At 71.4% G+C, this 101,998-nt stretch carries 90 protein-coding genes, 2 tRNA genes and 1 riboswitch; of the genes, 52 read left to right on the top strand and 40 right to left on the bottom strand.

The features are described 5' to 3' along the window. Positions 1-79: 79 nt before the first annotated feature. The 3 genes from ACLQ3B_RS10355 to ACLQ3B_RS10345 all read right to left on the bottom strand — a co-directional run bounded on the left by ACLQ3B_RS10355 (position 80) and on the right by ACLQ3B_RS10345 (position 3,149). Entirely contained in the window at positions 80-1,273 is a 1,194-nt protein-coding gene (locus ACLQ3B_RS10355; protein ID WP_425779459.1) for a hypothetical protein, read from the bottom strand. Continuing rightward, complete coding sequence (locus ACLQ3B_RS10350; protein ID WP_425779457.1) at positions 1,270-1,818, bottom strand: SigE family RNA polymerase sigma factor; 549 nt, start codon at positions 1,816-1,818, stop codon at positions 1,270-1,272. Before ACLQ3B_RS10350 ends, ACLQ3B_RS10355 begins: the two co-directional genes overlap by 4 nt. A 77-nt stretch (positions 1,819-1,895) precedes the next feature. Next, positions 1,896-3,149, bottom strand: a complete 1,254-nt coding sequence (locus ACLQ3B_RS10345; RefSeq protein ID WP_425779455.1) for an MFS transporter — start codon at positions 3,147-3,149, stop codon at positions 1,896-1,898. Positions 3,150-3,268: 119 nt separating this feature from the next. Between ACLQ3B_RS10345 and ACLQ3B_RS10340 the strand changes: the two genes are divergently transcribed. The 5 genes from ACLQ3B_RS10340 (at position 3,269) to ACLQ3B_RS10320 (ending at position 11,177) form a co-directional block, all read left to right on the top strand. Further along, a complete protein-coding gene (locus ACLQ3B_RS10340; RefSeq protein ID WP_425779453.1) occupies positions 3,269-5,056 on the top strand; it encodes an HSP90 family protein in 1,788 nt (595 codons plus the stop codon). A 2-nt stretch (positions 5,057-5,058) separates the two neighbouring features. After that, the gene (locus ACLQ3B_RS10335; RefSeq protein WP_425779451.1) at positions 5,059-7,941 is read left to right on the top strand and encodes a hypothetical protein; all 2,883 of its coding nucleotides are present in this window, start codon (positions 5,059-5,061) and stop codon (positions 7,939-7,941) included. A 101-nt stretch (positions 7,942-8,042) separates the two neighbouring features. Continuing rightward, a complete protein-coding gene (locus tag ACLQ3B_RS10330) occupies positions 8,043-8,642 on the top strand; it encodes a TetR/AcrR family transcriptional regulator (protein WP_196928917.1) in 600 nt (199 codons plus the stop codon). A gap of 71 nt (positions 8,643-8,713) precedes the next feature. Then, positions 8,714-10,081, top strand: a complete 1,368-nt coding sequence (locus ACLQ3B_RS10325; protein WP_425779449.1) for an acetyl-CoA carboxylase biotin carboxylase subunit — start codon at positions 8,714-8,716, stop codon at positions 10,079-10,081. Positions 10,082-10,256: 175 nt separating this feature from the next. Further along, positions 10,257-11,177, top strand: a complete 921-nt coding sequence (locus ACLQ3B_RS10320; protein ID WP_425779447.1) for a hydroxymethylglutaryl-CoA lyase — start codon at positions 10,257-10,259, stop codon at positions 11,175-11,177. 54 nt (positions 11,178-11,231) lie between these two features. Here ACLQ3B_RS10320 and ACLQ3B_RS10315 read toward each other — a convergent pair whose 3' ends face one another. Then, the gene (locus ACLQ3B_RS10315) at positions 11,232-11,792 is read right to left on the bottom strand and encodes a snapalysin family zinc-dependent metalloprotease (protein WP_425779445.1); all 561 of its coding nucleotides are present in this window, start codon (positions 11,790-11,792) and stop codon (positions 11,232-11,234) included. A gap of 170 nt (positions 11,793-11,962) precedes the next feature. Here ACLQ3B_RS10315 and ACLQ3B_RS10310 point away from each other — a divergent pair, with 170 nt between their 5' ends. The 3 genes from ACLQ3B_RS10310 to ACLQ3B_RS10300 all read left to right on the top strand — a co-directional run bounded on the left by ACLQ3B_RS10310 (position 11,963) and on the right by ACLQ3B_RS10300 (position 17,510). Next, a complete protein-coding gene (locus ACLQ3B_RS10310) occupies positions 11,963-13,495 on the top strand; it encodes an acyl-CoA carboxylase subunit beta (RefSeq protein WP_425779443.1) in 1,533 nt (510 codons plus the stop codon). Positions 13,496-13,573: 78 nt separating this feature from the next. Further along, entirely contained in the window at positions 13,574-14,722 is a 1,149-nt protein-coding gene (locus tag ACLQ3B_RS10305; protein WP_425779441.1) for an acyl-CoA dehydrogenase family protein, read from the top strand. A gap of 133 nt (positions 14,723-14,855) precedes the next feature. Beyond that, on the top strand, positions 14,856-17,510 hold the full coding sequence (locus tag ACLQ3B_RS10300) for an ATP-binding protein (RefSeq protein WP_425779439.1): 2,655 nt from the start codon (positions 14,856-14,858) through the stop codon (positions 17,508-17,510). 244 nt (positions 17,511-17,754) lie between these two features. Here ACLQ3B_RS10300 and ACLQ3B_RS10295 read toward each other — a convergent pair whose 3' ends face one another. After that, on the bottom strand, positions 17,755-18,273 hold the full coding sequence (locus ACLQ3B_RS10295) for a MarR family winged helix-turn-helix transcriptional regulator (protein ID WP_425779437.1): 519 nt from the start codon (positions 18,271-18,273) through the stop codon (positions 17,755-17,757). Between the two features lie 99 nt (positions 18,274-18,372). Here ACLQ3B_RS10295 and ACLQ3B_RS10290 point away from each other — a divergent pair, with 99 nt between their 5' ends. After that, on the top strand, positions 18,373-18,954 hold the full coding sequence (locus ACLQ3B_RS10290; RefSeq protein WP_425779435.1) for a YceI family protein: 582 nt from the start codon (positions 18,373-18,375) through the stop codon (positions 18,952-18,954). A gap of 307 nt (positions 18,955-19,261) precedes the next feature. Continuing rightward, positions 19,262-20,740, top strand: a complete 1,479-nt coding sequence (locus tag ACLQ3B_RS10285) for a glutamate--cysteine ligase (protein WP_425779433.1) — start codon at positions 19,262-19,264, stop codon at positions 20,738-20,740. A gap of 137 nt (positions 20,741-20,877) precedes the next feature. On the opposite strand, the gene ACLQ3B_RS10280 is transcribed toward ACLQ3B_RS10285, so the two are convergent. After that, positions 20,878-22,332 (bottom strand): hypothetical protein, encoded by a 1,455-nt coding sequence (locus ACLQ3B_RS10280; RefSeq protein WP_425779431.1) that lies wholly within the window; start codon positions 22,330-22,332, stop codon positions 20,878-20,880. Between the two features lie 122 nt (positions 22,333-22,454). Here ACLQ3B_RS10280 and ACLQ3B_RS10275 point away from each other — a divergent pair, with 122 nt between their 5' ends. Both ACLQ3B_RS10275 and ACLQ3B_RS10270 read left to right on the top strand, forming a co-directional pair. Next, positions 22,455-23,135 (top strand): PASTA domain-containing protein, encoded by a 681-nt coding sequence (locus tag ACLQ3B_RS10275; protein WP_425779429.1) that lies wholly within the window; start codon positions 22,455-22,457, stop codon positions 23,133-23,135. 161 nt (positions 23,136-23,296) lie between these two features. After that, positions 23,297-24,106, top strand: coding sequence for a PASTA domain-containing protein (locus tag ACLQ3B_RS10270; protein WP_425779428.1), 810 nt, complete (start codon positions 23,297-23,299; stop codon positions 24,104-24,106). A gap of 7 nt (positions 24,107-24,113) precedes the next feature. Here the strand turns inward: ACLQ3B_RS10270 and ACLQ3B_RS10265 are convergent, their stop codons facing one another. Then, a complete protein-coding gene (locus ACLQ3B_RS10265) occupies positions 24,114-24,575 on the bottom strand; it encodes a hypothetical protein (RefSeq protein WP_425779426.1) in 462 nt (153 codons plus the stop codon). Between the two features lie 98 nt (positions 24,576-24,673). After that, on the bottom strand, positions 24,674-24,958 hold the full coding sequence (locus tag ACLQ3B_RS10260; protein WP_425779424.1) for a hypothetical protein: 285 nt from the start codon (positions 24,956-24,958) through the stop codon (positions 24,674-24,676). 620 nt (positions 24,959-25,578) lie between these two features. Between ACLQ3B_RS10260 and ACLQ3B_RS10255 the strand changes: the two genes are divergently transcribed. From ACLQ3B_RS10255 to ACLQ3B_RS10245, 3 genes are all read left to right on the top strand, one after another. After that, positions 25,579-26,460: a helix-turn-helix domain-containing protein gene (locus ACLQ3B_RS10255; protein WP_091396372.1), complete on the top strand. Its 882-nt coding sequence runs from the start codon at positions 25,579-25,581 to the stop codon at positions 26,458-26,460. Beyond that, positions 26,430-26,651 (top strand): DUF397 domain-containing protein, encoded by a 222-nt coding sequence (locus ACLQ3B_RS10250; RefSeq protein ID WP_130405931.1) that lies wholly within the window; start codon positions 26,430-26,432, stop codon positions 26,649-26,651. Before ACLQ3B_RS10255 ends, ACLQ3B_RS10250 begins: the two co-directional genes overlap by 31 nt. A gap of 153 nt (positions 26,652-26,804) precedes the next feature. Further along, positions 26,805-27,203, top strand: coding sequence for a hypothetical protein (locus ACLQ3B_RS10245; protein ID WP_425779421.1), 399 nt, complete (start codon positions 26,805-26,807; stop codon positions 27,201-27,203). Here the strand turns inward: ACLQ3B_RS10245 and ACLQ3B_RS10240 are convergent. Next, the gene (locus tag ACLQ3B_RS10240) at positions 27,171-27,770 is read right to left on the bottom strand and encodes a hypothetical protein (RefSeq protein WP_425779420.1); all 600 of its coding nucleotides are present in this window, start codon (positions 27,768-27,770) and stop codon (positions 27,171-27,173) included. The genes ACLQ3B_RS10245 and ACLQ3B_RS10240 overlap by 33 nt on opposite strands. A 216-nt stretch (positions 27,771-27,986) precedes the next feature. Here ACLQ3B_RS10240 and ACLQ3B_RS10235 point away from each other — a divergent pair, with 216 nt between their 5' ends. After that, positions 27,987-29,543 carry a S8 family peptidase gene (locus tag ACLQ3B_RS10235; RefSeq protein WP_425779418.1) on the top strand — a complete coding sequence of 519 codons (1,557 nt, stop codon included), beginning with the start codon at positions 27,987-27,989 and terminating at the stop codon, positions 29,541-29,543. A gap of 69 nt (positions 29,544-29,612) precedes the next feature. Here ACLQ3B_RS10235 and ACLQ3B_RS10230 read toward each other — a convergent pair whose 3' ends face one another. The 3 genes from ACLQ3B_RS10230 to ACLQ3B_RS10220 all read right to left on the bottom strand — a co-directional run bounded on the left by ACLQ3B_RS10230 (position 29,613) and on the right by ACLQ3B_RS10220 (position 31,681). Continuing rightward, positions 29,613-30,419, bottom strand: a complete 807-nt coding sequence (locus ACLQ3B_RS10230) for a WecB/TagA/CpsF family glycosyltransferase (RefSeq protein WP_425779417.1) — start codon at positions 30,417-30,419, stop codon at positions 29,613-29,615. Further along, positions 30,416-31,531, bottom strand: a complete 1,116-nt coding sequence (locus ACLQ3B_RS10225; protein ID WP_425779416.1) for an NAD-dependent epimerase/dehydratase family protein — start codon at positions 31,529-31,531, stop codon at positions 30,416-30,418. Before ACLQ3B_RS10225 ends, ACLQ3B_RS10230 begins: the two co-directional genes overlap by 4 nt. 64 nt (positions 31,532-31,595) lie before the next feature. Then, positions 31,596-31,681, bottom strand: a tRNA-Leu gene (locus tag ACLQ3B_RS10220). Positions 31,682-31,887: 206 nt separating this feature from the next. Here ACLQ3B_RS10220 and ACLQ3B_RS10215 point away from each other — a divergent pair. From ACLQ3B_RS10215 to ACLQ3B_RS10180, 8 genes are read left to right on the top strand one after another with little or no spacing between them, the layout of a single operon-like run. Further along, complete coding sequence (locus tag ACLQ3B_RS10215; RefSeq protein ID WP_007454122.1) at positions 31,888-32,676, top strand: FhaA domain-containing protein; 789 nt, start codon at positions 31,888-31,890, stop codon at positions 32,674-32,676. Positions 32,677-32,682: 6 nt separating this feature from the next. Continuing rightward, complete coding sequence (locus tag ACLQ3B_RS10210) at positions 32,683-33,168, top strand: FHA domain-containing protein FhaB/FipA (protein ID WP_196928900.1); 486 nt, start codon at positions 32,683-32,685, stop codon at positions 33,166-33,168. Beyond that, a complete protein-coding gene (locus tag ACLQ3B_RS10205) occupies positions 33,165-34,640 on the top strand; it encodes a PP2C family protein-serine/threonine phosphatase (RefSeq protein WP_425779415.1) in 1,476 nt (491 codons plus the stop codon). Before ACLQ3B_RS10210 ends, ACLQ3B_RS10205 begins: the two co-directional genes overlap by 4 nt. Before the next feature lie 30 nt (positions 34,641-34,670). Continuing rightward, on the top strand, positions 34,671-36,164 hold the full coding sequence (locus ACLQ3B_RS10200) for an FtsW/RodA/SpoVE family cell cycle protein (RefSeq protein ID WP_425779413.1): 1,494 nt from the start codon (positions 34,671-34,673) through the stop codon (positions 36,162-36,164). Next, positions 36,161-37,666 carry a peptidoglycan D,D-transpeptidase FtsI family protein gene (locus tag ACLQ3B_RS10195; RefSeq protein ID WP_425779411.1) on the top strand — a complete coding sequence of 502 codons (1,506 nt, stop codon included), beginning with the start codon at positions 36,161-36,163 and terminating at the stop codon, positions 37,664-37,666. Before ACLQ3B_RS10200 ends, ACLQ3B_RS10195 begins: the two co-directional genes overlap by 4 nt. Position 37,667: 1 nt before the next feature. Continuing rightward, positions 37,668-39,077 (top strand): protein kinase domain-containing protein, encoded by a 1,410-nt coding sequence (locus ACLQ3B_RS10190; RefSeq protein ID WP_425779409.1) that lies wholly within the window; start codon positions 37,668-37,670, stop codon positions 39,075-39,077. Continuing rightward, positions 39,074-40,894: a Stk1 family PASTA domain-containing Ser/Thr kinase gene (pknB, locus tag ACLQ3B_RS10185; RefSeq protein ID WP_425779407.1), complete on the top strand. Its 1,821-nt coding sequence runs from the start codon at positions 39,074-39,076 to the stop codon at positions 40,892-40,894. Before ACLQ3B_RS10190 ends, pknB begins: the two co-directional genes overlap by 4 nt. A gap of 19 nt (positions 40,895-40,913) precedes the next feature. Then, the gene (locus tag ACLQ3B_RS10180; RefSeq protein ID WP_425779405.1) at positions 40,914-41,609 is read left to right on the top strand and encodes a SanA/YdcF family protein; all 696 of its coding nucleotides are present in this window, start codon (positions 40,914-40,916) and stop codon (positions 41,607-41,609) included. A 40-nt stretch (positions 41,610-41,649) separates the two neighbouring features. On the opposite strand, the gene ACLQ3B_RS10175 is transcribed toward ACLQ3B_RS10180, so the two are convergent. Genes ACLQ3B_RS10175 through ACLQ3B_RS10160 form a run of 4 tightly spaced genes read right to left on the bottom strand, consistent with a single transcriptional unit; the run spans position 41,650 to position 45,062 of the window. Continuing rightward, positions 41,650-42,300 (bottom strand): aminodeoxychorismate/anthranilate synthase component II, encoded by a 651-nt coding sequence (locus tag ACLQ3B_RS10175; RefSeq protein ID WP_425779403.1) that lies wholly within the window; start codon positions 42,298-42,300, stop codon positions 41,650-41,652. Positions 42,301-42,302: 2 nt separating this feature from the next. Beyond that, positions 42,303-42,581, bottom strand: coding sequence for a hypothetical protein (locus tag ACLQ3B_RS10170; protein ID WP_425779402.1), 279 nt, complete (start codon positions 42,579-42,581; stop codon positions 42,303-42,305). A 4-nt stretch (positions 42,582-42,585) separates the two neighbouring features. After that, positions 42,586-44,265: a class E sortase gene (locus ACLQ3B_RS10165; protein ID WP_425779400.1), complete on the bottom strand. Its 1,680-nt coding sequence runs from the start codon at positions 44,263-44,265 to the stop codon at positions 42,586-42,588. Then, positions 44,262-45,062 (bottom strand): DUF881 domain-containing protein, encoded by an 801-nt coding sequence (locus tag ACLQ3B_RS10160; protein WP_425779399.1) that lies wholly within the window; start codon positions 45,060-45,062, stop codon positions 44,262-44,264. The genes ACLQ3B_RS10165 and ACLQ3B_RS10160 overlap by 4 nt, the downstream gene beginning before the upstream one ends. Positions 45,063-45,283: 221 nt before the next feature. Between ACLQ3B_RS10160 and ACLQ3B_RS10155 the strand changes: the two genes are divergently transcribed. From ACLQ3B_RS10155 to ACLQ3B_RS10135, 5 genes are all read left to right on the top strand, one after another. Continuing rightward, positions 45,284-45,547 carry a cell division protein CrgA gene (locus ACLQ3B_RS10155; protein WP_124774961.1) on the top strand — a complete coding sequence of 88 codons (264 nt, stop codon included), beginning with the start codon at positions 45,284-45,286 and terminating at the stop codon, positions 45,545-45,547. Positions 45,548-45,754: 207 nt separating this feature from the next. Then, complete coding sequence (locus ACLQ3B_RS10150; protein WP_425779879.1) at positions 45,755-47,953, top strand: (Fe-S)-binding protein; 2,199 nt, start codon at positions 45,755-45,757, stop codon at positions 47,951-47,953. Between the two features lie 109 nt (positions 47,954-48,062). Continuing rightward, positions 48,063-49,385: a hemolysin family protein gene (locus ACLQ3B_RS10145; protein ID WP_425779398.1), complete on the top strand. Its 1,323-nt coding sequence runs from the start codon at positions 48,063-48,065 to the stop codon at positions 49,383-49,385. Continuing rightward, positions 49,378-50,379, top strand: coding sequence for a hemolysin family protein (locus ACLQ3B_RS10140; RefSeq protein ID WP_425779396.1), 1,002 nt, complete (start codon positions 49,378-49,380; stop codon positions 50,377-50,379). Before ACLQ3B_RS10145 ends, ACLQ3B_RS10140 begins: the two co-directional genes overlap by 8 nt. A gap of 167 nt (positions 50,380-50,546) precedes the next feature. After that, complete coding sequence (locus tag ACLQ3B_RS10135; protein ID WP_240639295.1) at positions 50,547-51,560, top strand: C40 family peptidase; 1,014 nt, start codon at positions 50,547-50,549, stop codon at positions 51,558-51,560. Positions 51,561-51,616: 56 nt separating this feature from the next. Here the strand turns inward: ACLQ3B_RS10135 and ACLQ3B_RS10130 are convergent, their stop codons facing one another. Then, entirely contained in the window at positions 51,617-53,599 is a 1,983-nt protein-coding gene (locus ACLQ3B_RS10130; protein ID WP_425779394.1) for an N-acetylmuramoyl-L-alanine amidase, read from the bottom strand. A 235-nt stretch (positions 53,600-53,834) separates the two neighbouring features. Further along, positions 53,835-53,970, top strand: a riboswitch (cyclic di-AMP (ydaO/yuaA leader). A 13-nt stretch (positions 53,971-53,983) separates the two neighbouring features. Between ACLQ3B_RS10130 and ACLQ3B_RS10125 the strand changes: the two genes are divergently transcribed. After that, on the top strand, positions 53,984-55,024 hold the full coding sequence (locus ACLQ3B_RS10125; protein ID WP_425779392.1) for an NlpC/P60 family protein: 1,041 nt from the start codon (positions 53,984-53,986) through the stop codon (positions 55,022-55,024). Between the two features lie 74 nt (positions 55,025-55,098). On the opposite strand, the gene dcd is transcribed toward ACLQ3B_RS10125, so the two are convergent. After that, positions 55,099-55,677, bottom strand: coding sequence for a dCTP deaminase (gene dcd, locus ACLQ3B_RS10120; RefSeq protein WP_089018323.1), 579 nt, complete (start codon positions 55,675-55,677; stop codon positions 55,099-55,101). Between the two features lie 99 nt (positions 55,678-55,776). Here dcd and ACLQ3B_RS10115 point away from each other — a divergent pair, with 99 nt between their 5' ends. From ACLQ3B_RS10115 to ACLQ3B_RS10100, 4 genes are all read left to right on the top strand, one after another. Further along, a complete protein-coding gene (locus ACLQ3B_RS10115) occupies positions 55,777-56,334 on the top strand; it encodes a pyridoxamine 5'-phosphate oxidase family protein (RefSeq protein ID WP_425779390.1) in 558 nt (185 codons plus the stop codon). A 170-nt stretch (positions 56,335-56,504) separates the two neighbouring features. Next, a tRNA-Gly gene (locus ACLQ3B_RS10110) sits at positions 56,505-56,578 on the top strand. A 166-nt stretch (positions 56,579-56,744) separates the two neighbouring features. Further along, positions 56,745-57,278, top strand: a complete 534-nt coding sequence (locus tag ACLQ3B_RS10105) for a SigE family RNA polymerase sigma factor (protein WP_425779388.1) — start codon at positions 56,745-56,747, stop codon at positions 57,276-57,278. Continuing rightward, complete coding sequence (locus ACLQ3B_RS10100) at positions 57,268-58,347, top strand: hypothetical protein (protein ID WP_425779386.1); 1,080 nt, start codon at positions 57,268-57,270, stop codon at positions 58,345-58,347. Before ACLQ3B_RS10105 ends, ACLQ3B_RS10100 begins: the two co-directional genes overlap by 11 nt. An 89-nt stretch (positions 58,348-58,436) precedes the next feature. Here the strand turns inward: ACLQ3B_RS10100 and ACLQ3B_RS10095 are convergent, their stop codons facing one another. Together ACLQ3B_RS10095 and ACLQ3B_RS10090 are read right to left on the bottom strand one after the other, a co-directional pair. Then, the gene (locus ACLQ3B_RS10095; RefSeq protein WP_425779384.1) at positions 58,437-58,967 is read right to left on the bottom strand and encodes a 2'-5' RNA ligase family protein; all 531 of its coding nucleotides are present in this window, start codon (positions 58,965-58,967) and stop codon (positions 58,437-58,439) included. Positions 58,968-58,980: 13 nt separating this feature from the next. Beyond that, the gene (locus tag ACLQ3B_RS10090) at positions 58,981-60,030 is read right to left on the bottom strand and encodes an LD-carboxypeptidase (RefSeq protein WP_425779382.1); all 1,050 of its coding nucleotides are present in this window, start codon (positions 60,028-60,030) and stop codon (positions 58,981-58,983) included. 129 nt (positions 60,031-60,159) lie between these two features. On the opposite strand from ACLQ3B_RS10090, the gene ACLQ3B_RS10085 reads away from it, so the two are divergent. Continuing rightward, positions 60,160-63,297 carry a BTAD domain-containing putative transcriptional regulator gene (locus tag ACLQ3B_RS10085; RefSeq protein ID WP_425779380.1) on the top strand — a complete coding sequence of 1,046 codons (3,138 nt, stop codon included), beginning with the start codon at positions 60,160-60,162 and terminating at the stop codon, positions 63,295-63,297. Here the strand turns inward: ACLQ3B_RS10085 and ACLQ3B_RS10080 are convergent. Together ACLQ3B_RS10080 and ACLQ3B_RS10075 are read right to left on the bottom strand one after the other, a co-directional pair. Further along, positions 63,281-64,030 carry an ABC transporter permease gene (locus ACLQ3B_RS10080; RefSeq protein WP_425779378.1) on the bottom strand — a complete coding sequence of 250 codons (750 nt, stop codon included), beginning with the start codon at positions 64,028-64,030 and terminating at the stop codon, positions 63,281-63,283. The genes ACLQ3B_RS10085 and ACLQ3B_RS10080 overlap by 17 nt on opposite strands. Then, positions 64,027-64,971, bottom strand: a complete 945-nt coding sequence (locus tag ACLQ3B_RS10075) for an ATP-binding cassette domain-containing protein (protein WP_425779376.1) — start codon at positions 64,969-64,971, stop codon at positions 64,027-64,029. Before ACLQ3B_RS10075 ends, ACLQ3B_RS10080 begins: the two co-directional genes overlap by 4 nt. A 132-nt stretch (positions 64,972-65,103) precedes the next feature. On the opposite strand from ACLQ3B_RS10075, the gene ACLQ3B_RS10070 reads away from it, so the two are divergent. Further along, positions 65,104-65,469, top strand: coding sequence for a VOC family protein (locus tag ACLQ3B_RS10070; protein WP_425779374.1), 366 nt, complete (start codon positions 65,104-65,106; stop codon positions 65,467-65,469). A gap of 25 nt (positions 65,470-65,494) precedes the next feature. Here the strand turns inward: ACLQ3B_RS10070 and ACLQ3B_RS10065 are convergent, their stop codons facing one another. The 3 genes from ACLQ3B_RS10065 to ACLQ3B_RS10055 all read right to left on the bottom strand — a co-directional run bounded on the left by ACLQ3B_RS10065 (position 65,495) and on the right by ACLQ3B_RS10055 (position 67,381). Then, complete coding sequence (locus ACLQ3B_RS10065) at positions 65,495-66,139, bottom strand: dihydrofolate reductase family protein (protein WP_425779372.1); 645 nt, start codon at positions 66,137-66,139, stop codon at positions 65,495-65,497. Between the two features lie 32 nt (positions 66,140-66,171). Continuing rightward, on the bottom strand, positions 66,172-66,876 hold the full coding sequence (locus ACLQ3B_RS10060) for a dihydrofolate reductase family protein (protein WP_425779370.1): 705 nt from the start codon (positions 66,874-66,876) through the stop codon (positions 66,172-66,174). Between the two features lie 76 nt (positions 66,877-66,952). Next, positions 66,953-67,381 (bottom strand): hypothetical protein, encoded by a 429-nt coding sequence (locus ACLQ3B_RS10055; RefSeq protein ID WP_425779368.1) that lies wholly within the window; start codon positions 67,379-67,381, stop codon positions 66,953-66,955. A 154-nt stretch (positions 67,382-67,535) separates the two neighbouring features. Here ACLQ3B_RS10055 and ACLQ3B_RS10050 point away from each other — a divergent pair, with 154 nt between their 5' ends. Further along, positions 67,536-68,417 carry an LLM class flavin-dependent oxidoreductase gene (locus tag ACLQ3B_RS10050; protein ID WP_425779366.1) on the top strand — a complete coding sequence of 294 codons (882 nt, stop codon included), beginning with the start codon at positions 67,536-67,538 and terminating at the stop codon, positions 68,415-68,417. Between the two features lie 34 nt (positions 68,418-68,451). Here the strand turns inward: ACLQ3B_RS10050 and ACLQ3B_RS10045 are convergent, their stop codons facing one another. From ACLQ3B_RS10045 to ACLQ3B_RS10035, 3 genes are read right to left on the bottom strand one after another with little or no spacing between them, the layout of a single operon-like run. Next, positions 68,452-68,880 carry an ASCH domain-containing protein gene (locus tag ACLQ3B_RS10045; protein ID WP_425779364.1) on the bottom strand — a complete coding sequence of 143 codons (429 nt, stop codon included), beginning with the start codon at positions 68,878-68,880 and terminating at the stop codon, positions 68,452-68,454. A gap of 57 nt (positions 68,881-68,937) precedes the next feature. Continuing rightward, on the bottom strand, positions 68,938-69,984 hold the full coding sequence (locus tag ACLQ3B_RS10040; RefSeq protein ID WP_425779363.1) for a questin oxidase family protein: 1,047 nt from the start codon (positions 69,982-69,984) through the stop codon (positions 68,938-68,940). A gap of 33 nt (positions 69,985-70,017) precedes the next feature. Then, positions 70,018-70,569, bottom strand: a complete 552-nt coding sequence (locus ACLQ3B_RS10035; protein ID WP_425779362.1) for a phosphoribosyltransferase family protein — start codon at positions 70,567-70,569, stop codon at positions 70,018-70,020. Positions 70,570-70,756: 187 nt separating this feature from the next. Between ACLQ3B_RS10035 and ACLQ3B_RS10030 the strand changes: the two genes are divergently transcribed. The 4 genes from ACLQ3B_RS10030 (at position 70,757) to ACLQ3B_RS10015 (ending at position 75,230) form a co-directional block, all read left to right on the top strand. Continuing rightward, complete coding sequence (locus ACLQ3B_RS10030) at positions 70,757-71,386, top strand: septal ring lytic transglycosylase RlpA family protein (RefSeq protein WP_425779360.1); 630 nt, start codon at positions 70,757-70,759, stop codon at positions 71,384-71,386. A gap of 104 nt (positions 71,387-71,490) precedes the next feature. Beyond that, on the top strand, positions 71,491-72,615 hold the full coding sequence (locus ACLQ3B_RS10025; RefSeq protein WP_425779877.1) for a PP2C family protein-serine/threonine phosphatase: 1,125 nt from the start codon (positions 71,491-71,493) through the stop codon (positions 72,613-72,615). A 128-nt stretch (positions 72,616-72,743) separates the two neighbouring features. Next, positions 72,744-74,600, top strand: a complete 1,857-nt coding sequence (locus ACLQ3B_RS10020; RefSeq protein WP_425779358.1) for an acyl-CoA dehydrogenase — start codon at positions 72,744-72,746, stop codon at positions 74,598-74,600. A 360-nt stretch (positions 74,601-74,960) separates the two neighbouring features. Further along, entirely contained in the window at positions 74,961-75,230 is a 270-nt protein-coding gene (locus tag ACLQ3B_RS10015) for a DUF6458 family protein (RefSeq protein ID WP_030487564.1), read from the top strand. A gap of 56 nt (positions 75,231-75,286) precedes the next feature. On the opposite strand, the gene ACLQ3B_RS10010 is transcribed toward ACLQ3B_RS10015, so the two are convergent. Then, entirely contained in the window at positions 75,287-75,826 is a 540-nt protein-coding gene (locus ACLQ3B_RS10010) for a SixA phosphatase family protein (RefSeq protein ID WP_425779356.1), read from the bottom strand. A 112-nt stretch (positions 75,827-75,938) separates the two neighbouring features. Here ACLQ3B_RS10010 and ACLQ3B_RS10005 point away from each other — a divergent pair, with 112 nt between their 5' ends. Then, entirely contained in the window at positions 75,939-76,226 is a 288-nt protein-coding gene (locus ACLQ3B_RS10005; RefSeq protein ID WP_425779354.1) for a DUF6458 family protein, read from the top strand. 447 nt (positions 76,227-76,673) lie between these two features. Here the strand turns inward: ACLQ3B_RS10005 and trhA are convergent, their stop codons facing one another. Next, on the bottom strand, positions 76,674-77,351 hold the full coding sequence (gene trhA / locus ACLQ3B_RS10000; RefSeq protein WP_425779352.1) for a PAQR family membrane homeostasis protein TrhA: 678 nt from the start codon (positions 77,349-77,351) through the stop codon (positions 76,674-76,676). A gap of 107 nt (positions 77,352-77,458) precedes the next feature. Here trhA and ACLQ3B_RS09995 point away from each other — a divergent pair, with 107 nt between their 5' ends. Genes ACLQ3B_RS09995 through ACLQ3B_RS09985 form a run of 3 tightly spaced genes read left to right on the top strand, consistent with a single transcriptional unit; the run spans position 77,459 to position 79,816 of the window. Next, positions 77,459-78,223 (top strand): 5-oxoprolinase subunit B family protein, encoded by a 765-nt coding sequence (locus tag ACLQ3B_RS09995; protein WP_425779350.1) that lies wholly within the window; start codon positions 77,459-77,461, stop codon positions 78,221-78,223. Then, positions 78,121-79,083 (top strand): biotin-dependent carboxyltransferase family protein, encoded by a 963-nt coding sequence (locus tag ACLQ3B_RS09990; protein WP_425779348.1) that lies wholly within the window; start codon positions 78,121-78,123, stop codon positions 79,081-79,083. The genes ACLQ3B_RS09995 and ACLQ3B_RS09990 overlap by 103 nt, the downstream gene beginning before the upstream one ends. Further along, the gene (locus tag ACLQ3B_RS09985; protein WP_238685227.1) at positions 79,067-79,816 is read left to right on the top strand and encodes a LamB/YcsF family protein; all 750 of its coding nucleotides are present in this window, start codon (positions 79,067-79,069) and stop codon (positions 79,814-79,816) included. The genes ACLQ3B_RS09990 and ACLQ3B_RS09985 overlap by 17 nt, the downstream gene beginning before the upstream one ends. 33 nt (positions 79,817-79,849) lie before the next feature. On the opposite strand, the gene ACLQ3B_RS09980 is transcribed toward ACLQ3B_RS09985, so the two are convergent. The 7 genes from ACLQ3B_RS09980 to pdhA all read right to left on the bottom strand — a co-directional run bounded on the left by ACLQ3B_RS09980 (position 79,850) and on the right by pdhA (position 89,767). Then, positions 79,850-81,688 carry an NHL domain-containing thioredoxin family protein gene (locus ACLQ3B_RS09980; protein ID WP_425779347.1) on the bottom strand — a complete coding sequence of 613 codons (1,839 nt, stop codon included), beginning with the start codon at positions 81,686-81,688 and terminating at the stop codon, positions 79,850-79,852. A gap of 432 nt (positions 81,689-82,120) precedes the next feature. After that, positions 82,121-82,507 carry a hypothetical protein gene (locus tag ACLQ3B_RS09975; RefSeq protein ID WP_425779346.1) on the bottom strand — a complete coding sequence of 129 codons (387 nt, stop codon included), beginning with the start codon at positions 82,505-82,507 and terminating at the stop codon, positions 82,121-82,123. An 86-nt stretch (positions 82,508-82,593) separates the two neighbouring features. Beyond that, a complete protein-coding gene (locus ACLQ3B_RS09970) occupies positions 82,594-85,437 on the bottom strand; it encodes an LppU/SCO3897 family protein (protein ID WP_425779345.1) in 2,844 nt (947 codons plus the stop codon). A 343-nt stretch (positions 85,438-85,780) separates the two neighbouring features. After that, on the bottom strand, positions 85,781-85,918 hold the full coding sequence (locus ACLQ3B_RS09965) for a hypothetical protein (protein WP_167492909.1): 138 nt from the start codon (positions 85,916-85,918) through the stop codon (positions 85,781-85,783). A 218-nt stretch (positions 85,919-86,136) separates the two neighbouring features. Then, positions 86,137-87,606, bottom strand: coding sequence for a dihydrolipoamide acetyltransferase family protein (locus tag ACLQ3B_RS09960; RefSeq protein WP_425779344.1), 1,470 nt, complete (start codon positions 87,604-87,606; stop codon positions 86,137-86,139). Further along, a complete protein-coding gene (locus tag ACLQ3B_RS09955; protein WP_425779343.1) occupies positions 87,603-88,592 on the bottom strand; it encodes an alpha-ketoacid dehydrogenase subunit beta in 990 nt (329 codons plus the stop codon). The genes ACLQ3B_RS09960 and ACLQ3B_RS09955 overlap by 4 nt, the downstream gene beginning before the upstream one ends. Beyond that, positions 88,592-89,767 (bottom strand): pyruvate dehydrogenase (acetyl-transferring) E1 component subunit alpha, encoded by a 1,176-nt coding sequence (pdhA, locus tag ACLQ3B_RS09950; RefSeq protein WP_425779342.1) that lies wholly within the window; start codon positions 89,765-89,767, stop codon positions 88,592-88,594. Before pdhA ends, ACLQ3B_RS09955 begins: the two co-directional genes overlap by 1 nt. 523 nt (positions 89,768-90,290) lie before the next feature. Between pdhA and ACLQ3B_RS09945 the strand changes: the two genes are divergently transcribed. Further along, positions 90,291-91,220 (top strand): hypothetical protein, encoded by a 930-nt coding sequence (locus ACLQ3B_RS09945; RefSeq protein ID WP_425779341.1) that lies wholly within the window; start codon positions 90,291-90,293, stop codon positions 91,218-91,220. A gap of 65 nt (positions 91,221-91,285) precedes the next feature. Further along, positions 91,286-91,909 carry a phosphatase PAP2 family protein gene (locus tag ACLQ3B_RS09940; RefSeq protein ID WP_425779340.1) on the top strand — a complete coding sequence of 208 codons (624 nt, stop codon included), beginning with the start codon at positions 91,286-91,288 and terminating at the stop codon, positions 91,907-91,909. Positions 91,910-92,029: 120 nt separating this feature from the next. Here the strand turns inward: ACLQ3B_RS09940 and ACLQ3B_RS09935 are convergent, their stop codons facing one another. The 3 genes from ACLQ3B_RS09935 to ACLQ3B_RS09925 are packed head-to-tail and all read right to left on the bottom strand — an operon-like array spanning position 92,030 to position 96,813. Beyond that, the gene (locus ACLQ3B_RS09935) at positions 92,030-93,253 is read right to left on the bottom strand and encodes a hypothetical protein (protein ID WP_425779339.1); all 1,224 of its coding nucleotides are present in this window, start codon (positions 93,251-93,253) and stop codon (positions 92,030-92,032) included. A gap of 57 nt (positions 93,254-93,310) precedes the next feature. Continuing rightward, positions 93,311-94,996, bottom strand: coding sequence for a GTPase (locus ACLQ3B_RS09930; protein ID WP_425779338.1), 1,686 nt, complete (start codon positions 94,994-94,996; stop codon positions 93,311-93,313). After that, positions 94,993-96,813, bottom strand: coding sequence for an ABC transporter (locus ACLQ3B_RS09925; RefSeq protein ID WP_425779337.1), 1,821 nt, complete (start codon positions 96,811-96,813; stop codon positions 94,993-94,995). Before ACLQ3B_RS09925 ends, ACLQ3B_RS09930 begins: the two co-directional genes overlap by 4 nt. A gap of 220 nt (positions 96,814-97,033) precedes the next feature. On the opposite strand from ACLQ3B_RS09925, the gene dnaK reads away from it, so the two are divergent. From dnaK to ACLQ3B_RS09900, 5 genes are all read left to right on the top strand, one after another. Beyond that, a complete protein-coding gene (gene dnaK, locus ACLQ3B_RS09920) occupies positions 97,034-98,893 on the top strand; it encodes a molecular chaperone DnaK (protein WP_425779336.1) in 1,860 nt (619 codons plus the stop codon). A gap of 48 nt (positions 98,894-98,941) precedes the next feature. Next, positions 98,942-99,700: a nucleotide exchange factor GrpE gene (grpE, locus tag ACLQ3B_RS09915; RefSeq protein ID WP_425779335.1), complete on the top strand. Its 759-nt coding sequence runs from the start codon at positions 98,942-98,944 to the stop codon at positions 99,698-99,700. Positions 99,701-99,788: 88 nt separating this feature from the next. Continuing rightward, positions 99,789-100,970, top strand: coding sequence for a molecular chaperone DnaJ (dnaJ, locus tag ACLQ3B_RS09910; protein ID WP_425779333.1), 1,182 nt, complete (start codon positions 99,789-99,791; stop codon positions 100,968-100,970). Between the two features lie 30 nt (positions 100,971-101,000). Continuing rightward, entirely contained in the window at positions 101,001-101,441 is a 441-nt protein-coding gene (locus ACLQ3B_RS09905; RefSeq protein WP_030332087.1) for a heat shock protein transcriptional repressor HspR, read from the top strand. A gap of 137 nt (positions 101,442-101,578) precedes the next feature. Continuing rightward, positions 101,579-101,773 (top strand): hypothetical protein, encoded by a 195-nt coding sequence (locus ACLQ3B_RS09900; protein WP_425779332.1) that lies wholly within the window; start codon positions 101,579-101,581, stop codon positions 101,771-101,773. Positions 101,774-101,998 lie beyond the last annotated feature (225 nt).

Raw genomic sequence — 101,998 nt, 5'->3', positions numbered from 1 at the left:
ATCCCCCCCCCGGGCCCCCCCCCCCCCCCCGCGGCCCCCCCGGAGGCACTGGTGCGCCCCCCCGCCGACGCCGCGGTGGTCAGCCAGCGAGTGCGATCGCGCCGCGCAGATCCCGGACGACGCCGGTGACCTCGCCGGTCTCCGGATGCCAGCGGGCCAGAGCTGCCGGTTCCAGTCGGAGTAGCACCGCGCCCCTGTTGTCCCAGCCCAGCACCTCGCAGCAGCCCTTGCCGCGCTCCCGGCCCAGATCGAGCAGGTGGAGCACCGCCCCGGTCCGCGCGTCCAGCACGGCGGCACCCTCGGCGCCGTCGATCTCGCTGTTGGTGATCCAGGCCGCCCGCGCCAGCCGTTCGCCGTGCAGCCAGCCTCGGCCGTAGAACTCGTTGACGACGTAGGGCGAGGGCAGCGCCGCGGCGCTGACCGGCTGTTCGGAGCGGAGTTCGCCCTCCCGGGCGGTCCGGCTGCGCAGCTTCAGGCTGGTCCGCTCGCCGTACACGTCGATCAACGGGGCCTCCCGGCCGGCGGCCGGGTCGGGTGCGATCAACTCCCAGGTCGGCACGTCGATCGTGCGGGTCGCCCCGGTGGCGCGGTCCACCGCGTACGTCCGGTCGTCGCCACCGACCAGCACCCGGTCGTGCGCCCACACCACCAACTCCAGGTAGCCGTCGAGCGGTATCCGGCGGACGGCCGCGGTGGTGAGGTCGACCATGATCAGCTCTTTGTTCTGGGCGAACGCGGCCGACCGGCCGTCCGGCGACAGCACTCCCGGTTTCAGGGCGGGTGCCTCGTTGCCACTCGCGTCCCGGGTCGGTGCCGGCGTCACCACGTCGAGGCTGCGCACCACACCGTCGTTGCCGAGCACCCGGACCGGACCGTCCGCCTGATTCTCCTCGTTCAGCGGCTGGAACAGCGCCAGCGCCCGCTGGACCGGCCGCTCGGAGAGCCGCACGGTCGGCGGGTCGCCCAGGCGGGCCAACGGATCGGGCGGGTAGGTCAGCTCGGCGGGCGGTCGCTGCACCGGACCCGAGTGGGAGGGGTCGACGGTCGGGGTCACCGTGGGACCCACCGGAGGGGCCGGCGCCCGGTCGGCGGGCGGTCGCAGAGCCGCCACCGTGCCACCGCCGACCAGCACCACGGCCAGGGCGACCACTCCGACGGCCCGCCGGGTACGCCGGGTACGTCGAGCCCGCTCCCACCCGGCGGTGGCCGGCTGGCTGGGCAGCACGTCCTCGACGCTGATGGTCAGCAGTTGGCGCAGTTCCTGCTCGTTCACGGGTTCACCTCCAGACCGCTGGCCAGATCGGCCGAGCGTTGGCTCGGTCGGGCATCGCGGGCGAGGTCCGGGGCGACCTCGCGGAGTCGGCGTAGCGCCGCATGACACTGGCTCTTCACGGTGCCGACGGTCACCCCGAGCGCCTCGGCGGTGGCGACCTCGGTCAGGTCCTCGTAGTAGCGCAACACCAGCACTGCCCGCTGCCGTGGTGGCAGCAGGCCCAGCGCGTCGTGCATCGTCAGCCGTAGCGCGCCGTCACGGTCGTGGGCCACCTGGTCCGGCGGCGCGGCGCTGAGCCATTCCCGGCGTCGGCGACGCCACCAGGACACCGAGTCGCGGTAGAGGATGGCCCGCACGTACGCGGAGGGGTCGCCGTCGCGGACCGAGGACCAGCGCAACGCCAGCTTCAGCAGCGCGTCCTGGAGCAGGTCTTCGGCCTGATGCTGGTTGCCGCAGATCAGGTAGGCCGCGCGGAGCAGCCGGTGCTGGTGGTTCTCCACGAAGGCGAGGTAGCCGTCGCGTCCGTCGTCCCTCGTCGGCGCCATCCGCCCCCCTCCCGGCCGTCGCGCAGTACGCCTCACCTGGCAGACGCACGGGAGGTGGGAAAAGGTTGGGTCGGCGGTCAGATGATGCTGGAGCGTTGGGACTCGCGGACGGGCTCGACAGTTGACCGCCAGGCGACGAGGGTGACAAGCGCGAACGTCACAGCCGCCGCGGCCGTCACCGGCGCCGTGCCGTACGACGCGGCGGCCAGCCCGGCGAGCGCCGCCCCGAGCGGTGCGGTGAGCAGACCGACCATCCGCTGGGCCGCACCGACCCGACCGAGCAGCTCGCTCGGCACGTGCCGCTGCCCGTACGACGCCCACAGGCTGTTCCACGCCACCGTGCCGGCGGCGAAGACGGCCAGCGCGATCCCGCCCGGCACCGGGTGCCGGGCCACCGCGAAACCGGTAAGCGCCACGGTCTCCACGGCCAGCACCGCACGCAGCGCCGGCACCGTGCCGAGCCAGGCGGCGAGCCGAGCCGCACCGAGGGCCCCCGCCACGCCCCCGACGATGGCGGCGGCGGCGAACAGCCCGTACCCGGCCGGCGGCACCCGCAACACGTCCAACGCGTAGAGCACCAGCACCGCCATGATTCCGCTGATCGCCAGGTTGCTCGCGGCGGTGAGCACTGTGACCCTCCACAGGGTCCGGTGCGCGCGCAGCCAGCGCAGCCCCTCGACGATCTCGCTCCACACCGAGCCGCGCTGCCGTCCCCTCCCCGGGCCGGTGGCGGGCCGCCGCGTCCCCGGGTCCGAGGCGGAAGGCGTACCGAGGGCCAGCACGAGTAGGGCCGCCGCCGCGAAGGTGACGGCGTCGAGGGCGAACGGAAGAGCCGGGGCGACGGCGAACAGGACACCGGCGGCGGGCGCCCCGAGGAAACCACCGGCCACCGCGGACCCCGCCTGGAGCCGACCGTTCGCCCGGGGCAACGCGTCCGGCGGCACCAACGAGGGCAGCAGTGCGAACGAGGCGGAGTCGAAGAGGGTGCCCAACGCGGCGAGCAGGAACGCCGCCACCAGCAGCACCAGGACGCTGACCCGGTTGAGCGCGACCACCACGGCCAACGCCGCCACCACGGCAGCGCGTACCCCGTCGACCAGGGCCATCGTCCGCCGACGGTCCCAACGGTCCGCGTACACGCCGCCGAGCAGGCCGAACAGCAGCGGCGGCAACTGCGCGGCCACGGTGACCGCCGCGATGACCCGGGGATCGCGGGTCACGGTCGCGGCCAGCAGGGCCAGAGCCGGGGTACGCAGCGCGTCCCCGAGCCGGGACGAGACGGCGGCCGACCACAGGAGCCGGAAGTCCCGGCCCAGCACGGAGGAAGTCATGCCGGCGACCGTGCCGGTTCGACCGGGTCGAGGGTCAAGCCGCCGGGCAGAAGGGGACCGCACCTGTCGGTGATCATCGGTACGGTGGGCGCCGGCATCGGACCGGGGAGAGATCAGGCGTGGACCACACTTTCCAGGTCGACCTACGTGGCGTGGTCGATCTGCTCAGTCATCATCTCTACGGCAGCCCGCGGGTCTACGTCCGTGAGTTGCTCCAGAACGCGGTGGACGCGATCACCGCCCGGCGTCGGGACGAGCCGGACGCGCCGGCGCTGGTCCGCATCGAACCTCCGGACAGCACCGGCGACGGCACCCTCCGGGTGCACGACACAGGCATCGGCCTGACCGAGGCGCAGGTGCACGAGCTGTTGGCCACCATCGGCCGCAGCTCGAAGCGCGACGAGCTGGGCTTCTCCCGGCACGAGTTCCTCGGCCAGTTCGGCATCGGCCTGCTCTCCTGCTTCCTGGTGGCCGACGAGATCCAGGTGCTCACCCGGCACGGCGACAACCCCACGGTTCGCTGGACCGGGTACGCCGACGGCCGGTACGCGGTGACGGTGGCCCCACCGGAGGCCGCCCGCGCCGAGCCCGGCACCACTGTCACGCTGGTGCCCCGCCGCGACGCGGACCAGTGGTTCACCACCCCGACCGTCACCGACCTGGCCCGGCTCTTCGGCGCGCTGCTGCCGGTCACCGTCCGCGTCGGTGACGTCGTCACCACCACCGGGGAACCGCCCTGGCCGACCACGCCGGGTGCGGCACTGGACCGGGCGGCGTTGATCCGGTACGCCCGGGAGACGCTCGGCGTGGACCCGTTCGACGTCCTGCCGCTGGCCGTGCCGGAGGCCGGGCTGACCGGCGTCGCCGTCATCCTGCCGACCCCGGTGAACCCGGCGGCCCGCGCCGGGCACCGCGTCTACCTCAAGCGGATGCTGCTCACCGAGAACGCCGACGGGCTGCTACCGGAGTGGGCGTTCTTCGCGCACTGTGTGGTGGACGCGACCGAGCTGCGCCCGACGGCCAGCCGGGAGGCCCTCTACGAGGACACCCTGCTGACGGCGACCCGGGAGGCGCTCGGCGACCAGGTGCGCGGCTGGCTGGTCCGGCTGGCGCGGCACGACCCGCGCCGGCTGGCCGAGTTCCTCCAGGTGCACCACCTCGGCGTGAAGGCCCTGGCGGTGCACGACGACGAGATGCTCCGCCTGGTCGACAGGTGGTGGCCGATGGACACCAACGTCGGCACGCTCACCCTCGCCGAGTTCCGCGAGCGCTACGGCGTGGTCCGCTACGCGGCGAGCCTCGACGAGTTCCGTCAGCTCGCCGCGGTGGCCGCCGCGCAGGACCTGGCGGTGGTCAACGCCGGCTACACGTACGACACCGAACTGATCGAGCGGCTGCCGGTGGTGGACCGCTCGGTGCTGATCGAGCGGCTGGAGCCGAGCGACCTCACCACCCGGTTCGACGCGCTCGACCCGCCTGTGGAGTTGGCGCTGCGACAGTTCCTCGCCGCGGCGCAGCGGGCCGTCGAGCGTTCCGGCTGCGAGGTGATCATTCGGGCGTACGACCCGGTCTCGCTGCCCGCGCTCTACCTGGTCAGCCGGTCGGCCGCCTTCAACGACCAGCTCGCGGCCAGCCGGGACCGGGCCGACGAGTTGTGGGGTGGGGTGCTCGACGCGCTCGCCGCCACCGCCCCACCGGACCGGCCGCAGTTGGTGCTCAACCACCGCAACCCGCTGGTACGACGGGTGGCCGCGCTGACCGACCCGGAACTGGTCGGTCTCGCCATCGAGGCGCTGTACGGGCAGGCGCTGCTGCTCGGCCACCATCCGATCCGCGCGGCCGACGCCGCGCTGCTCAACGATTCCTTCCTCGGCCTGCTCGGCCGGGCTGTCCCGGGACGGGAGTGAGCATGAGCGACGAGGATCTGTGGCGGGTGCTGCGCGGCATCACCGACATGCCGTACGGGGCGGGGCAGATCGCCGCGCTGGAGCAGCTGTTGCGCCGGGTGGACGCCGCCGACGACAGGCATCTCGCGTTCGTCACCCGGATGCAGGCCACCACCGGCTACATCTACGGCGGCGAGCCGGCGAAGTCCTTCGTGACCTTCTCCTGGTGCCTGTCCGAGTTCGACCGGGACCCGCAGCCCTACCACCAGCGTCACCTGCACAACCTGCTCTGGCACTTCAAGTACATGGTCAACGGCCTGCTGAACTTCCCGGAGGTGCCGCTCGACCGCACGTACGCCGTGCTGGACGACATGGAACGCCGCTACCGGGCCGGCGGGCACAGCCTTCAGGCAGTGCACAAGCACCGGTTCCGGGTCGCCGACCACGTGGGCGACGTCGAGGCAGCGGCGCACTGGTACCGGCTCTGGCAGACCACCCCGCGCGACGAACTCTCCGACTGCGCCGGTTGTGACCCCACGAGCCAGGTGGGCTACCTCGCCGACACCGGGCGGGACGCCGACGCGGTGGAGCTGGCCGAGCCGGTGCTCGCCGGCCGGCTCAACTGCAACGAGCAGCCGCAGTCGATCCTCACCGCGCTGCTCCTGCCGTACCTGCGCACCGGGCGGACAGAGGAGGCGCGGGACGCGCACCGGGAGGCGTACCGGCGGCTGCGCGGCAACCTCGCCAACCTGTGGGACATCGCGGACCACGTCGAGTTCTGCACGCTGACCGGCAACGAGGCACGGGCGATCGAGCTGGTCGAGCGGCACCTGGACTGGCTGGACCGGCCGCCGTCGCCGGCCGCCGCCATGCATTTCGCGGCGGTGGCTGCCGCCGCGCTGCGCCAGGCCGGCGCGTCGACGGTGTACCGCCGGGCCGCCGAGGGGCGGCCGGCCGCCGAGGTGTCCGCGGCGTCGTTGGCGGACGAGCTGACCGAGGTCGCGACCGGTCTGGCCGCCCGCTTCGATGCCCGTAACGGCACCACCCACCAGTCCGAGTGGATCGCCCGCCGGTTGGCCGTGCGGGCGAGCGGGGAACATGTGCCGCTCTCGGCGAGCGTCCGCCGCCGTCCGGTCAGCCCGATCCGTCCGGTCGGGGAGGAGCCCATCGCACCGGTGTCGTCCAGCGAGCGAGCCGAGCGGCCGCGAACCGGCAAGGGTGAACGACAGGCCGTGACCCTGCCCACCGACGCCGGCCCGGACGAACTGCTGGACCTCGCGGAGGAGAGCTGGGGCCGACACGACCGGGCCACCTTCCGGGCGGCGCTTGTCGCCTTCGACGAGCGGTTCGGCGCCGCCGAGCTGCCCGCCCGCACATCCGCGCACCGGCTGGCGCTGCGGGCGTCGCAGCGCGGCGACGAGGACGACATCGACGCTGCGATCAAGCTGAATCGGGCGGCGCTGGAGCTGTACCGGGAGGTGGGCGAGGAGGTGTCCGCCCAGACGGTCGCCGGGCGGCTCGGTGTGCTGTTGACCCGGTCCGAGGAGGACGGCGAGGAAGGGCTGCTGTTGGCCCGAGAGGCGGCCGAGGTCCTGGACCGGCTCGGCGACGCCCGGCAGCGGGCGGCCGGACACGACCGGGTGGCGTTGGCGTTGCTGCACCGCGAGCGTTGGGCGGACGCGCTCGCCGCGCTCGACCGGGTACCGGCCGACGCTGGCGGCGACCGGCACCTGGCGGCCCGGATCGCGTTGCACCGGGCGCACCTGCTGGAGCAGTCGGCCCGGGTCGACGAGGCCCGCGCCGCCGCCGACGAGGCTCGCCGGATCGGCCGGGAGTTGGGCGTCGGTGAGGTGGTCACGGGTGCCTGCCTGACGTACGCGCGGCTGGTCGACGATCCGGCGGATGCCGTGGCCGCCTGCGACGAGGCGTTGGAGTCGGCGCCGACGGACGCGGAGCTGCCGGTCCGGGTCGCCCGTGCCCGGGCGTTGGTGTCGGCCGGCCGGGCCGTCGACGCGGTGGACGACTTCGTCGAGGCGGTGACGCTGTGCGTGGAGCGGGGTGCCGAGGGGGACGCGTTCCTGCGCTGGGAGCTGGCGAACGCGTACCGGATGGTGGGCCGGCTCGCCGAGGCCGCCGAGGTCGCCGAGGAGGCCGTGCTCGGTCTGGATCGGCTGGGCGCCCAGGCGGAGGCCGACCGCTGCCGGCACCTTTTGGCCGGCGTCTACGAGGGGCTTGGTGAGATCGACCCGGCATTGGCCCTGCTGGAACAGTTGGCCAGCAATCTGGATGGACCGGACAACCTTCCGCACCGGGCGCAGGTGCTGGAGGAGGCCGGCGGGATCCTCTACGACGCCGATCGGGATGCGGCGGCGGGCCAGCGGTTCGCCGCCGCGGCTGAGGCGTACCGGCTCGGTGACCTGCCGCTGGACGAGCTGCGCGCCCGCCGGCGGGAGACGTACGCCTGGTTCTGGGCCGAGGACCGGGACGCGGCGTTGCGTGCCGTCGAGGTGGTGGACGGGTTGGCGGCGAAGCTGGCCGGGCAGACCGAGCCGCCGGTGCTGTACGAGCTGGCGTTGGCGGCCGAGGCCGGAGCGCGGGTGCTCACCGGGGAGGACCGACTGGACGAGGCGTTGGGCCGGCTCACCGGGGCACCTGACCGGTTGCGGTCGATCGAGGCGTTCGGTGAGGCCGCCCAGGTGGAGGCCCTCATCGGTGAGCTGCTGCTGCGCCTGGAACGGCCGGCCGAGGCGGAGCCGCTGCTGCGCCGCGTACTCGGTGGGCTGCCGGCCACCTCGCGGCAGGTCCGCCAGACGGCCTGGCTGTTGGCTCGTGCGCTGGATCTGCTCGATCGGCCCGCGGAGGCTGCCGCTCTGCGCGCGGAGCACGACCTGGACGAGGACGACTGAATCTCGCTGGCCGCCCCTGGCCAGGTCAGGGGCGGCCCGGCCCGGGGTGGGCGGAACTGACCGGCAACCATCGTGGGCTTCTCGCGGTCTAGGCTTGCCCGGTGACGGTGGAGCAGCAGGCACGAGGTGCGGCGGGTGCGGGCCGGCGCAGGTCCCGCAAGGACGAGATCCTGGAGATCGCGGTAGGTCTGTTCGCGGCGCGCGGCTATCACGGCGTGTCGATGGACGACATCGGCGCGGCCGCCGGAGTCACCGGTCCGGCGCTCTACCACCACTTCGCCGGCAAGGAGGCCATGCTGGCCGCCGCGCTGATTCCGGTCAGTGAGGGGCTGCTGGCCGGTGGGCGGGAACGCGCCGCCGGGCGCTCGGACGACCCGCGCGGCGTACTGGAGTCGCTGATCGACTATCACGTCGAGTTCGCGCTGGCCAACCCGGCGGTGATCGCGTTGCACCTGCACGAGTTGGACCGCCTGCCCGAGGAGCCACGGCGGCGGATCCGTCGCCTGCAACGGCTCTACGTCGAGGAGTGGGTGACCGTGCTCACCGCGCTGCACCCGGGCATGCCCGACGGTGAGGCGCGGGTGCTCGCGCACGCCGCGTTCGGCCTGATGAACTCGACGCCGTTCCTCGGTGGCGAGGTGGACCGGCGACGCCGCGCCGAGCTGCTGCGTGGAGCGACCCTGGCCGCGCTGCTCGCCTGAGCCGACTCGTCAGAACCGTGCCGGTCATGATTCCCTGACATCGTCCCACCATCCGGACGCCGGGAGGAAACATGATCGAGTCACTGCTGGTCGCCAATCGGGGCGAGATCGCACGCCGGATCATTCGGACCGCCAAGCGGCTCGGCATCCGCGCGATCGCGGTGCACTCGGAGGCCGACGCCGATCTGCCGTTCGTCACCGAGGCGGACGAGGCGGTCCTCATCGGCCCACCGAATCCGGCGCTGAGCTACCGCAACACCGAGGCGATCCTCGCCGCCGCGAAGTCGACAGGCGCGCAGGCCATCCACCCCGGGTACGGCTTCCTGTCGGAGAACGCCGAGTTCGCCCGTACCGTCGAGGCGAGCGGCCTGATCTGGGTCGGACCCGACGCGGACGCGATCGCCGCGATGGGCGACAAGATCAACGCCCGGAACCTGATGGCGGCGGCCGGCGTTCCGGTCGCGCCCGGCACCACCGAGCCGGCCGCCGACCTGGCCGCGGCGGTGACGGCCGCCGCCGACGTCGGCTACCCGGTGATGGTCAAGGCCGCGGCCGGCGGTGGCGGAATGGGCATGGGCGTGGCCGTCGACGAGGCAGCGCTGCGCACCGAGTACGACAAGGTACGCGCGTTCGCCGAGCGGATGTTCGGCGACGGTTCGGTGCTGCTCGAGCGGTACTTCCCCCGGGTGCGCCACGTCGAGGTGCAGATCCTCGGCCTGGCCGACGGCCGGGTGGTGGCCCTCGGCGAGCGAGAGTGCTCGGTGCAGCGGCGCAACCAGAAACTGGTCGAGGAGTCCCCCTCGCCGGCGGTGTCGCCGGAGCTGCGATCCCGTCTCCTGGCGGCGGCGGTCCGCGCGGGCGAGGCGGTCGGCTATCGCAACGCGGGCACGGTGGAGTGTCTGCTGGTCCCGCGTCAGCGGGACTCGGAGGGCGACGGCCCCGGCTCCGAAGACTTCTTCTTTCTGGAGATGAACACGCGGTTGCAGGTGGAGCACCCGGTGACCGAGTACGTCTACGGCATCGACCTGGTCGAGGAGCAGTTGCGGGTGGCGTCCGGGCTGGCGCCGACGTTCGACCCGGACGCGTTGACCCCGCGTGGTCACGCCATCGAGATGCGGATAAACGCGGAGGACCCGAAGCGCTTCCTGCCCGGCCCCGGCGTGATCAGGACCTGGGTGGAGCCGACCGGCGAGGGCGTCCGGGTGGACTCCGGCTACACCGAGGGCAACACGGTCACCCCGTTCTACGACAGCCTGCTGGCCAAGCTGATCGTCAGTGGAGACACCCGCGAGCAGGCGATCCAGCGTGCGGAGGCAGCGGTCGCAGCGTTCCAGATCGAGGGCCCGAAGAACAACGTCCCCTTCCACGCCGAGCTGCTCGACAACGAGGAGTTCCGCTCCGGCGCCTACGACACGGGGATCGTCTCCCGCATGCGCTGACTCGGGCGGATCGTCGTTCCGGCGGCCCGGCCCGACTGGTATCCGCGTCCTTTGCTCTGCTTACCTGGACGCAACAGCGGACGTCCGGTTATCGGACAGCCGCCGTCGCGTCCGTTGAAGCAGAGCAAAGGACGCCGACAGCCCACCCTGTTCCGATGTCACAGCGAGGTGACCGATGACCCAGTTGCCGGATTTCGTTTCCATCCGCGAGGTTGGCCCGCGGGACGGGTTGCAGAACGAGGACCCGATCCCGACCGACGCCAAGGTGCGGCTGCTCGACGCCCTCTCCGGCACCGGCGTACGGCGCATCGAGGCGGTCTCGTTCGTGCACCCCAGGGCGATTCCGCAGATGGCCGACGCCGACGAGGTGTGGCAGCGGGCGGTGAAGGCCGACGGGGTGCGGTACTCCGCGCTGGTGCCGAACACCCGGGGCGCCCAGCGGGCCCTCGCCGCCGGATTCACCGAGATCGAGGTGGTGGTCTCGGCCAGCGACACGCACAACCGGCGCAACGTCAACCGATCCACCGACGAGTCGCTGGACGACATCGCCGAGCTGATCGACCTGCTGCACGGTGCCTCGGCGCGGGTCGAGGTGATCGTGGCGACCAGTTTCGGCTGCCCGTACGAGGGGGACATCGACCCGCGGCGGGTGGCCGGGATCGTGGACCGGGTCGTCCGCGACGGGGCGGACCGGGTCGCGTTCGGTGACACCACAGGTATGGGCACGCCCCGCCGGGTGCGCGAGCTGCTGACCGCGGTACGCGACCGCAACTCGCACGTGCCGGTCCTGCTGCACTTCCACAACACCCGGGGTACGGCGCTGGCCAACCTGTTGACCGCGCTGGAGCTGGGGGTGACCGAGTTCGACGCCAGCGTCGGTGGCCTCGGTGGCTGCCCGTACGCGCCGGGGGCGAGTGGCAACCTGGCCACCGAGGAGGCCGTGCACATGCTGCACGACATGGGCGTCGACACGGGCATCGACCTGGCGGCGCTGATCGAGGTGGCCGAGTTGGCCGAGGGGCTGCTCGGCAAGAAGCTGCCGTCCGGGGTGCTGCGGGCCGGCCCGCGTACCCGGCTGACGCCGCTGCCGAGCTGAGGACGCGACGAAGGGGCCGGCGCGTTCGCCGGCCCCTTCCACGTGCCAGGTCGGTCAGCTCACCGGGGTGAGCACGCTCGGCCAGCTGTCACGGAAGATGTCCGCGCTGCGGTCGGTGGCGCTGAACGTGCCGGCGAAGAGGTTGCTGACCCGGTTCGCCTCGGCGGTGCTCGGGTACGGGTTGGTGCAGCTGGTGCCGGCGCTGCCGCCGGACATCAGCAGCGAGCAGTTCCCGTTGTAGTTGTCCGGCAGGCCGAGGATGTGCCCGATCTCGTGCGTCATGATCCGCAGGGGGCTGTACTGCGCCGCCTGCTGGGTGTCGATGTAGACGCGGCCGTTGCCGAGGCTGGTCCGCTGGGCGTACGAGCCACCGCCGGTGATCTGGTAGATCCGCAGGTTGGAGCCGCAGTTGGCGGAGAGCGTCAGGTTGACTGTGGCGTTGTTCCAGATCGAGGCGGCCTGGCCGGCGATGCCGGCGTAGCTGCCCGCCTGGCTGGTGTTGTAGCAGATGGTCATGGCGGCGGACGCGGGCGCGGGGTTGGCGACCGTGACGCCGAGGGTGGCACCTGCGGTCGCCACCAGGGCGACCACGAGCCGACTGAGTCGTGAGGTCATCGCTGACTCCAATCCGGGAGGAGGGGGTGCCAGGAGCCTAGCGACAAGTATTCATGTTATTCAATGTCTTGCTTCTCGGCCCCACTGTCTGATTCGCTCGTGGGTCGCCGACAGTGGTGCGAGTGCGCTAGCCTAACGATCGTTCAGGCCAGTATGGTGGAGGAGTCGGCGTGACGCTCGACGGTGAGGCACTGGAGCAGCTGCGCAAGCGGGCCAGGTCCGGCGGCGCGGACAAGTACCACGCGGCCAACGCGGCCAAGGGCAAGCTCTTCGCCCGTGAGCGGGTCGCGCTCCTGGTCGACGAGGGTTCGTTCGTCGAGGACGGCCTCTACGCCAACGCGCTCGCCGAAGGGCTGCCCGCCGACGGCGTCGTGACCGGCACCGCCACGATCGACGGTCGACAGGTCTGTCTGATGGCCAACGACTCCACCGTCAAGGCCGGCAGCTGGGGTGCGCGCACCGTCGAGAAGATCATCAGGATCATCGAGCGGGCGTACGGCGCCGGTGTGCCGATGGTCTACCTGGTCGACTCGGCGGGTGCCCGGATCACCGACCAGGTCGATCTGTTCCCTGGTCGGCGCGGCGCCGGCAAGATCTTCTGGAACCAGGTCCGCGCCTCGGGCTCGATCCCGCAGGTCTGCGCGCTGTTCGGCCCGAGCGCCGCCGGTGGGGCGTACATCCCGGCGTTCTGCGACGTGGTGGCGCTTGTCGACGGCAACGCGAGCATGTACCTCGGCTCCGACCGCATGGTCGAGATGGTCACCGGCGAGAAGACCACCCTGGAGGCGATGGGCGGGGCGAAGGTGCACACCGCCGAATCCGGCGTGGGGCACTTCCTCTGCAAGACCGAGGCCGACGCGCTCGACGTCGTGAAGACCTACCTGTCGTACCTGCCGGCGAACTGGACGCAGGCGCCGCCGACCGCGCCGGCGGTCGCCGCGCCCGCGAAGGCCGACCTCGCCGCGCTGGTGCCGGCGAGCGAGCGGCAGGCGTTCGACATGCGACGGTACGTCAAGGGCCTGCTCGACGAGGGTTCGTTCTTCGAGATCCAGGCGCTCTGGGCCAAGGAGCTGACCATCGGTTTCGGCCGTCTCGACGGGCAGGTCGTCGGCGTGGTCGGCAACAACTCGATGTTCAAGGGCGGCGTGCTCTTCGTCGACTCGGCCGACAAGGCCACCCGGTTCGTGCAGCTCTGCGACGCGTTCAACGTGCCGCTGCTGTTCCTCAGCGACGTGCCCGGCTTCATGGTCGGCAGCGTGGTGGAGAAGCAGGGCATCATCCGGCACGGCGCAAAGATGATCACCGCGATCTCCGAGGCGACCGTGCCGAAGATCTGTGTGGTGGTCCGCAAGGCGTACGGCGCCGGTCTCTACGCGATGGCCGGCCCCGGGTTCGAGCCGGACGCCACGATCGCCCTGCCGACCGCCAAGATCGCCGTGATGGGCGCCGAGGCCGCCGTGAACGCGGTCTATGCCAACAAGATCGCCGCCATTCCGGACGAGGACGACCGGGCCGCCTTCGTCGCCGCCAAGCGAGCCGAGTACGAGCAGGACATCGACGTCGTCCGACTCGCCAGCGAACTGGTGGTGGACGCCATCGTCGAGCCGCACGACCTGCGCACCGAGCTGGTCCGTCGATTCGCGGCGGCGCGTACCAAGGATCGGCACTTCTCCCGTCGTCGGCACGGCGTCACCCCGGTCTGATCATCGGCTCAGGCCCGTACAGCGACCCGCCCTCGACGTCACGAGCGACGAGGCGGACCGTCCTTACAGGAGGATGAGATGGACTTCCGGCTCACCGACGAACAAGCGGCGCTGCGCGAGAGCGTGCGGGAATTCGCCCGCGAGGTGGTCGCCCCGGTCATCGCCGAGCACTACGAGCAGCACACGTTCCCGTACGAGGTGATCCGGCAGATGGGCAAGATGGGCCTGTTCGGCCTGCCCTTCGACGAGGAGCACGGCGGCATGGGCGGCGACTACTTCGCGCTCTGCCTGGCCCTGGAGGAGTTGGCCCGGGTCGACTCCAGCGTGGCCATCACGTTGGAGGCGGCGGTCTCGCTGGGCGCGATGCCGATCTACCGCTTCGGCACCGAGGAGCAGAAGGCGACCTGGCTGCCCCGGCTGCTCAGCGGCGAGGCACTGGCCGGCTTCGGTCTCACCGAGCCGGGCACCGGCTCGGACGCCGCCGGCACGCAGACGCGGGCGGTGTTGGACGGCGACGAGTGGGTGATCAACGGATCGAAGGCGTTCATCACCAACTCGGGAACCGACATCACGGCCATGGTCACGGTCACCGCGGTGACCGGCACGAACCCGGACGGCTCCAAGGAGTTGTCGACGATCATCGTGCCGACCGGCACGCCCGGTTTCGCCGTCGCGCCCGGCTACTCCAAGGTGGGTTGGACCGCCTCGGACACCCACGAACTGACCTTCGACGACTGCCGGGTCCCGGCCGCGAACCTGCTCGGCGAGCGGGGTCGGGGTTTCGCGCAGTTCCTGCGGATCCTCGACGAGGGTCGGATCGCCATCGCCGCGCTGGCCGTCGGCCTCGCCCAGGGCTGTGTCGACGAGTCGATCAAGTACGCGAAGGAGCGGCACGCCTTCGATCGGCCGATCGGCACCAACCAGGCCATCCAGTTCAAGATCGCTGACATGGAGCTGAAGGCACACACCGCTCGGTTGGCCTACTACGACGCCGCCGCGCGGATGCTGGCCGGCGAGCCGTTCAAGCGGCAGGCCGCCATCGCCAAACTGCACGCCAGCACCATCGCGGTGGACAACGCCCGGGAGGCCACCCAGATCCACGGCGGGTACGGCTTCATGAACGAGTACCCGGTGGCCCGGTTCTGGCGGGACTCCAAGATCCTGGAGATCGGCGAGGGCACCAGTGAGGTGCAGCGCATGATCATCGCTCGGGATCTGGGCCTCTGATCGGTCCCGCCGAACTGATCGGCCAGTCGTTCCGGGCGGACTGTCCGTACGGCTGTCGGGTTTCGGCGAGCGGGCGTCAGTAGCCCGACGTTCGACTGCCGACGGTCGGAGTCGATCCGTACTCTTCGTGCCCATGACTCCGGATCATGACCGGTCGCGGAGCCCGGCTGGACGTACCACCCTGCCGGAGCTGCTCCGCGGGCATCGACGCGCCGCCGGCCTGACCCAGGCCGAGCTGGCGTCCCGGGCCGGGGTGGGTGTGCGGACGGTGCGTGACCTGGAGCGTGGCCGGTCGATCCGACCTCAACGCACCACTGTCGAGTTGCTCGCCGGGGCGCTGGCGCTGACCGGCGCGAGCCGCACGGCGTTCCTGGCCGCGGCCCGCGGCGCCGGTGCCGAACCGGCCCCGCCGGACCCCACCTCGACGACGTTCGCGGTCAGCGGCAACGCCACGACGGCGGCCGCACCCGCCGGCCCGCCGGTCGCGCTGCCGCCGCCGGTCGCGTTGATCGGCCGGGAACGCGACCTCACCGAACTGGCCGGAATGCTGACCGCGGATCGCGGGCCCCGGTTGGTGAGCCTCGTCGGCTTGGCCGGCGTCGGCAAGACCGCTCTGGCGACGTCGGTGGCGCACCTGGTGGCCGCCGCCCACCCCGCCGGGGTCGCCGGAGTTCTGGTCGGCGAGGGCTCGGACGGTCCGGACGTGCTCGCCGCCTCGATGTCCGTGCTCGGCGTGGCGCGCCTGTCCGAACTCGGGGCCCTGCTCGCCGGACGGCCGGCGCTGCTGGTGATGGACGCGGTGGAGCGCGCCCCGGGCCCGGTGGCCGCGACCCTGCACCGGTTGATGGGCGCGCTGCCCTCGCTGCGGGTGCTGGTCACCGGGCGGCACCCGGTCGGGTTGCCCGGCGAGCGGGTCTGGCCGGTCGCGCCGCTCGACGTGCCACCACCGGAGGCCGAGCACGCCGGACTCGAATCGTGGCCGGCGGTCGCGTTGTTCACCGCCCGGCTCGCTCAGGTCCGCCGGGAACCGCCCACCCCCGCCGAGCTGCCGGCGCTCGCCGCGTTGGTCCGCCGGTTGGGAGGGCTGCCGTTGGCCATCGAGCTGATGGCCGCCCGGGGCCGACTCCTCGACCTCACCCAACTGCTCGACCGGTACGGCGACCGGGTGCTCGACCTCGCCACTCCCGCCGACGCGTCCGCCCACCCGGGTTGGGACGCGCGGGAGGCACTCGATGACCGGACCAGCGGACCCGACACCCGCGCGGCGGTCGCGGTCGCCGTCACCCTGCGCGACGCGGTGGCGTTCAGCTACCGCCTGTTGGCGTCGGACGAGCGGGCCGCGCTGCGACAACTGGCCGTCTTCGGTAACCGCTGGTCGGTCGAGTTGGCCGAGGAGATGCTCGCCGACGAGGCCGACCGGGACGGCACCGTGGCGATCGATCCGGTTCCGCTGTTGGACCGCTTCGTCGAGTTGGGGTTGCTGAGCGTACGCGGAACCGGGTCGTTCCGGTTCCGGCTGCTCGACGCGGTCCGTGAGTACGCAGTCGAGCAGGCGGCCGGTGGGGGTGAGCTGACCTGCATCCGGCGCCGGCATGCGGAGGTCGTCGCCCGACTGGTGGCCCGGACCGCCACCGACCTGGTGGGCCCACGGTTACCCGAAGCGGTGCGCCGGCTGGACCAGATGAGCAGTGACATCAGCTCGTCGTTGGCCCACGCGGCTACCGACGACCCGTTGACCGCGCTGCGGTTGGCGGCGTGCCTGACCCGCTGGTGGCGGTTCCGCGGACGCGACGTCGCCGGGCGGCAGTGGCTGCGACGGCTGCTGGCCGACCCCCGGACCGCCGACGCCGATCCTCTCCTGCGGGGCTGGGCGACCCTCGGCGTCGCCCGGCTCGCGGCCGAACACGGCGCGGGCGCCGAGGAGCTGTCGACGGCCCGCGCGGCGTTGGACACCTTCCGGCAGGCCGGCGACGTCACCGGGGAGTTGGAGGCGCGGAACGTGCTCGGCACCCTGCTGACCTCGGTGGGGCGGCAGGACGAGGCTCGCGAGCAGGCCGAGGCGTTGCTGCGGTTGGCCGCCCGAAACGGTCGGACCCGGGACCTGGCGGTGGCCCAGAACAGCCTCGCCTGGCACGAGATCCGCGCGGGCGACCTGGCTGCGGCCCGTCGCCGGCTCGCTGCGGTGGACCGCCTTGCCGCCGAGAGCGGGGAGCAGCGACTGCGGGTGTTGGGCTGGGCCAACCGCGCCGAGGTCGCCCGCCTGGAGGGCTGGTACGCGGACGCCATCGACCGTGGTCAGAGGGCTATCGCGGCACTGTCCGAGCTGGGTGATCCCGGGCGCCGCCGTCGGGTGCTCGGGACCGTCGGGCTGGCGCTCGCCCAGGACGGGCGGGTCGCGGAGGCGACCGAGGTGCTGACCGAGCTGCGCACCGGGGGCGTGGAGGCGCTGCCGGCGCGTCCGACCGTGCCGCGACCACGCTCGGACGGTGCGGCGTTGGCCTGGGGTGGGCCGGAGGTCGGGCTGTGTGCGCTGATCGAGGGGAACCTGGCGCTGCACCGGGGTGACCGGGAGTTGGCTGCCGAGTGGTTCGCCGCCGCCGCCGACCATGCGGGGCAGGATCGCCGCGACGTGGTGGAGGCGCTTGTGGGACTGGCCGCGAGCACCGCGGACCCGGCGGTGCTCGATCGGCTGGACCGGGCTTGTGCGGAGAGTGGCATCCGGCTGCTGCCGCAGGAGTCGGGCCTGCTGTACGCGCTGATCGCCGCCCGGGGTGGGCCGACTCAGTAGTCGCGCCGGAACTGCGTGCCTGCGCCTGCCCGCGAGGCCGCAACGGGAGAGTGGCGCGGGCGAAGAGCCCCCATTGGTGCTACCCCTCGCTGATCGCCCGCGCCGTCACCCCCCGGTGATCCCCGGTACCGGAAGCCTGCCACCGGCGCGACGGCAGAAAGTCGGCTTGGACCGAATCCTCCAGCTTGGCTGGGTCAGTTCTGCCGGTCTTTCTGCCGCTGCCGCCACCGCCGGCGAGTGCGTCTCAGTGCCGTTGGCTGGCGGTGCCGGTGTTGGCCATCTGGTCCGGGCTGACCTCGTCGCTACCGGCGGTGGCGCACGGATGCGCGGCGTCGCGGACCCGGCGCAAGCCGTCGAGGAGGGCCGCCAGCGCCTCGGGGTCGAGCTGCCCGGTGAACCACTGCTCGATCATCTGCAGGTGCCCGGGCAGCGTCTCGTTCAGACGTTGCAGCCCAGCGGTGGTGACCACCGCGTACGAGCTGCGTCGGTCGTTCGGGCAGGCCCGGCGGGTGAGCAGCCCGTCGCGTTCCATCCGGTCCACCACGCGGGTCACTCCGCTGGTGGAGAGGGAGGTCTGTGCGGCCAGGTCGGTCATGCGTAGTTGGTTGCCCGGCGAGCGGGCCAGTCGGGTGATGACCTCGAACTCGACCGCGGAGAGGCCGTGCTCCTCGAGTTGGGCGTTGAACCGGGCTGACAGCCCGGCGTGTGCCTCGAAGAGCAGGCCGACGGCGGTGATCCGGGGATCGTCGAAGACGTTGGTCACCCGTTCATCATACCAGTACTTGACACGGGGAATATTGTTACGGTTATAGTTGCTCCGGCAGTCGTTGGGCTATTAAACAATCCCCTGGAGGACAGCAGCATGACCAGCAGCATCGATGCGGTTACCCGCGACTGGGACGGCCTCACCATCCCGGCGGCCGGCACCTACGCGCTCGACGTGGCGCACAAGCGGGTCGGCTTCGTTGCCCGGCACATGATGGTGAGCAAGGTTCGCGGTGAGTTCAAGGAGGCGACCGCCACCATCACCGTCGCCGAGGACCCGCTGCAGTCGTCGGTCGCCGCCACCATTCAGGCCGCCAGCGTCGACACCACCCAGACCGACCGGGACGCGCACCTGCGCGGCCCCGAGTTCCTGGACGCCGAGAAGTTTCCGACGCTCGAGTTCCGCAGCACCGGGGTCAAGTCCCGGAGCGGCAGCGAGTTCGTGCTCACCGGCGAGCTGACCATCAAGGACGTCACCCGTCCGGTCGAGCTGGAGGTGGAGTTCGAGGGTGTGGGTCGCAGCCCGTTCGGCCAGGACATCTTCGGCTTCTCCGCGAGCACCGAGATCGACCGCGAGGAGTTCGGCCTGACCTGGAACGTCGCCCTGGAGACCGGGGGCGTGCTGGTCAGCCGCAAGATCAAGATCGAGATCGAGGGCGAGGCCGTTCGTCAGGCCTGATCCCCTAGGATCGCCGGAAGGCCAGGGGTTCCCCCGGTGATCCGGACGCAGGGCCCGCGCCGTACGTCGGCGCGGGCCCTGCGTCGTCTCCACTCGTGGTAATTGTCACGAGTTGTTCGTGCTGTCATCGGGTCCAGCCGGTCGACGACGGGGTACAGATGGCGCCACGAGCGCGTCCGCGCCAGTCGACGTCGGATCGCCGCCGTCGGCCTCTGGCCCCGGTCAGGTGGGCGCTCTTACCGTGGATGCTTCACAAAGCGCTTCCGGGACGGCATGATCCCGACCGCGCCGGCCGTCGGGAGGACACATGGGCAGGGACGTCTCAAGGGGCGCCTTCACCCGGGATGATCGCGTCCGATATCGGCAGAAGGTGCGGCGGTGCCTGGACGTCTTCGCCCTGATGCTTGACGACTTCGGCTTCGACGCCGACCGACCGATGACCGGCCTGGAGATCGAACTCAACCTGGTCGACTCGGCCGCCGAGCCGGCGATGCGCAACGAGGAGATCCTCGCCGACATCGCGGACCCCCTCTTCCAGACCGAGTTGGGGCAGTTCAACCTGGAACTCAACGCCGAGCCCCGACTGATCGAGGGCACCGGCTTCGCCGACTACGAGCACGACCTGCGCGGCAGCCTTGCCCGGGCCGACGAGCGTGCCGCCAGATCCGACGCGAAGATCGTCCTGGTCGGCATCCTGCCCACCCTCACCGAGGGGCACCTGGTCGAGGACAACCTCTCCGCCAACGAGCGTTACCGGGTGCTCAACGACCAGATCGTCGGCGCCCGGGGCGAGGACATCGAGCTGGACATTCGCGGCGTCGAGCAGTTGCAGACGCACACCGACTCGATCGCCCCCGAGGCCGCCTGCACGAGCCTCCAGTTCCACCTCCAGGTCGCCCCGGACAGCTTCGCCGACTACTGGAACGCGTCCCAGGCCATCGCCGGTGTGCAGGTGGCGGTCGGCGCGAACAGCCCCTTCCTGTACGGCCGCCAACTGTGGGCCGAAACGCGGATCGCCCTGTTCCAGCAGGCCACCGACACGCGCCCGGACGAACTGAAGGCCCAGGGCGTACGGCCGCGGGTGTGGTTCGGCGAACGATGGATCACGTCGATCTTCGACCTGTTCGAGGAGAACGTCCGATACTTCCCGCCGCTGCTGCCGATCTGCGAGGACGAGGACCCGGTGGAGGTCCTGCACGCCGGCGGTGTGCCACAGCTCGAGGAGCTGCGGTTGCACAACGGCACGGTCTACCGGTGGAACCGTCCGGTCTACGACGTCACGAACGGCCGTCCCCATCTGCGGGTGGAGAACCGGGTGCTGCCGGCCGGTCCGACGGTGGTGGACATGCTGGCCAACGCGGCCTTCTACTTCGGGTTGGTACGTGGTCTGGCCGAGGCCGACCGTCCGATCTGGAGCCAGCTCACCTTCAGCTCCGCCGAGGAGAACTTCCACGCCGCCGCCCGACGGGGCCTCGACGCGACGCTGCACTGGCCCGGGCTCGGTGACGTGCCGGTCACCAAACTGGTCCTGGAGCAACTGCTGCCCACCGCAGCCACCGGCCTGGACGGGTTCGGTGTCGCCCCGGCACAGCGGGATCGGCTGCTCGGCATCATCGAGCAGCGCTGCCGTACCGGCCGCAACGGTGCCGTCTGGCAGACCGAGGCGGTCTGGGCGGCGGAACGGCACCACGGCATGGACCGGACTGCCGCGCTGCACGACATGGTCCAGCGCTACGCCACCCTCCAGCGCACCAACAACCCCGTCCACACCTGGCCAACCAACTAACCCACCCCACCCCACCCCCAGGCCCCACCCCACCCCCGAGCACGTTGATCATGAAGTTATTGCCATGACACGCCGCGCACGGTGGCAATAACTTCATGATCAACAGGGTGGGTTGGGGTGAGGGTGGGGCCTGAGGGTTAGTCGGTGGTGGGGCGGGTGGTGCGGCGGGACGCTCGGGTGCGCCGGCTGCCGGGGGTTACGTCGTCCGCTGTTGTTGCTTCGGCGGGACGGGCCGGGTTGGTGAGGTCTGGGTCCGTACGGGGGGCGGGCACCTGGGGTGCGGTGATGGCCTCGCCCGGCAGCGAGCCTGCTCTGGGCGTCTGCGGTGGGGTGTCGGCCCTCCTGCGCCGCGCCGCAGTGCCGGCTGTCGACGTTGCGGTACCTACCGCTGACGCTGCGGTACCTACCGCTGACGCTGCGGTGCCGGCTGTCGAGCCGGATAGCGGCGACGCGGGGTCGGTTTCGGCGACCGGGGCCGGGGCCGGGTCGGCCGGCGTGCCCGGAGCAACCGCACCCCGATGGTCCGGACGGCTCTGTTCGGCTGCGTGGTTCTGCTCGCTTCGCTCGCCGAGGCGGGCGGCCAGCACCGAGCCCCCGATGCCGGCGATTACCGCGTACGGGGCGATCAGTTGGGTGGACAGCTGCGCGGGGCCCAGCGTCGACCAGTGCGGCAGGGTGGTCAGGTAGGCGAGCGCGACGAGCACCGGGCCAGCCGCGCCGGAGGCCGCCGCACCCACGCGGTGCCCACCCGAGCGGGCGGACCGCCGGGCGGCCAGTACGCCGATCAGCAGCGCGGGCACGAGTGCCAGCAGCGCTCCGGGCCAGTAGAGCTGGCCCCCGATCCAGTACCGGGCGTGGTCCGGGTCGAGCTGCCAGGTACCGAGTTGCGCGCCGGTCAGCCCTCGTCCGACGCGTACCCCGTCGATCACCGAGATCACCGCGAGCAGCCACAGCCAGGCGGCCGTCGCGGTCACGTTGACCGCGGCGGCTCGGGAGCGAAGCGCCCAGATCGCGACGAGGACGCCGATCAGGATGCCCAGCGTCGCCTGTACGGCGGCCGTCCGCTGTGGTGCGCCGGTGTCCGCGCCGGTCGCGACCCGTGCGGGTACGGCGATCAACAGCACCGTGACCAGGCCGCCCAGCCCGGCGCCGAGCGCCAGGGCCACCCGCCGCAGCAGGCTGCCACCGGCGTGGGCCGGCGGCTCGGCCACCGGCGGTGGCGTGCCCGCCACCCCATGCTGGGTGGCGTGCTCGTCGTCCGGGGTCTCGTGCTCCGGCGCCCGATCGCCGCGCTGCTCGCCCTCCTGGCGCGCGACGCCGTCGGGCGCGGTTCCCGGAGAGATCGCGGTCTTCGCCGGGCTGTTCCGTTGGTGGAGCCGTTGCGCGCAGACCGCGCCGAGGACTGTCGAGCTGGCGGCGAGCCAGGTGGCCCAGGCGAGGCCGTCCGCCCAGGCTGTGTCGGTCGCACCGGCGTCGGTGGGCGTCCAGGTGATGACGCCGAGCCCGTAGCCGAAGCCCAGTTGTGCGGCACCCGCGCCGGCAGCGACCCCGATCGCCGTAGCGATCGACACTCCCCAGCCCTGTCTGGCCATGCCGGGCAGCGTAACGTCCCGTCGTCGGCGCGGCGAGTCGCAACGACCCGCTGGTGTGGACCGCAGATGCGGCGGATTGGGCGGCGGGCGGTACGGTCGCCGGTGATGAGGCGGTGGGCGTTATGACGGACACGAACACGGGCCAGCAGAATGCCGCAGGCGGCGGTGCGGGCCGGGCCAGCGTCGTGCTGGGTGGTGGGTTGGCGGCGGTGCTGCTCGCCGCCGTCGGTGCGACAGGTGGCTGGCTACTGGCCGGCGAGGACGACCCATCGACTGGTGACCCGCTGGCCGTCGCGACCACGTCTGGCGCGCCCACCGCCCGGGTCACCGCACCCCGACCGAGCAGTGGACGGCCGGCACCGTCGGCGGTCCAGACCTCCGCGACCTCGACCAAGGGGGCCGGTCTGACCGTGCCGCCGGTGATCGGCACGGACTTCGAGCAGGCCCGGGAGACGCTGCGCAAGCAGCGGCTGGGGTGGCGGCTGGTCTTCGGTGGCGGCGTCGGGCGTTCGGTCGAGAGCACCGCACCGGACGTGGGCACCGAGGTCACCCGTGGCACGACTGTGCAACTACACGTCGCCGGGCCGGCGCCGGCCGCCGAGGTGCCGGACGTGGTCGGCAAGAGCTGCGCCGAAGCCGCCGACGAGTTGGTCGACGAGGGCCTCTACCCGCGCTACGTCACCCAACGCAACGGGAAGGTCAACCGGCAGGAGCCCACCGAGGACGGTTCGGCCCGGTGGAACGACCAGGTCAGCATCTGGTGTGGCTCCGACGAGCAGCCGACCGCGAAACCCACGCCCTGATTCCAGGCCGGCGGGTTCGGGCCTTCCGGCGCGTACCCGCCGCTCTGCCGCGCCGGCAACCGGCGCGGCTCGGCACGCTGATCCCCACCGATGGAGGTGTGGGCGACTAGGTTGGCGGTCGAGGGCCATGACGCCCGTCCGGGTTCGGGAAAGGACGTGCGATGAGCGACGACCGTCAGGAGCCTCCCGCCGGCGAGCACGACGACCAGACCCGACCCCTGCCCTCCGCCGCTGACCGGCCGGGGTCGACGCCAGCCGAGGCCGACCCGGACAAGACGGCACCGATCGACCGGACTGTCCCGGCTCGCCCCGAGCCGCCGGCCGACCAGACCATGCCGATCGATCGGGCCGCCGGCACCCGGCCGGGTCCGCCGGCCGACCGGACGGCGCCGATACCGCCGTCGTGGGCCGGGCGGGCCGAGGTGCGCTCGCCCCGGCCGGATGACCGAGCCGCAGAGTGGTACGTCGAGGAGCAGGGTGGTCGGCGGTGGTGGTTGCCGATCCTCTGGGGCGTACTGGCCCTCCTGCTCGCCGGCCTGCTCGGGGGCGCGCTCTGGTTGGTGCTCGCCCAGCGCGATGACGACCGGGACGATCCGGGGACCACCCCCTCGCTTCCGCCGACCAGTGCCCCCAGCGTCCAGCCCACCAGCGCGGCCCCGACGTCGGCGGCGCCCACCAGTGAGTCGCCGAGCAGCCCGGCGACCACTGACGTCCCGGACGAACTACCGGTGCCACCGCTCGCCGGCCTACCGCAGGCCACCGCCGAGGGGCTGTTGGCTCGGCTCGGCCTGGCCTACCAGGTGGTGTACCGCCCGTCGGAGCTGCCACCGGGAACGGTGGTGGGCACCGAGCCGGGAGCGGGCACGTCGGTGTCGACCGACGACGAGGTGTTGTTGATCATCTCGCAGGCTCGGCCTTCGACCGGGGCGAGCCCGACCACACCGAGCCCCACGGTGACGACCACGCCGTGACCGCTGGTCACCACATTCGGCGGCGGGTGCCGACGAGGCCGATACCGGCCAGCGAGATGGCCAGGCCGAAGATGCCGGACCAGAAAAGGGAGCGACGGATGTCCGTGGCGTTGTGCCCGGTCGGCGCTGCTTCGGTGAGGGCCTGACGGCCGTCGGCCTGGCCACCGGCACCGAGGCCGGACACCGACCCGGTCGGGTCGGCACCATCGGCGTGGTCGGTCGGGGCGTCGGTGCCGATCCAGCCGGGTTCCCCGTAGACCGACTGGCCCTCGCCCGTCGGCGAGTCTGAGTCGAGCACGGTGATCTCCGGTGCGGGCACCGGTGCGGTCAGCCGGGTGGACGACATCGCCGGGTCGCGGACGAGGACCAGGAGTGTCGCCATCGCCCCGAGGAGGGCGAGGAGTCCGAAGGCATAGGCGATACGGGAGCGGTGGTGCCGCCGCAGGGCGGGCTGATTGACCATGACCATCCCAGGGTCAGGGTCCTGGACGAGCGGGTGGAACGGTGCCGGGGTGGGCGTACCGATTCTATGGCGACGGCACGCCCACCGGCGGCGGATCGGGTCGGTCAGCCAACCCGGAGCGGGGTACGCGCGACCGGGCGGCGGGCCCGCACGGTGTGCGGTCGGGGTTCGGGAGCGGCCTGCAACTGCTGCAGCCCTTCCCGTTGGACGAAGATCGACCGTCGGGTGACCGCGTCGCCCGCGGCGTTCAACTCGTAGCCGTCGAGCCAGAGCCAGCCGTCATAGGTCGGCCAGTCGAGCACCCGGATCACCCGGAACTTGATCGGCCTGAGGAACTGGACACTCGCCGCGCGAGTCACGTGCACTACGTCACCGGTGCGGGGAAGCACATGGGCTCCTGGGGGAGGATCGGCCGGCGGTCGCGCCGGCGGTGCCTGAACGGGGGACGTCTCGGCCGGTGACGGGGTCGTGCCTCGTGAACCGGTGGTGCGGATGGCGGTGGTCGGGCCGTACCCGCTGGTGACGTGCCGCCACCCGACCACCACCCGGTTGCTTCCGGGAGCCGCGCCCGCCGCCGCAGCTTGCCGGCTTGCAGCGGCGGGGTCTTTACCCCGGAGCAGGTGTCGTGGGCCGGGCCCGCGCCGTGCCCGGCTTCCCCGGATCGGTGGGGTCACCACTCCGAGGGACCGAACGGGGACGCTGAGTGATCCGTGCCATACGGACAGAGTGCATCAGGGACGTGCTTCATGCAAGTTGCACGTCGACTTTTGCCGATACGTGAACGGGTCGCGCGAACGGCCTATTGAAGCCATCCGCGTCCGGACGGCACACTGAGGGCCGGTTTCGCCCGTCGCGGCCGGCCGAGGACCGGCACCAACCCCTTCGTCGCGAACGCTCGCCGGTCGACGATCGCGCCCCCGGCGGGTGTCACCCAGTGGCGCGTTACCGGAGGTAGCCCGAGTGGGGTCGAGCAGCCAGCGGCGGGGACCAGTGACTCACGGGTTGCGCGATGAGTGAGCGGCGCAGTCCCACCATCAGACGGCGGCGGCTCGGAGCCGAGTTGCGCCGCCAGCGGGAGTCCGCCGGAATCACCATCGAGGTGGTCGCCGAACAGTTGGAGTGCTCGGCGTCGAAGGTGTCCCGGATCGAGACCGGGCACACCACGGCCACCCCTCGCGACGTGCGAGACATGCTGCGGATCTACGGCGTGGTCGGCGCCGAGAGCGACGAGCTCGTGCAGATCGCCCGGGAGGCCCGCCAAAAGGGCTGGTGGCACCCGTACAGCACGGTGCTCGTCGGCGCGTACGTCGGGCTGGAGGCGGCGGCGAGCTCGATCCGGGCGTACGAACAGCAGGTCGTTCCCGGTCTTCTGGAGACCGAGGAGTACGCCGGGGCCATGATCCGCGCCGCTCGGCCGGACTTCACCGCCGACCAGGTTCACCAAAGGGTGCGTGTCCGTTTGGGCCGTCAGTCGTTACTGACCCAGGACGATCCGGTCGATCTGTGGGTGGTGCTCGATGAGGCGGTGGTAAGTCGGCCGGTGGGCGGGGACGAGGTGATGCGCGGTCAACTCAAGCGGTTGGTCGAGGTGGCCGAGTTGCCGAACGTGACGCTGCAGATCCTGCCCTTCGAGGTGGGTGCGCACGCCGGCATGGACGGCACGTTCACGATCCTCAGCTTCCCTGAGCCCGGTGATCCGGATGTTGTGTACGCGGAGAACGCCACGGGTGGGCTCTTCCTCGAGAAGAGCGACGAACTGCAGAAGTACAGCTTCATCTTCGATCACATCCGCGCTGCGGCCATACGTCCGGAGGAGTCCGTCGCACACATCGCAAAACTGGCAGAGGAGCCGTTGTGGAAATGGCGACCAAAAGGTTCCCCGTGGACCTGACGCAGGCAGCATGGTTCAAGAGCTCGAAGAGCGGGCCGAACTGTGACAACTGCGTGGAGGTGGCGTACGTGACGGGGGCGGTCGGAGTGCGGGACTCGAAGGACAAGGCGGGGCCCGCCCTGGTCTTCGCGCCTGGTGACTGGCACGCCTTCGTCGCCGGCACCCGGGGTGGTGTGTTCGGCGCGGTCTGACCGAGTGGTCAGTGAAGTCCCCGTCCGGTTCGCCGGACGGGGACTTTGCCGTAGTCCCGTCGCCACAGCGCCCCCGTCTCGTTGAACCGGTCGGTACGGCGCTGGTCGACGACCCGCCGCACCGGCCCGCAACCGAGCGAGTAGGCGAGACGGATGACGACGATCGGTTCAGACAACCTCACCACCGGTCCGGCGAAGCCGGAGCGGTTCGGTGGCAAGTACCGCGGCGCTCGTCGGGACACGGTTCTCACCGAGGTGGTCTCGACCGACCAGGAGTTGAGTGGTCGGGAGGGCGCTTCCGAGACGACGGATCCTCCGCTCTCGCTGCCCTCACTCGACCCGAACCCGCTCATCGAGCCGTCGTTCCCGCCGACGGGCTGGCCGATGCAGCCGCCCGAGTCGCTGGCTGACCACCCGTTGCTGCGTGGTCTGTTGATGGAGTTGCCACCGAAGGGCGCCGTGCCCTCGCAGGACTGGCTGGACCGCTGGTTCGAGGCGACCAGGTCGATCCTGGAGTTGCTATACGTGCAGGGCGCCAGCCGCCCGCGTTGACCGTACGGCGGTGGGCTGGGCCCGCTCGGCGAGGCGGTTGTGGCGGAGCGCGTGCCGGACCCCGATGGCGACCACGGCGAGTGCGCCCACGGTTATCGCCGGCCCGGTGACACCGGGGTCGGCGCCGAGGTCGGTGCCGGCCGCCGCGATCAACGCCGGCAGCGTGGCCAGGGCGGTGGCCTGTAGTGGCAGCCCGACGAGCGGGTGGGCCGCGGCGGCGCGGAGCCCGTGCGGCGCGGGGGTGGCGGGGGCACTGGCGAACGCGCCCGCACCGGCCCAGAGCCGGCGGATCCGTCGTACCGAGCAGATCGTCGCCACGAGTGCCGGGCCGGTGGCCAGGGTGAGCCCGGCGGCGGCCCGGTCGACCGGCGCGGCGCCGGCGCTGAGCAGCCCGCCGCCGAGCACGGCCGCGGTGAGCGCCACGCCGGTGAGGGCCAGCACCAGCAACCATCCGGTACGCCGGCGCAGCATGCGGGTGTTGCGCAGCCGGGGAAGGCCGTCGGCAACGACGCCGGCGGCCAGCCAGACGGCGGCGACCGGGAGCAGGATGGTGAGCTGACTCTCCATGTTCGAGAGTCTTTCCCGAATCCCGCCGGGGCGAATCCGGGCCCGTCCCCCGTTCACCCCGGACGCCGGGCCCGTAGGGGGTCATCACTCGAAGGTATGGACGTTTCGGCATGTTCAACTGCCCGACGGCTCATCTACCCTCAGCTAAATCGGCAATTGTCGATTGATGTTGGGGCCGGCGGTCACGTTCCACCGCCGGTCAGAGGGAGGTAGGAGATGGGTCTTCCACGAAGGTCCGTGCTGATCGGGGTGACCGCGGCGACCATGCTGGCCGTCGGCACCCCAGCCCTGGCCGCCGAACCCGTCGGTGTGGTTCGGGCCGCCGGCGGAGCCACCGCCGTGCCGGACAGCTACATCGTCGTACTCAAGGACAGCGCCGTGGCCCGGGACCGGGTCGGCGACACCGCGAAGCGGCTCTCCGGCCGCCACGGCGGCACGGTGGCCCGCACCTACGGCGCGGCGCTGCGCGGCTTCGAGGCCAAGGTGAGCGCGAGCGCGGCGGCGCGGATCGCGGCCGACCCGGCGGTGGCCTACGTCGAGCAGAACCACACCGTCTCGATCTCCGGCACGCAGGCCAACCCGCCCTCCTGGGGCCTCGACCGCATCGACCAGCGCAACCTGCCGTTGGACAGCTCCTACACCTACCCGAACACGGCGAGCAACGTGCACGCCTACATCATCGACACCGGCATCCGGTTCTCCCACAACGACTTCGGCGGCCGGGCCACCTCCGGCTACGACGCCGTCGACGGCGGGTCGGCCGACGACTGCAACGGGCACGGCACGCACGTGGCCGGCACCGTCGGCGGGTCCGCGTACGGGGTGGCCAAGGCCGTCCAGCTCGTCGGCGTACGGGTGCTGAACTGCTCCGGCAGTGGCACCAACGCCGGTGTGATCGGCGGCGTCGACTGGGTGACCGCGAACGCGATCAAGCCGGCGGTGGCGAACATGAGCCTCGGCGGCGGCGCGAACAGCTCGCTGGACAACGCCGTCCGCAACTCGATCGCCTCGGGTGTCACGTACGGCCTGGCGGCCGGCAACGACAACGGCGCGAACGCCTGCAACACCTCGCCGGCGCGTACCACGGAAGCCATCACGGTGGGCTCGACGACCAGTTCGGACGCCCGGTCGTCGTTCTCCAACGTCGGCACCTGCCTGGACATCTTCGCGCCCGGCTCGTCGATCACCTCGGCCTGGTACAGCAGCAACACCGCGACCAACACGATCAGCGGCACCTCAATGGCCACGCCGCACGTGGTCGGAGCGGCGGCCCTGGTGGCCAGCGCCAACCCGAGCTGGACCCCGGCTCAGGTCCGCAACCAACTGGTGGCCAACGCGACACCCAACGTGGTCAGCAACCCCGGCTCGGGCTCGCCGAACCTGTTGCTCTACGTGGGCACCGGCAGCACCCCGCCGCCGCCCACCGGCTGCACCGGCACCAACGGCACCGACGTGTCGATCCCGGACGCCGGCTCGGCGGTGACCAGCTCGATCACCATCTCCGGTTGCGGTCGCAACGCCTCCTCGGCCTCCACCGTGGCGGTGAACATCGTGCACACCTACCGCGGTGACCTGGTCATCGACCTGCTCGCCCCGGACGGCAGCTCGTACCGGCTGAAGAACAGCAGCACCTCGGACAGCGCCGACAACGTGAACGCCACGTACACGGTGAACGTGTCAGGTGAGGCCGCCGACGGCATCTGGCGACTGCAGGTACGCGACACCTACTCGGCCGACACCGGCTACATCAACACCTGGACCCTTACCGTCTGACCGGTCTCCCACGACCGAGGCCCCACCCGGGTATTGCCCGGGCGGGGCCTCGCGTCGTACGGATCGCGTTCAGACCGAGAAGGTGGCCGGCCGCTCGGTGGCCGGTGCCGGCGGACGGGCCTTCCACAGGCCGGTCTTCTGCGCGGCGAGGCGGCTCAGGTAGGCCGGGTTGAGGATGACGTAGCGGCGCCAGAGCCTCTTCGGCTCCAGGCCGAGACGCCAGAGCCACTCCAGGCCGGCGCGCTGCATCCACGGCGGGGGCTGGCGCAGCAGCCCGGCGTGATAGTCGAAGGCCGCGCCGACAGCCATCAGCGGCATGTCGAGCAGCGGCCGCATGGCGTACGCGAAGACCTCCTGGCGCGGGCAGCCGAGCCCGACCAGGACCAGCCGGGCACCGCTGGACCGGATCCGGTCGGCGATCTCGGCGTCCTCGCCGGGCTGGACGGCACGGAACTTGGACGGCTCCACCCCGGCGATCTTCAGCGCGGGGAACATCCGTTCCAGGGCCGGGATCAACCGGGCGAGGGTTTCCTCGGTCGAGCCGTACAGGTAGACCGGCAGCCCCTCGTCGGCGAAGCGCGACAGCACGTGCAGGGTCAGGGTCGGCCCGTACACGCGGTCGCTGAGCCCGGCGTGGTGCAGCAGGTTGAGTGCCCACCGCACCGGCTGCCCGTCCGGCGTGACCACGTCGAAGGAGTTGAGCCGCGCGTTGTGCGCCGGGTCGAGCACCCCGGTCATCACACCGTGCACGGCGAGCGCGGTCAGCGCCAGGGGACGCCGCTCGTGCGCCGCGGTCACCACCGCGTCGGTCGCCCTGGCGTAGTCGGTCGCGTCGACCAGGACGCCGAGCACGTTGCGCTTGGTTCGGGTGCTCACGGCTGGGCCACCCACTTGTCCACGTTGGCCTCGTAGATTTCCCGCAGGATCATCGGCACGTCGTAAGTGATCTTCCAGTCCGGATACTGCGCCTCGAATCGAGCCATGCTGCTGACGTACCACTGGTGGTCGCCTGTGCGGTTCTGCTCGACGTAGTTGATGCGCGCCTCGCGGCCGGTGATCTCCTCCGCGATCCGGAACGCCTCGATGTGGGAGGTGTTGGAGTGCCGGCCGCCGCCGAGGTTGTAGACCTCGGCGGACCGCGGGGCCCGGAAGAACGCCTCGAACGCGGTCAGCACGTCGTGCGAGTGGATCGCGTCCCGGACCATCTTGCCCTTGTAGCCGAACAGGTTGTACGTCCGACCCTCCATGACGCAGCGCATCAGATAGGCCAGGAACCCGTGCAGCTCGGCCGCGGAGTGCGCCGGGCCGGTCAGGGTGCCGCCCCGGAAGCAGGCGGTCTTCATGTCGAAGTAGCGCCCGTACTCCTGGACCATCACGTCCGCGGCGACCTTGGAGGCGCCGAAGACCGAGTGCAGCGAGTGGTCGATCGACATCTCTTCGGTGATGCCCTGGTACCAGTGGTGGTCCTCGGGCAGCTCGTACCGGGTCTCCAGCTCGACCAGCGGCAGACTGTTGGGCCGGTCGCCGTAGACCTTGTTTGTCGAGCAGTGGATGAACGGCGCGTCGATCGCGTGCCGACGGGTGTTCTCCAGGATGTTGAGGGTGCCACCGGCGTTCACGTCGAAGTCCGTGTACGGCTCCTTGGCCGCCCAGTCGTGGCTCGGCTGCGCCGCGCTGTGGATCACCACGGCGATGTCCGAGCCGTACTTCTTGAACACCTGCTCCAGGCCGTCCCGGTCCCGGATGTCCACCGCGAAGTGGGTGTAGGAGTTACCCAGGTCACGGCCGAGCCGTTCCAGGCTCCACGAGGTGGAGCCGTCCTCGCCGAAGAAGTACCGGCGCATGTCGTTGTCGATGCCGACGACATCCAGACCGAGGCCGGCGAAATGCCGGACCGCCTCGGAGCCGATCAGGCCACCCGACCCTGTCACCAACGCGACACTCACACGCCACTCCTGGTCCATCGGAGGCAGAATCCATCGGAGCATAGCGTGACGTCCAGCACGCCCCGATATGACGGAAGGGCCCCGCATGAAGCGGAGCCCTCGTCGGTGGTGGGGATGGGGGGAGTTGAACCCCCACGCCCTTTCGGGCACACGGACCTGAACCGTGCGCGTCTGCCATTCCGCCACATCCCCGTGGCACAACCCGGAACACTCTAGCCGCCCGGCCCCGCTGTCTCCAACGGGCCCCGGGAATACTACGCTGTCCCAGACGCTCGCCACGAGCGATTACCGTTCGTGGCGGACGAAAGATTAGCACGACAGTCTCGGCCCTTCCGAACGGGCCGAGAGCAGCCGGCCGAGCGGCGTGTGAGCTGCGCGCGCGCCGGCCGGATACCATCATGTCCTCGGGACCCGAGGAGGAGCCGGTGAGCGTGCTGCAACGCTTCGAGAAGCGTCTGGAAGGCCTGGTCGAAGGGGCCTTCGCCAAGGTCTTCAAAGGGGTGGTCCACCCCGTGGAGATCCTCAACGCCATGCAGCGGGAGGCCGAGGCGCACAAGGCGATCCTGGCCGGTGGGCGCACGTTGGTGCCCAACCGCTACGTGATCGATCTCTCGCCGTTCGACCACAGTCGGCTGGCGCCGTACGCCGCCGCGCTGGCCCAGGAGTTGGCCCAGTCGCAGGCGGAGTTCATCGGCGAGCAGGCGTGGACGGTCTACGGCGACGTGATCGTCGAGATCGAGCGAGGCGAGGGGCTGGACACGGGGATGTTCCGTGTCACGGCCGAGGTCTACACCGGCGGCGAGGTCGCCCCGGTGTCGGCACCCGGCTACGACGCCGGCCCGCCCGCCTACCCCGCGTACGACCAGGGCGGTGGCTACGGCCCCCCGCCCGGGCACGGTGGCGGTCGCAACGTGCGGCTGGTCTCCGGCGACGGTCGCACCTACCCGCTCCAGATGGGGTCGACGGTGATCGGTCGTGGCGACCAGGCCAACCTGCGTCTGCCCGACGTCGGCATCTCCCGGCGACACGCCCGGCTCGATTTCGACGGGGGTCAGGTCGTACTGACGGATCTGGGTTCGACCAACGGCACCATGGTGAACGGGCAGCGGGTCTCCGCCGTCGCGCTCAACCCCGGTGACATGGTCCAGCTCGGGACGACGACGCTGACCTTCCGCGTGGACGGCTGACCCGCCTTGCCGGAACTGGTCATCACCGTTGCCCGGTTCGGGTTCCTCATCCTGCTGTGGATCTTCGTGTTCACCGTGGTCGGTGTGATCCGCCGGGACCTCTTCGCGGGCGCCCGGTCCGGTCGCCTGGTGGCCGCGCCACGCGCGGTGGGCGCCTCGACGGGGCAGGCGGCCAAGCCAGCGAAGGTGAAGCGGGGCAGAGCGGCGCACCAGCTGGTGGTGACGGCCGGTCAGCTGGCCGGCACGAAGATCACTCTCGGTGAAGCGCAGATCACCATTGGTCGGGCTGAGGACTCCACCCTGGTCATCACCGACGACTACGCCTCCGCGCGACACGCCCGGCTCGTGCCACGTGACGGGCAGTGGTACGTCGAGGACCTCGGCTCGACTAACGGCACGTACCTCGATCGCGCTAAGGTCTCCGGACCAACCCCCGTCCCCCTCGGCGTGCCGATCCGGATCGGCCGCACTTCCCTCGAATTACGGCCATGACTCTGACCCTGCGCTATGCGGCCCACAGCGACCGCGGTCTGATCCGAGACGGCAATCAAGACTCCGTCTACGCCGGGCCGCGGTTACTCGCCGTTGCCGACGGCATGGGCGGTATGGCCGCCGGTGACGTCGCCAGCAACATCGTCATCGGTGCCATGGCGCCGCTCGACGAGGACGTCCCAGGGGACGCTCTCGTCGATGCGTTGCGTTCGGCCGTGGGCACCGCCAACCAACAACTCCGCGACACGGTGGACGCCAACCCGCAGTTGGAGGGGATGGGCACCACGCTGACGGCGACCCTCTTCACCGGCAGCAAGCTGGGGATGGTCCACATTGGCGACTCGCGGGCCTATCTGCTGCGCAACGGCGAGTTCGCGCAGATCACCAAGGACGACACGTACGTCCAGATGCTCGTCGACGAAGGCCGGATCAGCGCCGAGGAGGCGAGCAGCCACCCGCAGCGGTCGCTGCTCACCCGCGCCCTCGACGGTCGGGACATCGACCCGGAATACTCGGTCCGCCAGGTCATGCCCGGCGACCGGTACCTGATCTGCAGCGACGGCCTCTCGGGCGTGGTCAGCGCCGAAACCATCGGCGAGACCCTGCGGGAGTACGCCGACCCGCAGCAGTGCGTCGAGCGGCTGGTGCAGCTCGCGCTGCGCGGCGGTGGGCCGGACAACATCACGGTGATCATCGCCGACGCCACGGATCAGGACATCGTCGAGGCGACCCCGATCGTGGGCGGCGCCGCCGCCCGGGACCGGGGAATGGCGACCTCCGCCGACAACTCGACCCCGGCCGCCCGAGCCTCGGCGCTCTCCGCGCCGCGCCCGGCCGTGCCGGAGGAGCCGGCGGCCTCCGACGATGACGCCGACCGACCGAAGCGACGCCCGGTCCGGACCGCCGCCATGGCGCTGGCCCTGCTGGTGATCGTCGGCGGTGCGGCGTTCGGCAGTTGGACGTACACCCAGCGGCAGTACTACGTGGGTGCCACCGAAGAGGGCCAGGTCGCCGTCTTCCGCGGCGTCCAGGGTCAGATCGCCGGGATGGACCTGTCCAGCGTGCACCGCCGCAGCGGCACCCGCCTGGACGACCTCACGGTCGCCGCGCAGGACACCGTCAAGGTCGGCATCCGGGCCAAGAGTGAGCCGGACGCCGAGCGTCAGCTCGCCGAGCTGACCAGCGACACGCCGAGCAACCCCAACCTGAAGCCGCTCTGCCCGCTCGACGCGACAGTCACCGAGGGCGGCACGCCCACGCCGACGCCCACGCCGATCGGTTCGACGCCGACCCCGAACGGCAGCCCGACCGCCAACGCGTCGCCGACCCCCAACGGGGTTGTCAGCGCAAGCCCGACCGTCGGTGCCACCACCGCTCTCGGTGCGGCCGGCGCGACCACCACACCCGACGCCACGCCCTCCGACTCGGCCACGCCGGCGCTCGACCCGGCCGGTTGCCGGTCTCCTGAGTGAGCGTCGGCTGAGATCCTGAGGACTCCACCCGTGACCGTAGCGGCCACACCGGCACCCTCGCCCGCGACCGCGGGCGAGCAATCCGGCGTACGCCTGGCGCGGTCGCGCCGCAACGCCGAGCTGTACCTGCTGCTGCTGGCGATGGCGCTGGTGGCCGCGTACGGGGCGACCGTCGAGGCGAACCTGCTGGACACGGTCACCTCGGACTTCTGGATGCCGGCCGCCGCGCTCGGCGCGGTCTTCCTCGGCCTGCACCTGGTCATCCGGTTCCTCGCCCCGTTCGCCGACCCGGCTCTGCTGCCGGCGGTGGCCCTGCTCAACGGGCTCGGCGTGGGCTTCCTCCGTCGGATCGACCTGGGTGACGCCCCGGTGCCCGAGCGGGAGAGCCTGGCCGTCTTCGCGGGGCAGGGCGGGCGCCAGCTCGCCTGGACGCTCGGTGCGGTGATCCTCGCCGCCGGCCTGCTCGCGATCATGCGTGACCATCGGTCGATCTCGCGGTACGCGTACACCCTGGGGTTGGCCGGCATCGTGCTGGTGATGATCCCGGCGGTGCTGCCGTCGAGCATCTCCGAGATCAACGGCGCGAAGCTGTGGGTGCGGGTGGGCAGCTTCTCCATCCAGCCGGGTGAGTTCGCCAAGCTGGCGCTGCTGGTCTTCTTCGCCTACTACCTGGTGCGCAAGCGCGAGGTGCTGTCGCTGGCCAGTCGGCGCTTCCTCGGCATCGACTTCCCGCGTGGCCGCGACCTCGGCCCGGTGGTCGGCGTCTGGCTGATCAGCGTCCTGGTGCTGGTCTTCGAGAAGGACCTGGGCACCTCGCTGCTCTACTTCGGCATGTTCGTGGTGACGCTCTACATCGCCACCGAACGGGTCAGCTGGCTACTGATCGGCCTGGTCCTCTTCTTCGGCGGGGCGTACCTCGCCTACGTCCTCGGCTCGACGGTCGGCGGGCCGTTCGCCAACTTCTACCTGCGGGCGGAGATCTGGCTCGACCCGTTCGCCGACCCGACCGACAAGGGCTACCAACTCGTGCAGGGGCTGCTCGCCCTGGGCACCGGCGGGCTCTTCGGTGCGGGGCCGGGCGGTGGTCAGCCGGAGATCCTGCCCGAGGTGCAGAACGACTTCATCTTCGCCGGCATCGGTGAGGAGATCGGCCTCTTCGGCCTCTCCGCGTTGCTGGTCGTCTACCTACTCATCGTGGAGCGCGGGCTGCGCGCCGCGCTCGCGGTTCGGGACTCGTTCGGCAAGCTGCTCGCCGGCGGTCTGGCGTTCACCCTCGGCCTCCAGGTCTTCGTGATCGTCGGCGGGATCAGCAAGCTCATCCCGCTGACCGGTCAGACCACCCCGTTCCTGTCCGCCGGTGGCTCGTCGCTGATGGCCAACTGGCTGCTCATCGCGGTGTTGCTGCGGGTCTCCGACGGCGCCCGCCGACCGGTCACCGGAGGAGGCGGCGGCAAGGCGGCTCGTCCCAGCGGTGGCCCGCCCGAGCAGCTGCACGGTGCTCCCACGGAGGTGATCAAGCCGTGAACGCACCCCTGCGCCGTGTTGGCGTCGTCGTCATGGTCCTGTTCGGTCTGCTCTTCGCCAACCTCAACTGGATCCAGGCCTACAAGGCGGATGAATACCGCACCAGCGACTACAACGGCCGGGTCCAGGTTGCCGACTACAAGCGCAAGCGCGGCAACATCGAGGCCGGCGGCACCGCGCTGGCCACCAGCAAGGAGACCACCGGCAAGCTGAAGTTCCTGCGCACCTATCCAGGTGGCCCCAAGTACGCCCACGTGCTCGGCTTCAAGCCGGTCAATCTCGGCGAGACCGGCATCGAGGACGTGGAGGACGACTTCCTGGCCGGCACCAGCGACCAGCTGATCGGCGACCGGTTGAAGGACATGTTCACCGGCGACGACACCGGTGGCGGCAACGTGCTGCTCACGCTCTCCAAGAAGGCGCAGGACGTGGCGTACGACCAGCTGCGCAACAACGAGGTGGGGGCGAAGAGGGGCGCGGCGATCGCCATCGACCCGCGTACCGGTGCTGTGCAGGCGTTGGTCTCCATGCCCAGCTTCGACCCGAACCCGCTGGCCAGTCACGACATCAACGAGGCAACAGCCGCGTACAACACGCTGGAAAAAGACCCGGCCGAGCCGTTGAAGAACCGCGCGCTCGCCGAGACGCTGCCGCCGGGCTCCACCTTCAAGATCGTGGTGGCCGCGGCGGCTCTGGAGAACGGCGTCACCAAGACCACCCCGATCCCGGCGGGTTCCAGCTGGACCCCGCCCACCTCGGGCACCCCGATCCGCAACGCCGATCCGTCAATCTGCCCGACTCGGCAGGTCACCCTGATGGAGGCGGTCACCGAGTCGTGCAACACCGGCTTCGCCCAGCTCGGTGTGCGGCTCGGTGCCGAGACCCTCAAGGAGAAGGCCCAGCAGTTCGGCTTCGAGCAGGAGGACCTGACAGTCGGCCACCTGGGCGAGGGCGGCCTCCCCACGGCGGCCAGCCGGACCGGCGATATCAAGAACCCGGACGGCAGCACCGACCCGGCCGCACTTGCCCAGTCCTCGATCGGCCAGAACAACGTCCGGATGACCCCGCTCGAAGGCGCCATGATCGCCGGCGCGATCGCGAACAGCGGCAGTCAGATGCGGCCGTACCTGGTGCGGCAGCTGCTCGCTCCCGACCGGACCACCAGCTACTACACCGCCGATGCGCGGGAGCTGCGCCAGCCCGTCGGGCCGCAGGTCGCCGCCGACCTGCGCGAGATGATGGTCAGCGTGGTCCGGAACGGCACCGGCAAGAAAGCCGCGATCAGCGGTTACACCGTCGGCGGCAAGACCGGCACCGCCCAGTCCGCCCCGGACCGGCCCGACCACGGCTGGTTCATCGGCTTCGCCCTGGACAAGAACGGCAACCCGGTCTCCGCGGTCTGCGTGATGCTGGAGCAGGCCGGCCCCGGCGGTAGCGGCGAGGCCGCTCGGATCGCCGGTCAGATCATGAAGGCCGCCATCACCGACCCAGGGGGTCGCTGACATGCTCAGCCCCGGCGTGCAGCTCGGCAACCGCTACCGTCTCGACGAGCGGATCGCCAGCGGCGGCATGGGCGACGTCTGGCGCGGCACCGACCAGGTGCTCGGCCGGACGGTCGCGGTGAAGAGCCTGCTCCCCGCCCTGCTCGACGACCCGGACTTCGGCGAGCGGTTCCGCGGCGAAGCCCGCACCATGGCCACCATCAACCATCCCGGCGTGGTGGACGTCTACGACTTCGGCAACGACCAGCAGATCGCCTTCCTGGTCATGGAGTACGTCGAGGGTGACGCCCTGTCGTCCACGTTGAGCCGGGTCGGCCGGCTCACTCCGGCGCGCACGATGGCCCTCGTCGCGCAGGCCGCCGACGCGCTGCACGCCGCCCACGAGAAGGGCATCGTGCACCGCGACGTGAAGCCGGGCAACCTGCTGGTCCGGCCGAACGGCACGCTTGTGCTGACCGACTTCGGCATCGCCCGCTCCGACCTGGTCGGCCAGCTCACCGCCGCCGGTTCGGTGCTCGGCACCGCCTCGTACATCTCGCCGGAGCAGGCCACCGGCGGCGTGGCCACCCCGGCGTCCGACGTGTACGCCCTCGGCGTGGTCGCCTACCAGTGCCTGGCCGGTCGGCGGCCGTTCGAGGGCGACAACCCTCTCGACATCGCGATGCGGCACGTCCGGGAGACGCCCCGGCCACTGCCGGCCGACATCCCTCCGCAGGTGCGCGCCCTCGTCGAACGGGCATTGGCCAAGGACCCGGCCGCCCGCTGGCCGAGCGCCGCAGCCCTCGCCGGGGTCGCCCGTCAGCTCAAGGCCGCGCTCTCCCAGCAGGCCCGGGCCGGCGCCAACTCCGGGCCGGTCTCCGGGGCGCCCTCCTCACCCGCCGCGCCCGGGCGGGCCCAGGTGCCGCAGGCGCACCAGATGCGTCCGCCGGCTGCCCGCCCGCCGGCGGCCGGGCCGAGGCCGACCGCGATCGCGCCCGCCCAACAGCCACGCCCCACCGCCGTCGCGCCGGCCGTCCAGCCCGCCCGGCCGCAGGGCGCACCGAACGGCTACCCGCGCGGTGCGGCGGCGGTGCCGTCCGGGCCGCCCCGGCAGGAACACCCGCCGGCGTACGTGCGACAGGCCGGCCCGGCGTCGCCGTCATCCCAGCCCCAGCGGTCCCGGCCTGGAATGGTGCTCGTCGCCATCCTGCTGGCCGTGCTGGTCCTGCTCTGCTCTGGCGTGATTTCCTACAACCTACGGAAGCAGTCGCAGGCCGGTGTATCCGCCGGGCTGTCGCCGCGCACCGTGACGTCCGGCGCGCTTCGACTCGACGGGCGCGACGATCCGACCCGGACGTCGTACCGTCGAGAGGTACGACTCCAGCCGGGTGACGGCGGGACGACGACGAGCGAAGGACGACAGACGCGATGACAGCGCAGGCCCGCCTGCTCGGTGGCAGGTACCAGGTCGGCGAGCTGCTCGGCTATGGCGGCATGGCCGAGGTGCACCGTGGTCGCGACCTCCGGCTCGGTCGGGACGTCGCGATCAAGATGCTCCGCACCGACCTCGCCCGGGACGCGACGTTCCAGATGCGGTTCCGTCGGGAGGCGCAGAACGCCGCCTCGCTCAACCACCCGGCGATCGTGGCGGTCTACGACACCGGCGAGGAGACCGCGCCGACAGGTGAGACGCTGCCGTTCATCGTCATGGAGTTCGTCAACGGGCGGACCTTGAAGGAGGTCCTCGGCGCCGAGGGGCGGCTGCAGCCGCGTCGGGCGCTGGAGATCTGCGCCGACATGTGCGCCGCGCTGGAGTTCAGCCACCGGCACGGCATCATCCACCGGGACATCAAGCCCGGCAACGTGATGCTCACCCAGACCGGCCAGGTCAAGGTGATGGACTTCGGCATCGCCCGTGCGCTGGCCAGCGGTGCGACCACCATGACGCAGACCAGCGCGGTGATCGGCACGGCTCAATATCTTTCCCCGGAGCAGGCACGCGGCGAGGCCGTCGACGCGCGCTCCGACGTGTACGCGGCAGGGTGTGTGCTCTTCGAGCTGGTCTGTGGGCACCCGCCGTTCGTCGGGGACAGCCCGGTCAGCGTCGCGTACCAGCACGTACGGGAGACGCCCCCGACGCCGAGCGACATCAACCCGGACGTCACGCCGGCCATCGACGCGATCGTGCTCAAGGCGCTGTCGAAGAACCCGCTCAACCGCTACCAGAGCGCTGGCGAGATGCGGGCCGACCTGCTCCGCGCCGCCGCCGGCCGGCCCGTGCTGGCCACCCCGGTGCTGCGCGAGGCGGAGACGGTGGCGATGGCCCCGGCCGGCGGTGGGGGCGGTTATCCGGGTTCCGGTCGTGGGCAGCAGACCGGGCAGATCCCCGCTCGGGTGGGCGACCCGCGTCAGCGCAAGGCGTCCTCCTGGTTGATTGCGACGTTCAGCGCGGTCGGCGTATTGGCGGTGATCGCACTGGTCGCCGCCCTGCTCTGGAACATGCAGCAGGGCAAGGACCTGAAGGCGGTGCCGACCCTCACCGGCAAGACCCAGGTCGTCGCGGTCGCCGAGATCAGCAACCTCGGTTTCAAGGCGCAGGTGGGCGACCCCGTCCTGGCCAGCGACTGCACCAAGGGCACCGTCGTCAACCAGGATCCGGTGCCGAACACCCGGCTGGAGCCGTCCAGCCTGGTGACCATCCGGGTCTGTGGCGGCCCGGCCGAGGTGGTCGTTCCCGCAGGGCTCAAGGGCAGCAAGCGGCAGAGCGCCATCGATCGACTCACCGAGGCGAAGCTCAAGTACGACATCAAGCCGGTGGACGGCGAGGCGAGCGAGGACGAGGTCCTCAATGTGGACCCGCCGTCCGGGCAGCGGGTCGCCGAGGGCACGAAGGTGACGCTCACGGTCTCGAGGGGCAACGTCAACGAGGTGCCGAACGTCGTGGGGTTGAGCCAGGCGGAGGCCACCCGCGTTCTCCAGAACGACGGCTTCACGGTCCAGGTACAGAACGGGCCGGAGGTGCCCGCCGACCAGGCCGGGAAGGTCACCGACCAGAGCCCGAACGGCAAGGAGAAGAAGCCCACCGGCACGAAGGTCATCATCAAGGTGAGTCAACCCGAGCCGGAGAGCGACCCGACGCCGACGGGCACGCCGACGGGCACCCCCACTGGCACGCCGACCACTCCTCCCGGCAACGGGGGCGGCATCGGTTTCCCGTTCCCGCCCCCGCCGAGCCGGCCCCAGGACTAGGCCACCCGCGGGCATCGGCATGACCGGGGCTGAATCGTCCCCGGGCGGGGCGGTGCGGCGGTGGCCTCGCCGCCTCCGCCGTCTGGCCGTCGCGGGCCTCGTCGTGCTGATGCTCGCCAGCTCCCCGTGGCTGTGGACGACGCTCGCCGCACGCGGCCACGTGTACGACGCCGCCGACGCGCCGTCCGCCGACGTGGTGATAGTCCTCGGCACCGAGGTGGCAGCCGATCGGCAGCGGCCGGGGGACCGCCTCGCTGGCCGCCTGGACACCGCCGCAGAGTTGGTGGCCGCCGGGCGGGCCACTGTCGTCCTCGTGTCGGGCGACGGCGGTGGCGCGTCCGGCGACGAGCCGACGGTGATGACGACGTACCTCTCCGAGCGCGGTGTCGACAGGCGCCGGGTGGTGGCCGACCCGTTCGGCCTGGACACCTACGACAGCTGCGCGAGAGCCCGCGAGGTGTACGGCGTCGAGCGGGCCCTGATCGTCACCCAGTCGTACCACCTGTCCCGGGCCGTGACACTGTGCCGGCAGCTCGGCCTCGACGTCGACGGGGTGACCGCCCGCTGCGACGGCTGCGGTGCTGCCCTGCTCGCCGAGAAGTCGGTTCGGGACTACTTCGCCAGTGGCAAGGCGGCGTGGGACGCGGTGCGCGACCGACCGCCGGCGGTGCGCTCGCCCGCGGACCCCGCGATCCAGGAGGCACTGCGGGGCTGACCCGGGCCCGCGCGAGGTCTTGAACGGGGCGGCCGCCGCCTCAGGTGGTGGCGAAGGCCGCCAGACGACGAGCGTCGACCTCGGCGGCCAGCGCGGGTGCCCGTTCCAGCGCCTCGGGGTGACCGCAACCGGCCAGCCAGTTGGCCAGCATCAGGTGACCGCCCTCGGTGAGTACCGACTCGGGGTGGAACTGGACGCCCTCGATGGGCAGCGTCCGGTGCCGCATCGCCATCACCACACCGGAGCCGGTCCAGCCGGTGACCTCCAGCTCGTCCGGAAGCGTCTCGGGCAGCACCGCGAGCGAGTGGTACCGGGTGGCGGTGAACGGGTCGGGCAGACCGGCGAGTACGCCCACCGAGTGGTGCCGTACCTCGGAGGTCTTTCCGTGCAGCAGCTCGGGGGCGCGTGTCACGGTCGCCCCGAAGGCTTCGCCGATCGCCTGGTGGCCGAGGCAGACACCGAAGATCGGCAGCTTGCCCGCGTACTCCCGGATGACGTCCAGGCAGATGCCGGCGCGGTCCGGGCTGCCCGGCCCGGGCGACAGCAGGATGCCGGCCGCGCCGGCCGTGCCCACTTCGGCGAGATCGATCTCGTCGTTGCGGCGGACCTCGCAGTCCACGCCGAGCTGGCCCAGATATTGCACGAGGTTGAAGACGAAGGAGTCGTAGTTGTCGATCACCAGGACGCGCATGGTCACCTGCTCGGGGAGGGAGGCGCGGGGTTGTTCTGGTCGGTGTCGTACGGCAGTTCGTGCTCGTCGCCGGCTGGGGTCTCCACGGTCACCGGGTCGCCACCACCGGTGTCGGCGGGTACGCCGGACTCGACCTGCACGTCGTCGAAGGGCAGCAGGGGTTCGGCCCAGGGAAAGGCGACGTACCAGAGCAGGGCCACCGTGGCGGCCACCAGCAGCACCGAGCCGCTCAACTTTCCGATCACGCCGAACGGCAGCTTGCGCCAAATGAACGCGTACATCGGGTCAGCCTCCCAGCTCCGCCGGGCGGCCCGCGGACTTGGGTTGGGTGCGGTCCAGTTCGGCGTGGATGATCAGCCGCTGGTAGTTGTCGAATTTCGGGTTGCACGTGGTGAGGGTGAGCATCCGTTTGGTCGCCTTCTTGTCCGGCTCGCCGGGCACCGGCGCCACCACCTCGACCTGGGTCGGCCGGACGATGCGGGACTGCGACACCCGGTAGACGTACCAGTCGGTCTTGCTCTCGACCACGATCGGGTCGCCCTCATCCAGTTCGTCCAGCCGCCAGAAGGTCGCCCGGTTGCGGTGGCCGGCGACGGAGAAGTTACCCACCTGACCGGGGAGCGCGCTGGTCGGGTAGTGGCCCGGGGCGAAGCGGATGTCCTGCTGGGTGACCCCCTCGACGACTACCCAGTTCTTGTCGAGCTTGGGGATGTAGAGGCCCGCGAGCGGCTTGCCGCGTACCGGTGGGGACGGTTTGACGCTCGGGCCCACCGACGGGGCGACAGTCGGGTTGTCGGTCGGAGCCCATGCCTGAGTCAACTCGTTGTTGAGGTCGTTCTGGTGGGCGTCGACGATTGCCGACTTGCCCCAGACCTCGTAGCCGGCGAAGAGCAGGACCACCAGGCCGAAGGTGATCAGGATTTCGCCGGTGACGCGGACGCCGGTACGCAGGCGCGAGCCGATCGACGGGCGGGTGAGCTCGGAGTAGACGCTCTTGTAGCCCTCGCCGGTCTGGTGCGGCCGGAGTTGGACCACCCGCTCGCCACGTCGGGGTTGGGGAGGATCGGCGGAGCTGTCGCCGGGCTCCTCGGGGACCGCGGTGCGGGGGACGGCACCCATCAACGCGGTCGAGTCCATGGTTGGCGGTCTGGTGGCGGGCGTGGAGGGCACGGCCGGAATCAGCGCGGTGGCGGCCGGGTCAGCGGCGCGGTTCCCTCCAGTGCTCGGCGGGACCCGGCCTGGCCCGGTTGGCGGGACCCGGCTGGGCCCGGTCGACGCGAAGCCTTCCTGCCCGGCCGCTGCGACGCGGTCGGGGGCGGCCGGGGAGACCGGGGAGCCGGTCGGTCGTGCGGGCCGGGCGGTGACCTGCGGGATGTACGCGGTCGGCGAGTCGGCCAGCGGCGGCGTCGGGGGGCCGGAGGGGGCCGGCCGGGTCGGGGTGCCGGAGTTGGTCGGCCGATTCGGCAGCGGCGGCCCGGCGGGCGTGGCGGGCCGGGTCGGGGCGGCAGCTGGCGGGGCTCCCGTGCCCGGCGGACCGCCGGCGGTGGGCGGTCGGGTCGGCGTGTTGTCGGGGGCAGCGGGCCGAACCGGGCCCTGGTTGGCGGTGGTCGGCCGGCCGGGGGCGGTCGCGGGGGGAACCCCGGCGCCGCCGCGCGGGCCCGGCCCGGAAGCTGCGGTGCCCAGCCCGGGAGCTGCGGTGCCCGGCCCGGAAGCTGCGGTGCCCGGCCAGGGCGGCGGGGCTTCGGCGCTCGGGCGGCCCGGGGTCTCGGTCGGCTCGGGTCGAGCGCTGCTCGGCCGCGTCGGTGGCTCGACTCGCGGAGGGTGTAGCACCGGCTCCGGCCAGTTGCCGGCCGGGGCCGGTCGGCCGGGTGCCGGCTCGGGCCGGTCGACCTTGGGCAGGAAGGCGGTCGGATCGTCGGTCTGATCCCGGTGTCGCCCGTCGCGACGCTCGTCCGGTCCGCTCATCTGGGCACCGTAGCCGAGCGCAGGGCGGTCGAGTCCTCGAATGCGGGAACCCGCACCGTGGAGGTCGTCTCCTTGTAACCGAGCTGGTAGTCGTCGACCGCGTCCTTGAACAACCGGACTCCCTCAGAGCTGGCGAGGGCCTGCTGGAGGGCAGCGGGATCGCCGATCGCCACGATCTTGAACGGTGGGGAGTAAACCCGACCATGGAGCAGCAGGGTGTTACCGACGCAGCGTACCGCGCTGGTGGTGAGCACGCGGACGTTCATGATTGACATGGCCTCCGCCCCGCCGGCCCAGAGCGCGTTGACCACCGCCTGCACGTCTCCCTGATGCACCACCAGGTCGTCGTTGCTGGCGTCCGACTGCGTCTGCTCGAGCTGTGGCGCGTCGTTCAGCTCGACGGTGACCCCGGGCCCGCCCAGAGCGGTGAACCCGGCGTTCTGGAGGCTGCCCTGGGCACGATTCTGCTGATCCTTGATCGGGGCGTCCGAGCCGGCAAGCGTGTCCGTCCGTTGCTCGACCTCGCCGCGCAGTGTGGCGGCGCGGCGTTCGCTGGCCGCGACCTGCTCGCGTCGGTCCTCGATGAGCTGGTTGAGCTGGGGGCGCCGGTCCTCCCGGAGAGCGGTGCCGCCCGCGGTGGTCGCGGTGGTGGTGAAGAGCAATCCGGCGGCCGCGGCGATCAGGGGCACCCCGATCGACCAGCCCGGACGGCGTTGACGCGGTCGCCGGGGCAGCAGCCCGGCGGCGGCCCGTCGGAGGACCTTCTGCCAGGAGGTTGCGCCGGATGTGTACTCCACCGAGCGTTCCTTCCGCGTGTCGGGGATCGGTCCGTGCCGGCCGGGCCGGTGATGCGAACAGTCCCGCCTCTTTCGGTCACTCCGTGCACCGGCCTGACCCCATTCGTGGTCCGGGCGGCCAATCGGGACTACGCTAGCTCTCGAACATTATTGGCCATGGACCGTCGCCCCCGCGCCCGGTTGTCAGGCCGGACGAGGTCGTCACCCCTCTGGAGAGCGCCGTGCCCAAGTCTCAGGTCCGTAAGAAGAAGGTGTACACCCCGCCGACGGACGTTCGTCCGACGACGACGGCGTCGTCGCGCAAGCCTAGCCCGGTGTGGTTGCCGATCACCGCTGTCGCCCTGATCGTGGTCGGGATCGGCTGGCTGGTGCTCTACTACCTGTCCGAGCAGGAGTACCCGGTCATGGCGTGGGGTTACTGGAACCTCGCCGTCGGCTTCGGCGCGATGGTCGCCTCGCTGGGTCTGCTCTCCCGCTGGCGCTGATCCGTCCAGACCGTCGCGATCGGCGGTCTCACGTCACCCCGTCGAGCCCCTGCCCGGCAGGATCGGGTGGGGCCCCCTATGGTGTCCGCAGGCAGCGCGGCCTACTGCGAGATGACTCACGTTACCGCTGGGTAACCTTCGCGTAGGCTGCACTGCATGACCGCGCAGAGCGAGGTCGTCAGGCAGCAGACCGGGGAGGCCAACTCGATGGGCAGCGTCCAGATCGTCACCACGATCCTCGCGGCCGCCATCACCGCCGTGGCGGTGTGGCTTGCGGTGCGTGCGGTCCTGAAGATGGTGGCAGTCATCCGGCTCGGGCAGCCCGCGCCGGAGCGGTTCTCCGACAAGGTCGCCCGCGCCAGGACGATGCTTGTGGAGACGGCCGGCCACACCCGCATGCTCAAGTGGGGCGTGGTGGGCGCCGCGCACTGGTTCGTGATGGTCGGCTTCGTCGTGCTGTCGCTGCTGGTGCTCGAGGCGTACTTCGAGGTGGTCACCACCGACGGCGGTCTGCCGATCATCGGGCACTGGACGATCTTCGGCCTGGTCACCGAGATCATCGGGGTGCTGGGTCTGGTCGGCATCCTGGTGCTGATGGCGATCCGGCTGCGCAACCGGCCGACCCGCCCGGGTGGGCGGTCCCGGTTCACCGGCTCGACCATGTGGCAGGGCTACTTCGTCGAGTGGATCGTGCTGCTGGTCCTGATCTTCGGCTTCGTGATCCGGGGCTTCAAGGTCGCCACCGACCACTTCGAGTTCCCGTTCTGGGCCACCCCGGTCAGCCACGCGGTCGGTGCGGTGCTGCCCGACTGGGCGGACGGCGTGAGCGTCGCCGCCGCCATCAAGATCATTATTTCGATGACGTGGCTGATCGTCATCTCCCTGAACGTCACCATGGGCGTCGCCTGGCACCGCTTCCTGGCGTTCCCCAACATCTTCTTCAAGCGGGAGCCGGCCAAGCCGGCCGGCTCCGGTCTCGGCGCGCTGCGTCCGATGACCAGCCAGGGCAAGCCACTCGACTTCGAGGAGGCGGACCCGGAGAAGGACCAGTTCGGCGTCGCCCACGTCGAGCAGTTCACCTGGAAGGGCCTCCTGGACTTCAGCACCTGCACCGAGTGCGGTCGCTGCCAGTCGCAGTGCCCGGCCTGGAACACCGGCAAGCCCTTGTCGCCGAAGCTGCTCATCCTGAGCCTGCGCGACCACGCGTACGCGAAGGCGCCCTACCTGCTGGCCGGCGGCGGCAAGGACCTGACCGGCGAGGAGAAGGCCACCCAGGCGCAGCTCGCCCACCTGGACGTGCTGGCCCTGGCCGAGGCCGACAAGCCGTTGATCGGCACCGCCGAGGAGGGCGGTGTCATCGATCCGGACGTGCTCTGGTCCTGCACCACCTGCGGCGCCTGCGTCGAGCAGTGCCCGGTGGACATCGAACACGTGGACCACATCGTCGACATGCGTCGCTACCAGGTGCTGATCGAGTCGAGCTTCCCCTCCGAGGCCGGGGTGATGCTGCGCAACCTGGAGAACAAGGGCAACCCGTGGGGCGCCCCGCAGAACACCCGCGAGGACTGGACCAAGGGCCTGGACTTCGAGGTGCCCCGGGTCGGCGAGGTGGACGACTTCGAGTACCTGTTCTGGGTCGGCTGCGCCGGCGCGTTCGAGGACCGGGCCAAGAAGACCACCCGCGCGGTGGCCACGCTGCTCAACGAGGCGGGCGTGAAGTTCGCGATCCTGGGCGAGGGCGAGACCTGCTCCGGCGACCCGGCGCGACGGATCGGCAACGAGTTCGTCTTCCAGATGCTCGCCCAGCAGAACGTGGAGACGCTGAACGAGGCGTTCGAGGGCCGGGACAAGGCCAAGCGCAAGATCGTCGCGACCTGCCCGCACTGCTTCAACACCCTGGGCAACGAGTACGGGCAGCTCGGCGGAGAGTTCGAGGTGGTCCACCACACCCAACTGCTCGCGCACCTGGTCGCCACCGGCAAGCTCACCCCGGTGCAGCCGGTCGACGGCGGCGTCACCTACCACGACCCCTGCTACCTGGGTCGGCACAACCGGATCTTCGCGGCCCCCCGTGAGGTCCTTGGTGACGCCATCGCCGGTGACCTGACCGAGATGCCGCGCAACAGCGAGCGCTCCTTCTGCTGCGGTGCTGGCGGCGCCCGGATGTGGATGGAAGAGAAGATCGGCAAGCGGATCAACGTGGACCGGGTCGAGGAGGCCATGGCCACCGGCGCGAAGACCGTGGCGGTCGGCTGCCCGTTCTGCTCGACCATGCTCAACGACGGGGTCAACGGCAAGGGTGCCGGCGAGCAGGTCGAGGTGATCGACGTGGCGACGGTGCTGCTCCGTTCGGTCAAGCCCGAGCAGCCGCAGGGCGGCAAGGAGACCGCGCCGATCGCCGGCTGAGGCGCGTACACCCGGGTTGTGCACATCGACGGCGGCGGCCTCTGCGGGCCGCCGCCGTCGTCGTGCAAGAATCTCGCCGAGGTGAGGCGACATCGACGGCCTACTCTTGATGACGCTGTTGCCCCTGGTCGGCTTCGTAGCCCTGACCGTGGGCAACGCGTTCTTCGTCGCGGCCGAGTTCGCCCTGGTCACGGTCGACCGGGCGGAGATCGACAGGCGGGCCGCCGCGGGTGACCCGGCCGCCCTGACGGTACGCACGGCGTTGCGCGAACTCTCCTTCCAGCTCTCCGGGGCGCAGCTCGGCATCACCATCACCGCGCTGCTCACCGGCTACCTGGCCGAGCCGGCCCTGGCCCGCCTCTTCACCCCGTTGTTGCGTCCGCTGGCCGGAGACGGCACCGAGCGGCTCACCCCGTTCCTCGCGTTGGCCCTGGCCACGCTGATCTCCATGCTCTTCGGCGAGCTGGTGCCGAAGAACGCGGCGCTGGCCCGGCCCATGCCGGCGGCGTTGGCCACGGCCGGCCCGATGCACACCTTCTCCCGGACGTTCGGCTGGGTGATCCGAGGGTTGAACGGCTCGGCGAACCGACTGGTCCGGGCGCTCGGCGTGGAGCCGCAGGAGGAGTTGGCCAGCGCCCGTTCGCCGGAGGAGTTGGGCCTGCTGGCGGGCATCTCGGCGCGGGCCGGCGCGCTGCCCACGGACACCGCGATGCTGCTGCGTCGCACCATCCGCTTCGGTGACAAGCGGGCCGCGGAGGCGATGACCCCGAGGGTGGACGTGGTCGCGCTACGCGTCACGGCAACCGTGGCCGAGCTGCTGGAGGAGTCGCGGCGGACCGGACGGACCCGCTTCCCGGTGTACGAGGAGACCCTGGACCTGGTGACCGGTGTGGCCGGCGTGCCCGACGCGCTGGGCGTGCCGCTGGCCGACCGGGCGTCGACCAGGGTCGGCTCGGTGGCCCGCGAGCCGGTGTACGTGCCGGAGAGCCTGAACCTGGACGGTGTCCTGGCCGCGCTGAAGGCGGCCGGGGCCGACCTGGCCATCGTGGTCGACGAGTACGGCGGCACGGACGGCGTGGTGACCGTCGAGGACCTCGTCGAGGAGTTGGTCGGAGAGATCGCCGACGAGTTCGACCCGGCGAGCGTGGACGACGACGGTTCGGTCGAGCTGACCGTGCCGGGCGGTGAGCGCACCGTGCTGGTCGACGGTGTGCTCCGCTCCGACGAGCTGGCCGAGCAGACCGGGTTCCGGCTGCCCGAGGGGCCGTACGAGACGTTGGCCGGGTTCCTGATGGCCCAGCTCGGGCACATCCCACTCGCCGGCGAGACGGTCGAGACGGACGGCTGGGAGTTCACAGTGGTCGAGGTGGAGCGGCACCGGATCGAGCAGGTCCGGGTGTTGCGCCCGGCGGATCCGGACGACGATGACTGAGCTGCTGGTGACCGTGCTGCTGCTGCTCGGCAACGGGTTCTTCGTGGGCAGCGAGTTCGCGCTCATCGCGTCGCGCCGGACGGTGATCGAGCCGCTGGCCGCCGGGTCGAAACGTGCCCGCTGGGCGCTGTCGGCGATGAACCAGATTCCGTTGATGATCGCTGGCGCGCAGCTCGGCATCACGGTCTGCTCGCTGGGCCTGGGCGCGATCGCCGAACCGGCGCTGGCGCACCTGCTGGAGCCGCCGTTCCACGCGGCCGGCCTGCCGGAGCGAGCGGTGCACCCGGTGGCGTTCGTGCTGGCACTGGGCGTGGTGGTCTTTCTGCACACGGTCGTCGGCGAGATGGTGCCGAAGAACATCACGCTTGCCGGTCCGGAGGTTTCCGCGCTCTGGCTCGGCCCGGCGATGCTGGCGTTCTGTGTGGCCACCAAACCGTTGTTGCTCGCGATGAAATGGGCGGCCCGCCGCGTGCTCGCGCTCTGGCGGATCGAGGCGTCCGAGGCGGTGAAGACGGTGTTCACCGCCGAGGAGTTGGCCGGGTTGGTCTCCCAGGCGCGGACCGAGGGACTGCTCGACGCGGAGCAGCACGCGCGGATCACGGGCGCGCTGGCCCTGCACGCGCGGACGGCGGCGGACGCGCTGCAACCGTGGTCGACGGTGGTGACGGTGGCCGAGGACGTCTCGCCGGCGTCCCTGGAGGTGCTGGCGACCCGGACCGGCCGGTCCCGGTTCCCGGTGGTGCAGCGGTCGACCCGTCGGGTGCTCGGCTTCGTGCACGTCAAGGACGTGCTCGGGTACGCCGGGCAGGGCCGCCGGTCCCCGGTGTCGGCCGACGTCTACCGGCCGCTGGCGGTGGTGCCGCCGGAGCGTACGCTGGCCGATCTTCTGCTGGCCATGCGTCGCGAGCGGCGGCACATGGTGCTGGTCAGCGACGGGCGACGGCCTCTCGGTGTGGTCACTCTCGACGATGTATTGACCGCAATCGTTGGTTGATGAATCAATACCCTTGGTGTGCAGGCGGTTGCACGACAGTGATGGTTACTGCGGTCACCTTGATTACCGCCCCGAGCTTCCCTAATGTGGGGCACCGACCGCTGTGGGTCGTCTGCCTCGGCCCTTCCCTCACGCGAGGCGCCCGGCGGTCGGTTGCAAAGGAGTCGGTGCCGGTGGCAACCATGCCCCCTCATCGTCACGACCTGACTGCGTCTGCTCGCTCTGGTGGCCTGCGCCGCGTCGCGCACCGGGTGCTCGTCCTGGTCGCTGCCGCAGCGGTCGGCGCCGGTCTGTTGACCGCGCCGGCACATGCCGCGCCCACGGTCGACGAGATCGAGGCGCAGATCGACAAGAAGTGGGAGCAGTTGGAGCCCACCATCGAGCAGTACAACAAGGTCCGGGCGCAGCTGAAGGTCAACCGACAGAAGTCGGCGAACCTGCAGAAGAAGATCGAGCCGCTGGCGCTGCAGAGCGAGCTGGCGCTCAACCGGGTCGGTGATCTCGCCTCCCGGTACTACATCTCGGGCCCGTCGCAAGACATCGGCGCGCTGCTGGTCAGCGCCAAGCCGGACACGCTCACCGAGCAGCTCACCATCCTCGACCGGCTCGCCGCGCGGGAGCGCAAGGAGGTCGAGGGCGTGCTGGCCGTACGGGCCAAGTACGACGGTGAGAAGCAGAAGCTGGACGCGCTGATCGTCACCCAGACCAAGCAGCAGAACGAGCTGGCGGCCAAGAAGAAGCAGATCGACGCCGAGATCAAGCAGCTCGAGGCGTCGATGCCCAAGACCACAGTCAAGACCGCGGCCTGCCCGACCATCAACGGAGTGTTCAGCGCGGCGGCTCGCACCGCGATCAAGACCGCCTGCGGCAAGGTCGGCAAGCCGTACGTCTGGGGCGCCACCGGTCCGAACTCGTTCGACTGCTCGGGGCTGACCCAGTACGCGTACAAGGCAGCGGGGATCTACCTCACCCACCACACAGGTGACCAGTGGAACGAGGGCAAGGCCGTTTCGCGAGCCGACGCCCGGCCCGGTGACCTGGTCTTCTTCTTCTCCGGCCTGAGTCACGTCGGGCTCTATCTGGGCAACAACACAATGGTGCACGCGCCGCGTGCCGGTAAACCGGTGCAGGTGTCCAGCATCAACACCATGCCTGTCGCCGGGTTCCGTAGACCTGGCTGATCCACCTCGCGCGACACGACGGCCCCCGGTCACCGACCGGGGGCCGTCGTGGTTTCTCAGCGGGGTGCGCCCACCGGCGACGGCAACAGCTGCACGTCGGCGAGGTCGACGTACATGATCCGGTGGCCGAACTGGATCTGCGCGTAGCGGTTCTTGCCGCGAATCACAGTCCAGTCACCGGGCGAGGAGCCGTCGACGGTGCTGGCCCGGTAGTACTCGCCGGCCAGCACCGCGCCGACGGCGTACCGCTGCCCGGCGGCCAGGGTGTACTGCAACGGCGAGATCGCCTGGTAGGGCACCCCGTCCGGGTACGCCGACTGCTCCGGGTACGCCCGTCCGTAGACCGGAATGGTGGCCCGGCCGGGCTTCGGGGTGGCCACGACGCCGACGGTCCAGCTGGCGGTCGGCGCGGACGTCGGGTTGTGGAACCAGGCCCGCTGCCCGAGGTACCAGATCGCCGTCCAGTCGCCCTGCCGTCCGGCCAGCGCGTACGTCTGCCCGGCGGATGCCCGGGCACCATGGTCCGACACGGCCATCGTGTTCGGGGTGCCGTCCGGGCGGAGCGCGATGTCGTTGACCAGCGGCGCGTCGGCGGACGGTGCGCCGCGCAGCACCACCGCCGAGGAGCCGCGGGGCGCGCACGGCACGCCCACGGTGACGCAGCCGGTGAACGCCGGCTGGTTGGTGGCGTAGTCCGGGTCGATCCGGACCAGCCCGGTGGCCGGGGTGCCGGTGTCCAGTCGAGGTGCGTGCAGCAGGTCGAAGTAGTGCGTCCAGTCCCAGTACGGCCCCGGATCCCAGTGCATCCCCCGCACGGTCGAGGCGATGGTGCCGGGCACGTTGTCGTGGCCGATGATGTGCTGGCGGTCCAGGGGGATGCCCAGCCGCAGCGCCAGATGCCGGACCAGCTTCGCCGAGGTCCGGTACATCGCCTCGGTGTACCAGGTGCCCTGCGCCGCGAAGCCCTCGTGTTCCAGCCCGATCGACTTGGCGTTGACGTACCAGTTGCCGGCGTGCCAGCCGACGTCCTTGGTCCGCACGTGCTGGGCGATGTGTCCGTCGACCGAGCGCAGCGAGTAGTGCCAGCTCACGTAGGTCGGATCCTGGACGAGTTGCAGGGTCGTCGCCCAACTCGCCTCGGTGTCGTGGATGACGATGTACTCGATCTTCTGCCGCGCGGGCCGGTCGGAGAGGTCGTGGTTGCCGTAGTCCCCGTCGCCGAACGCCTCGTAGGGCGCCGGGATCCACTCGCAGGAGATGGTGCGCGGGCACTCCACCCCGTCCGGGCGGGCCAGCCGGCGTAGGCCCAGCCGGTCCAGCCAGGAACGCTCGGGCCGCACCGTGCGGGCCGGCAGGGTGATCCGCTGGCCGTCGTCGGTCACCCGGGACTCGCCCGCGCCGATGGTGGTGAAGACCTCGTCGGCGAAGGCCGCCGCGGCGTCGGCGCTGTCCGCGCCGGAGTAGCGTGCCACCGCGCCGTACCAGGCCGCCGGGTCGGTGTCCGCGCCGACCGGCGCGTTCAGATCCCGTTGGTACGCGCCCAGCAGCGCCGCCCCACCCCGGATGTTGAGACCCGCGTCGGTGCGCAGTGCCTCGGGGGCGGCGCCGGTCAGCGCGGCGGCGGCGTCCACGGTCTGCAACGCGGCGGTGGACGGCGCGGCGGCCTCGACCGGCCGGGGCGCGGCCACCCGGGCGGGACGGGAGTCGTCGCCGCGTGGGTCCTCGGCACCGGCGTCGTGGTGACCGCGCCCGGGTAGGGCGGCCACGTGTCGGGCGTCGGTCAGGTGCATCGGGCCGTAGCCGCCACTGGTGCTCGGTGTGCCGGCGTTGGTGTCCCAGCGCGACTCCAGGTAGGAGACGCCGAGCAGGACGACGGCCGGCACGCCGTACTCGCTGGCCGCGGCGGCGTACTGCTGCTGGCGGTCGGTGGTGGGCGCGGCGGTGGCCGGGCCGGCGGAGAGTGGCGCCGTGGTCGCGGCGGCGACCACGGTGGCGGCGAGCAGTGCCCGCCAGCCGGTCGACAGGGTTGAATGATGCATCGAACCCCCTAGATTCTCGCGGAGTGAGGTCAGGTCACCATCGCGCCGCCCGGGAGGTCACGTCAATGCCTTTCCATCTATCGAAGTATGTGGAAAGAATTCTTCACACACGGTCGGTGACCTCGTCCAATCGGTACGGAGTGTCACGGCCGCACGGGTTGCGGATCGGTAACAAGCGTCTCTACTCTGGTCATTCGTCGGCCCGACAGCAGCTCCGCCCAGCCTGGGCGGTAACGGACCGACACCGCCGAGTCGTTTCCGAGCGAACCGGGGACCCAGGTCCCTCGGGGTGAATCCGCAGCCACTGCGGTAGGGCGCCGACTTCCCGCCCGAACCCGTCAGCTAACCCGGTAGGCGGTCAGGAAGAAGGAGTACGGAACCCCGGTGGCACTCCATGCCCCGCGGCCGTCGTCCGAGCGGCCGGCATCAGCCGGCCCGGCGTCGATCGTGCCGCGCCCACGCTGGTCCCGCTTCACCACAGCTATCGCCGCGCTGGCCGGCATCGCCGTCGTCCTGACCGGCAGTGCCACGGCGGCCCACGCCGACCCGTCCGTCGCCGAGATCGAGCGCCAGATCGACGCCGACTGGAACAAGCTCGAACCGGTCATCGAACGGCACAACGCCACCCGCACCGACCTCGCCGCGAAGCGCAAGCAGGCCGACGCGCTGGCCGCCCGGATCACCCCGCTGGAGCGTCAGGTCGACGCCGCGATGGACAAGGTCAGCGCCCTGGCCGTACGCGCGTACAAGGGCGAGAACGTCTCGACAGTCAACGCGGTGCTGGGCAGCCGGTCGCCCAGCGAGGTGGTCGGCCAGCTGGAAATGCTCGACCGCTTCGCGCACAACCAGCAGAAGGACGTACGTGAGGTGGCCGACCTGCGCGACCAGTTGGCCGCCCAGAAGGCGCCACTGGACGAGATGGTGGCCCAGCTGACCCGCACCGAGGCCCAGCTGGCGGCGAAGAAGAAGCAGATCAACGACGAGATCGACCGCCTACAGAAGCTGCGCCTCAAGGTGTACGGCAGCGGTGGTGGCGGTCCGCTGCGCCCAGCACCCTGCCCGGGTAGCTACCCCGGCGGCGCCGCGGGCACCGCTGTCAAGTTCGCCTGCGCGCAGATCGGCAAGCCCTACGTCTGGGGCGCCGAGGGTCCGAACTCGTACGACTGCTCCGGGCTGATGCTGGCCGCCTGGGCGAAGGCGGGCGTGTCCCTGCCGCACAACGCCGCCGCGCAGAGCCGCGTCACGAAGAACGTCAGCAAGGGCGACCTGCGCCCCGGCGACCTGGTCTTCTACTACAGCGACATCCACCACGTCGGCATGTACGTCGGCGGCGGCTGGGTGGTGCACGCCTCGCAGGCCGGTCAACCGGTCAAGATGAAGAAGGTCGACGACGGCCCGATCCACAGCTACGGCCGCCCGGGCTGACCCTGGGTGACCGGAGGGCCCGTCGCGATCCGGTCGCGGCGGGCCCTCGTCGTTCTGGTCTCAGCGGGTGACCCTCAGCGGGTTGGCCAGGTGCGCCAGTGCTGCCAGGCGCGGCTGGGCGTCGGCCCCCGCTGGCCCTGGTAGCGCGAGCCGTAGACCACCGAGCCGTACGGGTGCTCGGCTGGCGAGGAGAGCCGGAAGATGCAGAGCTGGCCGATCTTCATGCCTGGCCACAGGGTGATCGGCAGGTTCGCCACGTTCGAGAGTTCCAGCGTCACGTGGCCGGAGAAGCCCGGGTCGATGAAACCGGCGGTGGAGTGCGTGAGCAGCCCGAGCCGGCCCAGGGAGCTCTTGCCCTCCAGTCGGCCGGCGAGCTGGTCACCCAGCGAGATGACCTCCAGCGTCGAGGCGAGCACGAACTCCCCCGGGTGCAGCACGAACGGCTCGCCGTCGGGGACCTCGACCACCGACGTCAGGTCGTCCTGCTGCATGGCCGGATCGATGTGGGTGTAGAGGTGGTTGTTGAAGACCCGGAACAGCCGGTCGAGTCGCACGTCGATGCTGGACGGTTGGACCAGGGTGGGCTCGAACGGCTCCAGGCCCAGCGTGCCGGCCTTGATCTCGGAGACCAGGTCGCGGTCGGAGAGCAGCATCGGACCACCATAGCCGCGTTGCCGAAAGTGGCCGGATTCGGTGCCGGTGACCAGCGCGTCGAGGTCGCCGCTCGTACATTTGTTCGATAGAATGCCCGCATGGCTTCCTGGTCCGAATTCGCCGCCGACGAGCCCCGACTCGCCGACGGGATCCGCGTTCTCCTCCAGCAGTACGGGCCGGGCTTCGGCTATCTGGCCACGGTCCGCGCCGACGGCGGGCCCCGCGTCCACCCGGTCTCCCCGGTGATCACCGCCGAGGGGCTGTTCTGCTTCATCATCGACTCTCCCAAGCGCCGCGACCTCGAACGTGACGGCCGTTACGCGCTGCACTCGTTCCCTGCGGAGGAGAGCGACGACGAGGCGTACGTGGCGGGGCGCGCCCGTCCGGTGACCGATCCGGCCCGGCTGGCGCAACTGGCGCAGAGCGCCCGCGCCGAGCCGCAGGTCGACTGGCGGCTCTTCGAGTTCACCGTCGACGTGGCAATGCTCACCCGCCGCGAGCAGCACATCGCCGGCATTCCGGGCCTCGCGCCGGGTCGGCCGGCCGTCCGGGTCTGGCTCGACCCGCACGCCCCGTCGGCGGCCGCCGCCCCACTCGCCGTTCCGCAGCCGCGCCCGACCCGCCTCAGCCGCGACGTCCAGTGCACAGCCGCATGATCGACTCGGTTTCGCTGAAGCCGCGGTGTCCCGGCGCTCCGGATGCCCCGACTTCCAGAAACCCGAGTGGATCAACCCGGGCCGGCCCGGGCGCGCGGTAGGCGAACGCCGCTGCCAGCGGGGGTGCCTGGGTGCACGGGCTCGACGACTCGGGTACAGTGGTGCCGCTTGCGGGTGTAGTTCAATGGCAGAACATCAGCTTCCCAAGCTGACAGTGCGGGTTCGATTCCCGTCACCCGCTCCACCGCGAAGGCCCTGGCCAGGACGTGAGTCCCAGCCAGGGCCTTCGATGCTGTTGCGGCCAGCAGCGCCCGCGGCCGACAAGACCGTGAAGGCCCCCAACCCCGGCCGTTCCTGCGTTAACCCCGCTGACCTCCCAGAGCGTTCAAGTGGTGGGAGGTACACACACCATGCAACGACCTCGGGAACTGGCGCCACCGGAAGGCTTCGCCGACTTCGTCGCGGCGCGCTCCGATGCACTGCTGCGTTCGGCCTGGCTGCTCACCGGTGACGCCGGGCGGGCCGAGGACCTGTTGCAGACGGTCCTGGCTGACGTCTGGCGGCGCTGGGCCACGATCAAGAGTGCCGGGCATCCCGAGGCGTACCTGCGCCGAGCGTTGTTCACCACCTACGTCTCCTGGTGGCGGCGGCGCTGGCGCAGTGAGATTCCAAGCCAGCCACCGGACGAGCCCTCCCGTGGCGACATGGCAGGTGAGTCCGCTGACCGGGACGCGGTACGCCGCGCGTTGGCGCGGCTCAGCCGGCAGCAGCGGGCGATCGTGGTGCTCCGCTACGTCGAGGACCTGACGGTGCAGCGGACAGCGGAAGTGCTCGGCTGCTCGCACAACACGGTCAAGGTGCAGGCATTCCGTGCCCTACGGATTCTGCGTACCGATCCGAATCTTGAGCTGTTCGCCGCCTGGAGGTCGAGAAGTGACGCGTGAAGATGAGGACATCAGGCTCCTGTTGACCACCGCCGTGCCCCCACTGACGCCGCCACCAGATCGGGTCGTCAAGGTGGCCAGGCGGGTCCGCCGGCACCGGCAGCGCCTGATCGGGAGCGCCGCGCTCGCCGTTGCCGTGGCCGTTGGGCTGGGCGTCGGAGGGGCGCAGATCCTCACCGATGGCAACCGTGCCCCCTCGATGGCGGCCGATTCCGGCGGACAGGGGCAGTGGACTTCGTGCGTCGAGGCTGCACCGGAGATGGTCAAGCGCGGCTTCAATGTCCGGACCGAGGAGGCAGCCGCCCTGCCCCGCCTCGGCGATGACTTCATCCCCGCCGAAGCCGTCATCTGCCGGCTGGAGCAACGCACTAACGGGGGCGAGGACGTGCTGGTGACGGAACAGCGCAGCGGCGACGCCGCCGCTCTCGCCGCCCTCGCCGCTGTGCTTCGTCTGCCTGACGAGCCACAGAATCCCAACCCCATCTGCAGGGCGAACCTGCAGATGGCACCCTGGCTTGCGCTCGTCGACGCGGAGGGCCGGTGGACACGGCCCGGCATACCGCTCGCTACCTGCCACAACCATCTTCCCGACGCGGTCAGTGAAGCCCTTCGTGCCCTGCCGCTGACCACCGTGGCAACCCATCGGCTCGCCGAGTCGCCCACGGCGGGCTGCGACATGAAAGCGCTGGCGAGGACGAGCGACCCTGAGGCCCGTCCCGGCACCCTGCCGGAGCCGTTCCCCGCCAGGCAGCAGGTCCGCCTCTGCGTTTACGACGTGCCGAAGAGTCAGCAGGGAAGCCGCATGCTAGACGGCGACTTCGCGCACGGGACGGTGCTGCCGGAGGACCGACGGGCAGCGATCGAGGATGCGCTGCGGACGTCCGGGCCGGCGAACCCGTGCCACACCCACGCCAGCCGCTTCGCAGTGCTGAGCCCAAAGACCGGCGGCGGCCCGCACACCTACGTCGAACTCGACGGCTGCCGTCGAGTCACAATGGGAGCCGCTCCTGATCCTGTGATCAACGCGCAGGGCGACGCCGCACTGATCGCGCTGATCGACGAGCCGTGACCTGTCGGGAGGGGCGTCCGGGGCGATCTGCCCAGCGGCCGTGCCTGGAGGTCATGCCGAGACCGCTTGGAGCCCCGTACCAGCCGCCGCTAAGGGTAGGTGCCCAACGGGAACTCACAGACGGTGCGCCACGGGCTCACGTCAGGTGTTCCGGCGATGAGCCGGACCCTGTCGATGGCCGCATTGATCGGCAGGTGCGCGGAGATGGTTTCCGCGGCGTGGCTCAGCACGGGCTTGGCGGCGTCGTGACCGATGGTCAGGTGCGGCACCACATCGCTGTGCGCCCCGGCGTACGGGGGTGCCTCGGGAAACCGTTGCCACACCGCCTCGGTGAGGTCGCGGAAGTGCCGATCTGGCTGTGGAGCAAGCCAGGCGACCGTGTCACCGAACCAGTCGACGTGCGTCAGTACGACGTCGAACCGTGGTATCTCGGCAATGGTTTCGCGCAGCACGGCCAAGGCCTGCTCGTCGATCTGCTGCGGAGGCAGGAACGGGTAGAGCACTGTCACGTGCGCTGGCACGCCCCACGAGGCGGCCCGGTCGAGTGAGACCCGGAACCGACCCACCGCCTCCTCGGCCTCGGGTATCGGCACGATGAGCGCCGTCTGTGTCGGTTCCATGCCCTGCACCCTCCTACTGGTAGTCGGCGAAGACTCGACGCTCCACGCCATCGACGGTGACCTGGCCGCCGTGGGGGAGAATCCACTGCGGTCTGGTGTGGCCGAATGGGACGCCGACGCAGACGACCGCCTCGGGGTTGTAGCGGGTCACCACGTCGACGACCGTGTCGCGCTGCTGCTCGCGTAGCCCTACCCGATCCGCGGCTGGGGGTCGACGGGTGTGGTCGGAGACCGGCGGACGGGCGACCAGGACCGCGTCGACGGCGCTGAGGAAACCGCGTTCACCGAGTGATCGGACGATCCAGCCGACCTCGCGGGCGGGGAGAAGCTCCTCCGACGTCTCGATGACCAGCACCCCGCCGTGCAGGACGTCCGGGGGAAACGGGAAGCGTCCCGCCGTCAGGATCCACTGGATGACCTCCAGGCAGCCGCCCCAGGTGGGGCCGGTGACGGCGCGGCGCGGCCCGTACCAGCTCCACGGCTCTGTCGGTTCGCGCTCCCCGAAGGACCTCAACGCCTGCGGATCTGCCCAGTCGATCCCGACATCCTCGGACTCGCCCGGGTCGGTGATCTCCAGCCGCTCGCCGGTGAGTAACGCCGCTCGCAGCGACCGGGCGTGGATGTCGTCGACGGCCGGCCCGGGGCCGAGGTGCACCTGGGAGGACCCGCCGTAGAAGCTGGCGATGCCGTTACCCCAGAGCCAGTGGTGCAGGTTGGTGTTGTCGCTGGTGCCGAGGAACGGCTTCGGGTCGGCTCGGGCCAGGTCGGCGTCCAGGTGGGGGATGACAGTGATCTGATCCTCGCCGCCGATGACGGCGAGAATGCCACGTACCCGGGGATCCGCGAAGGCGGCGTTGATGTCCGCCGCCCGCGCCGCCGCGCTCGCGCCCACCTGGCGGGTGGTGGGGTATTCGACCGGGACGAGGCCGGTCAGGTCGGCGAGCCGTCGCATGGCCTGCTCGTGGATCTCGGGATAGGCGCCGGCCGCGGCGAAGGACGGCGACAGGACCGCGAGGCGGTCCCCCGGGCGGGCCTTCCGGGGACGGACAAGCTCATGTTCCATGCCGAAATCCAACAGGTGTGCCGGCGAGTGCGCATCTCATTTCGAGCCGGGTTCCTCCGCCCGACAGCCGTCGGCGGAGCGGGCATCGGCGACACGGATGCTTTTCATGTTCATGGCAAGATCTGCCGGGTGCAGGTCGGGATGCTTGGTCCATTCGAGGTTCGCGCGGGCGACGGCACCGTCATCGACGTCCCGGGAGCGCGGCTGCGCGGGCTGTTGACCGCCCTCGCGCTCAACCCGGGCCACGTGGTCCCGAAGGGGACCCTCGTCGACTGGATCTGGGGTGAACACCCGCCCTCCGACGCGGCGAACTCCCTGCACCGCCTGGTTTCCAGGCTGCGGAAGGCGCTGCCGGACGGGTCGATCGAGGGACAGGCGGACGGCTACCGGTTGTCGGTCGAACCCGACGTCGTCGACGCCGTACGGTTCGAACGCCTCCTCGACCAGGCTCGTGGTGACGAGGGCCCGCAGCGGGTACGGCGGCTGCGCGAGGCCCTCGATCTGTGGCGCGGTGCGGCGATGCAGGACGTCGGTCTGGTCGACAGCGCGGCGCTCGACGCGGCGGTCACCCGGCTCGACAGGCTGCGTCTGACTGCCCTGGAGGATCGCTTCGACGTGGAGGTCGGCCTCGGCCACGGGCCGGAGCTGGTCGCGGAGCTGACCGACCTGGTGGCCGCGCACCCGGTGCGGGAACGGCTTGTTCTCGGGTTGATGCGGGCCCTCGCCGCCAGCGGCCGCGACAACGAGGCGCTGCTGGTGTATCAGCGCACGAGCGAGGCCCTGGCCGACGCGCTGGGCGTCGACCCCTCGCCGGAACTCTCGGCGTTGCACGTCGCGCTCCTGCGGGGGGAGGTGCGACAGCGCGAGGAGAGCCGGAAGACCAACCTTCGTGCCGAGTTGAGCAGCTTCATCGGTAAGGACGAGGCCGTCGCCGAGGTCGGCGCACTCATCGCCGCACATCGGCTCACCACCCTGATCGGGCCGGGTGGCTCCGGGAAGACCCGGCTGGCCACGGAGACCGCGCGCAGAATGCTCGACGACCTGCCGGACGGTGCCTGGCTGGTCGAGTTCGCCGCCATCGGCGCGGACGGTGACGTGGTGCAGGCGACGCTCGCGGGGCTCGGACTCCGGGATGCTCTGCTCGGCGACGCACCGAGCATGGAGTTGGTCGACAGGCTCGTCGCCGCGATCCGCGAGCGGGAGGCGTTGCTGATCCTGGACAACTGCGAGCATGTGATCGAGTCGGCGGCGGTGCTCGCTGACCGGCTGCTCGGGGAGTGTCGGCGACTGCGGATCCTCGCGACGAGCAGGGAACCGCTCGGCATCACTGGTGAGGCGCTCTGGCCGGTTGCGCCGCTGGCCCTGCCGGACGTCGACGCCGACCCCGGCGAGATCGAAACCTCTCCCGCTGTCCGGTTGTTGCGGGACCGAGCGGGTGCGGTGCGGAGGGATCTGACGGTCGACGCCTCGACGTTGTCGACGATGGCGCGGATCTGTCGGGCGCTGGACGGGATGCCGCTGGCAATTGAACTGGCTGCCGCCAGGTTGCGCACCATGTCCATCGACCAACTCGCCACGCGGCTCGACGATCGGTTCCGCCTGCTGACCGGCGGCAGCCGTACCGCGCTGCCCCGGCACCGGACGCTGCGCGCGGTGGTCGACTGGAGTTGGGAGCTGCTCACCGACGAGGAACGGGCGGTCCTGCGCAGGCTCTCGGTGTTCTCGGGCGGGGTGAGCCTGGAAGCGGCCGAACGGGTCTGCGCCGGCGACGAGGTCGGGCAGGCGGATGTGCTCGAACTGGTCACCGCGCTGGCCGAGAAGTCGCTGCTGGTTGCCGAGGGCGACGAGACTCTGCGCTACCGGATGCTCGGCACGATCAAGGAGTACGCCGCGCACCGCCTCGTCGAGGCGGGCGAATCGGACCTGGCGCGCCATGCGCATCTGACGTACTTCACCGAGCTGGCCGAGACCGCCGAGCCGCAGCTTCGCCGCGCGGACCAGGTGAAATGGCTCGCCACTCTCGAAGTCGAGCACGACAACATCGGTTCCGCGATGCGTGGTGCTCTCGCCGCCGGCGAAGCCCTCGCGGCCATGCGATTGGCCGCGGGTGCCGGCTGGTACTGGTGGCTCGGTGGCCACCGCACCGAAGGCATGGAGTTGATCACGGCGGCTACCCAGACGCCTGGTGAGGTCAGCGACGAGATCCGGGCCACGGTGTACGCGCTCGTGGTGCTCTTCGTGAACTCGGGTCCGGGCGACGAACGCCAGGCGGCGGAGTGGATCCACAAGGCGTACGAGTTCAGCCAGCGCTCTCACTCCGGTCACCCGGGGACGGCGCTCGTCGTTCCGTTGGAAAGCATGTTGCAGGACCCCGGCGCTGTCCTTTCCGCATGGGAACCGCTGCTGGACGAACAGGATCCCTGGGTACGCGCACTGGCCCGGTTGCAACTCGGCAAGATGCGGATCATCTTCGGCCAGGACGACCAGGAGGTGGACGCCTATCTCGTGGCGGCGCTCGCCGAGTTCCGGGCACTCGGCGAACGGTTCGGGATCTCATTCGCCCTGACCGAGCTGGCGGAACTGATCGCCGTACGCGGTGAGTTCGCCGGTGCGTGCGAGCACTACGAAGAGGCGGCCGTGGTCGTCACCGAGGTCGGCACCGTCGAGGACATCATCCGGATACGGTCCCGGCAGGCTCAGCTGTACTGGTTGCTTGGCGATGAGGAGTCCAGCGCCGCCGCCATGGCCGAGGCGCGGCGATGGGCGGCGCGGGTCACGTGGCCGGGTGCGTTGGCCGTGCTGGCCCTGTCACAGGCGGAACTCGCTCGCTGGAGTGGCGATGCCGACGAGGTGGCCCGGCAGGTAGGTGTCGCGACGACCCTGTTGCGCGACGAGGCGAAGCAGGCGCACATCCGCGTGGTGACACACGACCTGCTCGGTTATGTCGCGGACGATCTCGGTGCGGCGCGCGGACACTTCTCCTCGGCCTGCGAGGCGGCAGCCGAGACGGGGCAGGCACCCTCGATCGCGCGGGTACTCGTCGGCGTCGCGGACCTGGCGGTGCGCCATGAGCAGTACGAGCACGCCGCCCGGCTGCTCGCCGCCAGCACCGCTGTGCGCGGACGGCAGGATCATTCCCAGCCGGATGTGGCCCGGCTAGAGCAGGAAGTACGGCGCCGCCTCGGCGAAGTGAGATTCGCGGAGGCGGCGCGGGAGGGCAGTCGGACGGACTGGAATCGGTTGGTCGCGGTCACGCTCGCTTCGTGAACGTGGAGCGTGCCCAGAGGTATCCGACGAGGGCGATGCCGACGCACCAGACGAGGGCGGGGATCACGTCACCGCTGGACGGCGTGCCGTTGAGGAACCCGCGCAGAGTCTCGATGATCGGCGTGAAGGGCTGGTATTCCGCGAACTCCCGCAGCCCGGGCCCCATCTTGTCCGCCGGCACGATCGCGCTGCTGAAGAACGGCAGCATGACCAGCGGCACGGAGGCCAGCCCCGCCGTTTCCGGCGACTTCGCCGAGAGCCCCAGGGCGACCGTGAGCCAGCCGGCGGCGAAGCCGAGCAGCACGATGATGCCGATCGCGCCGAGCCAGCCGAGGAGGCTCGCCGACGGGCTGAATCCGAGCAGGAAAGCCACCCCGACGAGGGCCGCGATGGCGACCAGGTTGGTCAGCACGCTGGCGACGACGTGACCGGTCAGCACCGCACCGCGGGAGACGTGCATGACTTTGAACCTGTTGATGATGCCCTTGGTCATGTCGGAGTTCACAGCCGTCGCGGTGGCCCCCAGCCCGTAGCAGACGGCCAACAGCATCAGCCCGGGAGTCGCGTAGTCGATGTAGTCGACACCGACGTTGAAGGCGTCGCCGAACATGTACACGAACATCAACATGATCACGATCGGCATCAGGACCGCGTTGAACACCGAGGTCGGGTTCCGGGCGATGTGCTTGAAGTTGCGACGCAGCATGACGATCGAGTGGGACTTGGCGCTCATTTCGCGGAAACCTCCTGGGTGCGGCTGCCCGTCAGGGCGAGGAAAACGTCGTCGAGGTCCGGCGTCTGCACGGAGAACCCCTCGGCGCTGATCGCGTACTCGTCGAGACGGTCCAGCAGGGCCCGCAGCGAGGCCGTTCCGCCATCGCTGGGAACCCGCAGGGCCAGCGCCTCGTCGTCCCGGGTGGCGTCGGTGAGCACCCGGGCGGCCGCGTCGAGTTCGGCGACGGTGGTGAACCGGAGCCGGACGTGAGTGCCGGGGATCTGGCGCTTGAGCTCGTCGGGTGTGCCCTGGGCGACCAGGCGTCCCTGGTCGAGGACGGCGATCCGGTCGGCGAGCTGATCAGCTTCCTCCAGATACTGGGTGGTGAGGAAGATCGTTACGCCGTCGGCCACCAGGTCCCGGATGATCGACCACATCGTGCGGCGGCTACGTGGGTCGAGGCCCGTCGTCGGCTCGTCGAGGAAGATGATCCGCGGGTCGCCGACGAGCGTCATCGCCAGATCCAGCTTGCGGCGCATACCACCGGAATAGGTCGACACCGGCTTCCGCGCTGACTCCACCAGATCGAACCGCTCCAACAGCTCCGTGACGACCCGGCTGCCGTCCTTGCCGGGAACCTGGCTGAGATCCACCATCAGCTGCAGGTTCTCTCGGCCGGTCAGCAGCTCGTCCACCGCCGCGAACTGACCTGTGACACCGATCGCCGCCCGTACCGCCTTGGCCTGGGTGGCGGCGTCGTGCCCTGCGATGCGTACGGTCCCACCGTCGGCCTTCACCAACGTGGTCAGCACGTTCACCGTCGTCGTCTTGCCCGCCCCGTTCGGACCGAGCAGGGAGAAGATCGTGCCGGCAGGGACATCCAGATCGATGCCATCGAGCACGACCTTGTCCTTGTAGGCCTTCCGCAGCCCGGAGACTGCAATCGCTGAACTCGTCATGCAACTACCATCAGCGCCCGGACTGTCACCCCTCTGACACGGCCCTGACACGGCCACTGACACCGGTGTCGGGAGAGGTTGCCGGCGGTGCTGGTGCTCCGGCACCGGCTAATGTCCGGCGTGGAGGTGCCCGTGTTCACCGAAGCCTTTCCGATCGTGACGACACCTGACCTGCCACGACTCATCACGTTCTACCGGGACGTGGTCGGCTTCGAGCTGACCTATCGGTTCCCGGACGAGGGCGCCCCGGAGTTCGTCGCCCTCCGGTTGGGCAGCAGCGAGCTCGGCCTGGCCGCCGACCCGGAGGCTGGCGAGCCGGCCGACTCGCATCGCTGGGAGTTGTGCGTCTACGCCGACGACTGCGACGCAGCCGTGGGCGCGCTGCGTACGGGTGGGGCGACAGTCACCGAGGAGCCGGTCGACCAGCCGTGGGGTGAGCGGTCCGCGCGGGTCACCGACCCCGATGGCAACCGGTTGCTGGTGCTGGCCCGGCTGTAGCCGTCCGTTCCGGTGCGGTGCGCGGTCATCGTCTCCAGAACAGGAGGTGGGTGACTCCGCTGGGGCTGGGCACCGACTCGAGGTGGAAGCGATCGAGCAGTTCGTCGGGGCTGTCCCACAAACGCTCACCCCGTTCGAGGTCGACGGGCGCGACGGCGATGTGCATCGTGTCGACCAGGTCGGCCTCGAGGAACTCGCGGATGGTCGCGACCCCACCACCGAGGCGTACGTCCCGACCGGCGGCTGCCTGCCTGGCCTGGGCCAGCGCCTCGGTCGGGCTGGCGTCGCGGAAGTGGAACGTGGTGTCGGACAGGCTGAACGACGGACGTTCGTGGTGGGTGAGCACGAAGACCGGCGTGTGGAACGGCGGGTTGTCCCCCCACCATCCCTGCCAGTCGTGGTCCTCCCAGGGGCCACGTTGGGGGCCGAACTTGTTGCGACCCATGATCTCCGCGCCGATGTTGCACTCGGCGTCGCGGGTCAGGTAGTCGTCCAGGCCCCGGGTGCCACCCGGCTCGGTGCGATACACGAAGCTGGCGGTGGCGGCCCGCCAGGAGAACAGCGGCGTGGGGTCCGCGTGACCGAAGGGCCGTTCCAGGCTCTGCCCCTCGCCGGTCCCGAACCCGTCACGCGAAACGTTGAAGCACTGCACCCGCAACAGTTGCGGCATGGTGTCTCCTCCTTCCTTCGATGGGCCGTGGGTCAGTTCGCGGTCACCGTCGGGCCGCCTCCGCTGCCCCGGTCGTCGAGCACGAGCGGGGCGCGACCGCGCACCGCGTACCGGATGTGGGTCACCTGTGGGGTGGCAAGGACCCGGGTCGGCGTCAGCCCGACCCCTTCCCGGTCGCCCAGGTCGAGGTCCGCGTCGAAGAGCCGCAGGCCGGTGCCGAGCACGACAGGTACGACGTGCAGCTCCAACTCGTCGAGCAGGCCGGCCTTGAGCACCTGCCGTACCAGGCTGCCGCCCCCGGCCACGGCGACATCCTTGCCGCCGGCCACGGCGCGCGCCTGCTCGACGGCGCTGGCCACGCCTTCGGTGACGTAGGTGAAGCTGGTGCCTCCTCCCCTCAGCAGCGGCTGGCGGGGGCGGTGGGTGACGACGAAGACCGGTGCGCGAAACGGCGGCTCCGCACCCCAGGGGATCTCACCCCCGTCGGCCATCCGGCGTCCCATCACGTACGCGCCGGCCGCGCCGAACGACTCGGCGATCACCTCGGAGTTGGTGTCCTGCTCGCCACCGGCGAAGCCCTGCCGTTCGCGCCAGGCGGCGGCCTCGGTGGCCCATCGGGTGACCCGGAAGAACTTGGCGCTCTCCGCCGAGTCCATCCAGTCGCCGTTCCCGTCGAACTGTGGGCCGGCGTAGAAGCCGTCCACCGATACCGACAGCTGTGCGGTCACCTTCGTCATCGCGCCTGGTCCTCTCCTCGGGCGTCACCCCGTCCGGGTGCCGCTCCCGGAGGGGTCGGAGCGGATCGCGATGCCCCTACCGGAGGGAAGTGTGACCTGCGTCACTCGACGGCTCGGCCAGGTACCACGTTCCGGCGTGTTCCGGGTCGCGCGACCAACGCAGCCGGGGCTTCTCCTCCGGGCGCGGGCTCCAGTCCCGGTATGGCGCAAGGGCCACCCGCCAGGCGATCACCGTGAAGACGTAGATGCCCGGCCCGACCAGCCAGAGCAGGGCGTCACGTCGCCGGTAGGAGGCGTACGGCGCGAGCCATGCGGTCGCCGCCATCGGCACCGCGAGCGCGGCGAGGTCGGCCAGCGGCCCGCGGCCGAACCGGGACCCGATCAACTCGCGGAGAACGAGGGACGGAACGACCACCCCGACCAGCAACGCCACCGTGCGGATCATGCGGAGCCGGCGCGTCCGGCGATCCGGCGATACGCGGGCGGCAGGTGCTTCGGTGGACATCCCCGGAGAGTACGGGCTGGCCACAGCCGTGGATCTAGAACTTCCGGTCGGCGATCGCCGCGACGGCACGGTAGCCAAGGTCGAGCGACGGTGGTGCCCCGGACGTGGCCGTGATGCCAGGGGGTGGGCGTCCGGTCCGACTAGGGTGGCGATCATGCGGATTGGCATCGTGATCCTGCCGGACCAGCGGTGGGCGGAGTCGCAGCGTCGCTGGCGGCAGGTCGACGAGTGGGGCTTCGACCACGCCTGGACGTACGACCACCTGGGTTGGCGTGACCTGGTCGACGGCCCGTGGTTCGACTCGATGGCCACGCTGACCGCCGCCGCAACGGTGACCTCGCGGATTCGGCTCGGCACACTCGTGGCGTCGCCGAACTTCCGGCACCCGGCCGCGTTCGCCAGGCAGATCACCACGGTGGACGACGTGTCCGCCGGCCGGCTGCTGCTCGGTCTGGGCGCGGGCGGCATCGGCTTCGACTCGGCGGTGCTGGGCGGTGAGACGCTGCCGCCGCGTCAGCGGGTCGACAGGTTCGCCGAGTTCACCGAGTTGTTGGACCTGATCCTGCGGGAGGACGGCACCACCTGGCGTGGCGACTGGTTCGCCGCGGTGGATGCCCGCAACAACCCCGGCTGCGTGCAGCAGCCTCGGGTGCCGTTCGTGGTGGCTGCCAACGGGCCACGGTCGATGCGGTTGGTGGCCCGCTTCGGGCAGGGGTGGGTGACCACCGGCACCGGTGACGACAACGACCTGGCGGGTTGGTGGGCAAGCGTGTCGGCGCTGTCCGCGCGGATGGACCGGACCCTGGACGAGGCCGGCCGCGATCCGGCCAGCCTGGACCGCTACCTCTCGCTGGACGCGGCACCGGTCTTCTCACTCGGCAGCGCGCAGTTCTTCGCCGACCAGGTCGGCCGGGCCGCCGAGCTGGGCTTCACCGACGTGGTGACGCACTGGCCGCGCGCCAGCAGTTGGTACGCCGGTGACGAGGCCGTCCTGGTGGACGTGGCGACGCGGTTGCTGCCACAACTACGCGGCTGAGGCTGCCGCACCAGCCCGGCTGGAGGCCACCGCGTCAGGTGCCGAGGTCGCCGCTGGCCACACCGCCCTCGCCGCCGGAGACCAGCCGGAAGCGGAGGCAGACGATCGGGGTGTCGCCGTCGACAGGTGTGCCGAGCCGCGCCCAGTAGGCCGAGTGCCCGGCCCGCCACTCCTCGATCGAGCGGTCACCCTCGCCCTCGGCGCGGGCGAAGTCCCACGGCACGTCGGCGAAGCGGACCACCTCGACTCCGGTGACCTCCACGACGCCGGCCAGTGCGTTGTCGTCGACAAGGGCCAGGCGTTCGCCGACGTGCTCCAACTCCTCGCCCTCCGCCGCGTACTCGGCGAGCCGGCCGGCCGTCGCGGTCTTCACACCGGCCAGCACCAGGGTGTTGAGGGTTGCCCGCAACTCGCCGGGGGTGCCGAGGGCGAGGGCGCGCAGTTCACCTATCCGAGGCCACATCCTGCCGAGGCTAGGCCAGCACGGCCCGGTCCGCCGCCGCAATTCGCGTCGCCCCGCTCAGATCAGTTGGCCGGCGTAGCCGGGTGCGGTGAGGAGCCGGTCGTCGCCGCTGACGGCGTGGGCGTCGAGCACCGCGTCGGCCAGCTTCACCACGTGCTCGTCGCCGTGCCGGGCCGCGCGGGCGAAGACCTCCGCCGGGGTCGCGGGGGTCACTGTCGGTGGCGCGATGCCGTCCGTTGGGGCGTACACCGAGGTCATGGCCGCCGTCGCGGCCCAGGCCGCGGCGAAGCTCGGCGCCCACAACCCACGGTCCAGTGCCGGCAGGGTACGCAGCACGGCGGTCGGCGCGGTCACCGCGTGCACAAGCATGACCGGCTCGGCGTGCCCGAAGCGCAGGTAGTCCAGGCTGGCCCGGTACACGAGCGAGGTGAGCCCGCGCTCCGCCTCGGCCGGGTTCCGCGCGGGGCGCACCGTCGTGAGCGCCGGCTGCCATCGGGGTACGCCAGGCAGCCGGACCAACCGATCCCGGACGCCCCCGGTCTGGTCGTCGATCCGGGGCAGCCCGGCCAGCGCGGCGTCCACGTCGATGTCGTCAGTGCCTGGCAGGTCCGGATCGCCGGTGAGTAGCCGGTCAGCGCCGGGGACCGGCTGCCAGCGGGACGCCCAGTAGCCGAGGGCCTGGCTCAGCTCGGTGAGCCGCTGTCGGTTCTCGCCGTCCAGGTCGAGCGCGCGTACGGCGTGCCCGACCCGGATCACACCGTGTGTGGCACCGGCGGCGATGCCTGGCAGCAGCCGGGGCCACCAGGTGCCGAGCACCTCGCGCCACGGGCGTTCGCGCAGTTGCCTGTCGAAGTACGTCAGCCAGTCACCGGCCCGCTTCACATCGCCCAGCGCCGCCCGCCAGTCGTCGATGGGGTGCAGGCCCCGGGGCACCTCGTCGAGTCGGCCGAGGTAGCCGTCGAGCCAGCGGTGCACCCGTGACTGGTGCCCGTGTCGAACCAACGCCTCGACGGCCATCGGCCCGTGGTTGGACAGCCAGCCCTGGAATTCGGGGCCGGTGCGGTGCAGCCGCTCGTACGCCTCGTCGAGGATCCCGTCATTCATTCACCGATCGTCGATGTTCAACCTCGGTTGAAGTCAACCCGGTAGGTCCGTCGCTCTTATCAGGCCGGTGATCCGTAGGTCGACCGCGACGCCGGGCGGGCAGTCCACGGCCACCACGGCGGTGCCCAGCACCTCGGCGCCCCGGGCGGCGCAGATGTCGTAGAGCGCGCGAAGCTGCGCACCGGTCCGCACCCAGTCGTCCACCACCAGCACCCGGTCGGCGGGGCCGAGGTGCCGGTCCCGTACGGCGAGGTCGACCCGTCGGCCCCGGTAGTCAGGTGGGCTCTGCGCCCAGGTGAGCGGCCCGGCCGGCAGCCGCCCGTCCCCGGGTTTGTGGGCGGCCACGAAGCCGACCCCGAGGGCGGTGGCGGCCAACGGCCCGAGCAGTAGCCCGGTGACGGCCGGCGCGAGCACCACAGTGGGTCGGGCGGCACGGTACGGCGCCACCAGGGCCGGCCCCAGCTCGGCCAGCACCGCCGGGTCCCGCCACCAACCGGAGATGTCGCTGACCAGGTGACTGGTGCCCGGGCCGGGGTCGATCCACCGAAACAGGGTGGCCAGGCGTTCGGTCAGCTCAGCGGGCATCCGCTCATCCTGCGGCACGGACGGTGGGCGTGGCGGCACCTGGGCCACCCGGCCCACCCCGGGTCGGATGATCGGCTACACGTACCTGTGCAAATACGGGCATACCACCATGATCACGTTGACTTCGGAAGTGCTTCTCTCGTTACGGTCCGACCCGGTTTGTTCAGACGACGAAAGGACCGGGCCGGTGGCAGCCAAGCACTCCCGTACCCGCATCTTCTCCTCCCCGGCGGGCATCGTGGCCACCGCGGCGGTCGGCGTCGCCCTCGCGGTCGGGGGCACGGTCGGTGCCGTGCAGTTGGCGTCCGGCTCCGACCAGCCGGGGCAGACGGCTCTCGACCTCACCCCGACCACTGTCGCGAGCAGCCTCACCCCCAGCTCCCCGGCCCCGAGCGCCAGCGCCTCGCCGACCGCGACCGCCAGCCCGTCGGCGACCCGGTCGCAGGCCGCGTCCCGGGGCAAGGAGCGCACCGCGTCGCCGAAGCCGAAGCCGAAGCCGACCGCCAAGAAGACGACTGCCGCGGCGAAGGTGCTGGAGAGCGGCTCGTGCGGCGCCTCGTTCTACTCCGACGGACAGCTGACCGCCAACGGCGAGTCGTTCAACCCCGGCGCGCTGACCGCCGCGCACAAGACACTGCCGTTCAACACCAAGGTCCGGGTGACCAACCCGGCCAACGGCAAGTCGGTGACGGTGCGGATCAACGACCGCGGCCCGTTCATCGAAGGCCGCTGCCTCGACCTCTCCCGGGCCGCCTTCGCCACCATCGCCTCGGTCGACGTGGGTGCGCTCACCGTCCGCTACGAGGTCCTCGGCTGACCGGGACTGGCGACGCCGATTCGGCCGGCCGACTGGGCCGGCCGGACAGAACCTCCTCGGACGACGGGTCAGGTTCATTCACCGGTTCACGTGGATCAGGCAAACTGTCAGTCGTACCCACGCGACTCCTCCAGTCGGGCCGTCGCCCGCTGAGCCCCGGATCCCGCGCCGGCCTCGGCGCGGCCCTCGGTCTGCTCGCGATCGTGTCGGCGGTGGAGGCGGCGGACGGCCGCAAGGTGCACTACGTCGCGCTCTTGGTGGCCGCGCCGATTCTCGCCGCCGCCCTGGCGTCCTGGCTGGTCGTCCTGGGGGTGGGCGTCGCGGCGACACTGATCGGTGCCGGCTTCGCGCTGATCGCGCCGAAGGCCTCGTTGGTCACCTCGGTCAACGTTGTCGCGGTCGCGCTCGCCACCGGGTTGGCCGTGGCGGTGGCGTGGGTTCGGCAGCGGCAGGCCGAGCGGATCGTCGAGCTGACCAAGCTCGCCTCGGTGGCCCAGCAGGCGGTGTTGCGCCCGCTCGGGCCGCAGGTCGGCACGCTCTCGGTCGCGGGACGCTACATCTCCTCCACGGCGACGGCCGAGATCGGCGGCGACCTGTACGAGGCGATCGACACCCCCTACGGCGTGCGGATGATCATCGGTGACGTGCGCGGCAAGGGGCTGGACGCGGTCCGGCTGGCCAGCATCGTCCTCGGTTCCTACCGACACGTGGCGTACGAGCGGGCCGACCTGCGGGCCGTCGTCGCCGACCTGGACCGCGCGGTGGCCCGCAACGTCGGCGACGAGGACTTCGTCACGGCGGCACTTGTCGAGGAGCGTGGCGGCACCCTCACGATCGTCAACTGCGGGCATCCGCCGCCGCTGCTGCTGCGCCGAGGTGCGGTGATCCCGCTGGAACCGCCGGCCCCGGCGCCTCCGCTCGGGTTCATGCCTGTGGTCCGGCCCCGGGTCGAACGCCTGGAGCCCGGGGACCGGCTGCTGTTGTTCACCGACGGCCTCGGCGAGGCGCGGCGCGACGGCGAGTTCTTCCCCACCGCCGACCGGGCCTGGCGACTGCTCGGCCACGGCACCGTCGCCGACGGGCTGGCGTCGCTGGAGACCGCCCTGGTCGAGTGGGTCCACGGTCGGCTCGACGACGACATCGCGCTGGTCCTCATGGAGTACGTCGGTGCTCGTACCGGCGCGGCCGTGGCCGTCCCGAGCTGGGAGGTCGGTGCCGCCGAGAGCTGAGCGGCCGAACGCGCCGGCAGATGTGTAATTGCCGTCACTTGGGTGATCCGCTTGTCGCTGCCTACCCGCGAGTAATACAGTCGGGGTTACTGATCGGTAACACCTGTCCGGAAGCGGGGCCAGCGAGCATGACCCACTACAAGAGCAACCTCCGGGATCTCGAGTTCAACCTCTTCGAGGTCTTCGGGGCGGACCGGGCGTTCGGCCAGGAGCCGTACTCGGATCTCGACACCGACACCGCCCGCAGCTTCCTCGCTGAGGTCGACCGCCTCGCCCGCGAGGATCTGGCCGCCAGTTACACGGACAGTGACCGCAATCCGCCGGTCTTCGACCCGGCGACGCACACCGCGCCGCTGCCGGAGTCGTTCAAGAAGTCCTACCAGGCATTCATGGACTCCGAGTTCTGGCGCCTGGACCTGCCGCCGGCGCTGGGCGGCACCAACGCGCCGCGCGCCCTGTGGTGGGCGCTCGCCGAGCTGGTGCTCGGCTCGAACGCGCCGGTCTGGATGTACGCCTCCGGCCCGTCCTTCGCGCACGTGCTGCACGTCGAGGGCAACGAGCGGCAGAAGAAGTGGGCCAAGCTCTTCATCGACAAGCAGTGGGGCTCCACGATGGTGCTCACCGAGCCGGATGCCGGCTCGGACGTGGGCGCGGGCCGCACCCGGGCGATCCAGCAGCCCGACGGCACCTGGCACATCGAGGGCGTGAAGCGCTTCATCACCTCGGGTGAGCACGACCTGAGCGACAACATCGTGCACTACGTGCTGGCCCGTCCGGTCGGTGTGGAGGGTGCCGGTGGCCCCGGCACCAAGGGCCTGTCGCTCTTCGTGGTGCCGAAGTTCCACTTCGACGAGACCACCGGCGAGTTGGGCGAGCGCAACGGCGTCTACGCCACGAACGTCGAGCACAAGATGGGCCTGAAGGTCTCCAACACCTGCGAGGTGACCTTCGGCGAGCACGGCGTACCGGCCAAGGGTTGGCTGCTGGGCGACCGGCACGACGGCATCCGGCAGATGTTCATGATCATCGAGTACGCCCGGATGATGGTCGGCACCAAGGCCATCGCCACCCTCTCCACCGGCTACCTCAACGCCCTCGAGTACGCGAAGAACCGGGTGCAGGGCGCCGACCTGATCCAGCAGGCCGACAAGACCGCCCCCCGGGTCACCATCACCCACCACCCGGACGTACGCCGCTCGCTGCTGCTGCAGAAGTCGTACGCCGAGGGTCTTCGCGCCCTGGTCCTCTACACCGCCACCTGGCAGGACAAGGTCGCGCTGGCCGAGGCTGCCGGCGACGAGAAGGCCACCAAGCTGGCCAAGCGGGTCAACGACCTGCTGCTGCCGCTGGTCAAGGGCGTCGGTTCGGAGCGGGCGTACGAGTTGCTCGGGCACGAGGCCCTGCAGACCTACGGCGGCTCCGGGTTCCTCCAGGACTACCCGCTGGAGCAGTACGTCCGCGACGCCAAGATCGACACCCTGTACGAGGGCACCACCGCCATCCAGAGCCTCGACCTGATCTTCCGCAAGATCGTTCGGGACAACGGCAAGGCGCTGCTCGCGGTCTCCGGCGAGATTCAGGAGTTCATCTCCTCCGAGGCGGGCAACGGCCAGCTCAAGGAGGAGCGGCAGGCGCTCGGCAAGGCGCTGGCCGAGATCCAGAACATCCTCGGCGTGCTCACCGGCTGGCTGGGCGAGGCGCAGGGCGGCGACACCCGCGCCCTCTACAAGGTCGGGCTGAGCAGCCGCCGGTTCCTGCTGGCGATCGGCGACCTGGTGGTCGGCTGGCTGCTCCAGCGGCAGGCCGACGTGGCACTGACGGCGCTGGCCGGTGAGGTCTCCGCCAGCGACAAGGCGTTCTACACAGGCAAGGTGGCCGCTGCCCGGTTCTTCGCCCGTGAGGTGCTGCCCCGCATCGGCGCCGACCGCCGGATCATCGAGGGCGCCGACCTCGACATCATGGACCTCCCGGAAGAGGCCTTCTAGGTCCTGTTTCATGAGGGCGGTCGAGCCGAGGCGGAGTCCGGGCGGCGATCCGGCAAGGCGCGGTTTCGTCCGGATACCGGTGTTGTATCCGAACGAAACCGCAACGCCGCCGGTCGTCGTCCGGGCCCGCCGCAGGCCGGCCAGTTCCTGTGAAACAGGACCTCGGTCCTGTGCTGGGTCGCACCACCCGGCACCGGCGGCCGGCGGGGCATGTCTGCCCCGTCGGCCGTCGCCGTCTCATCCCGGCGGCGGGCAGGTATTCGCCGAGCCCGGCCGGGTATGCCGGTGCCGTGGCGGGTAACCGTCGCCTGACCTGGAAAGGGAACGCCCAGAGCCACCGCACGGGGGAGTGCAGCGCACATGGGTGTAGGAAGCGGTATTTTTCTCATCGCGATCGGCGCGATTCTGACCTTCGCGCTGAGAGCCAACGTCTGGTGGATCGACGTACGCGCGGTCGGTTGGGTGTTCATCCTGGCCGGGCTGGCCGTACTGCTGACCACTGTCTGGTTCTGGCAGGACCGCCGCAAGCGGGCCCGAACCCTCATCGTGGAGGAGAACCGGCTGTCTCATCCGACGGCGATGATGCCGCCGCCGCCGGACCCGCCGCCGCCAACCGCGCCGCCGTCCTGATCCCCGGACGCCGGGACGCGTACCCCTGAGCCACCTGCCGATCGACGGCGGGTGGCTCAGTCGCGAGCGGTGTGCCGGGCCGTGAGCGGCGCTCCCGCCCTGCTCAACTCGGCCCAGCCGAGCGGGCAGCGGTGCACCGCCAGCTCGGCGGTGCGCAACCCCTCCTCGTCGACGCCGTCAGGATCGAGGAGCGCGGAGAGCAGCGATATGCCGGGATTGTGGGCGATGAGCAGCGCCGTGCGGGCCGCCGGATCCACCGTGCGAACCAACGACAACAACTCCTCGGGGTGCGCGTCGTACGCGCCCGGCTCATAACGGACGGTCGGGCGAGGACCGGTCGGGCCGCCCTCCGGCGGCGAACCGGTCATCCCCATCGCCACCCCGTGCCAGGTCTGCCGGGTACGGCGAGCCGTCGAGCAGATCACCACGTCGGGCAGCAGCCCGTGGTGCGCCAACCAGGCCCCGGCCGCAGCCGCGTCGGCGTTCCCGCGTGCGCTGAGCGGCCGCTCGGCGTCGTCCGCCGCGTCGCTGCCCTGTTCGGCCTTCGCGTGCCGCAGCAACACCAGTGTCCGTGTGTCCGGGTCGGCGTCCGTCATGTCCCCAGCTTGCCCGATTGGCGATCTCCGTGCCGGGGTAAGTCGATGGATGCCGCACCCCTACCGACGGCCGCGGCGCGACGTACGCCAGGTTAGAGCCGAGGAGCGAGACATGGGCATTGGTGGCAGCATCTTCTTGATCGCGTTAGGCGCGATCTTCGCGTTCGCAGTGGAAGCCGACCTGGGCTGGCTGGACCTGGCCGTCGTCGGCTGGGTGCTGATGCTCGCCGGCGTCGCCGGCCTGCTCGCCACCCTCTACTTCTGGAGCAGCCGCCGCCGCACGGTGGTCGCCGCACCGGTACGCGAGGATCGCGTGGTGGCCGACCGGGTCGTGCCGGTCCAGGACGACCAGGTCATGCGGGAGTACCGCGAGGTGCGTCGGCCGGGCCGACCGGTCTGATCCTCGCTCACGCACTCCGGGGTCCCGCAGCGTCGCGGGACCCCGGCTCGCGTTCCGCCCCGCCTCGTGCGTGCCCGCCCGAGGGCCGCCACCCCGCCAAGATCCGCGCATGTTCAGGGAAGTTGCTGTCTGAGGGCGCGTTGGAGCAGCAGTTTCCCCGAAGTTGCGCAGGTCTTGGGTTGCGGCCCGTTCCCGGAGCGCGGTGATCGGCCGGAGACCATGCTCAAGCGCGGACGGCTGTTCGCCAACCGGCACCAGGCACCACCTCGCCGATCATGGAGTTGTGGTGGGCAACAAAAGGCCCGCGAATGGCCAAAACGGGCACCACAACTCCATGATCGGCGGGATCTGGACTCGCCCTGTTCGGCGATCTTGCAACTCTGTTGCGACGCGACAGGGATTCCGGCCGTATCGACGGAAACTGCAAGATCGGCGCGGGCTGTTGGGTCAGGCGAACAGCGCGAAGTAGATCGCGATGTGGTGACAGAGCGCCGCCAGCAGCGTGCAGGAGTGGAAGAACTCGTGGTGGCCGAAGACGGTCGGCCACGGATTGGGTCGGCGCAACGCGTAGAAGACCGCGCCGACGCTGTAGATCGCGCCGCCGATGATCAGCAGCACCAGCGCCGCGACGCCGCCCCCGTGCAGGATCTCCGGCAGCATGGCCACCGCCACCCAGCCCAGCGCCAGGTAGAGCGGCGCGGACACCCAGCGCGGCGCGTGCAGCCACACCACCTTGACCGCCACGCCGGCCAGCGCGCCGCCCCAGACCAGGGCCAGCATCACTGTGGCCGGCCGGGGCGCGAGCAGCATCGCGCAGAGCGGTGTGTACGTGCCGGCGATGAACACGAAGATCATCGAGTGGTCCATCCGGCGCATCACCTGGTAGCCGCGCTCCGACCACACTCGACGGTGGTACAGGGCGCTCGTGCCGAAGAGCCCGCAGACCGTCAGACTGTAGATGAGGCAGCTCACCAGGGGTGCCCACCCCGGTCGGGTGGCGGCGATCGAGCAGAGCACGATGCCGCAGACCAGGGCGACGAAGAAGGCGTACGTGTGTAGCCAGCCGCGCATCCGGGGTTTGCCGATGTCGACCGGCTTCAGGCGAAGCGGGGCGGAGGTGGTCACCCAGTCAGGTTACGACACCGTAGGTTACTTGGAAGTAGTGGCGTTGGTGACACCCGGCACCATCATCGTGAACACCGGTTCGGCACGACATCGGCGAAGATGAGCCGATGCGGATCCGACCCGTCGGGGCGCACGCCCTGCTACTCGACTGCACCGCCCCCGCCGACACCCCCGAGGCCGCGCTTGTCGAAGCGTGGCGGTCCGAGCTGTGGCGGCGCCGGGAGCGAGGCGACCTGATCGCCGTCGAGATCGTGCCGGCGGCCCGGACCGTGCTGCTCGACGGCCTGCCCGACCCGACCACCACGGCCCAGCAGCTGATCCGCTGGGCGTCCGACGTCGCCGCCGCGACCACCCGCCCAGCTGACCAGCGCGATGCGCAGGGTGCCGGTCCCGACCGGGCCAAGGCCGAAGCCACCGCCGATGCCCAAACCCGAGCCGAGGACCACGCAGCCCGAGCCGAGGACCACGCAGCCAGTGCCGAAGACGACGACGCGGCGGACGTGGTCGTACCGGTCTCGTTCGACGGGCCGGACCTGCCGGCGGTGGCGGAGCACTGGGGGGTGGACGTGTCGGCGGTACGGCAGCGGTTGACCACCACCCGGTTCCGGGTCGCGTTCTGCGGCTTCGCCCCCGGGTTTCCGTACCTGACCGGGCTGCCCGCCGAGTTGGCGCTGCCCCGGCTGGCCACGCCCCGTCCCCGGGTGCCGGCCGGCTCGGTGGCGCTGGCCGGCCCGTACGCCGGCATCTATCCGGGCGCGTCGCCGGGCGGGTGGCAGTTGGTCGGTCGGACCGACCTGGTGCTGTTCGACGTGGAGGCCGACCCGCCGGCCCGACTCGGGCCGGGCACCACCGTCCGGATGGTGGCGGCGTGACCCACCCGGCCAGCATCGAGGTGCTCCGCGCCGGCGCGCTCACCACAGTTCAGGATCTGGGCCGGCCCGGCTGGGCGCACCTGGGCGTACCCCGATCCGGCGCCCTCGACCCGGCCGCCCTGCGGCTGGCCAACCGGTTGGTCGGCAATCCGGAGCACGCGGCCGGCCTGGAGATCACCCTGACCGGCTGCACCCTGCGGCTGACCCGGGCCACCACTGTGGCGGTCACCGGCGCCGAGGTCCCGGTCCAGGCGGGCGTTCGGCCGGGCGACACCGGGCGCCCGCTGAGCGTGCCGGCCGGGACGGTGCTGCGGATCGGTCCCGCCCGACGGGGCGTACGGAGTTGGCTGGCTGTGGCGGGCGGCATCGACGTGCCACAGGTGCTCGGTAGCCGGTCCACCGACACCCTCGCCGGGCTCGGCCCACCTCCGCTGCGGGACGGTGATCTGCTGCCGCTCGGCGAGCCTGCCGACGCACCCGCACCGGTGGACCTGACCGTGAGCACAACGCCGCCCGAGGAGCTACATCTGCTGCTGGGCCCCGGTCCGCGCGAGGACTGGTTCACGCCTACCGCGTTCGACAGGCTCTTCGGCAGCGCGTACACCATCAGCCCGGTCAGCAACCGGGTCGGCGCGCGGCTCGCCGGCGCGGCCCTGCCCCGCGCGGTCGCCGGCGAACTTCCCAGCGAGGGCATCGTGCTCGGCGCGGTGCAGGTGCCGGCGGACGGACAACCCCTGATCTTCCTCGCGGACCATCCGACCACCGGCGGATACCCAGTCATCGGGGTGGTCACCGACGTGACAGCGCTCGCGCAGGCCCGGCCAGGGACTACCGTCAGATTCCATGGACCTCAACGCTGACCTGGGCGAGGGATTCGGCATCTGGCGACTCGGCGACGACGAGGCGCTGCTGAGCCTCGTCACCTCCGCAAACGTCGCCTGCGGCTTCCACGGCGGCGACCCGTCCACCATGCGGCGGGTGTGCGAGGGCGCCGCGCGACGCGGGGTCGCGGTGGGCGCGCAGGTCGGCTACCGGGACCTGGCCGGCTTCGGCCGGCGGCACATCGCGTACGACTTCGCCGAGCTACGCGACGAGGTGACCTACCAGTTGGGGGCGCTTGACGCGTTCTGCCGACTGTTCCGCACCCGGGTCCGCTACCTCAAGCCGCACGGCGCGCTCTACCACGCGGCCAGCACCGACGAGTCCCAGGCAGCGGCGGTGGTCGCCGCGGTAAGCGGGTACGACCCCGAGCTGCCCGTGCTCTGCCTGCCCGGCTCGACGCTCGCCCAACTCGCCGTCGGCGCGGGCCTGCCGGTGGTCGCCGAGGCCTTCGCCGACCGCGCCTACCTGCCCAACGGGGCGCTGGTGCCGCGCGGCACCCCCGGCGCGGTGATCACCGACCCGGAGCAGATCGCCGAACGGGCGGCGCGGATGGCCACCGAACGCAGCGTGGTGGCGGTCGACGGCACCGTCATTCCCTGCTCGGTCGACTCGATCTGCGTACACGGCGACACGCCGGGCGCGGTCTCCGCCGCCGAACTCGTCCGCGCCACCCTGATCGACGCCGACATCACCCTCGCCCCGTTCGCCTGACCGGAGGGGCCCAGCCGGCCCCCTCCGACCAGGTCAGGCGTCCAGGCCGCGAAGCACCAGCGGCAGCCGGGTCACGGCCCCGTCGACGACCCGGACCGGTACGCCCCAATCCTGCCGGGTGAGGTGGCACGCCGCGTGCTCGACGTCCGCGTCACACGTCGCCGCCTGAGCGGTCACCTGCAGCACCCCTGCGGTGACCTCGCCGTTGAGCACCAACCGGCGGGACAGCTCGGTGCCCGTGCCGGCACCGTCCACCAGCAGTTCCGGCGGGGACGCGGAGACCACCAACCGGGTCGACGGCCCGTACGTCTCGTCCAGCTTCTGCCCCGGCGCCGGGGTGAAGACGATGTCCAGGGTGACCTCGCCGGCCGCCACGTCGGTCGGCTTGCGCTCGGTGCGGTGTCGAGGTCCGTCCACCGTGCTGGCACCCGCCGCCGACAGGGCGCCCGGCGCGAGCCGGGTCAACCGGTGCGCGGCGGACTCCACCACCAACACCTCACCGGACGGGGTGAGCACCAGGTCGCTCGGCTCCGCCAACCCGTCGGCGACTGTGGAGACCTGGTTGCTGGCCGGGTCGAAGCGGCGCACCGCGCCGTTGTACGTGTCCGCGATCAGCACCGAACCGTCCGGCAACGCGCACACACCCAACGGGTGCTGCAGCAGCGCCGACTCCGCCGGACCGTCCACGTGCCCGAAGTCGAACAGGCCCTGCCCGACGGCGGTGCCCAGCACCCCGTTCTCGACGTACCGCACCGAACTGGTCTCGCTGTCGGCCACCCAGAGCCGGGTGCCGTCGGCAGAGACGGAGAGCCCCGACGGCTGCGCCATCCACGCCTCGGCCAGCGGGCCGTCCCGCAGCGCCTCCACGGTGGTGCCGGCGTACATGCCGGCGGTCCGCTTGATCGGGTCGAACCACCAGAGCTGGTGGATACCCGCCATCGCGATGATCAGTTTGTCGTCGTACCAGGCCAGGTCCCACGGGGAGGAGAGGTCGACGGCGAACGCGTCGTGGGCGTGGTCGTCGACCTCGGCACGCCACTGCCGCCCACTGCCGGCCACGGTGACCACCTCGCCGGACTCCAGCCGTACGCCGCGCAGCAGGTGGTTGACCGTGTCGGCAACCACCAGGTCGTAACCGGCCACCTCGGCGACATGTGTCGGCAGCAGGCACACCCCCTGCGGCTCGGAGAAAGTCGCTGCCGCGGCCGGCCCGTCCACCCGGCCCCGCTCACCCGAGCCGATCCGACGTACCGGCGTCTCGCCGTCCGGGTCGACCTCGACCAGGGAGTGTCGGGCCGAGTCGGACACCAGCAGGTTGCCGTTCGGCAGCGACACCGCCTTACCCGGGAAGCGCAGCGCCGTCTCCGGTGCCGGCGGTGGGACGTACGGGCCGTCCCCCCGGTGCAGGGTGCCCTTGGCCTCATGGGTGGCGATCAGCTCGTCGACCAGTCGGGCCAGCCCTTCGGCGTGCCCCTCGCCGGCCATGGTGGCCACCACGTAACCCTCGGGATCGATCACCGACAGGGTCGGCCAGGCCCGGGCCGCGTACTGCTGCCACATGTCCATCTCGGGATCATCGAGTACGGGGTGGTGCACCCCGTACCGCTCCACGGCGGCGGCGAGCGCGTCGGCGTCCTTCTCGTGCTCGAACTTGGGCGAGTGCACGCCGATCACGACGAGCACGTCGCCGTACTTCTCCTCCAGCGGGCGTAGCTCATCGAGCACGTGCAGGCAGTTGATGCAGCAGAACGTCCAGAAATCTAAGATGACGCAACGACCTCGAAGGTCCTGCAATGTCAGGTTTTGTCCACCTGTATTAAGCCACTGCCGGCCCCGTAGTTCGGGCGCACGTACACGCGCTGTCGTTGCCATGCCTGTCAGCCTGCCACGCCCCGTGGGCCCAGCCGCCGTGACCCGTACGACAAGCGTCCTGCGGTCGGCGATTCCTGGGCGGCGGCGACCTACCTCGCGAGTCAGTTCGTGAACGCCGTGAACGACCTCCCGGCGGTGCCGGTGGTCGACCTGTACGCGCGGTTCCTGCTGTCGGTGCCCCTTCGTCCGGGCAGAGGCAACAGCCCAAGGCCAACTGCTCCGCCGGAGTCGCGCCCGGGGAAGCGGCCGACGTGACGTGCCATACGCATCGACGAGCCTGTTTGACCTTGCTCGGGGTCGTCGTGGCGATCGTTGGCAGCTCAGCAGCGCAGTGCTCGCCGTGTCGGGTTGCTCAGCGGCCAACGATCAAGGGAGGCGAGTCACGACGCCGGGGCGACATCTGGACTCCGCTGCTGCTCGACCGAGGACTCGCTAGCTACCTAACGTCCCAATCGCGCTGATCTCGGTCCCAACGGTGGGACAGGCCCAGACCGCTCGGTCGGCGCGTACCACTGCTGTTAGGGGGTGGCTCTCGGGATGCTGGGGACAGGGCGGCCAGTTGGTGGCACGGCCCAGTGACCACAGTGCCTCCACCGCCCAGTCCTGAACCTGGTCGGCGAGTGTGACGATCTGCGTCACGGCGGGTAGTCCGAGGTCGATCGCGATCCCGTGGCCGGAACCGTCGGAAGCGTAGAGGAAGGCGCTGGCGGTCTGTGGGTCGTCTCGCCACGGTTCATCGCGAAGATCGGGCTGCACCCCGCCAGGCTTCCCCAGATCGGACAAGATCGGCTCCAGCGCCGCCGCCAACTCACGTTCCACAACCGGATTGTGCCCGAATGCCGACACCACCTGGGGGTACGACGACGGCGGAGCCACGGTTGCCCGTGACCCCGCCGTCGGTGAAGCTACTTCGTGGCCGGCTTCAGGCAGAGCACCCGGTTGGTGCCCCCACCCGGCAGCACCACGTGGGGCTGCGTCGGGTCGGCGCACTTCTCCTTGGCGTCCACCTTCGAGACGATGGTGAACGCGCCCGCCTCGCCGCAGTCCGCCGCAGTGGCGCCGCCCTGCCCGGACTGCTTCACGCAGGTGCCGACCGCCGGGTCGAAGGCCGGTGTGTCGTTCTTGTCACCGACCTTGCCGAGCAGCAGCAGCAGGCCGAGCGGCACCGCCAGGATGAGCACCGCGGCGATCAGCACCGCGGCCAGCACCCGGCCGTTGCGGACCTTCGGCGTCGGCGGCTCCACCTTTGGCTCGTCGGCGTCCGGCTTGAACGAGTCGAACCGGCCCTGCTCGGCCTGGCCGGCCTCCTGACCCCAGGACGGCGCGGCCTGCGGCGGTGGCGGGAACGACGGCGGGAAGGCGCCGCCCGGCGCCGGTTCGGTCGCCGGCCCGCCGAAGCCCGGCGCGCCGGAGCCCGGCCCACCGAAGTTCGGCGTACCGAAGGTCGCCGTCCCGTTCACCGTGCCGGCGGCGGACGACGCGGGGCCGCCGAACTGGTCCGCCGGCGGCTCGGCACCGGCGTGCGGCCGAGTGCCGTTCACCGGCCTGTTGTTGCCCGGGGCGTCGACGAAGGACGGCACACCGGGCGGGAACGCCGGTGGCGCCGCCGGGGCCTCGTTGAACGCGTTCGGTGCGGGCTGCCGGTCGTCGAAGCGCGGATCGGCCGGCGACTCGCCGCCCCAGCCGGGCCCGATCTGCCGCGGCGCGTCGTTCTGCCAGTCGGGAGCGATCTGCCGTTGCCCCTCGCCCTGCCAGTCGGGCGTGGCCTGCCGTGGCGCGTCGTTCTGCCAGTCGGGCGTGGCCTGCCGTGGCGCGTCGTTCTGCCAGTCCGGAACACCCTGGCGGTCCGCGCCCTGGTCGCCCTGGAACGCCTCCGGCTCCGGCTCGGCCTCCGGCTCCGGCCGAGCCGGGCGGCCGTACACCCGGGGTTGCGGTGTGGCCGTGCCGGTCGGTCGGATGGCCTGATCGGTCGGGGGCATCACTCGGCTGGCCAGCGGCACCGAAGCGCTCGCCGTGGCTCGGGCCACCGCGCCGGCCGCCGACTCGGCGTCCGCCACCGGTACGACCGCACGGCCCGCTCCGGATTCCGGAGAGGTACGCGGGGCAGGAACCACCGCGCCACTCGCGGAGACGTCCTCGGGGCGACCGCCGTACTGCGCGGCGGCGTCCGGGGTCTCCCGCTCGGCGTAGGCGGGCTGCTCGGGGATCGGAGCGAACTGGGCCTGGGGTGCGTAGTCGGCCGGCGGTGCGTAGTCGGCCGGCGGTGCGTAGTCGGCCGGCGGTGCGGCGGCCAGGCTGGCACCCGGGACGCGCTGCTCCTGCGGAGGCAGTGGTACCGCGTTCGCCGGCGAGATGCCCGGCGCGGGCCCGGGCTGGTAGGCCGGTGCCTCGTCGGCCCGGTCCGCCTCCCAGCCGCCACGGGACTGCGCGGAAGCTTCGGCCTCCGCACGACCCCACACCTCACCGGGCGCCCACGGCTCGACCTCGGCCACGCCGCCGGAGTTGCCCTGCGCGGCGTTGTCCGGGTTGGCGGCCCAGTTGGGGGCGCCGCCGCTGGTGGGCACGCTGGCGCTGGCACGGGCGGGGAGGTTGCTCGGCTCCGCAGAGGTCCACGCCGCCTGCTCCGGACGCTCGGTCGGCTGCTCAGGTTGGGAGAGCACCCAGTCGGGCTGCTGTGGGCGGCCTTCGGCACCGCCCCAGGCGGCCGGCTGCGCGGGCTGGTCCTGCCGCGCGTCGCTGCCGTCGTTCCACCCTGCGGGCTGCGCCTGCTGCTGCGCGGCCCACCCGCCGGAGTTGGCCGGGTCGTCCTGGGCGGGCCAGCTCGTCGTCGGGGCCGGAACCTGGGCCGCGCCGCGAGCGGCGTTCGGCTGGGCGGCCTGACCCCAGCCGGGGGCGGGCTGCTCGGTCGCTTCGGCGGCTTGGCCCCAGGCGGGGGCGGGCTGCTCGGTCGCTTCGGCGGCTTGGCCCCAGGCGGGGGCGGGCTGCTCGGTCGCTTCGGCGGCCTGGCCCCAGGCCGGTGGCGACTGCTCCGCCGGAGTCCACACCGGCTGGTCGTCCCGGGCGCCGCTGGCGGGCCACTCGCCGCTGCCACCGGCCTGGTCCTGCTGAGCGCCACCGGACCACCCGGCGGCCTGCGGTGAGTCGGACTGCGGAGAGTCGGCCCCGCGCCAGTCAGCGGCGGGAGGGTTGGCCTGTGCCGCGCCGCCCCAGCCGTTGGCCGGGTCCTCCTGGGCGGGCCAGGCGGCGGTGGCGGGAGGAACCTGCGCGGCGCCCCGCGCGGCCGGCTGCACCTGCACCCACTCGGGTTGCTCGGCGGGGGCGTTCGGGGCCCAGGCCGGCGCGGGTGCGCTCTGCTCGGCGGGCGTCCAGCCCTGCTGCTGAGCGGCCCAGGGGTCGGGCTGCGCCGGAGCCGACGCGCCATCGTTGCCGGGCCATCCGCCGGGCTGCTGCTGCGGCGGCTCGCTCGCGCCACCGCCCGCGGCCCAGGCGGGCTGCGCCGGGTCGTTGGGCTGGGCAGCAGCGGCGGCGCCCCAGGTGGGGGCCGACGGCTGCTCCGGCTGGGTCGCCCATGCCGGCGCCGGCGGGTTGGACCGCGTCGGGGGCGGGGGTGCCCAGCCCAGGTCGGGGCCGGCGGCGTTCTGGCCGTTGTCCGGCTGCGCCGGGCGGTCGCCGTACGGCGCCGGTCCGCCGGCGCCCGGTGACACCTCGTCCGGCTCTTGGCCGGGGCGGTGCGGGCCCTCGGACGTCATGGGTGCGCCTCCTCCATCACATGTCGGCTCGCCGGCGCCGATCGGTCTCCTCGGCGTGGCTGCCGGCGTCACCGGCGTACCGCTGCGCCGGCTCCCCGCACGGTATCGGGTGGTGGCACGACACGTCCAAGGAGCACTGGCCGTCACTCACCGTGGCCGATTGGTGTCGAGCAGCTTCTATCGGTTCGGCCTCTGCCGGGTCGGCGGGCGGCGACCGAAGCCCACCGTACCGGGCGCTGCGGCAGGGCGGAATCCCGGTGGTGGGTGGCTGGGAACGCCGATGGCCCACCCGGTGGGCCGGGTGGGCCATCGATCTGGAGGAGGTGAGGAATGTCGTGGAGCGTCAGCTCATGTGACGCTGGGCGATGGCGAGGATCTCCTCGCGAACCGCCGGCGAGTTCGCCGAGCGCAGCGCGTGCTCGATGGCACGGGCGCGGCGGGTGGCGTCGCGGTGGTTGCGGATTCGCTCGATCATGCTCATTGGTGGGTCCCCCTGGCTATTCGGTTGTCAGCCCCTGATGCGTCTATTCAACAGCAGAAGCCGGCGAACTTCCATCGATTATTAGGTGAGCTGAGACACCTGCCTAACAATCAAAGGTCAACAGGCCCTCTGACCGATGGTTCCGTCGCCCAACGGACACGGCCGGTGTGCCGGGCGTTAACCCGTGGCACACCGGCCGTGGCTGGCGCTCCGAACGATCAGGTCCAGGCGAGCAGCGCCGCCTCCGGATCGGTGAGGAAGTCGCCGACGTCCCGCAGGAACTTCGAGCCCAGCTCACCGTCGATGATCCGGTGATCGAAGCTCAGCCCCAGCGTGGTGACCTGGCGAACCTTGACCTTGCCCTTGTGCACCCAGGGCATCTCCCGCACCGCGCCGAAGGCCAGGATCGCGGACTCACCCGGCGGCAGGATCGGTGTGCCGGTGTCCACCCCGAACACGCCGACGTTGGTGATGGTCAGGGTGCCCCCGGACATGGCCGCCGGCGAGGTGCGGCCGGACTTCGCCGTCTGCACCAGGTCGGTCAGCGCGTCCGCCAACTCCCGCAGCGAGAGTCGGCCGGCGTCCTTGACGTTCGGCACGATCAGGCCGCGCTCGGTGGCCGCCGCGATGCCGAGGTTGACGTACTCCTTGACCACGATCTCGTCGCCCGCCCAGGTCGAGTTGACCATCGGGTGCCGTTGCACCGCCAGCAGCACAGCCTTCGCCACCAGCAGCAGCGGCGAGACCCGTACGTCACGCCACTCCCGACGGCCGCGCAGCCGGTCCAGTGCCTTCATCGCCCGCGTCACGTCGACGGTCAGGAACTCCGTCACGTGCGGAGCGGTGAACGCCGAACGGGACATGTTCTCGGCGGTGAGCTTGCGGACGCCCTTGACCGGAATGCGCTGCTCCCGGTCCGCGCCGAAGCTGGGCGCGGTCGCCGCCGCGATCGGCTCGGCAACCACCACGCTCGCGCCGCTCGCCGCCTGCTGCACGTCCTCCCGGGTGATGGAGCCAAGCGGCCCCGACCCGGTCAGCGTGCCGAGGTCGACCCCGAGATCCTTGGCCAGCTTGCGCACCGGCGGCTTGGCCAACACAGCCCCGCCGCTCGCCCCGACGCGTCGATCATGGACCTGTGGTGCCGGAATCGTGGAGGTAGTGGCTGTTTTGTCACCCACCACAACTCCATGATCGACCCCAGCGGGGGTGGGGACCTCGCTCTTGCGGGGGCGACGCTTCGCGGCTGTCGTACGCGGGCCGTAGCCGACCAGCACCGCCGTCCGGCCACCAGGGGCCGCACCGCCGATCAGGCCGGGCTCGATCATGCCCTCGGCCGGTGCCACCCGCACCGCCGCCAGCGACGCAGCCGACGGGGTGGGCAGGTCAGCGCTGGCCGTGGCCGTGGTCGACGGCGTCTCCAGCGGGCCGGCCCCCGGGTCGGTGTCGATCGCGATGATCGGCGTACCGACCTCGACGGTGGTGCCCTCCGGGTGGTGGATCGCCTGCACCTGCCCGGCCCACTTCGCCGGGATCTCCACGGCCGCCTTCGCCGTCTCCACCTCGACGATCGGCTGGTTCAGCTCGATGGTGTCGCCGACCTTGACCAGCCAGGCCAGGATCTCGCCCTCGGTCAGCCCCTCGCCCAGGTCGGGCAGGTTGAACGTCTTGATCCGGGACATGTCGCTCACCAGCCGAAGGTGCGGTCGACGGCGTCGAGCACCCGATCGAGGTCGGGCAGGAACTCCTCCTCCACCCGGGCCGCCGGGTAGGGGATGTCGAAGCCGGTCACCCGCAGCACGGGCGACTCCAGGGAGTAGAAGCACTCCTCGGTGATCCGGGCGGCCAACTCGGCGCCGAGGCCGATGTTGGACGGCGCCTCGTGCACCACGACCGCACGGCCGGTGCGCTTCACCGACTCGTACGCCGCGGCCAGGTCCAGGGGCGAGAGCGAGCGCAGGTCGATGACCTCCAGCTCCCGGCCGTCCTCGGCGGCGGCGGTCGCCGCCTCCAGGCACGTTCGCACCATCGGGCCGTAGGCCAGCACGGTGACGTCGGTGCCGGGCCGCACGACCCGAGCCGAGTGCAGGGGGTACGCGTCGGACAGCGGCGCGTCCAGGTCGACCTGGCCCTTCTCCCAGTAGCGCCGCTTGGGCTCCAGGAAGACGATCGGGTCGTCCGCGGCGATGGCCTGCTGGATCATCACGTACGCGTCCTGCGGGTTGGCGCAGGTCACCACCTTCAGGCCGGCGGTGTGCGCGAAGTACGCCTCCGGCGACTCGGAGTGGTGCTCGACCGCGCCGATGCCGCCGCCGAACGGGATCCGGATCACCATGGGGATGCTGAGCCGGCCGCCCGAGCGGTAGTGCATCTTCGCCACCTGCGACACGATCTGGTCGTACGCGGGGTAGACGAAGCCGTCGAACTGGATCTCGCAGACCGGTCGGTAGCCGCGAATGGCCAGACCGACAGCGGTGCCGATGATGCCGGACTCGGCCAACGGGGTGTCGATCACCCGCTGGTCGCCGAAGTCCTTCTGCAGGCCGTCGGTGATCCGGAAGACGCCGCCGAGCTTGCCGACGTCCTCGCCCATGATGATGACCTTGGGGTCGTTCTCCAAGGCGCGGCGCAGACCGGTGTTGAGGGCCTTGCCGATGGTGAGCGTCTCCGTGGCCATCAGTGGGCGCTCCCCTCGAACGACTCCATGTAGCGGCTGAACTTCGCGCGCTGCTCGTCGAGCAGCGGAGACCCGTTGGGGTAGACGTGGTCGAACATCGTCACCGGCTCCGGGTCGGGCATGGCGAGCACCCGCTCGCGCAGGTGCACCGACTCGCGGCGGGCCTGCTCGTCGATCTCGGCGAAGAAGGCCGCGTCGGCGATCTGCTGCTTCTCCAGGAAGGCCTTCACCCGGGCGATCGGGTCCTTGGCCTGCCACGCCTCGACCTCGCTGGCGATCCGGTAGCGGGTCGGGTCGTCGGAGGTGGTGTGCGCGCCCATCCGGTAGGTGTACGCCTCGATCAGGCTCGGCCCCTGTCCGAGGCGGGCGTTGTCCAGCGCGGTGCGGGTGACCGCGTACGTGGCGAGCACGTCGTTGCCGTCCACCCGTACGCCGGGGAAGCCGAAGCCGGCGGCCCGCTGGTAGAGCGGGACCCGGGTCTGCCGCTCCAGCGGCTCGGAGATCGCGTACTGGTTGTTCTGGCAGAAGAAGACCAACGGCGCGTTGAACACGCTGGCCCAGACGAACGCCTCGTTCACGTCGCCCTGGCTGGTGGCGCCGTCGCCGAAGTAGGCGATCGCGGCCTCACCGTCGTCGGTACCGGTCTTGCCGTCGATGGTGATGCCCATCGCGTAGCCGGTCGCGTGCAGGGTCTGCGCGCCGATGACGATCGTGTACATGTTGAACTTGAACTCGTTCGGGTCCCAGCCGCCCTGGTCGACGCCGCGGAACAGGCCGAGCGGCATGATCGGGTCGATGCCCCGGCAGTAGAGGACGCCGTGCTCCCGATAGGTCGGGAAGGCCATGTCCTGGGTACGCAGCGCCCGACCGGAGCCGACCTGGGCGGCTTCCTGGCCGAGCAGGCTGGCCCAGAGGCCCAGCTCGCCCTGGCGCTGGAGAGCGGTCGCCTCGGCGTCCAGCTTTCGGACCAGCACCAGGTCGCGGTAGAGACCGCGGTACTCCTCGTCGGTGAAGTCGACGCGGTACTCGGTGCCGTCCGGCCCGGTGGCGCTGTCGATCCGCTCGCCGTCGGGGGTGAGTAGCTGCACCAGCGCGGGGTCGCCGGCCGCGCCCTTCCTGGAGCGGGGTGTGGCCCGCCTGCTGCGGGTGGTGCCCCCGGGGTCGCCCTTTGCCATCGGTCTCTCCCTGTCGTGTCTGCGTCGGCACCGGGGGGTCACCCGGCCGCGCAACTCGTGCGCCTGCCCGGCTGCTGCCGGGCCGGTTCCTGGCGGCCGCGCCTAGCCCCGGTGGGGGTTACCGCACGGCGTGAGCCGGGTTCTGGCCGAACCCGGGTCGGGAGCGCCGGCGTTCAACCGCGCCTGCCGCGAGGGTGCGCGGAGGTCACGGCTGCGTTGCCGTCGTGCTCCATATTCGCAGAGCAGGTGAGCGCGCCCACAGTACGCCTGCCCCCGCCTTCCGACCGCCGCTGCTTTGACGCCGTTTGTCGCCATCATGCCGGCCCACGTTTCCCATGCGTTGCGGCACGATTCGTCACCTTTCGGCCAGCACTGCGTGTCGACACGCGGTGGAGGTTGGCTGACCCAGGGTGACTGCGCGAGGCTGATTCCCGCAGGATCGCGCCTATCGGGTTATTTGTCGGGTTTTTGCCCCCGGCGGCGTTCATCCGTGTCTCCGACGGCCGACGACAAGGGGTGTGCCGTGTACGAGCCAGGTGACGGTCCCGGCCCACCAGCGCTTGGTCGGCACCGGTCGGTCGGCGGCTATCGCCGGATGGTCGGCGTTCACCGTGCCCCCGGCGCCGGTGGCCCCACCCGCGGTTACCTGCTCACCGTCGCGCTACTGGCCGGCACCGCGTCGATGCCCATCCTCGCCGCGATCAGCGCGGGCTCGGCCACCCCGGGCAGCACCGCCCTGCCGGACAGCAGCACCCCGTTCATCCCGACCCCGTCCGTGGGGCCGGTGGTGATCCCGCTACCGATGACCAGTCAACCGCCGCTGCTGCCGCCGGGCACGCCCAGCGTCGGCCCGACCAGCGGCTGGCTGCCCGCCGCCCCGCGGCGTCCACTGCAGGGGCCCGCCGGGGCCGATGCCGGCCCAGCCCGGCCGACGACCGCTCCGGCGGCGGCGCCGAGACCCACGCGGAGCACCTCAGCGCCCGTACCCCCGCCCGGCGCTCCGCCGCCGAACGACCCCGACCCGACCGACCCGACCGACCCGCCGGACCCGGACCCCACCGACCCGACCGACCCGCCGGACCCGGACCCCACCGACCCGACCGATCCGCCGGACCCGGACCCCACCGACCCGACCGATCCGCCGGACCCGGACCCCACCGACCCGGATCCGACCGGCTCGGCCGATCCGAACCCGAGCCAGACGCTGGACCCGACGCCCACACTGGACCCGACGCCGGGGCCGACACCCACGCCGACCGACGACGCGACCGCGACCGCCGTGCCGACCAGCACCCGGTCCGTGCCGGCCCCGACACCCACGCCGCCCGCGGTACCGACCCGCCGGCCCAGCCCGGCGATCCCGTCGCCGTCGTCCGTCGCCTCGACGCCCAGCGTCAGCCCGGCGCCGCTGGCCGGACCGACGCACCTCGCGGTGTCGCCGACGGTACGGTGACGATCAGGCGCGGCCCGTCCGGTGCCGGCGGTGTTCGGCGGTAGGCGCGTACCGGAGGGGGTGGCGTGGGCGGCGGTGCGGAACTCCGCCCGGTCACCACCCGGCCAGGCCCGGGGTTGCGGATCGCCCGACTGGTCACCGAGGTGACCGCACCGGCGGTGCTGGTGTCGCTGCTGATCCTCACGGTGAGCTGGCACAGCGCGAGCCGCCCCGGCCAGGGCCTCGTCTGGGGTCTGCTCGCCACACTCTTCGTCACAGGCATCCCGTTCGCCTACATCGTCGGCGGGGTACGTCGTGGCCGGCTCACCGACCACCACGTCGGCCGCCGGGAGCAGCGCCGGGCGCCGCTGCTGGTCGGCCTCGGTTCGGTCGCGGTAGGGCTCGCCCTGCTGGCCGTGTTCGGCGCGCCCCGCCCGGTGCTGGCGCTGGCGGTGGCCGGGCTGGTCGGCCTCGTCGTCGCCGTGTCGGTCAGCCACTGGTGGAAGATGTCGATCCACTCGGCGGTGGCCGCCGGCACGCTCGTCATCCTGATGCTGACCTTCGGGACGCGGCTGGTCGTCGCCGCACCGCTGCTGGCGGTGGTCGGCTGGTCCCGGGTACGGCTGAGGGACCACACGATGGCCCAGGTGTTGGCCGGCGGTGCGCTCGGCGCCCTGATCGCCGCAGGGGTCTTCGGCCCGCTGCGCTAGAGCGGCCCAGGGCGGCACCGCGCCTCACCGGGCCATGCCGGCCGGTCTGGAACGGGCCATGCTGGCCGGGCCATGCCGGGCCGGGGCGGGCGGCGCGGAGCCGCCCACCCTCGGACGCCGTCAGGCGCCGTCGTCGGCGAGGCGGTGCCGGTTCGCCTCGATCCAGGCGTCCAGCGCGGCCGGGTCGTCCGGGTCCACCCCGTCGGCCATCAGCTGCGCCACGGCGGCGGTGGCCGCGCTACGCCGCTCACCTGTCGAGTAGAGGCGGGCGAACTCCGGCACCATCTCCTCGATCGCCTCGTCGGTACGCGTCGCCGCCGCCTCGGGCAGCCCACGCTGGCGCGACGCGTACCGCGCCCAGGCCCGCAGCACCCGGGGCAGCATCGCCGCGTCGTCCATGTCCAGTACGGCCCGGCGGTGCACCCAGTCGAGCAGGAAGAGCCCGGACACCGCAGGGCTCCAACGCATCGGGTCGGCGTCCGGGAAGCTCGCCGAGTGGTCCAGCAGCAGGCTCAGGCAGAAGTGCAGAGAGGCCAACTCGGGACCGTCGACGGCGTCCAGCCCGAAGCGGACCGCCTCCGGCGCGGCGAGGAACCGTCGGACCAGATCGGTGCGCTCGGCCGCGGAGAGCGGCTCCACCTCCGCCGGACCGGTCGGGTCGGCCGCGGTGGGCAGCATCGCCAGCCGGGCACCGACCAACGCCCGGTCGGTGGCGAGCGACCCCTCGTCGGGCAACTCGCCCAGGTCGTCGGTGACCGCCAGGTGGCGGGCCACCTCGCCCCGGAGCCGGGCCGGATCCTCGGTACGGAACCAGGTCAACTCGTCGTCGGCGCACATCTGCCGGACCTGGTCCAGGATCCGTTCGGCCGGCCCGCCCACGAAGATGTCCTTGGTGATGCCGATGTTGTGGTCCACCAGGGCCACCAGCGCGTGCTCCGAGCCGCCGGACTCGTCGTCGTAGGCGAAGGTCGCGAGGTAGGAGGTCTGATCGCCGTACACGTCGCCGTACGCCCAGGTGCCGGTGAGGTGCACCCGGCCCAGCTGGGTCGTCCAGGTGGGCGCCTGGCTGCCCGGACGCACCCGCTCGGCGCCCTCGGCGGTCGGGACGAGCGTGGCGAAGACCTGCCGGATGGTGGTCGCCGCCGCGACCCTGCGACGGGTGGTGGCGGCCAGGAAACCGGTGACGAACTCCCGTACGGCGGTGTCGCGGTCGGTTTCCGCGATCGCGTAGACACTGCCCAGCAGGGCGCTGCCGAGCATCTCGGCGTCGAGGGCGGACTCCAGCTTGGTCACGTCGCGTGCGGCGTGCAGCACCGCGTCGTAGGGGGTCTGAGGCGTGGCCATGCTCCGACCCTACGCCGCTGTGGGCGTACACAGAGCGGTAGCGGGCCGTGCGGAACGTCAGCGGCGTGCGGCGTCCCGCAGCGCGTCGCGCGCCTGCGCGTACGAGCCGAGCACGATCCGTACCGGTCCCAGCACGTACTCGTCGCCCACCTGGGCGACCCGTGCCGTCAGCCGCTGTTCGGCGCGGGCCCGGACGCGCCGGGCGGCCCAGCGCACCACCGGACGGGTCAGCGCCGCCACCAGCAGGCCGGCCAGCAGCCCGCCGAGCAGCAGCAGGGTCGGCAGCGGCACCTGACCGACCATCGGGTTGTCCAGTGCGGGCAGGCCGAGCGCCCGCAGCGCGTAGCCGAGCACCAGCCAGCCCAGCCCGACCACGGCGGCGAGGGTGACCAACCACTGCACACCGCCGACGATCCGCCACCACAGCGGTCGACGGTCGAGGCCGAGGTCGGTGCCGGCGATCGTGCGGTCCAGGGCGTCCGGCAGGTCACCGAGGCGGGACCGGGCGGCGGAGGTCACCGCGCCGGGCCAGGCGGCGGGCAGGTCGGCGGCGGCCCGGTCGGCCACCGCCCGGATGGCGAGGCCGAGCGCCGAGCGCTGGGCGGCCGTCGGGTCCGGTACCGAGGTGGCCGCGACCAGGCTCTCCGTCGGGTCGGCCTGGTCACCGGTCGGGCCCGGCAGGTGCAGCCGACGCAGCGGGTCGGGTCGCAACCGCCGCCAGCCCCGAACCACGGGCCAGCCGGTGGCCGTGCCGGCCCGGTGTCGGTACGCCCGTTCCACGGCCTCGGTCACCGCGGGCACCCCGGCCGCCCCGGCCAACGCCCGGTTCAGCCCGTCGATGGCGGCGTCGTCCGGCCCACCGGACGGCCCCGCCGAGCCGACCAGCTCGTCCAGACCGGCGACTACCGTGTCGACGTCACCCGCGAGCCGGCGCAACGCGGCCTGCCGCTCGGCGACCGTGCGCTCCAGGGCGTTGCGCAGCCCGACCATCCCGGCGGGATCGATGGCGGTGGTGGCCAGCAGGGGCACCCCGGTCAGCCCGTCCGTGTCGAGCAGCCGACGCAGGTCGTCCAGGACCCGGGGCACCTCGGCCGGGGGCAGCCGGTCGGCCTGGTTGAGCACGACCACTGTGACGTCGCGGTGCCTGTGGAACTCGCGCAGGTAGCTGTCGTGGATGACCCGGTCGGCGTACTTCTGCGGGTCGACCACCCAGACCACCTGGTCGACGAGGCCGAGGAGGCGGTCCACCTCGAGTCGGTGGGATCGCTGCACCGAGTCGAAGTCGGGCAGGTCGAGCAGGATCAGCCCGTGCAGGGCCGTCTCGTCGTCCGCGTCCAGGGCGCTCTCCCGGACGAAGCGGTGTCGGGGCAGTACGCCGATCCAGTCGAGCAGATGGTTGGCGCCCTCCAACGGCCCCCACACGCAGGCGTGGGTGACGCCTGTGGTCGGCCGGCGGACCCCCACCGGCGAGAGTTCCAGCTGGGCCAACGCGTTGAAGAGGCTGGACTTGCCGCTGCCCGTGGCGCCGGCCAGGGCGACCACGGTGTGGTCCCGGGACAGCGCGAGCCGGCTGCCGGCCCGCTCGACCAGGGTGTGCGCGGGCACCAGGTCGGCGTCCGGCAGCAGCCCGTCCACGGCGGTCAGGAACCGGCGTACCGCGTCGAGTCGGTCGATCAGCGCGTCCGCGTCGACCCGCTGGTCCCCGCGGAACACCTCGCGTACCCGGCCGGCGATGTTGCTCACCGGAAACCCTCCTCGTCACCGGCGGACAGCCCGCTGCGATGCCGGGCCAGCTCGACCCGGCCGGCGGACCGGCGCAGCCCGTCACCGGCGTCCGCGGCGGGGCGGGCGTCGGCGGTGCGGCTCAGGAAGCGAGCGGCCTCCGCGTCGAGCAGCGTCCGCACCCGGTCCAGCAGGTCGGTGCGGGCCTTGGCAGCGAGGGTACGCACCGCCTGGTCACCGAAGATCGCCTGGAGGACGGCCTGCGCGGCGACGGTGGTGCCGGCCCCGGTGGCCAACTCCAGCCCGGTCGGGATGAACGCGGTGGAGGCGAAGACGGCGATCATCACGGCCAGCCCGGTGGCGTTCACGGCGTACGCGGCGGTGCGGGCCACGAACCGTTTGTCACCGCCCTCGACGCGGACGAGTTCCAACACTCCGCGCTGCCAGTCCCGGACCATGCGCTCGGCGCGTTCGGGTAGGTCGTCGCTCGGGTGGGCGAGCGCCGGGTCGAGCAGCCCGGTGCCGGCCGGGTGCGCCTTCCACCCGGTGTACGCGGATTCGGCGGCCTCGGAGGCCACCCCGCGCAGCAGTGTCACCAGCTGGGACTCGATGGCGTTGCGCAACTCGACGGCGGGTGCCGGGCGGCCGGTGACGGCGGCCACGACCCGATCCCGTAGGCGGCCGATCCGTGCCTCCAGCGTGCGGAACAGCTCGCCGGTGCCGACGAACTCCTGCCAGCGGGCGAGCACCTCACCTCGGAGCAGGCGGCCGTCCTGCAGCCCCTGCTCGACGGTGCGTTCGGCCCCCCGGTACGCGGCCAGGACCCGTTCGTCCAGCCCGTCGGCGGCGGCGAGCTGCTCGTCGGCGGCGTCGGCCAGATCCTCCACGGCGGGGTGCAGTGCGGCCAGCGCCCCGTCGAGGGTCTGGCGGACCACCGCCGCCCGCGCGTCCACGTCGGCGGCCAGCCGGGCGAACCAGTCGGCCAGTGGCGCGGTGACTCCTTCCGGCAGCAGCCCCTGCCCGTCGACCCAGGTTTCGGGCAACACGAACAGCGGCGCCCGGCCGAGGTCCTGCTCGGCGAGCATTTCGGTCAGGTGCGCGGCGATCTCGTCGGTGGCCTCGGCGGGCACCCGGTCCAGCACCATGGCGATCACCGCGCCGCGCGCACGGGCACTGCGCAGCAACTCCCAGGGCACCGCGTCGGCGTACCGGGCGGCGGTGGTGACGAAGAGCCACAGATCGGCGGCGGCCAGCAGTTGGGTGGCGAGCGCCCGGTTGGCGTCGACGACCGAGTCGATGTCGGGCGCGTCGAGGAAGGCCAGCCCGGCGGGCAGGGCCGGTGCGGTGACGAGGTGCAGGGCGCGCGGGTCGTCGCTCGGCTCGGTGGTGCGGGTCAGCCCGGGCAGGAGGTCACCCTGCCGGAACCAGGCGGCGTCGGACGGGTTGCAGACCAGCACCGGGGAGCGGGTGGTCGGCCGGAGCACGCCGGCGGCGCTGACTCGTGCCTTGACCAGGCTGTTGACCAGGGTCGACTTGCCCGCGCCGGTGGAGCCGCCGACCACCACGAGCAGTGGGGCGTCCAGCCGGGCGAGTCGGGGCAGCAGGTAGTCGTCGAGCTGGTCGGTGAGGGCGGTGGCGGTGTGCCGGGCCGAGCTGGCAGAGGGCAGAGCGAGGGGATACCGGGTCGCGCCGATCGCCTCCCGGAGGCCCGACAGCGCGCCGGGGAGGCTGTCGTCCCCGGTGGTGGCGGGCGGCTCCTCCGCGGCGTCCGGCGGGTCGGTGCGGGCTGCGACGGCGGGCGCGCCGGAACGGGTGGCGGGATCGCCGTGCGTCGTCACCGCTAAAGCGTGCCCGACCGATGCAAGGGAAGACAACCGGACGGTAATAACGGGTGGGTTGCGTCGGGTCGACTCAAGTCGACTTGACGATTGGCCAACGCGTGGCACTATTGAGTCAAGTTCACTCAACTTGTGGTGGGGCCCGCTGCGGGCGGTGCTCGCCAGCAGCCCACGGGCGACGCCCGTCACCTGCACAACCTTACGAAGCGAGGAAGCGAAGATGGCACGTGCGGTCGGTATCGACCTCGGCACGACGAACTCCTGCGTCAGCGTTCTCGAGGGCGGTGAGCCCACCGTCATCGCCAACGCTGAGGGGTCGCGGACGACTCCGTCGATCGTCGCGTTCGCCCGCAACGGCGAGGTGCTCGTCGGTGAGGTCGCCAAGCGCCAAGCGGTGACCAACCCGGACCGGACGATCAGGTCGGTCAAGCGCGAGGTCGGCACGAACTGGTCCGTCGACATCGACGGCAAGAAGTACACCCCGCAGGAGATCTCGGCCCGGACGCTGATGAAGCTCAAGCGGGACGCTGAGGCGTACCTGGGCGAGCAGATCACCGACGCGGTGATCACCGTTCCGGCCTACTTCAACGACAGCCAGCGCCAGGCCACCAAGGAGGCCGGTGAGATCGCCGGCTTCAACGTGCTGCGGATCGTCAACGAGCCGACCGCGGCCGCCCTGGCGTACGGGCTGGACAAGGGCTCCAAGGAGCAGACCGTCCTGGTCTTCGACCTCGGCGGCGGCACCTTCGACGTGTCGCTGCTGGAGCTGGCCGAGGGCGTGGTCGAGGTCAAGTCGACGAGCGGCGACAACCAGCTCGGTGGCGACGACTGGGACCAGCGGATCATCGACCACCTGGTCAAGACGTTCCGCGGTGAGCACGGCATCGATCTGGCTCAGGACAAGATGGCCCTCCAGCGGCTCCGCGAGGCAGCCGAGAAGGCCAAGATCGAGCTGTCCGCCGCCACCACCACCAACATCAACCTGCCGTACATCACGGCCGGCGCGGCCGGCCCGCTGCACCTCGACGTGACGCTCAGCCGCGCCGAGTTCCAGCGGATGACGCAGGACCTGCTGGACCGTTGCAAGGGCCCGTTCGAGCAGGCCGTGAAGGACGCCGGGATCAAGATCTCCGACGTCGAGCACGTCATCCTGGTCGGCGGTTCGACCCGGATGCCCGCCGTGACCGACCTGGTCAAGCAGCTCACCGGCCGTGACCCCAACAAGGGCGTCAACCCGGACGAGGTGGTTGCCGTCGGCGCCGCCCTCCAGGCCGGTGTGCTCAAGGGTGAGGTCAAGGACGTCCTGCTGCTCGACGTGACCCCGCTCAGCCTGGGCATCGAGACCAAGGGCGGCATCTTCACCAAGCTGATCGAGCGCAACACCACCATCCCGACCAAGCGTTCCGAGGTCTTCACCACGGCGGACGACAACCAGCCGTCGGTGCTGATCCAGGTGTTCCAGGGTGAGCGGGAGATCGCGGCCTACAACAAGAAGCTCGGCACCTTCGAGCTGACCGGCCTCCCGCCGGCGCCGCGCGGCGTGCCGCAGATCGAGGTCGCCTTCGACATCGACGCCAACGGCATCGTCAACGTGCACGCCAAGGACCTGGGCACCGGCAAGGAACAGAAGATGACGATCACCGGCGGCTCCTCGCTGCCGAAGGACGACATCGAGCGGATGCGCCGGGACGCCGAGGAGCACGCGGAGGAGGACAAGCGCCGCCGCGACGACGCCGAGACCCGCAACGTGGCCGAGGCGCTCCAGTGGCAGACCGAGAAGTTCCTCGCCGAGAGCGGCGACAAGCTGCCCAGCGAGAACCGCGAGCAGCTCAACGAGGCACTCGGCGAGCTGCGTGGCGCCCTCGGCGGTCAGGACATCGAGAAGATCAAGTCGGCGCACGAGAAGCTGGCGCAGGTCTCCCAGCAGGCCGGTTCGCTGCTCTACTCGCAGCAGGCCGAGCAGGGTCAGCAGCCGGGTGGCGAGCCCGGCCCGGGTGCGACCGGCGCGACCGGCCCGCAGGCCGGCGGCGCCGACGACGTGGTCGACGCGGAAATCGTGGACGAGGACGGCAAGAAGTGACCGTCGGCCTCCGACACGTTTCCACCGCGAAGGGGATGGGGTAGCCGCATGACGCAGAAGCCACGAGCCGCCGACCCGGACGACACCGGGTCGACGCCGGGTGGCTCCGCGCCCACGGAGCCGACCACCGGCGACGGGGAGCGGGTCGTCATCCGCAACAACCGCAAGCTCGTCGACACCTCCGAGCCGGAGGGGACCGCCGCCGACGCGGAGACCGGCGTACCGGCCGAGGGTCTGGTCGAGGACGCCGAGGTCGTGGTCGACGAGATCGAGGTCGAGGTCAACTCCACCGACGGGCCGGAGCCGTCCGGTCCGCCGGTGGTGGACGCCCCGGCGCAGCCGGTGGACGGCGGCGGCACGGGCACCTCGCTCGGCGCCGAGTTGGAGGCGCTGCGGGCCGAGCTCGACGAGCGGACCAGGGACCTGCAGCGGGTGTCGGCGGAGTACGCCAACTACCGCAAGCGGGTCGACCGTGACCGCGGCCTCGTGCAGGAGCAGGCGACCGGCTCGGTGTTGGCCGCGCTGCTGCCGATCCTGGACGACCTGGACCGGGCCCGGGAACACGGCGACCTGGTCGGGCCGTTCGGCACGGTGGCGGAACAGCTCACCACCGCGCTGGGCAAGTTCGGCCTGAACGCCTTCGGCGAGCAGGGCGATCCGTTCGACCCGACCCGGCACGAGGCGGTCGCGCACCAGACCTCGGCCGACGTCAGCGAGCCGACCTGCGTACAGGTCATGCGACGCGGCTACCAGCTCGGTGAGCGGCTGCTGCGCCCCGCGCTGGTCGCGGTCGCGGACCCGGAATAGTGCCCGACAGTGACCGGGCCGTCCCGTCCACCGCCCAGCGGCGGTGGGCGGGACGGCCTGGCCACCAGGGTCGGAAGGAGGTGGACCGGTGAGTTCGAAGGACTGGATCGAGAAGGACTTCTACGCCGTGCTCGGCGTGGACAAGGCCGCCTCCGCGGATGACGTCAAGAAGGCGTACCGCAAGGTGGCCCGGGAATCGCACCCGGACCACAACCCGGGCGACCCGAAGGCCGAGGAGCGGTTCAAGGCCGCGTCCGAGGCGTACAACGTGCTGTCGGACAGCGGCCGCCGTCGCGAGTACGACGAGATGCGTTCGCTCTTCGGCTCGGGCGCGTTCCGTCGTAACGCCCGGGGTGGAGGTCAGCCGGGCGGCATGCCGTTCGACGTCTCCGACATGTTCGGCGGCGCCGGAGGTGGCGATCGCCGCTTCGGAGGCGCCGGCTTCCAGGACCTGTTCAGCTCGATCTTCAGCGGAGGTCAGGCCGGTGGGCAGGCCGCGCCGCGTGGCCCGGCCCGTGGCCGGGACGTGGAGACCGAGGTGGCGCTTGACTTCGGCGACGCGGTGCGCGGGGTGACGCTGCCCCTGACGCTGCGAGCGCCGGGAGTGTGTGACACCTGCCATGGCAACGGGGCCAAGCCCGGCACCCAGCCGCGTACCTGCCCGGTCTGTCATGGTGCCGGCGTGACCACCCGCGACCAGGGGTCGTTCAGCTTCTCCGAGCCGTGCCGCAACTGCCAGGGCGTCGGCACCGTGGTCGAGGAGAAGTGCCCGGAGTGCCAGGGCAGCGGCGGTGTCACCAAGACCCGCACCATGAACGTGCGCTTCCCGGCCGGGGTGGCCGACGGTCAACGCATCCGGCTGGCCGGGCGGGGCGAGCCGGGCGAGCGCGGTGGCCCGGCCGGTGACCTCTTCGTGCACGTCAAGGTTCGGCCGGACGAGCTGTTTGGGCGTACCGGAGACGACCTGTCACTGACCGTGCCGGTCACCTTCGCGGAGGCCGTGCTCGGCACGGACCTGCGGGTGCCCACGCTCGACGGCGCGGTGACCCTGCGGGTTCCGCCGGGGACGCCGAGCGGGCGGGTGCTGCGGGCCCGTGGCAAGGGTGTGGTTCGTCGTGACGGGCAGGCCGGTGACCTGCTGGTCACACTGGACGTGGTGGTTCCGGCCCGGTTGTCGGACGAGGCGCGCGCGGCGCTGGAGTCGTTCGCCGAGCAGACCCCGCCGGCGGCCCGGGAACATCTCGACGCGCGGGTGCGTCGAGTCGGTTAGTCCGGTGGAATGGACGCGGAGGTGAGCGGGATGTCGGGCGAGTTCCTCGGTTCGGGTGACCCTGCCTACGAGGCCAAGGTGCTGATGATCTCGGTGGCGGCGCGGATGGCGGGGATGCACCCACAGACCCTGCGCCAGTACGACCGTCTGGGGCTGGTGCAGCCCGGCCGGGCCGCCGGTGGCGGGCGTCGCTACAGCGTCCGCGACGTCGTGCTGCTGCGCGAGGTGCAGCGACTCAGCCAGGACGACGGGATCAACCTGGCCGGCGTCAAGCGGATCATCGGGCTGGAGCGACTGCTGGAGCAGGCGCAGCAGCGGGTGGCCCGGCTGGAGGCCGAGCTGGACGCCGCGTACCGCCGGGTTGCCGAGCTGGAGTCGCTGGCCCGCTTCCCGGGCCGGGATCTGGTGCCGACCAACCGCACGTCCACCGCCCTGGTGGTGTGGCGCCCCCGCCGCACGCCCGATCGCTGACCTGCCGCTCACCCGGATCCGTCTTCTCGGCCCGGGCCTCGCTGGATTCCCCGGCGAGGTCCGGGCCGCTTCGGCTAGCCTGTCGAGAAGGGTCCAATCGTCTTAATTCGGGCCTACCGGCATGGCGAGGGGGAGCGATGGCGGAGCCTGCGAAGAAGATGGCCCAGCAGACGGAGGACCGGTTGGAGAACCTGGCCGAAACCGTCCGCGAGAAGTTCGACAAGGTGACCGAGGGGACCTACCGGGACCGGATCATCTCGGGCCGATTCGCCGAAGACGGCGACCACGCGGGCGAACGGGGTCGAGCCGAGACGGAACACAAGCAGGACTGACCGGTAACCGACGTGCGGGCCGGGACCCACGGGGGGTCCCGGCCCGTTCGCGTAACGAGTGCGGGCCGGGACGCGGGTGCTGCCAGGGCGGGGGTCCCGGCCCGTTCGCGTAATCGAGTGCGGGCCGGGACGCGGGTGCTGTTAGGGCGGGGGTCCCGGCCCGTTCGCGTAACGAGTGCGGGCCGGGACGCGGGTGCTGCCAGGGCGGGGGTCCCGGCCCGTTCG

Source organism: Micromonospora sp. DT53, from assembly GCF_049841535.1.
Lineage (GTDB): Bacteria > Actinomycetota > Actinomycetes > Mycobacteriales > Micromonosporaceae > Micromonospora.
This window is presented reverse-complemented; position numbering and strand designations above follow the sequence as displayed.

Coding starts and splice junctions, on each gene's coding strand:
- ACLQ3B_RS09995 (WP_425779350.1), top strand. CDS start 77,459: ATGCGGATCCGACCCGTCGGGGCGCACGCCCTGCTACTCGACTGCACC.
- ACLQ3B_RS09980 (WP_425779347.1), bottom strand. CDS start 81,688: ATGGCAACGACAGCGCGTGTACGTGCGCCCGAACTACGGGGCCGGCAG.
- ACLQ3B_RS10165 (WP_425779400.1), bottom strand. CDS start 44,265: ATGAGCGGACCGGACGAGCGTCGCGACGGGCGACACCGGGATCAGACC.
- ACLQ3B_RS10345 (WP_425779455.1), bottom strand. CDS start 3,149: ATGACTTCCTCCGTGCTGGGCCGGGACTTCCGGCTCCTGTGGTCGGCC.
- ACLQ3B_RS10250 (WP_130405931.1), top strand. CDS start 26,430: ATGGCGACCAAAAGGTTCCCCGTGGACCTGACGCAGGCAGCATGGTTC.
- ACLQ3B_RS10060 (WP_425779370.1), bottom strand. CDS start 66,876: ATGACGAAGGTGACCGCACAGCTGTCGGTATCGGTGGACGGCTTCTAC.
- ACLQ3B_RS10175 (WP_425779403.1), bottom strand. CDS start 42,300: ATGCGCGTCCTGGTGATCGACAACTACGACTCCTTCGTCTTCAACCTC.
- ACLQ3B_RS10065 (WP_425779372.1), bottom strand. CDS start 66,139: ATGCCGCAACTGTTGCGGGTGCAGTGCTTCAACGTTTCGCGTGACGGG.
- ACLQ3B_RS10275 (WP_425779429.1), top strand. CDS start 22,455: ATGACGGACACGAACACGGGCCAGCAGAATGCCGCAGGCGGCGGTGCG.
- ACLQ3B_RS09935 (WP_425779339.1), bottom strand. CDS start 93,253: ATGGCCACGCCTCAGACCCCCTACGACGCGGTGCTGCACGCCGCACGC.
- ACLQ3B_RS10235 (WP_425779418.1), top strand. CDS start 27,987: ATGGGTCTTCCACGAAGGTCCGTGCTGATCGGGGTGACCGCGGCGACC.
- ACLQ3B_RS10315 (WP_425779445.1), bottom strand. CDS start 11,792: ATGACCTCACGACTCAGTCGGCTCGTGGTCGCCCTGGTGGCGACCGCA.
- pknB (WP_425779407.1), top strand. CDS start 39,074: ATGACAGCGCAGGCCCGCCTGCTCGGTGGCAGGTACCAGGTCGGCGAG.
- ACLQ3B_RS10325 (WP_425779449.1), top strand. CDS start 8,714: ATGATCGAGTCACTGCTGGTCGCCAATCGGGGCGAGATCGCACGCCGG.
- ACLQ3B_RS10040 (WP_425779363.1), bottom strand. CDS start 69,984: ATGAATGACGGGATCCTCGACGAGGCGTACGAGCGGCTGCACCGCACC.
- ACLQ3B_RS10130 (WP_425779394.1), bottom strand. CDS start 53,599: ATGCATCATTCAACCCTGTCGACCGGCTGGCGGGCACTGCTCGCCGCC.
- ACLQ3B_RS10140 (WP_425779396.1), top strand. CDS start 49,378: ATGACTGAGCTGCTGGTGACCGTGCTGCTGCTGCTCGGCAACGGGTTC.
- ACLQ3B_RS10190 (WP_425779409.1), top strand. CDS start 37,668: ATGCTCAGCCCCGGCGTGCAGCTCGGCAACCGCTACCGTCTCGACGAG.
- ACLQ3B_RS10240 (WP_425779420.1), bottom strand. CDS start 27,770: ATGGAGAGTCAGCTCACCATCCTGCTCCCGGTCGCCGCCGTCTGGCTG.
- ACLQ3B_RS09965 (WP_167492909.1), bottom strand. CDS start 85,918: ATGAGCATGATCGAGCGAATCCGCAACCACCGCGACGCCACCCGCCGC.
- ACLQ3B_RS10285 (WP_425779433.1), top strand. CDS start 19,262: ATGGGCAGGGACGTCTCAAGGGGCGCCTTCACCCGGGATGATCGCGTC.
- ACLQ3B_RS10320 (WP_425779447.1), top strand. CDS start 10,257: ATGACCCAGTTGCCGGATTTCGTTTCCATCCGCGAGGTTGGCCCGCGG.
- pdhA (WP_425779342.1), bottom strand. CDS start 89,767: ATGGCAAAGGGCGACCCCGGGGGCACCACCCGCAGCAGGCGGGCCACA.
- ACLQ3B_RS10145 (WP_425779398.1), top strand. CDS start 48,063: ATGACGCTGTTGCCCCTGGTCGGCTTCGTAGCCCTGACCGTGGGCAAC.
- ACLQ3B_RS10115 (WP_425779390.1), top strand. CDS start 55,777: ATGGCTTCCTGGTCCGAATTCGCCGCCGACGAGCCCCGACTCGCCGAC.
- ACLQ3B_RS10095 (WP_425779384.1), bottom strand. CDS start 58,967: ATGGAACCGACACAGACGGCGCTCATCGTGCCGATACCCGAGGCCGAG.
- ACLQ3B_RS09985 (WP_238685227.1), top strand. CDS start 79,067: ATGGACCTCAACGCTGACCTGGGCGAGGGATTCGGCATCTGGCGACTC.
- ACLQ3B_RS10265 (WP_425779426.1), bottom strand. CDS start 24,575: ATGGTCATGGTCAATCAGCCCGCCCTGCGGCGGCACCACCGCTCCCGT.
- ACLQ3B_RS10035 (WP_425779362.1), bottom strand. CDS start 70,569: ATGCCCGCTGAGCTGACCGAACGCCTGGCCACCCTGTTTCGGTGGATC.
- ACLQ3B_RS10255 (WP_091396372.1), top strand. CDS start 25,579: ATGAGTGAGCGGCGCAGTCCCACCATCAGACGGCGGCGGCTCGGAGCC.
- ACLQ3B_RS10245 (WP_425779421.1), top strand. CDS start 26,805: ATGACGACGATCGGTTCAGACAACCTCACCACCGGTCCGGCGAAGCCG.
- ACLQ3B_RS10350 (WP_425779457.1), bottom strand. CDS start 1,818: ATGGCGCCGACGAGGGACGACGGACGCGACGGCTACCTCGCCTTCGTG.
- ACLQ3B_RS10300 (WP_425779439.1), top strand. CDS start 14,856: ATGACTCCGGATCATGACCGGTCGCGGAGCCCGGCTGGACGTACCACC.
- grpE (WP_425779335.1), top strand. CDS start 98,942: ATGACGCAGAAGCCACGAGCCGCCGACCCGGACGACACCGGGTCGACG.
- ACLQ3B_RS09970 (WP_425779345.1), bottom strand. CDS start 85,437: ATGACGTCCGAGGGCCCGCACCGCCCCGGCCAAGAGCCGGACGAGGTG.
- ACLQ3B_RS10075 (WP_425779376.1), bottom strand. CDS start 64,971: ATGACGAGTTCAGCGATTGCAGTCTCCGGGCTGCGGAAGGCCTACAAG.
- ACLQ3B_RS10055 (WP_425779368.1), bottom strand. CDS start 67,381: ATGTCCACCGAAGCACCTGCCGCCCGCGTATCGCCGGATCGCCGGACG.
- ACLQ3B_RS10225 (WP_425779416.1), bottom strand. CDS start 31,531: ATGCTCCGATGGATTCTGCCTCCGATGGACCAGGAGTGGCGTGTGAGT.
- ACLQ3B_RS09900 (WP_425779332.1), top strand. CDS start 101,579: ATGGCGGAGCCTGCGAAGAAGATGGCCCAGCAGACGGAGGACCGGTTG.
- ACLQ3B_RS10205 (WP_425779415.1), top strand. CDS start 33,165: ATGACTCTGACCCTGCGCTATGCGGCCCACAGCGACCGCGGTCTGATC.
- ACLQ3B_RS10150 (WP_425779879.1), top strand. CDS start 45,755: ATGGGCAGCGTCCAGATCGTCACCACGATCCTCGCGGCCGCCATCACC.
- dcd (WP_089018323.1), bottom strand. CDS start 55,677: ATGCTGCTCTCCGACCGCGACCTGGTCTCCGAGATCAAGGCCGGCACG.
- ACLQ3B_RS10050 (WP_425779366.1), top strand. CDS start 67,536: ATGCGGATTGGCATCGTGATCCTGCCGGACCAGCGGTGGGCGGAGTCG.
- ACLQ3B_RS10290 (WP_425779435.1), top strand. CDS start 18,373: ATGACCAGCAGCATCGATGCGGTTACCCGCGACTGGGACGGCCTCACC.
- dnaK (WP_425779336.1), top strand. CDS start 97,034: ATGGCACGTGCGGTCGGTATCGACCTCGGCACGACGAACTCCTGCGTC.
- ACLQ3B_RS10090 (WP_425779382.1), bottom strand. CDS start 60,030: ATGGAACATGAGCTTGTCCGTCCCCGGAAGGCCCGCCCGGGGGACCGC.
- ACLQ3B_RS10170 (WP_425779402.1), bottom strand. CDS start 42,581: ATGTACGCGTTCATTTGGCGCAAGCTGCCGTTCGGCGTGATCGGAAAG.
- ACLQ3B_RS10045 (WP_425779364.1), bottom strand. CDS start 68,880: ATGTGGCCTCGGATAGGTGAACTGCGCGCCCTCGCCCTCGGCACCCCC.
- ACLQ3B_RS10305 (WP_425779441.1), top strand. CDS start 13,574: ATGGACTTCCGGCTCACCGACGAACAAGCGGCGCTGCGCGAGAGCGTG.
- ACLQ3B_RS10270 (WP_425779428.1), top strand. CDS start 23,297: ATGAGCGACGACCGTCAGGAGCCTCCCGCCGGCGAGCACGACGACCAG.
- ACLQ3B_RS10020 (WP_425779358.1), top strand. CDS start 72,744: ATGACCCACTACAAGAGCAACCTCCGGGATCTCGAGTTCAACCTCTTC.
- ACLQ3B_RS10215 (WP_007454122.1), top strand. CDS start 31,888: ATGTCCTCGGGACCCGAGGAGGAGCCGGTGAGCGTGCTGCAACGCTTC.
- ACLQ3B_RS10015 (WP_030487564.1), top strand. CDS start 74,961: ATGGGTGTAGGAAGCGGTATTTTTCTCATCGCGATCGGCGCGATTCTG.
- ACLQ3B_RS10080 (WP_425779378.1), bottom strand. CDS start 64,030: ATGAGCGCCAAGTCCCACTCGATCGTCATGCTGCGTCGCAACTTCAAG.
- ACLQ3B_RS09905 (WP_030332087.1), top strand. CDS start 101,001: ATGTCGGGCGAGTTCCTCGGTTCGGGTGACCCTGCCTACGAGGCCAAG.
- ACLQ3B_RS10105 (WP_425779388.1), top strand. CDS start 56,745: ATGCAACGACCTCGGGAACTGGCGCCACCGGAAGGCTTCGCCGACTTC.
- ACLQ3B_RS09955 (WP_425779343.1), bottom strand. CDS start 88,592: ATGGCCACGGAGACGCTCACCATCGGCAAGGCCCTCAACACCGGTCTG.
- ACLQ3B_RS10280 (WP_425779431.1), bottom strand. CDS start 22,332: ATGGCCAGACAGGGCTGGGGAGTGTCGATCGCTACGGCGATCGGGGTC.
- ACLQ3B_RS10180 (WP_425779405.1), top strand. CDS start 40,914: ATGACCGGGGCTGAATCGTCCCCGGGCGGGGCGGTGCGGCGGTGGCCT.
- ACLQ3B_RS10335 (WP_425779451.1), top strand. CDS start 5,059: ATGAGCGACGAGGATCTGTGGCGGGTGCTGCGCGGCATCACCGACATG.
- ACLQ3B_RS10005 (WP_425779354.1), top strand. CDS start 75,939: ATGGGCATTGGTGGCAGCATCTTCTTGATCGCGTTAGGCGCGATCTTC.
- ACLQ3B_RS10010 (WP_425779356.1), bottom strand. CDS start 75,826: ATGACGGACGCCGACCCGGACACACGGACACTGGTGTTGCTGCGGCAC.